Origin of the sequence: Thiofilum flexile DSM 14609, from assembly GCF_000380185.1 — a bacterium.
Classification (GTDB): Bacteria; Pseudomonadota; Gammaproteobacteria; order Thiotrichales; family Thiotrichaceae; genus Thiofilum; species Thiofilum flexile.
The window spans coordinates 114,671-217,619 of the sequence record NZ_KB904780.1 but is presented as its reverse complement, the minus strand read 5'-3'; the positions used below and the strand labels follow the sequence as shown (position 1 = coordinate 217,619).

The following is a 102,949-nucleotide window of genomic DNA, read 5'->3' as shown; positions in this document are numbered from 1 at the left end:
CGGGAAAGTGGGAGTCCATTACCCCCACCCAGTACCGAGCAACGCTCCACGGCGGCCTATGGCATTATCGATATGTTGACCAAGGCTAAAACGGCGCTGAGTACCGCGAGTTCTACCTTTATGTCCACCCGTTTAGCAGACCTGCAAGAAACGGCTATTCGTAGTTTTTCGATGAAGCGGATTGCGATTCGTAATGGGACAGTACAGCCGCTTTTAGATTTGGGGACGCTGAATGCACGGCGAGAGGCCATGTTGAAGTGGTTGCTCACTACTACGCAGTTGGGGAATATGACCCTCACTCTAGGAGAAATTCGCCTTGAGGTATTGGATGCCGATACTCAGCAACCTATTGTAGATAAACAATATGTAATTACATCAAATATAGATAATCCTGTGTCCTATTTTGGCATAACTGATTCTAATGGCACTATATTACTTAGTGATATTCCTATTGGAAGCTATACAGTTAGCTTTAAAGGTTTTGAATGTTTTTTTATTGATATCTAGTAAATAAAATATCTATGTTTTTATAGAAAGTGATAAAATTATGACAAATAGTGTAATAGAACTTGCCACTCCACAATCTAAAGTAGTTGAAACTACAAATATAAATAACACAAACAAAAATAGTATTTGGGTAACAAAAAAGAAAGTTACTTTTATTGCTATTACGGGAGGTTTTTCAGGTGGGGGGGAGGATACCACAGAAAATGTTGCTGAAAATAGTAATACAGAGAAAATATATCAAGAGTCAAAAAAAATAAGTGAGAAGAATCTTAATGGATTTAATGGAATTTATATACGACCAGGGTTTACATCAGATTCTACTATTGAAACAGCACTTGGTTTCATTGATAGAACATACACCAAAAATGATAAATTAATCATATATGGCTATAGTAATGGAGGGGATTTTGCTGTTGAGTTAGCAGATGCTCTAAAGAAAAGAGAAATTACTGTAGCAGGACTAATTACTGTAGATGCTAGTGATCGTTTAAAAATTCTTAATAATATTACAGTAAATCGAGTAATACCTAGTAATACTTTAGTTAACTATAATTATTATCAAAACAATCCTGATGATTGTGGTATGATTAGTTGCTCTCATGGAGATGAAAATACAGCAGAAGATCCATTAAAAACTTTTGTTTTTAATACAAAGATAACAGATGCTAATGTGACTCATAGAGATATGGAGGCTTTTGCAATGTCTGATATTTTAAATAGAATTACGATACTAGTAGAAAAAATCCAGTAGTTATTTGAAATAGCTCCTAGCTCTATAAAAGCCTCTTTATATAACATGTAACAAGGCTTTTATAGTAGCTATATGATATTATTTTTGATAATTAAAATTTGTATGGCTTTAAATGGTTTATCTATGAAAATATTTACATATATCTTATCACTCTTTTCATTTTTATTAGTATTAATATCCATTAATACTAATATCGAATTGAATGATTTTCTCTATTATCTGGGTGGAAGTAGATATTATGCAAGTCATCCAGTTATAGGTAAATTTGAAACTGATTTTTTAATTCATCTAACAATCACTAATATTATTTTTATTTTTTGTTTTTTCTCTGCTAATGGGAAAAGCATAAGAAATAACTTAATGCTTTTATTTGTTAACTTAATATTAGTTATCTTTAATTTTAATTTTCTTCAGTATAGGACATTCCAAGGTTATGTTTTTGATAAAAATAAGGATAGTATATTAAAGGCAGCAGATGGAGATGGTTTTTTATTTAATGGATTATCTGATGAAACCATGCTGCTTATTATTAGTACTTATATAGTAATTTATTTCTATCAAAAATATTTTTGTATAAAAAAGATATAAAGTAGCTAGTCATAACTTCGCTGGTTCACCCTCATTATCCATCAACCAAAGCATTTGTGCTTTGCTAAACCGATTTAAGCCTTTGTACCTCTGCTAACGTTAGCCCCGCAATACGCGCAATCTCAGTTTCGGGTAAAAGACCTAGCTGCAATAAATTCAGTGCTATTGCTTGGGCTTTTTGCAAGGCTCCTTCTTCAATCCCCAGTTGTTTACCCTCTTCAATCCCTAGCTGTTTACCTTTCTCTAAGCCGATTTTCTCTCCCTTTTCTAGCCCAATTTTTTCCCCTTTTTCCAAACCAATTTTCTCTCCCTCTACTAAGCCTATTTTTTTTCCATCTAAGCGTGAGGTTTCGTGGGTGCTCATAAAATCTCGATAGTCTTTTAAACTGCTTTCATAGCCTAGGCGTTCGCTCGCCGGTAATTGCGCGATTTTAGCAATACCAAATAAACGCTGAAACACCTCATCGGTGAGCTGACTAGGGATTTGCTCTAATTCGTGTAAATGCTTAAACACATAAAACCATTTGTCTTGTAGCGTTCTTAGCTCATGGGCTTGTAATTGAAAGCGGGGTAACACTAAATAGATAAAATTGAGTTTCTCGTAGAATAAAATATTATCCTGATCTTTAAGCTGAGCATGGTAATAGACTTTCGTTTGATCATCATCAATCAAAAAGTCCAAGATACCAATGGTATAAACGGCAGCGAATTTATAATTCCAATCGCCGCGAACCGCTTGTTCTTGAATCGGGAAAGTCGCGTAATAGATACTCCGATCTTTGAAAAAGATTTGCTTGATGCGTTGTAGTTCGACAATAAAGCGCTCACCGGAGGGGCTAATACAGTTCAGATCAAAGATCGCTTTGCGGTCAATGGCACTGCGGCCTTGATATTCATTTTTGGTGTAACTCAGGTCTTGTACTTGATGATGTGCGGGTAAGAAGGTATTTAAGAAGCTGATTAATAAGTCTTTATGCGGTTCCTCACCAAACAGCTTTTTAAAACCAAAGTCGGTTAGAGGGTTGAGATAGACATCGCTCATGGGTTTGCTCGGATCGGTTGCTATACTTTCATTATAATAAAGCTCACCAGTGAGTGCGAGCCGGCTTGATTAACCCATACAAAGGTTCTTGTTTTTTTCAGTGCTGCATCGCGGTAAAATAGCCGTCTTTGCATAATCAAGTGCCTAGCATGACTGCTCTAACCAAAACTCAATTAACACCTGTAGCGAAAGCTGACCCGATTCGTGAGATTCCTTATAACTATACCTCTTTCTCCGATAAAGAAATTGTATGTCGCCTATTAGGGGAAAGGGCATGGGAGATTTTATCGTCACTGCGGTTAGAGCGGGAAACGGGTATTTCCTCGCATATGCTGTTAGAAATGCTGGGCGATATGTGGGTAGTCGCGCGCAATCCCTATATTCAAGACGATCTATTGGATCACCCTAAGCGTCAACGTGAATTTTTAGATACCTTACTCGGACGCTTAGCACGAATTAAAGAGCGCGCACGGGATAATACCTTAACCTTAGAGCTAGTCGAGCTAGCCTCGCAAGCGGTGGATAAGCTCGCCCATGAATTTGTTGAGCATCAGCAATTACGGGAGCGAGCTAAAAAGCGTTTTAATAAAATCACTCGCAAAGACAATGTGCAGTTTGACGGTCTAGCCCGTGTATCGCATGTCACCGATGCGACCGACTGGCGGGTGGAATTACCCTTTGTAGTCCTCGCCCCCGATACCGAAGAGGAAATGGCGCGTTTAGTACAGGCCTGTATTGAACTGGGCTTAACTGTGATACCTCGTGGCGGTGGTACAGGCTATACCGGAGGAGCCATTCCACTGACTAAATTCAGTGCTGTGATTAATACTGAAAAGCTGGAGTTTTTAAGCGAAGTCAGTTTTCGTAATAATCTGCCGGAAGTGGATAAAACCGTTCCCATAGTACGCGCCGAGGCGGGTGTCGTAACTAAGCGAGTATCTGATTTAGCGGCTAAACACCAATTAGTCTTTGCCGTCGATCCTACCTCACAAAATGCCTCTACCATTGGCGGCAATATCGCTATGAATGCCGGTGGCAAAAAGGCGGTCTTATGGGGTACAGCGCTGGATAATCTACTCTCATGGCGTATGGTTACACCGGATGCCGAGTGGTTAGAAGTGACCCGCATTAATCACAATCTAGGCAAAATCCACGATCAAGCCGAAGTTAAATTTTCAGTACAACGCTTTGAAGCTAATGGTAAGACTCCTAAAGGTGAACCTACCCTGATGACCTTTGCCGGACAATATTTCCGTAAAGTAGGTTTAGGTAAAGATGTCACCAATAAATTCCTCGGCGGCTTACCCGGTATTCAAAAAGAAGGCTGTGATGGTTTAATCACCTCAGCAGAGTTTATTCTGCATCGTATGCCGGACAATATTCGTACCGTCTGTTTGGAGTTTTACGGGACGGATTTACATGAAGCGGTTCCTGCCATTGTCGAAATCAAAAACTATGTGGATGGGTGCAATGATGTACTGCTTTCCGGCCTAGAGCATTTAGACGAGCGTTATATTAAAGCGGTGAAATATACCCCAAAAGGTGCTCGTGGGCGCCTACCTAAAATGGTATTGATCGCTGATATTGTTAGCGATGATCCTGATGCCGTAGCAAAAACAGCAGCAGAAATGGTGCGCCTAGCAAATGCGCGAAATGCCGAGGGTTTTATTGCAGTAAGCCCCGAAGCACGGCGGCAATTCTGGGCGGATCGCTCACGTACTGCTGCGATTGCTAAACATACCAATGCGTTTAAGATCAATGAGGACGTGGTTATTCCGTTGCATAATCTAGCGGCTTATACCGAAGGCATTGAGCGTATTAATGTGCAGCAGTCTATGCAAAATAAGCTCAAGATTTTAAATGCGGTATTAGAGTATCTAGCCGGTGAACAACCTGAATTACGCCATGTACCGAATTACGAGGCGAGTGCTGAGCGACAAGCCATTTTAGACTCTAAAAAGCGTGCAGCTACGGACTACTTACTCCGTGTAAAACAGCGTTGGGAAAGTACTTTAACTAATTTTGATCAGCCTGCCACCGCTCACCCTGAACTACTTAATGAGTCTGCTCAAGCCGCGATCCGCCAAGGTGATCGGCTGATTGATGTACTATTACGTCTTGATCTGCGTATTTCCTATCGCGCCGAGGTAGAACGTCCGCTGAAAGAAATATTCGCAGGGGGCGAGCTAGAGCCACTACGTCAATCCCTCGATAAGATTCATGCTAAATATCGCTCTGGACGTTTATTCGTTGCTCTGCATATGCACGCAGGCGATGGTAATGTGCATACCAATATCCCCGTAAACTCCAATGATTATGAGATGCTGCACGAGGCCGAGCGTGTCGTGGATGAAATCATGATCTTAGCACGCGCACTGGATGGCGTTATTTCAGGCGAGCATGGGATTGGTCTAACGAAGTATCAATATCTGGATGAGCGTGAGGTGGTGGAATTTGCCGATTACAAACAGCAAATTGACCCCAATGGGCATTTTAATAAGGGTAAGCTACTCCCCGGCTCTGGCTTGGACAATGCCTATACTCCGTCCTTACGTTTAGTTGAGCGTGAAGCCTTATTACTCGAACATAATGAATTAGGTGAGCTGAATAAGAGCATTAAAGACTGTCTACGTTGTGGCAAATGTAAGCCGGTCTGTAATACGCATATTCCACGTGCGAATTTGCTCTATTCCCCGCGCAATAAAATCTTAGCCACGGGTCTCATGATTGAAGCTTTCCTCTATGAAGCACAAACCCAGCGCGGAGTATCACTGCGTCATTTTGATGAAATGAATGATGTCGCGGATCACTGCACAGTCTGTCATAAATGCCTTGAGCCTTGCCCTGTCAATATCGACTTTGGTGATGTAACGGTCAAGATGCGTAGCATTCTCAAAGCGCAAGGCCAGCGCCGCAGCAGTCCGGTGGCGTGGGCGGGGATGCAGTTTTTAAATATTAAAGATGCCAATAAAGTCGAGTGGATGCGAGCGGCGATGGTAGGCGTGGGATTTAGAGCACAAAATCTCGCTTATCAAGTGGCAAAGAAAACGCATTTAATCAGTGATAGCAAACGCCCTGAGGCAACGACCGGCAAACCTAGCATCACAACACAAGTGATTCAGTTTGTGAAAAAGCCTTTGCCTGCCGGATTACCCGTTAAAACCACCCGTGCCATGTTGGGACTGGAAGATAATCAAACCATTCCGGTGATTCGTGATCCAGTTAAAACCGCAAATGGTCAAGGGGATGCTGTTTTCTATTTCCCCGGTTGTGGTTCTGAGCGTCTGTTTAGCCAAGTCGGTTTAGCTACGATGGCTATGCTGTATGAGGTGGGGGCGACTACGGTATTACCCCCCGGCTATTTATGCTGTGGCTATCCGCAAACGTCTTCTGGTGATACTAAAAAAGGTAATGCGATCAGCACCGAAAACCGTGTGCTCTTCCATCGTGTAGCAAGTACCTTGAAGTATTTAAATATTAAAACGGTGATTGTGTCTTGTGGGACCTGTATGGATCAGCTCATGAAATATGAGTTTGAGCGTATTTTCCCAGAGTGCCGCTTATTAGATATTCATGAGTATCTGGTGGAAAAAGGGATGAAAATGGAAGGCGTGAGTGGTGTGCAATATGTCTACCACGATCCTTGCCATACCCCTATGAAACAGATGAATCCTATGAAGGTTGTCACCGAATTGACTGGCTCTAATGTGGTGTTATCCGATCGCTGTTGTGGTGAGGCGGGTACATTTGCGGTGAGCCGCCCTGATATTGCGAGCCAATTACGTTTCCGCAAAGAAGAAAGCCTTAAAGACGGGATTAAGACCTTAACGGGTGAAGATAAAGCCAAAAATGGCAATGTAAAAATCTTGACCTCTTGCCCTGCTTGTCAACAAGGCTTATCACGCTACCGTGATGATACCGGAATGGAGACCGATTACATTGTGGTAGAAATGGCGAATCATTTATTTGGCAAAGATTGGCAAAAAGCCTTTATCGAGAAAGCCACTCACGGCGGGATTGAGAAAGTATTGCTTTGACATCCTCCCCGACCTAAAGGACGGGGATTCCTGCTGCCAGACGCTCATATCCGAGCGCGAGAATGTTCTTGGCTGCATTAATATCTCTATCATGCAGTACCCCACACTCAGGGCAAGACCATTCTCTTATTCCAAGACCGGCTCTACCTTTCGGACTGTTAGGGCTGATACAGCCACAACACGAGCAGGTTTGGGTCGTGTACGATTCATTGACTTCTAGAAACACCCCTGACCGCGCACTCGCTTTGTATTTCAGTTGTGTTTTGAGCATAAACCAACCCGCATCTAAGACAGACTTTGCCATGTTAGTTTTAGCTAGACCGGAACTACTCACATTGCCAATGACGATTAAGCCGTTTGCTTTCACGACTTTATTGGAAAACTGGTGTATAGCCTCTAAGCGCCTATTTTTAATCTGAGCATGGATAGCCTTTACCCGTTTCTTTTGCTTAGCGCGTTGAGCTTTGCCTAGTTTAGGTTCTAGCTCTCGATAGAAATCCCCGCGCTCTAATTTATCCCCATTGCTGCAAGTGGCGGTGTCTTTTAGACCTAGATCGATGCCGACTTCGCCTGTAGCAGTCGATTCAATGTTGGGTACTTCCACGACAATATTGAAATACCAGCGACCTCGTGCCTCTTGGGAAAAAGAGCCAGAGCGAAACTCGTATTGATAAAGCCCATAGCTATCCCATACCTTGAAGATATGACCCGCATAGCGTACTTGTCCATGCTTCCAAACCGCAGCACCTTTTTTAAACGGTATCCAACCTAAAGAACGTTTAGAACCACTCGATACTCTCCAACGCAGCTTACTTTTCTTGAATTGCTTACGCGCTTTTTCGTGAACGGCTATCGCTTCTTGAATCGTGCTAGAGTGAATCATAAAGCCTTGTTCGGCTTTCATACCTTTGAGGTCTTTTTGTAGATCGTAGGCGCTGAGATAGAGTGAGTGGAAACCCGATTCAGGGATGAAGAAATGTGAATAATAGGCCGTTTCTTCATTCGCGGCATTCCAGACCTGATTCACCTCAAACGCCATGCGCTCAAGAATAGGTTTGTGCTTATCCTTGATGCGAACTTTGAGGGTTTTGAGGTGGGTGGCTGGTTTCATAGTATTGATTATACTACAAAAGGTGCTAACTGTTATCGTTGTAGTACTACCTTTCATCGGCTGTCGCCGATCGCCTTATATCCCCTAGCTGAAGCAAGGGGCTTTACGGCGGGTTCGGTAATACTCAAAAGGGCGTACCTGTGTGTGCGTCCTATTGTTAGATTAGTATCTCACAGGATATCAAGGGCAAGGGGTTAGCTGTTTTTATAGCTGACTATTAGGCCGCTTGATTCCACTGATCTTGGGGGCGACCATAACGTACTGCATATTCGATACCACCGCGTGTGAGACCTAGCTCACTTAAATCACGGTCGTCTAAGGCCTTAAGTTCGGTAACAGCTCGGCGGATTTCACGCTCACTGAGAGCCGTAGTATTGGTAGTTTTGGCTTGGGGTTTAAACCAAGTACTGATTAAATTAATAATGTTACTCATAGTAATGTCCTTCTTTTATTATTTTATCCTTTGATAATAGTCTCGATATTGCATTGCAACAAACGAGATTTTTTCAGTCTATGAGTTAGTTTTTCTTGATATTGAGAGCTTTTTGCTCACTTTTTAGCAGAGCCGCAAACAGTTGGTTTTTAATGGGTAAGGCATGGCGGTCAAGGAATACTACCCTTATGAATAGCTTCATCCATTTGCTCAAGTGAGGTACTTTTTTTGACTTTAATGATGCCAAAAGAGTTTTCTGCCTCTTCCGTTAAGCCCGTTGCAAATCCGGTAAATTTACGTTTATAGGGCGCATGAAAGGCTAATACAATCTCTGATTTAGGCACACCTAGCTCTACTAATTCATTAGCAATGCCGCCCTCTGTTCCATCATGCTGAATCCAAATCAAACCGTCTTTGATTTCCACATGCAATAGTGAACCATGATAACGGTCATAGCCTAACCAGCCAATAGTCATAAGCTGATAACTATCTCGCTGTTCATCAAAAATAAGCTGCATATTTAAATCACCATAAGAGGGTTTAAATTGTGCATAGTATTCTAAAATTTGTTTAATATACTGGCGGTATTGATTTAACTTTTCCATTGGCTAATCTCCTCCTTAACAGGATCAAAGATCACTAGTTTAACTTTGTAACGTTGAACAATTTTTTGATTAGGTGATTGTCCACCCCGCCTTGATAAGAGCTGCTTTTACAATATAGTGAAAAAAATCATAAGCAGGCATTGAGTAGTTCCAAACAGAGTCATTGGCCTTTTAGTATAGCAAGATACCTGAGAGACTCTAAAATTAAGGTGTTAGTAGAATGGGGTAAACTGATTTAGGTAGACTTTGCTTTTATCCCCTATAGCGGATAAAATGGGATTTATCCTTTGTAGCGGATAAAATCATGCACATTTATTCTACCGATATGCTAGCGACAGCCCTACGTGATCAACGCAAGCGTGCTCAGATAACGCAAAGTACCCTAGCTGAACATACAGGCTTAAAGCAAAGCACTATATCCGCTTTTGAAAACCAGCCGGATGGTACAAAGCTAGAAACCTTATTTAAGTTATTATCCGCTCTAGATATAGAGCTACATTTAGTGCCCAAGGCTACCCATAAAACGACACATTGGGAGCAAGAATGGTAAGTCGTAAAAGCCACTTGTTGGTTGAGGTAGATGATTTTCGTGTATCACTAGCGGGTGCTCAGGAAAAAACAGCCCTATTATGGTATGAAAATCAGTGGCAATTACCCTTAGGTACTACACCTACTAGTCATATTTTAAAATTACCCATTGGCTTGATTCATTATAATCAGATTGATTTGGCGGAAAGTGCTAGAAATGAATGGCTATGTTTGCGTCTATGTCAGGCATTTGGATTATCTGTACCCAACGCGCAGCTTGTGCAAGTTGAGGATTTATCAGTATTGGCAGTAGAGCGCTTTGATCGGCGTTGGTCGAGCGATCAATCATGGTTGATGCGTCTTCCACAAGAGGATATGTGCCAAGCGTTAGGGTATTCACCCGCGTTAAAGTATGAAGCAGAGGGTGGGCCTAGTATTGCCGCTATTATGCGTTTGTTATTAGGTTCCCAGCAGGCTAGCGAAGATCGATCCTTATTTTTGCGTGCTCAAATGGTGTATTGGCTATTAGCCGCTAGTGATGGGCATGCCAAAAATTTCAGTATTTTTTTAGAGGCAGGTAATCGTTATCGGTTAACTCCTTTTTATGATGTCTTATCATTATATCCACTTATGGGTAAGGGTATAGCTCCCCAAAAAGTGCGTATGGCGATGGCATTACAAGGTAAAAATCGTCATTATCACTGGTCTAAAATAATGCCTAGGCATTTTATCTCAACCGCCGAATATTGTGGCTTTTCTAATGAAATAGTGCAGAGTTTATTAGAGAAAATACTCACTCACGCAGAAAAAGTGGTAATGACGGTCGCAGATGAGCTGGATGCTGATTTCCCAGCCCATATTAGCGAACCTATTTTTAGCGGTATCTTAAATTTGGCACAACGCTATCGCGATTAGAAATAATTAAGCTTTCGCCGAGGCATCCTCAAACTTATTCACCGCTATTAATGGCTTAAACGCCCACATCCAGAGCCCTGCCACACCTAGGGTAAATAAACTCCCCACTACCGCAGCAGGTTCTGTCCCTAGCCATTTAGCACTAAGACCTGCGCGAAATTCGCCTAACTCATTAGATGAGCTAATAAACAACATATTCACCGCATTCACTCGTCCGCGCATTTCATCAGGCGTGGAGAATTGCACTAAGGCAGAGCGAATATACACACTTACCATATCGGCAGCACCGGCTATCATGAGCGCTATAAATGACAATATAAAACTAGTGGAGAGCGAAAACACTAAATTAGCTAAGCCAAATATAATCACCGCTGCAAACATAATTTTACCTACATGGTGATTTAAGGGATGTAGACTTAAATACAAACCCACGGCAATTTCACCCAATGACATACCACTACGTAAAGCACCTAGCCCTAACGAGCCAACGTGTAAAATATCTTTGGCATAAATAGGTAATAAGGCAACGACTCCACCGAGTAATACGGCGAATAAATCCAATGAAATGGTGCCTAAAATAATAGGGCGAGAGCGGATGAATTGAATTCCGGCGGTAAAACGTTGCCAAGCATTCCCACTAATAGGCGTATTCGTTTTAATAGGCGCTACTATATTCACCCTCGTTAATAATAGTGCTCCCCCTGAAAAGCCTAACATGCATAGGGTATAAGTTAAGGCACCCCCACCAAGAGCATATAATCCCCCACCGACTAAAGGCCCTGCAATAGCGGCACTACGCATTAACATGCTATTCGTGGCAATCGCGGCGGCTAATTGTTCACGCGGGACAATTTGGGGTAATAAGCTTTGCACTGCAGGCCCCGTAAAGGCTCGACCACAACCATAGAGCATTAATACCACATAATAAAAAATAGGATTATGAATAGGGATTAACGATAGAACTAATAATAAAGCCCCACACAGCGCTTCTAATAACCAACTGGCGGTTAATATCTTCTTACGCTCAAAACGATCTAGTAAATCACCCGCCGGAATAAGGAGCAGTAACATAGGAATGAATTGTGCCAATCCTACATAGGCCAATGCCATCGGATCGTTGGTCATATCATAGACTTGCCAGGCGACTACTACGGCTTGAATTTGGGTGGCAAAGGCCGCCAAAACACGCCCAGACAAGAAGGGTAGAAAATTAGGTTGACGATAGATACTACGCGCTTGAGGCATGATAAATCCGTGTATGGGTTAAGGTAGATTAGCGTGGAAAGTCAAAAATGCGCTGATTATTCGCCGAATAACTAGGCTTAGCAAGCGCCCCTGTAGATGGGCGATCTTTTTGAGGGAAAACCCTATATTGCCTAAGAATGCGCTATAATGGATGCCAATAAGCCAAATAATGATATGGCTGTTGACTTAATAATATCCGCTCAAATAAGTTGTCTATTAATAGTGAATAGAGCTGGGATGCTCTAGTGAGGAGTGTGACGATGGGTTTTTATCCCAAGCCTTGGCTTCAGCGCTTTGCTCCTATGGTACTCAGTACCGTTTTTGTGCCGCAGTTTAGTGTAGCACAGCCCACACCCACTCTAGCTACCTTGGCTAAGGGTCTCAAGATTGATTCTCAAACCATTACTGTATCAGGGCTATCCTCTGGAGCCTTTATGGCTTTGCAGTTGCATGTGGTTTTTTCCAAAGTGATTAAGGGCGTGGGTCTAGTGGCTGGAGGCCCTTATCGTTGTGCTGAAGGGGTGTATCAAGGCTCATTATTGGATTCTAGTGGTTTATATACCCCTACAGCGGTGTGTTCTAATACTCACCCTATCTACCCTTATGCAGGGCCGCCGAAATTAGAGTTTTCACTCCAAGAAACCGAGGCCATGGCGAGTAAGGGCTTAATCGATGCGCCGGAGCATTTAGCACAGTCTAAGGTATGGCTGTTTAGTGGGATTAAGGATCAAACGGTGCCGGCTTCGGTGATGGATGTAACCGCGCAGTATTATCAGCATTTTGTCCATGCCAGACAGATGGAGCATCTACGCCACCCCCAAGCAGGGCATGCGATGATTACCGAAGCGGTCGGTAATGCCTGCGACATCTCAAAAAGTCCCTATATTAGTCAATGTGGCTTTGATGCAGCGGGGGATTTATTAACATTTTTATTAGGTGGGTTAAAGCCCAAAGTAACCGCCCAACCAGAATCTCTTTATACTTTTAGCCAGTTAGACTATTTCAATAATCGAGACCCTAGTACTAGCCTACATCCACAGGGGCATATCTATATTCCTCAAGCCTGTTTAGAAGGTGAACGCTGTCGTTTACATATTGCCTTGCACGGTTGTCAGCAATCAGAGGATTTTGGCGAGAGTGCTTTCTTTGAGCAGGCGGGTTATAACGAATGGGCTGAGGCGAATCATATTGTGGTGCTATACCCCCAAGTGCGAGCGTGGTCTAGCGCCTTATGGATGGGGGCAACCAGTAATCCTAAAGGTTGTTGGGATTGGTGGGGTTATAGCGGTAGTGATTATGCCACCAAGCGTGGCAAGCAAGTGCGTGCGATTGCCAGTATGGTCAATAGCATGATGCGAAATAAGCTGTTGCAATAAGGGCTTAAAAGTAATCGTGTCTTACGATTTGATTCCTAATGGCTATGCTGGCAGAGCGACACGTTGCAAATAGCGCCCGCGATAGAGTAAACGGCACAGTTGCGGCTCCGTGCTATCTATGAATGCACTACGGTTATGTAACACATTATTACAAATCAATCCCTCTCCTGCTTGTAGTGTATAGCGCATCATGTAAGGTGAACTATCATCAGCCCATAAGTGTGCTAAGTAGGCGACCGCCTCCTGAGTAATAGCATCTTTGCGCCATTGAATATGACGCTGCCGTGCCGAATAGCGCATATGCAGTTGTCCACTATATAAGCGAAATACCGCTCCACTACTTGCTGGGCGAATCGTGACTCCATTTAAGATATTAGCGGGAATGGTCAAGGCCTTTGGGTGCATCAGCGCTTTAATATAAGCCGGATTCGCCTCACGTAATAAAATATAAGCGATTTCATGATCCAGCCAGCGATTTTCCCCGCCTTGTACCGCAGGCTGCATACAGTGCAGTAGCATTCCATGAATGGTTTGTTCGCTGGAGTGATAATAGCCATCGGTATGCCAGCTTAGTGCCTTATTGGTATAGGGAATGTAATCGTGTTGCCCTAGGTGCTGAGTCTGTGTGATCGCGGATAAACTATCCTCCTCAGCACAAAGATTGGCGTGTAGATGCGTTAAGCCGAGCTGTTGAGCGAGGTTATGTAAGTGTTGTTTGGTAATGGTTTGGGGGGTATGAAAGCGATATAGGGCAAAATTATAGTACTGACAATGCTGCTTTAAGGTCTGGAGTTGCACAGAATAATCCGTGGTATGCGGTGTTAGTGTCACCATGAGGCTAGTTAAATCGAGCGGGTAGCAGGCTAGCTTTTGTTCACGCCACTGCTGATAGCTCGATTGATCCTCTAGAGAAAAATGCTGTTCTAACATGCTAATGACCTCACCCACCTAATAGCTTATACCGCCCACTAAAATGTCACCCTACCCATTAGGGTAGTTGTTTTATTTATTAGAATATTAAAACATAGCAATATAAAAACACACTTAAACATGTGGAGCCTATAAGGTATCTAATTCTAGGAGGTAAGTATGGCAACTAAACACTATCCCACCCCCATGCTGGATGTATTGGAGGAGGGGGAATGGCCTAGTTTTATTAGTGGCTTTAAGGCCTTACGCGATAACCATCCGAGTGAGCGTATTCGCAACACCATTAATAGCCTCTTAGGGCAATTAGAACACTCCTATGAAACCCGTATGGGATATTGGAAAGGAGGCACTATTTCCGTATTTGGCTATGGGGGCGGTATTATCCCGCGCTTTTCTGAAATCGGGCATATGTTCCCCGACTCCAAAGAATTCCATACCTTACGAGTGCAACCACCCGCAGGTAATTACTACACCACGGATATGCTCCGCCAGCTCGCCGATAGCTGGGAAAAATGGGGATCTGGCTTGCAGACCTTCCACGGGCAAACCGGCAATATTATGTTCATTGGCGCAGATAGCAAAAACTATCAGCCTTTCTTTGATGAAATTAATGAATATGGTTGGGATTTAGGGGGTGCTGGGCCTTGTGTGCGTACCGGCATGTCCTGTGTGGGATCGGCTCGTTGTGAGATGTCTAATTGTAATGAGCAAGCTATTCACCGCCACTTATTAAATACCTTTACCGATGATGTACATCGTCCGGCCTTGCCTTATAAGTTTAAGTTTAAAGTGTCGGGTTGCCCCAATGATTGCCAAAACTCTATTGAGCGTTCTGACTTTGCCGTCATTGGTACGTGGCGTGATGACATAAAAATCGATCAAGCCGAAGTTAAAAACGCCATTATGAAAAAAGCGGCAGAAATTGGTAAAGAAGGGGATCGCTCGGCAGGTCGCCACTATATGTTTGATAATGTGATTAGCCGTTGCCCAACGGGGGCTATGAAGCTGAATGAGGATGACACATTAGTCATTGATAATAGTAATTGTGTGCGTTGTATGCATTGCCTAAATGTAATGCCTAAAGCGCTGCATGTTGGAGATGATAAAGGCGTTACGATTCTCATGGGGGGCAAACGTACACTCAAAATTGGTGATTTAATGGGTACAGTCGTAGTGCCATTCATGAAATTAGAGACGGCAGACGATTATGAGCGTCTAGTAGAAATGGCACAAAACGTAATTGATTTCTGGGCGGAAAATGGCCTAGAGCATGAGCGCTGCGGTGAGATGATTGAGCGTATTGGCCTAGTCAATTTCTTGGAAGGGGTGGGGATTGATCCTGACCCGAATATGATTAAACAACCGCGTAATATTTCCTATGTACGGATGGATGGTTGGGATGAGGCTGCACAAGCGTGGTTTAACCGTAAGCGTGCCGAGAAATCTGCCGCTTAGTAGGTGAGTGTAAACCCCAATAATGTGCTTAAAAAACGTTTAAGAACTTAGGTATAAGGAGAGATGACGAATGGCAGCCCCCAAAATGCGCGAACCTATCGAGTCAGGTTGCCCTGATGGTTTCCAATACATGCACCCCGTCATGCGCCGTAACTATGGGCAATGGTTATATCACGAAGACCCACGTCCCGGTGTCCTACTGCATGTGGCACGTAGTGGTGAGAAAATCTGGACGGTGCGAGCCGGCACACAGCGGATTTTAGATGTATTTACCTTGCGTAAGCTTATGGATATCGGTGATCAATTTGCCGAGGGTTATGTGCGCTTTACTATTCGCTCGAATATTGAATTCATGGTCGCAGATGGTGCTAAGGTAGAGCCTTTAGTCAAAGCATTGGAAGATGCGGGTTTTCCGGTGGGGGGAACCCGTAACTCCGTGACGAGCATGGCGCATACCCAAGGCTGGTTACATTGCGATATTCCGGGCACGGATGCCTCTGGTGTGGTAAAAGCCATGATGGATGAGCTGATTGGCGAGTTTAAATCGTGGAATATGCCGAATCGGGTGCATATGACGACCTCCTGTTGCCAAATCAACTGTGGTGGACAGGGTGATATTGCGATTAATATCCAGCACGTTAAGCCCCCGAAAATTAATCATGCACTGGTGGGTAATATCTGTGAACGCCCGTCGGTGGTGGCACGCTGTCCGGTGGCAGCGATTCGTCCTGCGATGGTGGATGGTAAACCTTCGCTTGAGGTGGATGAGAAAAAATGTATTTGTTGTGGGGCGTGTTATCCTCCTTGCCCACCCATGCAAATCAATGACCATCAATATACCCAGCTTGCTATTTGGATTGGTGGCAATCATTCCAATGCGCGAGGTAAACCAACGTTCCAACGCTTAGTCGCAGCCGGTATTCCGAATAATCCCCCACGTTGGCCTGAAGCAACCGCTATCGTGAAAAAGATTTTACAGTGCTACAAAGAGGGGGCGCGAGATTGGGAGCGCATGAATGAATGGGTGGAGCGGATTGGTTGGCCTCGTTTCTTTGAAGTCACCGGCTTGCCCTTTACTAAGTATCACATTGATAACTGGCGCGGGGCGCGTAATAACTTAAACTCTTCCACTCATATTCGTTTCTAGTGGTGCTACATGAAATATACGCTGATGGTGAATGAAGGCCCCTATCAACATCAATCATCTGATACAGCCTATCACTTTGCTAAGGCTGCTTTAGCTAAAGGACATGAAATTTTTCGCGTCTTTTTCTATCACGATGGAGTTAATAATGGCTCACGCTTGAGTGTGCCGCCCAAAGATGATCGTTTAGTACAAAAGCAATGGTCTGATTTAGCGCAGCAACACGGTATTGATATGGTGATTTGTATTGCCGCTGCTCAACGTCGGGGCTTGATGGATACCGCTGAAGCTAAGCGCCAAGGTTTAGATGCTCATAATATTGCACCAGGGTTTCGTATTTCCGGCTTGGGGCAATTGATTGAGGGTAGTATTGAGTCAGATCGTACCATTGTGTTTGGGGATTAAGGAGTATTTGCATGGCAGTAAAAAAGTTTATGTATGTGAATCGTAAAGCTCCTTATGGCACGGTATACGCGCTGGAATCGCTTGAGGTGGTATTGATAGCGGCGGCCTTTGAGCAAGAGGTGACACTCGCATTTTTGGATGATGGTGTTTATCAGATTGTTAGAAATCAAAACCCTAAGCTGCTCGGAATGAAAAACTTTTCTTCTACCTATAAGGCTCTAGGGGATTATGACATTAAGCAGCTTTATGTCGAGCGGGAGTCTTTAATAGAGCGAGGTTTGACAGAGGATGATTTAATGGACATTACCTATGAGGATGAAGGCGATGATTGGGCAGAAAAATCATCCCTTACCATAGTGAGTCGTGCTGAAATGGCAGCGCTTATGGCAGCTCAAGATGTAATGTTTAGCTTCTAAGGAGTCTGTTAGATGTCGATGTTGCATATTGTGAATAAATCGCCCTTTGAGCGTAATGCCTTAGCTAGTTGTTTAAGCCATGCCTCAAAGGGAGATGCGGTATTATTGATAGAGGATGCGGTGCTAGGGGCGGTCGCTGGCTCACAAGTCGCACATTTGCTCCTATCTGCTTTAGCGACTCAGGCTATTTATGTACTGAGTGAGGATCTCGCTGCTCGTGGTATGGAGCCAAATCGTTTAGTTAAAGGGTTGCAGGTAGTTGATTATAGTGGGTTTGTAGATTTAACCGTTCAGCATGATAAGAATCAAAGCTGGCTATAGTTTTAGAAGATATTAATTAGGTATTTAAGTAGGAGATGCTGTATGGCACTAGAGATTGGCGGTAAAAACATTGCAACCGATGAGGAAGGTTATTTAGAGAATCTCACGGATTGGACGCCTGAAATTGCAAGCGCAATGGCATTAGCAGAAGAGCAGCCGGTTACCTTAACCGATGAGCACTGGGAAATTATTAATTTCTTACGCGAGTATTATGAGGAGTATCAAATTGCTCCTGCAGTACGTGTTTTGACCAAGGCGGTAGGTAAACGTTTAGGCGCAGATAAGGGTACTTCTAAATATTTATACAGCCTATTCCCTTATGGTCCGGGTAAACAAGCGTGTAAATATGCAGGGCTTCCTAAGCCGACTGGCTGTGTCTAATACATCCGGCACAAAGGGATATATTCCTTTGTGCCGCCCAAGCTGCCCAAAAACACTCACTGATTTTTAGGTAGGTACAGAGTGTTTTACTAGCGGCTCTTAGCAGGAGTTGATTGTGACTTTCGTAAGTGTGTTTTACGGATGGTTATTTTATTTTGCCACATTTATCTTAATCGGTGGGGTGGCACGTAAAGTCTATCAATACTGGAAAATTCCTGCGCCGTTAAAAATCCCTACTACTCCCGCCCCACTCACAAAACGTGGAGTTGTGGGACGTCTATTGCGGGAGGTATTGTTATTTGAAAGCCTATTTCGTGCCAACAAAACCATTTGGCTATTTGCTTTTCTCTTTCATATGGCCTTGTGGTTAGTGTTGCTACGACATAGTCGTTATGTTGTAGAAACGGGTATATTCCTGAATTTTATTCAACCTTTTGGTAAGTACGCCAGCTTTGTGATGGTGTTTGGTTTAGCGGGGCTTTGGGTGCGTCGTATAGTCGTGGATCGAGTACGTTATATTTCCTCACCTTCGGATCATTTAATGTTGGCACTGCTGCTAGGGATTGCTTTGAGTGGCATGCTGATGACCTTTGTAGTGCCTACCGATATTGTACAGGTCAAAGCATTTTTTAGAGGCTTACTATTTTTTAATTGGCATAATCTACCCGCCGCACCAATTTTATTAGTACATCTATTCTTAGTAGCGATTTTAATGCTGGTATTTCCTGTCAGTAAATTGCTACATGCGCCGGGTATTTTCTTTAGCCCCACTCGTAATCAAGTCGATAATCCGCGTGAGAAGCGTCATATTGCTCCTTGGGCACTGGAGCTAGAAAAACAAAATAAGCTTTATTTAGACGAGGTGCGGCGTGGCTGATTATGAGATTCCAAAATTAACCGGCCTCGGCTATGTCGAAGTACCTGCGCTTGAGCCAGATAGTATGGCAGGCAAAGGCCCTTATGTGGCTAAGCCAGAATTCCAAAAGGCACTGCATTTTCCGGCTGATTTCGACAAAGGTGTGAGTGAAGGTTATGAATTAGTACCCGACTGGAAAAATCGCGCACTCGAAAAACTAGATGATTTACGCCACCGCTATCGTTCGCTGCAATTATATCTAGACATTTGTGTGAAATGCGGGGCTTGCACCGATAAGTGCCATTACTTCCTCGGCACTAAAGATCCTAAAAATATGCCAGTCGCACGGCAAGATTTATTGCGTAAGGTGTATCGGCGCTATTTCACCTTTGCGGGTAAATATTTCCCCAAATTAGTAGGCGCTGTCGATCTGACCGAAGCAGTGGTTGAGGAGTGGTATAACTATTATCACCAATGCTCACAGTGTCGGCGCTGCTCGGTATTTTGTCCTTATGGTATTGATACGGCTGAAGTATCGATGGCGGGACGGGAGATTCTAGATCACATTGGGCGTGGCTCTAAATATAATAATGAAATCATTAGTAAAGTCTTCAAAATCGGTAATAACCTAGGTCTACCTGGCTTAGCATTAGCCGATACCTTAGAGGGGCTGGAAGAGGATATTGAGGAGGATACTGGGATAAAAGTACGCCTGCCACTGGATGAGGTGGGGGCTGAAGTCTTACTGGTGACACCTTCCGCTGATTTTTTTGCCGAGCCGCATGTCGATGGTTTAATCGGTTATGCCAAAGTTTTTCATGAAGCTGGCATCTCGTGGACATTAAGCTCTTATGCCTCGGAGGGCGCTAATTTCGGATTGTTTATTGGTTCTTACGAAAATATGCGTCGGATTGCGCTGCGGATTCGAGAGGCGGCTATTCAATTAAAAGTCAAACGCATTGTCTTTGGTGAGTGTGGTCACGCTTGGCGGGTAGCCTATAGTTTTCTAAATACCCTTGCTGGTCCCTTTGATTTTCTTGATCCAAAATATCCCGTACCGCAACACATACTAGAAGTCACTTGGGGGTTAATCCAAGATGGTAAGCTCGTGCTCGATAAAACCGCGAATGACGATAAGGTATTGACCTTTCATGATTCGTGTAATGTGGCACGTGGTTCCCGCATGGGGGATAAGCCCGGCGGGCAATTTGAGTACCCGCGTAATGTCATTAAAGCCGTTTGTAATCATTTTGTGGATATGCCTGCCGATACGATTCATGACGCAACCTTTTGTTGTGGTGGTGGAGGCGGGTTATTAACGGATGATCTCATGGAGTTACGGATTAAGGGTGCCCAGCCGCGTATGGAGGCCTTGAAGTATGTCACCGATACGCAGGGTGTCACCCACATGGCGGCTATTTGTGCCATCTGTAAGTCTCAGTTTACTAAGGTGATTCCGTATTATGGTTTTAAGATGGATCAGATTGTCAGTGTCCATCAACTAGTCAGTAATGCACTTGTCCTACAGCGACAAGTGTCGGTTCAGGCACGTCCTGAAGATGAAAACGAGGACAGATGAGAGGAGATAAGCATGGCAACCGCATCTAATGATAGCCGTTTACAAGGGCATACTTTCCGCCGCTTTGAAGATGGCGACCATACTTGGGACAGTATGCAGGAGAAAATCTTCGTCGCTGATACCTCTCATAAATGTCCCACCTATGTACATAAAACGCCGCCCTGCCAAGGTAGTTGTCCCTCCGGTGAAGATATTCGCGGTTGGTTGCAGATTGTGCGGGGTATTGAGAAGCCTCCCGCTGGTATGAGCATGCATGAATATGCCTTTCGCCGTGTCACTGATGCCAATCCTTTTCCAGCGATGATGGGCAGAGTGTGTCCCGCACCGTGTGAAACGGGTTGTAATCGTAATGCGGTGGATGATTTTGTTGGGATTAATGCGGTGGAGCAATTCATTGGTGATACCGCGATTGCACAAGGTTTTAAATTTGCTACTCCACCTGCTTTATCCGGTAAGCGGGTGGCAATTATTGGTGGGGGGCCGGCGGGTTTATCAGCCGCTTATCAATTACGCCGTTTAGGACATGCAGTTACTATCTTTGAACAGCATCCCGAATTAGGGGGCATGATGCGTTATGGTATTCCGGGTTATCGGGTGCCGCGCGATAAATTAGGTACTGAAATCCAACGTATTCTCGACCTTGGCGATATAACAGTGCGCTGCAATACGAAAGTAGGTCAGGACATTAGTATTGAGCAATTAGAGCAGGACTATGATGCTATTTTATGGGCATTAGGTTGTTGGAAGGGGCGCGATCTCTTTGTGGAGAAATTTGCTGAAACACCAAATTGTATTGCCGCCGTCGATTTCTTAGAAGCCTTTAATAAGGGAACTATGAATTACACGGCTCCGCGCATTGTATGTGTAGGGGGTGGGGATACTTCAATTGATGTGGTATCAGTATCACGGCGTATTGGGACTATTGCAGATTACTCAGAACAGCCAGAGGAGGCTGCAACCGGCAAAATAATTCACTCAGCACCTACTACTAAACTACCTACCCAAGTCACTTTGACTACCCTATTTAAATTAAATGAAATGACTGCCGCTAAGCATGAGGTAGAGGACGCGCTCAAAGAGGGTGTGACCATCCTGACTCAAGTGATGCCAAAAGAAATTATATTAGATGAGAAGGGGCGAGCCATTGGCTTAAAAGTTGTGGAGTGTGTGGTCAAAAACAATATACCCACCGCCGTGGAGGGGGGCAAAGAAACACTCATTGAGGCCGACTTAATTATTGCGGCAATTGGTCAGTTCGGGCGTTTAGAGGGAGCAGATCTGGAGAGTTTAGATAATGGGCGTCATTTCATTCAAGCCGATTCGACCTATCAGCTTCCTAATAAACCTAAACACTTTGCCGCTGGGGATATTGTTCGCCCCCACCTATTAACCACCGCGATTGGACAAGGCTCAATTGTGGCGGAAGCTATCCATCAATTTCTAAACGCTCAAAATATTGTTAAGCGCCCTAAAGTGGATAAGCATCACTTTGATCTCATGCACAAACTGCAAGAGGCTGGTCTTCAGCCCGCTGCTTATGATGCCGCTAAAGCACCTGATCTGCGGGGTACTTCGAGCATGGATTATGCGATTCATAACTATGAAGACCGGACTAAGAGTGTTGTGGTATTAGCTAAGGATTTATTCCTAGGCCACTTTAAAACCGAGGCGCGTCAGCTTCGCACAGAAGATGTACCGACGGCTGAGCAAGTATTAAATCATTTTGCTGAGCGTATTAATCCTTTAACCCAAGAAGCAGCTATTGCCGAGGCTAAGCGTTGTATGAGCTGTGGGATGTGTTTTGAGTGTGATAATTGTGTGATTTATTGCCCTCAAGATGCGGTGTATCGCGTACCTAAAAAGCAATCGACTACCGGACGTTATGTGGCAACGGATTATAATCGGTGCATTGGTTGCCATATTTGTGCTGATGTATGTCCGACTGGCTATATTGAAATGGGCATGGGTGAATAACTCAGGATGAGCGCAATATTCAAGACCTTAAAGCCCCTTTTAGTACTGCTAGCGGGTGTGTGGATTTTAGTGGGCTGTGAGGCAGGGCCTCCCCCAACTAATCTAGCACCTGCTAAAGCCAAAGCGGCTCAGTGCGTAGAGCCTACTGCGGATATACGTAAAAATCATATGGCGTATTTAATGCAGCACCGTGATGCCACTGTATTAGCGGGCATTCGCAGCAAACAATATAGTTTAGTGGAATGTATTAATTGCCATGTAGATCCTAAGCGTGCGGATGGCTCTGCGGTACATTATGAGGATAGAGATCATTTTTGTGCTAGTTGCCATACTTATGTCGGGGTGAAAATCGATTGCTTTCAATGCCATGCAGATCGCCCTGAGTTGGCTAATCAGACAAATTACCAGCATAAATTAGGCTCGGCTGAGAGTTATCACTTTAGTCATCAATTAGGAACGCCTGCTGTGCTATCTCTACAAGATCTACAAACTATAACGAGTGGAGGTGTGCAATGACTAAGAATCTAGTCAATGAATACCGCCGCCGTTTTCTGGCAGGTTTAGGGCTTATGGTGGGGGCGACTTTACTACCTGAGTTATCTAATACCCAAGCGGCGGATGTTACAGCCCGCCCTGAGAATGAGCCTGCTAGTAGTCACAAACGCTGGGGAATGTTAATTGATGTGAAGCGCTTGACTGATGGCGGGGCTGCCATGGTAGCAGCCTGTCAGCACGAGCATGGTTGGGGGCATGATCCACAAGCGAGTGCCGAGCAACAAGCACAATGGATGCGCGTGGTGAAAGTCACCGATAAGCAAACCCTGCATTCTTTCTCGCTACCTGTGATGTGCCAACACTGTGAAAAACCGCCTTGTGTGGATGTATGCCCGACCGGGGCTTCCATGAAACGTGCGGATGGGATTGTGTATGTGAATAAGCATACCTGTATTGGTTGTCGCTATTGCATGATGGCTTGCCCGTATAAGGCGCGTAGTTTTGTACATGAACCCCTAAAAGATCAAAAGCCGCACTCACCGCGTGGTATTGGTACGGTAGAGTCGTGCAATCTGTGTGTGCATCGTATTGATAAGGGTCAGCTTCCGGCTTGTGTAGAAGCCGCCCCGCACGCTGTGATATTTGGCGATTTGCAGGATCCTGACAGTCGAATTAGCCAAGCCTTAAAAGCTTCAGGAGGTACACAAATTCGTGCTGATTTGGGTTTAAATCCACAGGTGTACTATTTGAATATCTAGAGGAAGCGCTATGAGTAATAAAGCAATAGTATATAGCGAAGTGCAGCAATCCGGTTGGGGATACTATGGAGTGCTGATGGCGGGTATGGCTTTAGTGGGCTTAGGTCTCATTGCCTTTTTCTATCTAGAGCATACGGGGCATTATGTTACGGGTATGAATAATCAAATCGTGTGGGGCTTACCACATGTATTTGCTATTTTTCTAATAGTAGCAGCATCAGGTATATTAAATATCGGTTCTATCGGTACAGTATTTAATAATAAAGCCTATCAACCATTAGGGCGCTTATCGGGTTTATTAGCCATTTCCTGTTTAATAGGTGGCTTAATGGTACTGGTATTAGATTTAGGGCGGCCTGATCGGCTAATTATTGCCATGACCCATTACAATTTTAAGTCCATTTTTGCGTGGAATATTATTTTATATAACGGTTTTCTTGCCCTAGTTGGATTATATGTGTGGGCAATGATGGATCATAAAATCCAGTATCTTTATAAGCCGGTTGGCTTTGCAGCCTTCTTTTGGCGCTTGGTATTGACGGCGGGGACGGGTTCGATTTTTGGATTTTTGGTAGCACGCGAGGCTTATGATTCAGCGATTTTTGCCCCCTTATTTATTCTAATTTCCTTTGCTTTAGGTTTAGCCTTATTTATTTTGATTAGCTATGTCCTATTTACTGGAGCGCAACGTGTTTTAAGTAAGGATTTACTGAAGCGTAAACGTTATTTGCTAGCTCTCTTTATGGGTGCAGTATTATTCTTTGAGGCGATTTTTCATATTACAGCTTTATATGCAGCCGAACACTCACACTTTGAACAATTTATCTTGTCTGGTGCTTCAGGCTATTCGCTATGGTTTTGGTTAGGGCATATCGTGCTGGGGAGTATTGTACCCTTATGCTTATTATTATTGCCTTGGTGGCGTGAACAAGTAAGTTCTTTATTGGGAGCCGCTGCACTGGTGGTGATGGGGTCTTTCATTCAGCTTTATGTGATTATTATTGGTGGACAAGCCTATCCTTTGACCTTATTTCCCAATGCTACGGTAGAAAGCTCATTTTTTGATGGCGTTATTCATACCTATACCCCTACGGTATGGGAGCTAATGCTCGGTGTAGGTGGGGTGGGTGTCACCTTGGTGATGATTATGATAGGTGTCAAAGTGTTGCGTTTTTTGCCGGTTTCATTAGCAACTGCTGCTAGTGGGGATATTGAATAAGCTACGTGCTGAGTCAGATGGGACGATTAGTCTAAGCCGCAGTATTGCGGCTTTTTTTATGGCGAAATATGACCGGATGATAGAGGTTATTTCTCAAAACTGACTAAGGAAGTATATTATCTTGCTTATATAAGAAAATAGTGATTTACTAATATATAAGAAAGGAGTTGCTAATGTTTAATCCTATTGAAATCCCGTTTGGCTGTGTGATGTTGTTCAATGTGGTCGACCTTAAGCCTGGTGTAGCAGTCGAGGATGTCGAGCTAGTCTTAGGTGAGATGTGTAATGTAGTGAAAAATAACTATGGCGATGATCTAGGTGGGTTTATTGGTGGTCAGGTCTATCGCAATGCTGGATTTGTTTCTGATGAGGGTAGTGTAGGAGGTAATACTTCTAAACCCCCACGGGTGAAGCAAAATATGGGAGATGTAGTGATTGTGACCTATTGGAAATCCTTTGAGCAACACGAAAAATCCCATGCCGATAAGCTCTTTAAGGAGAAATTCCAAGCATTAGCAGCGTTCTGTGATAATACCTTTGAGGTGGGCTATGAAATGTTATGGCAAGGCACACCCGAAGATCATTAATAGCTTGATTCCCCATAGCTTACTCTCACAAGGGGTAGGCTAATGGCAAGATTATTTATTTCAGCCGCGCATAAGTCCTCTGGCAAAACCACCCTATCCATTGGTTTATGTGCTGCATTGAGGGCTAGAGGCTTAGATGTACAGCCCTTTAAAAAGGGTCCCGACTATATCGATCCCATGTGGCTAGGGCAGGCCAGCGGTAATCCTTGTTATAATCTTGATTTTAATACCATGTCAGCCGCTGAAGTATTATGCAAGATACGCCAACAAGCACACCTTGCTGATGTGACGCTCATTGAAGCCAATAAGGGTTTATACGATGGTATGGCTCTGGATGGTTCCGATAGCAATGCAGCCTTAGCACGATTGACCCAATCTCCCGTGATCCTAGTCATCGATACTCGTGGTATGTCACGTGGAATTGCCCCCTTATTATTAGGCTATCAATATTTTGATCCCTCGCTCTCCATCGCGGGTGTTATTTTAAATCGAGTGGGAGGGGCTAGGCATGCAGCTAAGCTGCGTGAAGCAGTGGAGCATTATACTGATCTTAATGTGCTAGGTTGTGTACAAGAATCCCCAGAACTCACGATTGAAGAGCGCCATTTAGGTCTAATGCCCAGTAATGAGCAGGGGAATGCTGCCGCGCATATAGCCCTACTCGGTAAGATAGTGAGCGAGCAAGTCAATCTTGATCAAGTCCTCCATATTGCAACACAAGCTCGTCCCCTAACAGCGTTGAATTTATCCATTTGCCAGCCGATTTGCCGCCATACCCTGCCACAGACACGCGTGAAATTAGGCATTTGCCAAGATGCTGCTTTTGGCTTTTATTATCCCGATGATTTAGAAGCACTAGAGGCTGCCGGAGCCGAACTTGTACCGATTAATACTCTAACCGACTCCACACTACCACGACTTGATGGTTTATTTATTGGGGGTGGTTTTCCAGAAACTCATTTAGCGTCTTTAAGTGCTAATCAACCTCTACAGCAGCAAATTAAACAGGCTATAGAAGCAGGTTTGCCTACTTATGCCGAGTGTGGGGGGCTAATGTATTTATCCCGTAGCATTATGTGGCAGGGGCAAACAGCACCTATGGTCGGAGTGATTCCGGGAGATGCGACCCTATACCCTAAACCACAAGGGCGCGGCATTGTTCGTTTCACTGAAACAGAGCATATGCCTTGGCCTCATTTAGCCGCCCCCAACCAATCTGCTCAAATGGCACATGAGTTTCACTATTCTCGTTTGGATAATTTAGCCGCACAGGGACGTTTTGCCTATCGGATATTAAGAGGGGCTGGCATTACTGGGGAATATGACGGTTGGGTTTATCGCAACCTCTTAGCTTCTTATTTACACCGCCGCGATACCGCCCAATATCGTTGGGTGCAGCGTTTTGTCGATTTTATGCGCCAACAGCGCCAAGGATTATGGGTATGATCACTATCACCCCACCTGCAGCCCAACAAATCAAAGCCGCCGCGCTTGCCAGTAATGCCCAAGACTTAGCCCTACGGATTGAGGTGCAGCCGAAAGCAGATGGTAGTTTTAATTATCTGATGGGTTTTGATGACCAAAGTCTGTCAGGTGATATTGGATTAGAGCAACAGGGCGTGTCGCTGGTGATTAGTAGTAACTCCCAGCCTTTAGTGCAGGGGATGACGCTAGATTTTGTCGAATTAGACGGGCAAATGGAGTTTATTTTCTTAAACCCTAATGATCCCTATTATCAGCCCCCACAGGATGCTAATGATGGCTGAGCAAGTGGTGAGGATTCCTATTAATCAAATTCAGTCTCCTCAAAAATCAGAGCCTGTTACCGCCACCACTGAAAGTGCCAATACTTCACCCCGTCGTAAACGAGATGAGTTATTCATTGCCCAAACCGTAGTCGCCTTACCATGGCAAGGATGGTTAGTCCTAGGGATATTATTTGTTATTTTTGTTGCCATTGGGGCAAGTTATCTGTGGGTTGTAGCGGGGCTAGATCCTGATCATAGTTTACGTACTGTATTGGCGGTGTTGTGGCTGATTGCAGGAGGGGGAGTGGTGACGCTGTTTTACTGGATTTGGCGTGAATTCGCCAGCTTTGGTAAGGAACTATCCCTCTGGGCGCAACGTTTGCGGCGTAATGATTTAAGTGCGCGTATGCCCATTGTGCGCCGTGCTTGTCCCTCTAAAGTCATTCGTGAACAAATTAATGCCATTACAGCAGATTATCAGGCAGTAGCCCGTGCTCAATTGCAGCGTTTAGAGCGTCAAGATCGCTATATTGCCCGTAAAAATCATCATCTCAATGTTCTCTACGATGTCGCAACCGCGATTAATCGGGCAGATAATTTAGAGCATTTACTAGAGCGCTTTTTAGTAACCTTAAAAAGTGTTGTACAGGCTGAGGCAGTCGCGATTCGTTTATTAGATAAAGATAATGTATTACGTCTAGTAGCGAGTTTAGGTTTTGATAATGAGGTGATGCAGCGTGAAACGGCGATTTTGGCGACGCAATGTACCTGTGGCAAATCCTTTGAAGATAAGGAAATTCGCATTCGCACGGATATTAATAAATGCGAGCATTTAATCGGACGTGTCCTATTTGAGCGCCGTGATCATATGGAAATGCTCGCAGTGCCTTTACTGTATCGAGATAAAACCCTAGGTATTTATAATATTTTTGTCTCACGGGAGCGGCATGCTTATTTAGAGGATGAGCATGAGTTACTCATGAGTATTGGGCGGCATTTGGGGATGGCACTGGAAAAGGCGAGTGTCGAGGAAGAGGCGCACACGCTGTCTATTATCAAAGAGCGTACCCGTATGGCTCACGAGCTACATGATTCCCTTGCCCAAACCATTGCGAGCTTACGCTTTAAGGTGCGTATTTTTGATGATTCTTTACGTAATAGTGCCGAAAGTAATCCTCATTTATGGGGAGAGCTGGAAAATCTAGAACACACCATTGATGAAGCCTATGCTGAGATTCGCAGTTTAATTACCCACTTTAGAGCACCTTTAGATGGCAAGGGCATTGTGCGGGCGGTGGAGTCATTAGTGGAGCGCTTTCGTAAAGAAACGCAATTAGAGGTATTTTTCTATCACACCTGGGCGCTGCAAAGTTTAGCGCGTGAGGTGGAGATAGAGGTGATTCGTATTGTACAAGAAGCCTTAAATAATATTCGTAAACATAGTCAAGCCACCACGGTGCGTATTTTGATGCAAAGTAATGAGGCGGGACGTTGTTCGGTATTAATCGAGGACAATGGGATTGGCTTGCCTGAAATGTTACCGTCAGCGGATGCTATGACAGGTGAGCATATTGGGCTTAGAGTGATGCAAGAGCGTGCTATTAATATTCAAGGTGAACTGCAGATTGAGAGTGATCCCGAAGAGGGTGGCACCTTAATACAACTCAATTTTGAAGCCCCCGAAGAGCGTAAGCTTTCCCAGATTTTAGAACGTATGACACCTAGAATACCTACCGATAAATTGGCTGATACCAAGGAGGGGCTGCTATGAATGCAAAAGTACTCTTAATTGATGATCACACCTTATTTCGAGCAGGATTAAAGGATTTATTATGTAGGCGCAATATTAATGTGGTCACTGCGGTGGGGAGTGGTGAAGAGGGGATTCAATGTGCCGCCACATTACAACCGGATATTGTATTGCTGGATATGCGTATGCCCCAGATGGATGGTCTAGCAGTGTTGCGTCAGCTACATAATAGCTATCCCGATTTGCGTATTGTGATGCTCACCACTAGTACCAATGAAAGTGATTTAGTAGAGGCTTTACGTAGTGGGGCGCGGGGATATTTACTAAAAGACATTGAGCCAGATGAACTAGTGGTTGCCTTACAAGAGATTATGCAAGGCAAAACAGTGGTCGCTCCAGAGTTAGCACCCGTGCTCGCGCGGTATGTACAAGGTTCAGAGCCGCAGAGTGCCGATCAAAAGGCAGTAGATCCCTTTGCAGGACTGACCCCCCGTGAGTATGAGATTCTAACCCTACTCGCAGAGGGGCAAAGTAATAAGGTTATTGCACGTAATCTAGGTATTTCTGATGGCACCGTAAAGCTGCATGTAAAAGCTATTTTGCGCAAATTAGGCGTCAGTTCACGGATTACAGCAGCGGTCATGGCAGTAGAGCATGGGGCGCGAGTGGTCAAATAATAGAGGGGGCGTTAGTTAAAACTCCCACGCAACACCCACACGTCCTAATGTATGTTGGGAGCTGTCATAGGCAACGCCGCCAGAAATCTGAGTGCGATAGCGACTATGTAACAATTGACGATTGACTGAAACGCCCAAAGCATGTTCGCCCCGATAGGTGGCAGCTCCCATTGAAACCGCCGTTTTACCGGCTGCACTAGGGGTCGCAGGTATCAGAGCGGCTGCACTAGCAATACCCGCAAAGGCATCTTCACGCGTACCTTTAATCGTGGTTTGGAATTGAGCATAATTGACAGCATCATTATCATTGACCGCTGCTGCAACATTGGTAAGGCGGCGAGTTAAACCCGTATCCGCATTGCCAATGGAAACCGTATTGGCCTCTGTTGCTAAGCTACCATTACCTAAGGCAACAGAGTTCGTGGCGGCCTCAGTGGTTTCTGCTTGATAACCGAGTGCCATAGAATTAGCGCCTGAAGTACTGGACTCTGTGCCTAAACTAGTGCTGCGTATTGCTGTTGCTAGTGCATTCGTACCAACAGCAATACTTTGAGCCTCGCTAACAAAGCTTTGAAATCCAAAGGCTAAACTATCCTCGCCCTCAGCAGCGGCGGTACTGCCAAATGCACTACTATTGTTGCCACGAGCTTGGGCACCTTGCCCAACAGCGGAGCTGCCTAATGCAGAGGCTTCTGCATTATTGCCCAAAGCGGTAGCCCCGTCACCTGCAGCACTACTACCCATACCAAATGCGGCGGAAAACTCACCATCAGCAAAACTAAAAGCGCCTACGGATGTAGCATTTGTACCACGCGCCGCAGCCTGATCACCAATGGCAACATTATTACCACTAGCCTCCACCGCGCCATCGAGTGTCCCCGCATAGCTCGATGTAACCAACCCAATAGGGGCACAAAACAGCAATAACAGGGAGGATGTTACTATATTTGTCTTATTAATCATTTGCTTGCTCCAGTGGGGTGTTACTTAAAAAGAGGTGAGTCTTTAAGTATAGCAAAATGATAGACAGAGCGTGACTAGGTGTGAATGCTAAGCTGTTAGAGTAAATATTATGATAAGATTAAAAATTAATCTTATTTATTGACATAAAGTGTTGTATATTTAATACAATTAGTGATTTTAAAAAATTATATTGTTAACTATTTCTAGTAAAAAGGTTGCTTTATGCCAACGCTTATATCTTTAAAATCAATGGGCTTAGTCATTTTTAGTATCGTGGTGGTTGGTTGCGCACAAGGCCCACAAGAGCCTCTAGCCAATAATACGGTAACAACACCAACGGTAGCCGTTGCTAAAGCGGATACAGTTTCCATTAGTCCAGTCGGTGTAGTTAAAGCGGGGTATCAAGTCCCTGTCGCTACCGAAAAGACCACTAGCGACACGACAATTGATAATAGTGCCTGTTCGGTGAATTTCTGCCCCTTACCAGTACGTAAACCTAAGGTAACAGTAATAGATTGATAACTATGCGATAACACACCCAATGCGTGTAATTTGGGTGTGTCTTGGATGAGAGTCAGGCTATATGCCGCGTAATAGCTCGTTAATACCCACTTTGCTGCGGGTTTTAGCATCAACACGCTTCACAATAACCGCACAATACAAGCTGTATTTGCCATCAGAGGCGGGTAAATTGCCGGACACGACCACAGAACCTGCTGGCACGCGACCGTAGATTACCTCATCATTTTCACGGTCATAAATACGGGTGCTTTGTCCAATATAGACACCCATGGAAATGACCGCACCTTCCTCAACAATTACCCCTTCAACCACTTCAGAGCGAGCGCCAATAAAGCAGTTATCTTCGATAATAGTCGGTGAAGCTTGTAAAGGCTCTAAGACGCCACCAATGCCGACTCCACCGGATAAATGCACATTCTTACCAATTTGAGCACAAGAACCTACGGTAGCCCAGGTATCCACCATGGTGCCAGTATCGACATAAGCCCCAATATTGACAAAGGAGGGCATGAGTATGGTGCCAGAGGCGATATAAGAGCCGCGCCGTGCTGCCGCTGGTGGTACGACACGAATGCCGCTTTGGGCAAATTGTTCAGCACTCCAGCCATGAAATTTTGAAGGTACTTTATCGTAATAAGTACTATAGCCATCATTTAAAACGGCATTTTCTTCTAAACGGAAGGACAGCAATACCGCCTTTTTTAGCCACTCATTCACTACCCAATCACCCACGCCGCGTTGAGTAGCAACTCGTAATTGACCACTATCGAGTAAATTTAAGGCGTGTTGTACCGCATTGCGTACCGTTTCATCCGTTGTTTTCGGGGTAATTTCGGCTCGCTTTTCAAAAGCCGTTTCAATAATCTGTTGTAATTGTGCTAAATCAGACATGGTTTAATTCACTCCAGCCATTCCGTTTAAATTAAAGATTCTAAATAGTGACGTATGCGCCATGCTGCTTCAGTACACTCTTGCTCGGTTGCAACGAGTGCCATACGTATGCGATTTTGTCCGGGATTCAAGCCATTCACTGCACGCGAGAGATAACTCCCCGGAACGACCTGTACACCCGCTTGATATAAGGCTTTAGTCAATACCTGATCGTCCAGCGGAGTTTCAGGCCAAAGGTAAAAACCTGCATCCGGTAAATTCACGGGTAGCGCCGGGCTTAAAATATCAAGTACTTGCTTAAATTTACGTTGGTACGCAGCACGATTAGCCTTTACATGTGCCTCATCCTGCCAGGCAGCAATGCTCGCCGCTTGAAAAGGTGGGGGCATAGCACAACCATGATAGGTACGATACTGTAAATAACGTGCGAGTATCTCCGCATCACCAGCGACAAAACCAGAACGTAATCCGGGCGCATTTGAGCGTTTCGAGAGACTATGAAAGACCACACAACGCTGATAATTAGTATTACCCATTTGGGCAGCCGCTTGTAATAACCCTACTGGTGGATTAGCTTCATCAAAATAAAGTTCGGAATAACATTCATCCGAGGCCACCACAAAATCATAACGCTCAGCCAAATTTAATACCTGTTGCAACTGTGCAATTGACATCACCGCACCCGTAGGATTCCCCGGTGTGCAGATGTAAAGTAATTGACAACGCTCCCATACTTCAGCAGGAACCCGCTCAAAATCAGGAATAAAGCCATTGTCTGCCGTACAAGCCAAAAATTCGGGTTGAGCACCTGCTAATAAGGCCGCACCTTCATAAATCTGATAAAACGGATTAGGCATCACAACAGTAGCATGGGGTTGGGTGCGATCTACTATAGTTTGAGCAAAAGAAAATAAAGCCTCACGTGTCCCATTAACCGGAATCACATGCTGTTCGGGATTAATAGAGTCAGCAGGTAATTGAAAGCGTTGCGTGAGCCACAAGGCAATGGTGCTACGTAACAGACTATCACCCTTGGTCAACGGGTAGTTAGCTAGTCCAGTGATATGCTGTTGAATCGCTTCAAAAATAAATGTTGGTGTCGGGTGTTTAGGCTCGCCAATGGCTAATGAAATCAGCTTTTTATCAGCCGGGGGCTGTGATCCATTTAATAAGGTTTGAATTTTCTGAAAAGGATAAGGCTGTAAACGCTGTAAATCTGGGTTCATAACGATAAATATGGGCGATCGAAAGTTCGGTAGTATATAGAAACTGCAGTTATGTGTCTGTGTTAGTTAGCTTAGAAATCTGGCAAATAAGAAAGCCCCACTAGGGGGCTTTCCAAGATAGGCTTGAACAAGTCGCTATTATTTAGACTGCTCAACCATCCAATCTACAGAGGCTTTAATATCATCATCGCTGAGGGCTGGATTACCACCTTTAGCAGGCATAGCATTTTTACCTTTGATAGAGGCTTCATAAAGTGCATCCATACCCGTAGCAATACGTGGTGCCCATGCTTCCTTATCACCTAGCTTAGGTGCGCCTGCAATAGCGGCATCATGGCAGCTAAAGCATAGGCTGCGGTAAACCTTTTCACCATTCGGGCTAGCCATATCCTGAGCTGCTTGTGTGGCTTGGGTCGCAACACCTGCACCAGCAACCGCAGCACCTGTTGCAGCAACGGCTTCTGTAGTAGCAGTAGCAGCATCTTTCACCGCTTCAGTGGTAGCGGTCGCAGCATCGGCAACGACTTCTTTAGTTGCCTCTACGGCTTGCTCAGTTTTTTCAGCCACGGCAGTGCCAACATCTTTAGCAGCATCGGCTGTAGCCGTAGCAGCGTCTTCCACCGCTTCAGTGGTGGCAGTAACGGCCTCAGTAGTGGTAGTAACAACGTCTTTAGCAACTTCAGTGGTGGCGGCCGCAGCATCGGCAACGACTTCTTTAGTTGCCTCTACGGCTTGTTCAGTTTTTTCAGCAACAGCAGTGCCAGCATCTTGTGCGGCATCGGCTGTAGCCGTAGCAGCGTCTTTTACTGCTTCAGTGGTAGCAGTAGCGGCCTCAGTAGTGGCAGTAGCAACGTCTTTAGCAACTTCAGTGGTAGCGGTCGCAGCATCGGCAACGACTTCTTTAGTTGCCTCTACGGCTTGTTCAGTTTTTTCAGCCACAGCAGTGCCAGCATCTGTAGCAGCATCGGCTGTAGCCGTAGCAGCGTCTTTCACCGCTTCAGTGGTAGCAGTAGCGGCTTCAGTAGTGGCAGTAGCAACATCTTTAGCAACTTCAGTGGTGGCGGTCGCAGCATCAGCAACGACTTCTTTAGTTGCCTCTACAGCTTGTTCAGTTTTTTCGGCCACGGCAGTGCCAGCATCTTGTGCAGCCTCGGCTGTAGCAGTGGCAGCGTCTTTCACCGCTTCAGTGGTAGCAGTAGCGGCTTCAGTCGTAGCAGTAGCAGCATCTTTAGCGGTCTCAGTGGCAGCTTCAGTAGTTGCCGTAGCGGCTTCTTTAGTGGCATCAGCAGTCTCAGCAACAGCATCTTTAGTTGCCTCAACAGTCTCAGAGGTAGCTTCTTTAGCTGCTTCAACAGTTTCAGAAGCGGCTTCTTTAGTAGCTTCAACAGTCTCAGAAGCAGCCTCTTTAGTAGCATCCGCAGCATCCGCCACTGCTTCTTTAGTAGCCTCAGCTGTATCAGTAGCGGCTTCTTTAGTAGCTTCAACAGTCTCAGTGGCAGTTTCTTTAGCAGCTTCTGTAGTAGTAGCAGCATCGGCTACCGCTTCTTTAGTAGCATCCGCAGCATCAGTGGTGGTTTGAGCGGTCTCTTTAGTAGCATCAGTCACATTGGCGGCTATGCTTTCAGTAGCTTTAGCAGCAGCTTGAGCGAGTGACTCTGTACCTGCTTTAGCTTCAGCAGCCGTATCTTTAATTGCCTCAACAGTATTTGTAGCGGCAGCTTTAGTTGCATCAGCCGCATCTTTCGCCGCTTCAGTGACATTAGTGGCAATATTTTCAGTAGCTTTACTAGCCGCTTGAGCGAGTGACTCTGCACCTGTTGTAGCTGCATCTGCGGTTTTTTCGGCTGATTCTTTGGTCGCTGCTACTGCTTGTTCAGTAGTGGAGGATGTAGTAGTACTAGTGGTGGTACTTTTGCTGGCATCCGTTGCCTTATCCTCTTTTTCACCGCAGCCACTGAGCATACCCATTGCTAAAAGTAGGGCAGTGACGCTTACAGCAAGTTTATTCATTAATTTTCACTCCTGATAAGAAAATAACCGTTAACTCACCACTTTGGTCGTGGTGCGGGGTTTTACGTGAATGTCATTATGGGTCTAGAAGTATTCTAAATACAAACGCTCTCTTCTAGCACATACCTCTTCGATAAAATAGCTTAATTGTTCAGTATGGTAAACGTTCAAGACGGTTATTAGTAGTATAGCGGCTAGTGATAATTCAATATACCTGTTTTACATGGGTTTTAGCTCAGCTATTATAAGGGTAAGTCTATAATGATAAGTCACTCTAGACAGTTGAGGTCAATGACGTGGAGCAGACAGAACAACGATTCATGCAAGCATTTAAGGGGCAATTCTGGGGAGTATTACGTTGGGAACAGCTCGATACTTTGTGGGATGCCATACGTGCAGATGTAGAGGGTGGTTGGTATATTTATGCCTTAAGTGAAAAGGTTCCTGATATGCCCGCCAGCCGCGAGCAGGTGCAGCATTTTATCCAAGAAATAGATCACTTATTGCGTCAAGAGCATGCTGAAGACTACTGTGGCATTGTCTATGCGGATGACCTAAAAAAGCCACAATTTGTAAAAATATTTGATCCTGAGCAGTTAGGTTCAGTATGTGGTAGTAGTGGCAAAACTATATTACCGGGTTGGTTGCTGTGTAAAGTAAAGCCTACTTATCTATCAGATGTTCTACCCGCTACCCAAAGTCGTAAGCGTTGGTGGCGACGGCTATTTAATTAAAACTTTAAGAATGGGGTAAAGGTTTATGTTTTCGCGTTCACTTATGAGTTATTTAACATTCTTCTCCTTATCTGCGGTCGGTTTTACGCCTGCACAAGCAGATGATACCGCTATGACGACCGCTTTAGCTTTACAACTAAAGCAATCACAACAACGTAATCGTGCTTTTTTGGATCAGCTAAAGGGGACTCCTCGCTTATCGGATGCTGAAATAGCAGCTTTATCTAAGGCTGACCAAACGAAATATCGCACCATGCGTAGTAGCTTAGATGTACTGATTGAACAGTTAGAAGCATTAGAGGAAGAGAATATCGGTTTGGGGAATAGTATTCAGGCCGCTACGATTAAAAATAATGATCTTGATAAGAAGATTGATGCTCTACGCCCAGCAGCGTTACAGTCGACTATGAATCGTGTAGCCACGCCACCTGCGCAAAATGGTACAGTTATTAGGCCAGCGACTGCACCCGCGACGACTAACCCAGCCACTACGACTCCGATGCCCGCAGCCGCTACACTGCCCCGGTTTGCGAATCAGGCTCAGCCTAATGGGGCAGCGCCCGCTCCTACGGCTAATAAGCTACCACCCATGGTTCCCGCTATGCCACCTAGCAATAGCCAGTGATAGTTAAATAGTTTGTCCACGTTTCAGCGCTCGAATGATGAAGCGAGCGCTATGTAGGGAATGCTGTAAAGTATTTTGTAGTGGAATAGGGTCTTGATTCATATCAGCGGCTAAGACTTCCGCAGACAGGGCGCTAGTAGTTAAACCGCGAGCAGAAAGCCCAGTCAGCACATATAGCCCGGTTTGATAGTGAGCAGGCGGATAGGTTTGCCAATGGCGTCCATGTTGTAAATCACTATAGGCTTCCCGATAAAAGTCTAGGCTAGGTATGGCTCCTACATAAGGAAAGCGATCAGGTGTGCTCATCCGCATGGCGGCATGTCCGCTAGTGTAAGGTTTCAGCTCTTGAGCGAGTGTGGGGAGTTGCTCATTGAGTTGCTGCCAATTGCTATTATCCGCCGCGATAGTGACCCTAGATTGCACAGATTCGCGTTCAAAGGTTGCCCCAAAAATATGTTCCCCATTAAAGCTAGGAGTGATATACCCCTCATGTCCTAACACACATTGCAGGCGCTGACTTTGTTCTGTTGCCTGAGCACGACTGGTTTGTCCCCAGACGGCCTGTAGTGGGAAGTGTTGGTTAGGTAAAAATCGAGGTATATCGCGCCCATTAGTGAGTACCACTGTAGCACTCTCACTCACCACCCTTTGCGCCGAACTAATCTGCCAATAAGGTTGGCAATATTGCAGCTCTAATGCCTCGGTATGAGTATGCAGGGTAATATTAGGATGATTGAGGAGCACCCGACATAATGTGCTGGGTTTTAAATACCCCCCCTCAGGGAAATAGCTGCCCCCACTAGGCAAGGAAGTTCCCGCGATAGTGCTGGCCTCCTCTCTATTAAGTAGCTGAATAAATTGCTTATCTAAGGCGCGATTTTGAATAGACTGCCAGCGCTCTAGCTCACGAGTATCATGATTTAATTGTAATACACCGCAGGGCTGCCAATCTTGACCTAATTCACTGGCTAAGCCATTAAGCTGTTGAGTAGCAAAAATAAAAGCTTGGCGATAAAAAGCCTCACCCCAGCTCCAATGTGCGGTCATTTTAGGGGAAACGATACCGGCTGGATTACCAGAGGCTTCGCAGGCAATAGCGGCATGGCGTTCTAAGACCGTCACTTGCCAACCACGAAGGGCTAAGGCATAGGCGATTTGACAGCCTGCTAAGCCGGCACCAATGATAGTAGCTGTTTTATTGGCATAAGCGGTATTAGAGCGTTCAAACCAAGGCTGGGTCGCGTTAGCCGTTGCGGGAGTAGCAATGCTGGCGGTGATCATTTCACGCTTAGTGCCAAAACCTTTGCGTTTTACCACATTAAAGCTAGCGGCTTGTAAATGTCGCCGTACTGCGCCTGCAGCAGTAAAAGTGGCGAGGGTGGCGTGAGGTTTTGCCCATTGTGCTAAACGTTGCAATACCGTGGGTGACCACATAGCTTCATTACGATCAGGTGCAAAACCATCTAGGTAAAAAGCATCAACTTTAGTATTTAGCTCCGTTAAAGTGTCTGCAATATCATCAAAATATAAACTTAAACGCACTCGACCTTGTGCCAAAATAAGAGCATGCAGCCCCTTAATCAAAGGCGGATAGGCTTTCAATAACTCTACAGCAAGGGGGCGTAACTCCTCCCAATGTAGCAAAGCTGCTAAAGTCGCTTTGGGTATGGGGTGTTTTTCAATAGCGATATAATGTAGGGTTTGGCAGCGCTTAGGGTCTTGCTGCCACTCATACCAAGTGGCTAAAAAATTAAGCCCTGTACCAAATCCTGTTTCTAAAATCGTGAATGGTTCTTGCTGCTGCCATCGCTGGGGTAGGTGATTGCCCTCTAGAAAAACATAGCGGGTTTCAGCCAGCCCACCCGCCCGCGAAAAATAACAGTCGCCAAACTCAGTAGCAAAGGGATCGCCTTGAGCCGTTATATCTAGACGAGCAGGCGTTAATTCTGGTGTATGGGTTGTCATGTTCGACCACGATAATTTGCGGCAATTTTATCAACCCAAAAAGCAGTAGCCCCAGCTACTCCAATGGGCATGGCAAAAAAATTAAAGCCCGGTATGAGCATAATGGCGGATAGTGAGCCACCAAACCCAAGGGAGATTTGGCGGTGTTGACGTACTGCTTGCAGCTCATCTTGAAAGAAGAGTTCATGATTACCCATGGGATAGTCCACATATTCAATGGCTAACATCCAAGCACCATAAATAAACCAAGCCAGCGGTGCGATTAGATTAATACCCGGAATGAAGGTAATCAGTAACACAGGGATCAGCCATTTAGCCATATAAAGCAGCTTACTGATTTCACTTTTAAAAGTACGCCCCGCTATTTTGAGGAGACTCATAACCCCCTGATAGGGCGGTAATGGTAAACCTCTCAGGCGTGCTTCGACTTGTTCGGCGAGTAAGGCATTAAAAGGTGCCGCGATGAGATTAGCGAGAATAGCGAAGGTATAAAATACCGCTAGAAAAATCATGACCACCATGAGAGGCCATAAGATCCACTCTAACCAACTCAACCAAGAGGGTAATAAATGATCTAGCCACCGATTCAGTTGACTCATGCCTAGCCAAATACCTAGTGACATAACAATCATATTCACCAGTAAGGGCATAATCACAAACCAGCGTAAGCCGGGTTGGGTAATCAGTTTTAAACCGTGGAAAACGTATTGAGCACCTTGGGAAAAACCAGTCATAGCATCCTCAGTCCTTTGGTTAATTGAGGCTACTTTAGCCGTTTTAGGTCTTTTGACCAAGTTGCTCTTAGTGAGGAGTGAGAGGGGGAAATGTGGGTAATCAGATGAGTGGTAGCAGGATATATCGAATCAGCTAAAAAAGTAGTTGACGAATAATAAGGTGAGCTATATTATACGCCCCACATTAAGCAGTTCCTCGATAGCTCAGTCGGTAGAGCAAATGACTGTTAATCATTGGGTCACTGGTTCGAGTCCAGTTCGGGGAGCCAAAAAATTCAAAGGGTTGTAAGTGAATGCTTACAGCCCTTTTTCATTTGGGGCGGTTTACGGTGTACTTTTGCCCTGTAAGGCAAACTACAGGACTCTGTTCAACCCTGCCTTAGTCTAAAAATCAACAGGACTACCCGTCGATCTATCTGAGTTTTAGGGATCGACTAGGTTAGTTGCTCATCGGTGCAATCTATTATGTCATCTTCTATGCATCAGTGATGTTCGTGTACAACAGCATGCCCTTTGCCTCTGGCAATGAGCCAACGATTCACTGGGTAGGCCACAACACCTGCAATAGCCAACGATGCCAGCATACTGACCCAGAAGAAGGCAGAGGACAGCGGTGCGTTCATCGCACCAGGAATGATGAGCATCATCGTGTTATCTACGATTTCCATGATTGTGATGGAAGCAGCATCTGCCGCAAAAGCGATGCGTAGTGCCTGTCTAAGCGTGTAACCACGGCGCAGAAACGGGATGGCAGTGAGTGTAAAGCCTGAGATGAAGGCTAGCACAATGGCCAGTGCAATAGTGGGACCATTCCCCCAACCGAGATGTGTGCCGATGACTAGACCTGCAACCTCGCCGATGGCGCAGCCGAGCAAGCAATGGAGTGTGGCGACCAAGGCGATATAGTTCAGTGACTCGGCTGGAGCGTGTGATGCATTATGCTGGTGGTGGTTGTGATCCATGACGAGGCTCCTTGGAAACGATTTAAAATAGATTAGACCTTAAGGTCGGATACGGGCATGGATTACTTTGGCGCAGCAGCTAGCCGTTCACCGATGCGGTTCATCTGGCCGATTTCCTCACGTTGGGCCGTAATGATCGCTTGGCAAAGTGTTTTCAGCTCAGCATCGGTAATACTTGCCTCACGGCACATCAGGATCGCGCCAGAATGATGCGGGATCATCGAGGCAACAAACTGCCGGTCATCGATTGCGAGCTGCGAACGGGTTGCCCAGAACGATCCGATCGTTAACGCAATAAACAACACATACAGCGTTAGGTTCATCCCCTTGTTGGTAAACATGCCTGGCATTGTCAGCAGCATCAGTATACCCATGGGTGCCCACATGGTTACAGCCATGTAGAACATGTTCAGATTGTTTCGAAAATCGACCAAGCCATCAATCATACTGAACATGACCAGATACATCACCACCAGCCCTGGAATCATATTGAGCCAGAACTTGAGATAGGGCTTACCAGACATCGTCCCATGATCAGATTTCATATGTTCATCATGCTCCATCGCTATGCTCCCTCGTAGTAGATTAGTTTATGTAATCGGAAACTATGTTATGTCTAACAAACCATATAGCCTCTGCTCAAGCATTATGCAAATGTGCTATCTCTGGATAAGCAGCCATCCATATCGTTGTTTGATGGACTCAAACTCGAAACCAAAGATTTTGTAAGTGTCGATATAGCGGACGAAGGTCAACGACATATAGCTATATGTTGATGAGTCCTCACAATTCGAGCTGCAAAACGGTTATGAGTAGGGGATAGTTCATAGATGGTAGCTTTAAAAAAGACTATGATATCTATCACAGATAGGTATCAATAGGTGATAAAAATGGAAATTGCAAAAATATTCCAAACAGGACGTAGCCAAGCGGTCAGATTGCCAAAAGCTTTTCGCTTTGATTCGGATGAAGTGGCCATTAAACGCTTTGGTAATGGTGTGCTACTGTTACCGATTGAAAACCCTTGGGGCATGATGGAGGAAGCATTGAGCGAATTTGAAACGGGTTTTCAACTGGTTCGTGAAGAACAAGGAATACAAGTTCGTGAGGAGATTCTGTGATGTACTTACTAGATACCAATATCTGTATGTATATCATTAACCATAAGCCACAACAGGTTTTTGAGCGGTTTAGACAATTTCGATTAGGGCAATTGGCAGTATCTAGTATTACTGCATCAGAGTTAGCGTTTGGTGTAGAAAAATCAGGGTCTGAGCGCAATAAGCAAGCATTAATCAAATTTCTAACACCACTAGAGATACTGCCTTATGATGAACAAGCGATTTGGCACTATGCCAAGCTACGCCATCAGCTTCAGTCGAAAGGGCACGGTATTGGTAGTTTGGATATGCTGATTGCAGCGCATGCTTTGGCATTGGATGCTGTGCTGGTGAGTAATAATCTCAAAGAGTTTGAGCGGATAGAGGGGCTAAAGCTAGAAAACTGGGTTTGATAGGCCTCTATCACCAAAACAGTAAGAAGGTTTTAAGATCGGGTCAAATCGAGTTCCCAGTACACTATCTCAAACGATGGGTTGGCCGTGTGGGGCGTAATACGTTTAAAACCGAGTTTTTCATAGAGTTGCATGGCCTGCTGCAGTGAGTTTAGGGTCTCTAGCTGCATATGGGTATAGCCTTGGGTGCAGGCAATATCGATGATACAGCGGGCTAATTGCTCACCCAAGCCGATACCACGCGCATCAGGGCGTACATAGAGACGTTTCATTTCGCAGGTATCACCTTCTAGGGTTCGCACCGCAGCACAGCCTAGCATAGTGCCGTTTTTATCTATGGCAGCCAGTAGTTCACCCTGAGGTGGTGCATATTTGCCAGGCAAGGCGGCCAGTTCTTCTTCAAAATTCTTAAAACACAGATCCACATTCAAAAAAGCCTGATACTCCCGAAACAGCTGGCGAATGAAATCCAATTCTGCCGGAGAGCGTATTGCCCTGATTTCCAAGTCGATTACTCCTTTTTCTCCGTATCAAGGTTCATCAAATAATACTATTAGTTTAAGCCTCACAATGTGCTGATGCTGATTGGGGTAGGCCGAATACTTTGTCGAAGCACCATGTGAATATAATGGCATAAATAAAGAAGAAAGCGAGTACACCTAGGTCAGCGATAAAGGCTGCCAGCAAGGTGATATTTAACCAGTATGCCATCAAAGGTACTAGTGTGATGAGCAGCCCTCCTTCAAATCCTAAACCATGAAGCAGACGATGTTTCCAAGGACGTCCTTTGACATTCTGTGTGGATTCCCAGCGCTCAAACACAGCATTGAATACATAACTCCATATCACAGCAATAGTCGACATCAAGACCGCGAGAGTTAGGGTAGAAATTGGCGGATGATCAAATAGATAAGTCAGTCCAGGGCCTACAAATACCACCGCAATCGCTTCATACAATACTGCTTGAATAATCCGCCTAGTTTTAGGCTGCATGTCTGGCTCCGCAGGAATAGTGAGCAGCATACAGTAGCGGGAAGAGGCCAGTAGGGCAAATGTCTTCCTCATGATGCCGCCCATTTTATCCACCAAATCTAACGATTTTATCTATACTTAGGGCGGAGTTTATAAACGTCAGTTTAAACATTGCCCGATCATCTAGCCCAATTGAATATATTCGCTTGGCTTGCGTTACTATGGTGCAGTATGCGGATGGCCCTTGTGGCTGTGCGTTAGGGGACAAGCCTAATAGTAGAAGTCTATGGATACACAACAAAAAACTACCTCTCCTAATAAAAAACTATCCAGTTTGGTCTGGGAATTTAATTTTCGCCCCGACAACTATATTCATGCGAGTTGGTTGGCGGCGATGCCGGATGGTGAGCTGATTAGTAAATTAGTCGGTAAGCATCGTGGTGCTGAGCGGGTAGTGCAGCATCTCATGGGACGGCTAGGGCTAGAAAACCAAGTTTATTTTAATTTCACCAGTTCCCTTGCCAAGATGGCTTTGTGGCCTGCTGAGGATTTAGAAACCTTAGTATTGCATGCAGGAGCTGTGATGATTCGGGATCAGGTGCAGCGCTCGGTTTCGCGTGATGATGTTGTTAAAATTCGTACCGATATTGGGGATGACTTATACTTTTTTATTCAACGTCGAGTCCCAATGGTAATGCGTCGTCCGCCGGTAGGAATCGAGTTTCCTAATAGCATGGAATTAAAAAAGCGCATGATTTTGGGGGGGATGCTGTGTTTTAACGAAGCGTTTATGGAGTTTCCTTTAGCCTTACGCAAACGTTTAATGATTAAGTTACCTATTGAATGGTATGAGTTACTTGATACGCAATCGGCATTAGGCCAGCCATTACGTACTCAACATGCCGAATGTGTCGCCTTAATTCAAAAAATAGCGATTGATATTAAAATTGGAGTGAGCCCCGATGGAAAAATTCGTCTCGGTTAAGCCATTAGACTCACAACTGAGTCCCGAACAACATGTGTTAAAAGCACAAGATTACAAGCGCTTAGTAACCTATGAGCAGTTGTTGAAAGAATTAGAACTCAAAGACAAACGTCGTGAGCAAGAGTTATTAGCGGCTAAGGCAGCGGCGTTGCGGGCAGGTTTTAAACAGGGCAAAGAGCAGGCAAATGCCGAATTAGCCACTCAGTTATTGGATTTTACGGTGAAAATGAATCATGCCGTGGCTAATATGGAGCGGCAATTGGTGGATGTGGTGATTCATGCCGTGCGTAAGATTGTGCATAACTTTGATGATACCGAGCTAGTTACCAGCGCGGTAGAGCGCGGTATGGAGTTAGTGCGGGGGAGTCAGAAGTTAATTATTCGCGTCAACCCTAAACTATATAGTGCCGTTGATGCAAAAATTAATGCTTTCCAAGATACCAGTCGCCAGATTGAGATAGTCAGTGATGCTCATCTAAAAGAAACAGAATGTGTATTGGAGTCTGATATTGGTATTGTGAATGCGAGTGCAGAACAACAATTAGAAGCTATTACACGGGCGTTGCAGCGCTCATTTGCTGAAAAGTCAGGCCGCTCTCATTAAGGATCAGGAGCGCGGTCTTCGGACTTAGCTAGAGCAACTGCTTTAGCTTCAATTTCAACGATCTCTTTCATTTTCTCATATTGTAAAGTCATTTGATCCGATTTTTGCTTACTTTCCTGCCAAGCAGCCTCGGAGGCTTTGAGTTGATTCTCAGCCGCACTAATGGCTTGATAGTAAAACTGCTCTTGCATGAGCATATTCTCTAATTGCCCTTGATACTCGCGTAAAGCTTCTGGCGTGAAAGGCTGACTTTGTAGGGCTTTAAAGCGAGTTTCTTGTTGCTGTAAACGCCAATGTTGATAGTCACTTAGATCATTTTTAGCTTGTTGCAATTGCTGGGTGTAGCCATCCACTTGACGGCGTTTTTCCTGCATTTCGGCTAGTTGTTGCTCCATCCGCCGATTACGGATTTTTTTGAGTTCTTTTAAATCATTTAAGCTCATTATGATTTACCTGCTAGCTGAATGAGGCGTTGTACCGTTTGATCAAACGTACTGTGCTCATCAGGTTTCTGCTTAAGAAAATCATTGATTTGATTAATTTTATCCAGTGCTTCATCTGCTAAAGGATCAGCACCTCGTTTATATTCACCGACCCGCACTAAGAATTCAATTTCTTTGTATTTATTCAGTAAAGTTCGGATATGAGCAGCAGCACGACGGTGTGGCTCTGAGGTTAGGCGCGGCATAATCCGGCTTAAACTGCCTAGAGAGTCAATAGCAGGATAGTGATTACTAGAGGCCAGATCACGCGATAAAATAATATGACCATCAAGGAGCGAGCGCACCTCATCCCCGATGGGGTCGGACATATCATCGCCTTCAATCAGTACCGTATAAAATGCGGTAATCGAGCCTTGTGAACCATAACCCGCCCGTTCAACTAGTTTAGGTAATTCAGAAAAAACTGAGGGGGGATAACCCCGCCGTGCAGGTGCTTCGCCTGCTGCTAGACCAATTTCACGTTGAGCACGGGCAAAACGGGTTAAAGAATCCATGAGTAATAGTACTTTTTTGCCTTGATCGCGATAGTATTCCGCAACGGCGGTGGCGACATAAGCCGCTTTGAGACGTTCAATCGGAGGGCGATCCGAGGTGGCTACAATGAGTATGGTTTTAGCCATACCATCAGCACCTAAGGCTTCCTCCATAAATTCGCGTACCTCACGACCCCGTTCACCGATGAGGGCGACCACATAGACATCCACCTCGGCATGTTGCACCAACATACTTAAGAGCGAGGATTTACCTACCCCCGCACCAGCGAAGATACCAATACGTTGTCCTATCCCGCAGGTAATTAAGCCATCAATGGAGCGTACCCCTAACGAGAGCGGGTCTTTTACCATTTGACGCGTGAGTGGATCAGGGGGTGAGGCCATTAACGGATAATAGTCTTGAATAGAGACGCCCACCCGATTTTGAATGCGCCCAATTCCATCCAATACGCAACCCTTTAAATCGTCCCCCACACCGACCCGTAGCATTTCACCAGTGACCGTCACTTGGGTATGAATGGATACCCCCTGCATATCACCGATAGGCGCTAGAAGTGCAATATTTTGATCAAAACCAATCACTTCAGCGGGAATCGTGCGCTCATCCTCAGCATTCTTGAGCATACACAATTCCCCTAAGCGTACCTTGGGGATAATCGCCTTAACCACCGTACCCGTTACTTGTACAATGCGCCCATGTAAGATTAAGGGTTGGCACTGATCAAGCGCTTGATACATCACCCGCGAGACATAACTTAATTCCATTACCTTATCCCTGTGGTTGTGGTGGCATCATATTATTAGGTGGTGGTTGGGTAAGGCGTAACTCTCCAGCAGGTTGTACTGAAATCGTAGGCGGTAACTCCTGAATAGCCAACACCGGTAAATCAGGGAATTGGGTTGCCAAATGAGTCCGTAAATGCCGACGTAAATCCATCCCGGCTAATACCACAGGGCGTACCGAATCGGGAGAGGCTCGTTGGTTATATTGCTCTTCTAAATAGCGCACGGTATTAAATAAGTTTTGAGCGATATCGGGCGCGAGTGCGAGGAAAATACCTGCCTGAGTTTGACGAATACTGCCTTGTAACAGGCGTTCTGATTCAGGATCAATCATATACACAGGCAATTGCCCTGTTCCACGGGTAAAGGAGTAGGCTATTTGCCGTTTTAAGCCAATCCGCACCCGCTCAGTAAGCATACCCATATCTTTTTCTTCGGCGAATTCAATCAGGGTTTCTAATATCTGGCGTAAGTCACGTATGGAAATACTTTCACTTAATAAGCGCTTGAATACATCAACCATCTTAGTATTAGGAACCGCACGTTGTGCTTCTTGTACTAAAGTGACATAGCCGGCTTCTTCTAGGCGACTCATGAGGGTATGAACCTCTTGTACCCCTACGAACTCTGCTGCATGGCGACGTAGCACAAAGCTTAGATGGCTGCTCACGGTGCGAATCGCTTGGCTACCTGCGCCCGTATCCGCTGGCGTATTGACAGTATTCACCACTGCCATATCTGAGCCAGCACCTGCAGTACTGGCTTTGGGTAATGCTGCCATAGGAGGGGCGCTGAAGTCGCCTTGTGCCACAGGAATACCACGGATCAAAATACGATAGAGATTACCACTGAGCTGTTCCGATAGGCGCAACCCCACCCCAGATAGTGGCACCCCTAAGTCGGTATAAAATTGACGCCGTACTTTAGTAAATTCGTCATTGAGCATGGGCAAAGGAATTTGCGAGCGCATGGTTTCTGGGATTTCAACCAATACGGGATCTAGGGGTTTTAATTCTTCTAATAGCTTAGTGCTATCGTAAGCATCTGCTCCACCACCCGTTAACTTTTCTGCTCCACCTAAAATGGTTGTGGCCTCAGCCACCGCAAATTCGCGTTTTGATTTAGCCTTATTCAACATAAAGCCGGTGAAACCGAGTATGGCACCTAAGATTAAAAACACCATAGTGGGAAAGCCGGGGATAAATCCCATCATGGTGACAATCACCGCCGCTACCATTAGAGCATTAGGCTGATCAAGGAGTTGACCACTAATATCCGTACCTAAATTGCTGTCATCATCCACCGTTACCCGTGAAATAATAATACCGGCAGTGATCGAGATAAATAGGGCTGGAATTTGCGAAATCAGGCCGTCACCGATGGTCAATACTGAGTAGAGTTGCGCTGCATCTCCCGCTGCCATCCCGCGCTGTACCACACCGATGGTAATACCACCGAGGATATTGACTAGAATAATAATTAAACCCGCAATCGCATCCCCTTTGACGAATTTCATCGCACCGTCCATAGAACCGAATAGCTGGCTTTCTTTTTCAAGGCGTAACCGGCGTGAGCGGGCTTCGGTTAAACTAATCACCCCCGCCCGTAAGTCACTGTCAATACTCATTTGTTTACCAGGCATAGCATCCAAAGAAAAGCGTGCTCCTACCTCAGCAATCCGTTCAGAGCCTTTGGTGATAACAATGAATTGCACAATAGTGATAATCAAGAAGATAACAATCCCCACCACCATATTGCCACCGACCACAAACTGTCCAAACGTTTCGATAATTTTACCGGCATCGGCTTCGGTTAAAATCAAGCGTGTCGTTGCAATACTAAGCGATAGCCTAAATAAAGTAGTCAGTAACAGCACGGAAGGAAAGGAGGAGAAATGTAATGGTGAGGGAAGATAAACCGATAACATTAAGAGCAGAATAGCCAGCCCCATATTGGTGGCAATTAAAACGTCCACTATGAGGGTCGGCATAGGCATGATCATCATAAAGATGATCGCTACTAGTAAGATAGCAAGCGCAATATCACTGCGAGCGGTTAATTTTTGTAATAAGCCAGATGATGCGGCACTCATACTGTTACCTATAATTCAGAATGGTCGTTCTTATGATCGAGGCGTACATAACGCTCCATACCCGTCATTTTAATGAGCCGTTGGATTAGCGCATTAGCACCTACTAGGGTAGGGGGAGCGTGATGCGTTTTATAAAACTCTAGTAATACCTGTAGACCCTCTGCGGTCATATAGGGCGTTTGCTCAAAGTTGATGGTGACAGGCGGTGTTATTTTGTTGATGATCGTGCGTAGGTGCTCGGAGAGCGTCACATTCAAAGCCCCCGATAATTGAATAATCGCCTCACCTTCATGGGTTTGGATTTTTATACTACCTTCAGGGATTTGCATGTTTTGTCCTTTTTATTTTGATCCGAACGCGGTGTTAAACACGGTTAATCGACCGATGCTACATATAACTTTCTATCATCAATCCCAATAATTTTAACCCGTGTCCCCGCAGTACAATCAGGACCTGAAACCGTCCAGTCCTCGCGTTGGATGAAAATAGTACCGTGACCATTAATAATCGGCTGGTCTAAAGTAATAATTTCACCTATTAAATGTTGTCCCGGATAAGCACTAAAAAATTCTTTAAAAGATCGAGATAAATCAAAAAATAAGGGGGCTATCACAATGATGACTAGGAGCACTGGAAGCTGCCACTGCCAAAAGGCGGATGGACTCAAGAGCATCAGCAAGCCGGTAATACCCGCTGCTAAGCCTAGCCATTTTTCCCACGATCCATATAAGCTATTTTTATAATGGGCAATCATGCCATTAGGCTGCCTGACCCATTGAGAGAGTCGAAACATGGCACGTTGTACCCATACTTTCAATTCTCCCTCTTGCATGGCCTGCCTAAACCCACTGAACGGTGAGCTAGCTTGTGTTTGACTACCCGGAGACGATTCGGACACCGGTACGAGTCCTTGGTCTTTAGATAATTTGGTTTGATTTTCAGTCATTGTATTAATCATGCTAATAGTAGTGCTGGCCTTAAGTAAAAAGTATTCGGTAGTTAGTAAAATTATTATATAAAGATAACGAACCAATACTTAAATAGAGATATTAACTATTTTTTGGAGTTTGTCTCATTGCCTGAGCTACACCGTCAATACTAGAGCTAGGAATATATTGATCGACTTTACCTTCCTCTAATAGTAATTGAGCGAGTCGCGGATTTTGTACCATGGGCACATTCTCAACTTGAGCAATTTCTAGCATACGCCTCGCCATAGGACCACGACCAATAGCGGCGATAAGTGGTAGTGGTGTAACACCTTGTTCATATTGTAAAGCGATAGATACCCCTATATCAACAATGATGAGACGGGCTGTTTTAATTTTCTTTTGTATATCTTGCTCTGCCAATTCACGACGCATATTACGGCGCTCACCCACCACATGAGGATCACCAAACATTTCTTTAAATTCCCGTTTTATTTCATCTTTAGTCATACGCTGTTCTTTACTAAATTGTTGACGTTGAAAGATAAAATCAATTGCTGCCATGACTAAAATAGCAGGAATAATATAAAGAAATAATTTGCTAACTAAATCTTCATTAATCAATTGCTGACATAAAACATTGCATTGTTGTACATCATTTAATAATAACTTTATACCGATATACAATACATAAAGCATAATAATGCTAATAACAATCGTTTTAATTAGTGAAAGCAGGGTTTCTACTAACTGCTTCACAGAGAAAATACGCTTCATCCCTTCAGCAGGATTGATCTTGGAAAAATTAGGCTTCATACTTTCAAAAGAGAGAATAAAACCAAACTGGGCGATATTGCCAATAATAGCCGCAAGGGTAATAATTAATGAAAAAGGCAGAATAATGTCAATAAGTATTTTGTCAGTAATAGCTTTTAAACTAATACCCAGTGCTTGGTTGAAATCATAACCGGGCAATAGCATAATAATATTAAATAATTCTTTGGTATTTTGTAAAATTAAATTCCAACTTAAGGTGAAATATAAAATAACCGCTAATAAGATAACGGCGGATGGTATGTCTTTGCTGCGTGCTACCTGTCCTCTTTTACGGGCATCACGCAGCTTCTTAGGGGTGGCGTCTTCGGTTTTTTCACCACTACTGCTATCGCTCATTTTAGAATCCCTTCTAAGATCTGTAATTGTGCGGCTAAGGTGATAAAGTTATCGCGTAGATAATTGGCTATAATGATAACGTAGTACATTAAGAAGAAAAAAGCTAAACCACTTTTTAATGGCATGGTCATTTGAAAAAGATTTAATTGTGGCAAATAACGTCCAATTAACCCCGCTCCTAAGTCGATAATAACCATGAGACCTAAAAATGGACCCGCTAATAGTAGAGTGGTATACATGAGCTTATCTAATTGTGATAAGAAGTATCTAATGGTATCTATATTTAAGGGGGGAATAAAATGATTAATAGGCCATGTCTGATAGCTTACATAAATAGCCTGTATTAATAGTAAAAAACTACCACTGACAAATAATAAGGTAATAGTAAGCTGAGAGAGTAAAATCCCCGTAGGAGATACCATGTTAGAGCTTAAAGGAGAGAAGAATAAGGCAGACATGGTGCCACGCTGAGTATCAATCAGAAACCCTGTTGCACGTACTGCCCAAAAAGGAATACTAAAGATAAACCCCATAAATAACCCCAATACACCTTCTTTAATAAGAATAGCAGCCATGAGTACGGAGTTATTATTAATAAGCAATACTTGATCATGCGTTAGTGGTAATAAAAAAGCGGCAAAGGCAATAATAATACCACTACGAATGGTAGCAGGAATGATCGACTCTACGAAAAGAGGCATGATAGCAAACATTACTAATAGGCGAGGCAAGGTGAAAGCCAGTGCTAATAACCAAGGCCTAATTAGATCAAGGAGTTCCATCAGCGTCCTACTCGCACAATCTGATCAAATAAACCCACCGTATACATATAAAGCTCTGGCCCCATCCAGCGAGCAGTGGCAGCTAAAGTGACAATAGTCGCTAATAATTTAAAACCATGCGGTAAGGTTTGCTCCTGAATGGAGGTTAAAGCTTGGAATAAACCAATCAATAATCCGACTAAGGTGGCTGCAATAATGGTTGGCATCGATAAATACAAAACTAATTGCATGGCTTGTGCTGTGTAGTGAATCAGTTGCTCATCGTTCATATTATTGATAACTCAGTAGTAAACCATGAATTAAGCGTGACCAACCATCAACTAAAACAAATAGTAATACCTTAAAGGGTAAAGATACTACGGTAGGGGATACCATCATCATACCCATAGAAAGTAAAATATTTGAAATGATTAGGTCGATTACAATAAAAGGTAGAAAAATTAAAAATCCAATCTGAAACGCTTCCGTTAGCTCACTGACCATAAACGAAGGAATTAATACTAACAAATGTCTTTGATCTACTTCTTGAGCGTATTGTGCAGGCCAGATTTTTTGTGCGGTATCAACAAAAAATTTACGCTCAGACTCTTTAGAATGCTTACTTAAAAAATCTTGTAGCGGCCTAGAGCTATCACTAAAAGCAGAGCCGAAATTGGGATTTTTAATATCAGTAACTTCTATGTTGTAGCTATTAAAGACCTGATAAGTTTCCATGGCGACGGGAGCCATAATATAAATAGATAAAATAATTGCAATACCACTAACCGCCATATTAGGTGGCTCTTGTTGTAAGCCAATAGCACTGCGTGCAATATGAATAACAACAATAAGCTTAATGAAGGAACTGGTTAAAATGGCAATAAAGGGTGCTAGTCCTAATAGGGTCAGCATCCCCATTAGTAACACTGGATTTGGAAAGCTTTCCATGAATTAGCCCGTTTTTTTGTTACCAAAAAGAGTCAGTAATCTAACACCTAAGCGCCCATTAACATCGACTAACTCACCTGTTCCTAATAGTTTATTTTGTGAGCGAATTTGTACTATTTCAGATAGAGGTGTAGATAATTCGATGACATAGCCTGGTCTAAGTTGTTTGATTTCATTAAATGATAAAGTGTGTTGACCTATATCAAAAGTCAATTGAATAGGAACTTGATTGAGTTGATCAATCGTATGTTTTTGTTCTTGATCCGACATGGTGTTCCAATCTGAGTTAATCGTAAGTGACTTGTTATTAGAATTAAATAGGGCAGAACAGTAGGTATTAGAGTATAGAACAAAGCGAACTTGTTGTTGTAAAAAATCACTGTCATTCAGTAGTATTACGTCTGTAAGCTCTAAATTATTAAGTTCGAGTAAAGTTAGTTGTTGGCGGCTTAGTTCAATACGTAGCGGTATTTGTAGTTGATCCCATTCTGGATTAAGGTCAGAGGGCCAGTAACGTAAACGCTCTTGTAGGAGTGGATAAGTACGCTCTTCAACTAATAAGGTTCCGATAACTTGTAGGCTATTATCTGCTTGCCCATCGATTACATTAATTTCAGTTAGTTCAAAACCTAGAGGGAGTGTATAAAGCTGGTTATTTTTATCCGCAGATAAGCCTTCTATTTTTAATTTAGTCCCTAGACCATGCTCAGCCATCATTAATAAAGGCTCTAGAGCATTTTCTAATAAAGCAATGGCTAAGTTTTCAGGTAATCTATCTAGCATTCCTTCAGGAATAAAGCTACGTATATTATCTACTAAAGGCCAATTGGTGAGCCATAGACCTGCTACAGAATCACCTAAGCCTACCGTGAGGCTAATAGGGGATAAATCACGTTGATGTAAATTACCCGGTATTAAACGTAATCTAAAACTTTTAGTTTCATTGAGAGAAAAAGAAAAGACGCGCGATTTATTGAGCAGTAAGTTATTCATACGAACCGCCAATTCTGACTGTCGTTCTAGCTGAAGTGGCTTAAAAGAGATGCTATGACTGCTGCTCATGGTTCTAGTATTGCCGCCTGCTTATCCTTTAGCGAGTATGAGCCAGTATTAACTGTACACCACGCACGGGATGAAGTTTGTTATTAAAATAGTTATGGCTATTGCCCTAAAAGCCCGCCCCACGATAAGGTAATCTTATCGTGGGGCAAGCTTTTAAGCAATGCTAGGCGACTAGCGTACAATAGGTGAGTGACACTAACCTTAACTGAAGTTAGTTCATCCCCAAGTTTGTAAACGAGGTAGGTTAGGATTGGCAATGGCGGCACCTAAGTAGTAACTGCCATAGGTACCACCTGTTGGAACCCAAGAACCATCCGCTCTAAAGCTAACCGATACCTCACCGATACTAGCCGACCAGAAGCGATGGCTACCATCAGTGGCTTGGCCTAGGTAGACCGCATTCCAGCCTTGTACCGCTGAAGAATTATCACCAGGTTTATCAAAGTAATAAGTATTGCCTACCACGAGACGGTCACCTTGGTTGGTATCGAAACGCGCCGTTTCACCCGCTAGGTTAGCATGACCATTCACAACAATTTCACCCGCATTGGCTGTGCGTACTCGTGAAATATAACCACCATCAAAATTAGAGTTATCGAAGGGGTCGTACCATGATGCAACAGTCAACTTACCTTGAGTATTGCGATTAAAGGCATCTGCTCCTACGGTATCTAAGGTTGCCTTGAGATTGATAAGCGTCATCGGTGTCGCGCAATCAAAGAGATAGGAATCACGACTATTAAATACATGATTGAGCGCGTCAGAGGGTCTAATCGCATTACCATTATTATCGGTACTACGCATAACCATGTAACGATTGCCACCGCGTTGTACCACTTCCCAGAATTGATTGCGCTCTAAAACTTGTTCCGTACCAGTAGAACCATTAATAGGATCAGTATAAGTACGGGTTTCAGGGCGTGCTAATGCACTTCCATTAAGCTGTACAATATTATTGGTGAACTTCCAACCTACTCCAATAGAGCCAGTGGTCGCTGCCATATTTTCACGGAAGCGAATTTCACTCATATCTTGGGCAGTGAGTACTTTACTGCGTAATTGATTGCCTGCAGCATCCCTTACTACGACGGTATCACCGACGCTTAGACGGTTATCTGCTGTACCACCTTCTAATGCCGTAATAGTTGAGCCTCTAGCTACCGTGCCATTGTTATCAGTGGCAAACAAGCTACTGAGGATACTACGCTCTGAAGCGGTAAGAGTAGCCGTTGCAGTAGTAGGCGGAGGAGTTGTTCCAGTTCCGGGAGTTGTTCCAGTTCCGGGAGTTGTTCCAGTTCCGGGAGTTGTTCCAGTTCCGGGAGTTGTTCCAGTTCCGGGAGTNGGAGTTGTTCCAGTTCCGGGAGTTGTTCCAGTTCCGGGAGTTGTTCCAGTTCCGGGAGTTGTTCCAGTTCCGGGAGTTGTTCCAGTTCCGGGAGTTGTTCCTTGACCACTCTGGATTTGTTGTAATAACTGAATAATTAAACGCAGTAACTGTAAGAAACTAGGGTTGTTATATAAATTCTGATTACGAAAAGTACCACTAGTGCTGGTAGGGGTGGGCGTAGTAGTACTAGTTGTCCTTATTGGTGTAGTGGTTGAACTCTGAACCGTTGACATGATTGTTATCTCCTTTAAGCCAGGTCAAATACCCATCTTTCCCTAGAAATAAGGTATCTCGCCGTGTGTGTTTACTAATATATTGACCTAGCATATGAGTTACTTGGCTCATAGGTATACAGAGCAAAGATGATTGGGAGCAACTAGCGGACGACCTGTTATCTATCTCTATATCTTTTCCAAAATTATTCGTTATTTGTAGTCAGCCTACAGATCAAGCAAGCCACTAGTGCCCACTTCAAGAGTCGTTCAGTCAAATCGATTTTTGATGAAGTCGCAAAACCCCAAGGACTCATTGGGTATTACGATAAAGAAACACTTTACGCTCACAAAGAAGATGAAGTTAAAGCGGGTTCTGTGAACTGACAGTCTTTAACACCGCATTAGTTTATCGACGCGATGCCTTAAAGCGTTTAGATATTTATGATGATAAGTTTAAAGGGGAAGTATCTGAAGTCGTAAATTAACTGGTATAGATCGTCTCATTAGTACGATGAGTGACACTAACCGTACTAAAGTTAGTTCAGGCCCAATTTTGTAAACGAGGTAGGTTAGGATCGGCGACGGCTGCACCTAGGTAGTAATCGCTATAGGTACCGCCAGCAGGAACCCAAGAACCATCCGCTCTAAATTTAACTGCCACCTCACCAATACTAGACGACCAGAACCGATGGCTACCCTCTGTAGTCTGCCCTAGGTAGACCGCATTCCAACCTTGAAACAAAGAGCTAGTATCGCCCGGTTTATCAAAGTAGTAGATATTACCTACTATAAAACGATCACCTTGATTAGTGTCGAAACGTGCCGTTTCACCCGCTAGATTAGCATGACCATTCACAACAATTTCACCCGCATTAGCTTTGCGTAATCGGAAAATATAACCACCATCAGAATGATAGTTATCAAAAGGGTCATACCATGCAGAAATAGTTAACTTACCTTGAGTATTACGATCAAAGGCATCTGCCCCAATGGTATCCAGCGTGGCTTTAAGATTGAGCACAGTCATCGGTGTTGCGCAATCAAAGAGATAAGAGCCACGATTGCTAAAGATGTGATTGATTGCATCAGAGGGTCTAAGCGCCCTGCCGTTATTATCGGTACTACGCATAACCATGTAACGACGGCTGCCCCGTTCTACCACCTCCCAGAATTTATTGCGTTCTAACACACGCTCTGTACCTGTAGAGCCATTAATAGGATCTGTATAGGTACGAGTTTCTGGGCGTGCTAATGTACCGCCCGCTATTTTTACAAGGTTATCTGTAAGACCCCAACCTGATTTTATAGATCCAGTCGTGGCAACCATATTTTCACGGAAGCGAATCTCACTCATATCTTGAGCCGTGAGTTGTTTACTGCCTAATTGATTGCCCGCCGCATCACTGACTACAACGATATCACCCGCGCTTAGACGGTTATCTGCTACACCACCTTCTAAGACAGTAATGGTGGCGTCTACTGTGCCATTGTCATTAGTCGCAAATAAACTATTGAGAATATTGCGCTCTGAAGTGGTAAGAGTAGCTGGTGCAGAGGTTGGCACCGGAATAGGTGTGGGTGTTTGTTGGCTTTGAATTTGTTGTAATAACTGAGCAATTAAATACAGTGGCTGTAAAGAGCTGGGGTTGTTATACAGGTTCTGATTGCCAATAGTACCCATACTAGTAGGTGTTGTTGTAGTTGTTCTTAACGGTGTACTAATTGAACTTTGAACCGCTGACATAGTTATTATCTCCTTTGAGCCTGGTCAAACACTTACTTCCCTTAAGTTAAGGTATTGCGCCTTTTGTGTTTACTAATATATTACCTAGCATGTGAGTTACTTGGCTCGTAGGTATATAGCGTGACGATGATAGGGAGTAAGCAGCGGACAATCTGTTATAGGCCAGTAATTTGTATCATGATTAGCGTGCGAGGGTGGTGAGTCGTGCTGTTCCTTCCATACCTATTTTTTTAACGTCTATCTTGCGGTACTTGGTCTGTTAATCTGGTTGGTGTCACACTACCTAAAACATTTTGCTAGAAAATATAAATTTTATCTGAGAATACTTAGCATGTTACGCGCCAAACTCCTTATATTTTTAATCAGTTGGATGATGATACCCCTTGGTCATACAGCATCTCTACCGTGGGGAGATCGGCCCTATTCGCATTTTTCAGATCAAGAACCCTTAGCCGACATGCTGACTACTTTAGCCGCTAATGAAAAAACGCCTATTGTAGTAAGCCCACAGATCAAACAAGTCATCAGTGCCCACTTCAAGAGTCGTTCAGTAAAATCGATTTTTGATGAAGTCGCAAAAACCCAAGGACTCATTTGGTATTACGATAAAGAAACACTTTATGTTTACAAAGAAGATGAAGTTAAAACGGGTTCTGTAAGTTTACAGTCTTTAACACCGCATGAGTTTATTGATGCCTTAAAGCGCTTGGATATTTATGATGATAAGTTTAAATGGGAAGTATCTGAGGTAGACAATCTTATTAAATTAACCGGGCCAGATCGTCTCATTAGTACCGTGATTGATAATGCAAAATTAATGGATTCACAAGCCTCCAAAGAAAAGCGTATTTATAAATGGAAGGATGCCAATGGTAAGGTGCATTATAGTTCTGATCGACCACCTAGTGGTAATTGGGATGTGAAGGTTAATGAAAAATATCCAGGTGTGGTAGTATTAGACGTGGTTCCTGGCAAAAAATAGTGGCAAATATTAAATAATAAAATCACTTGAGTTTAAATTATATTATGAGTGTTCAGCATACTGTGTATTTATTGAAAGTTTTAAGCGGAGCTAATGCAGGGGCAATAGTGCGCTTAAAAACCGGTACATTAACTATTGGGCGCTCAATGGCTTGCGATATTATCTTGCATGATGAAAATATCGCTGAGCAGCACGTTAATATCGATATTACTAACGATACGATTATACTTAAGCCCTTAGCCTTACCCGTATTAGTAGATGGGCAAGATGTTAGTGCGCATGAGATAAAAATTAATCCTTATCAGATTGTTACGGTGGGTGATGTAGATTTTTTTATCGCTGATCCTCGTATGTCTGAGTCAGAGGCCAAGGTAGCTAATGCACGAATACGTAGGGATCAATCGGCTCAAGCTCAAAAGCTATCAGGCTCCGCAAAGGCGAATAGTACAATAGGAAAAAATAAAACAAAAAAAGGTTTTTTAAGTAATAAAAGTTATTTGTGGTTAGGACTATTACTCCTATTAGTGGCTAATTTACTTTATTTTTTACCCAATTTAATTTCAATGTCTGAGAAGCTAGGTATTAAATCAACACCTATTGATGATACTAAGCAGCTAATTAATAATTTAAATAACCCAACTTTAACGGTTGTGGAAAGATCTCCGAATAATATTGTGGTTACGGGCTACGCTAAGAATACAGCGGAACGTAATGATATTGTCAATCAGGTCATGCGCATGGGTAAAAATGTCACCCATCGCATTTGGATTAATAGTGAACTGGCTGATAGTGCCTCAATGATTGCCAATACTTTAGGCGAAAAAGGCATTCATTTTAAGCCTAAGGCTGAGCCGGGCATGGTGTCAGCGTTTGGATTTGTCAGCAATAGTCAGGATTGGGAACGCGTCAAAGCTAGCATATTAGCAGACGTGGTAGGTATTAAGCAGATTGATGAGTCTGAGCTGCAAACTTTGCTCAAGCGTTTGGAGGCTTTGCAACAGTTCATCGAAAAAAATGGCCTTTCAGACCGTATTCGCGTGGCAATCAATCAAGGAAAGATTACAGTAAGCGGAGAGTTAACTAATACAGAAATTAAACGTTGGAAGGATCTATACGCTGAATTTATCGCGACTTACGGTGAAGGCCCCAGCATTGTGGAGAACTTATATGATGCACGAGATCGGATTAAGTTAGCAATACGTAGTGTAAGTGTCGGTGATGTACCTTTTTTAGTCTCTAAGGATGGAAAAAAGTATATGGTGGGTTCAAGTTTAGGTAATAGTTATTTTATCAAAGACATTAAGCCCGACTATATACTACTCACTAATAAAGGTGTTGATATTCCAATTTATTATGGTCTAGAGGAAAAATAACAATGCCATTACAAATAGAAGAAAGTTTAAAAAATGATGTTTCAGGTGTTTATAAGAATGAGTTATTAGAGAAGTTTCACCAAGCATCTTCTCAAATACGCATGGAAATCAACCAAGGTGTTGATCCAGTTGAATATAATAAACTGGATAAATTGCTTCGAGCGATTGAGGCAAGTTCTGAAGTGGTCGAACAGGTTTGGGGACAACGTTAACCTCAATCTTGCAATAAAAGTTAGCCTATTGAATAGCGCTAATAGACCTAGTAGTTATAATAATAGCTACAGGTATTTTGATAAATTAATAAGGAGATAATTGAATGTCTGATTTAGCTGTTTCATCTAGCACTGCTGCTACTGATCCATATGCATCTGCTTTGGCGGATATGAAAACTCAACAAGCGAATAGCTTAAAGAGCCAAGCAGCAATGACGCAAATGAATGCTGACTTTACTGCAAAAAGTGATATGATTTCTATGCAATCTGCTATGAAAGATAAAATTCACAATGCGATTGCTCAGCAAATCCGTAGCTTAAGTCAATAATAGCTTCTGAAAATACTATGGCGTTTTATACGCCATAGTATTAGTCTGTTAGTTGATGGCTATAAGTTTAGATAAAATTTGCCATGAGCTTTAAAGTTTACTATATATAAATATTAATAAGTTTTTTGTTTAGTCAGCGAGTTTTTAAGTACCACTTGATCCAAGTAGCCTTTTATCCATTTGCTTGTGATGTTATAAAGGATTTTAGGTAAAATTATTAAATTAGCTGATTGTTAGCTGAATGTCGCTACAAAATAAATACTTAACAAAAAGTAGCTTATATTTCTGGATGATCTTAGCGGTAGAGGTATTAATTTGAATATTCAAAAATATACTTACAGCAGTATTGAAAGAAACTAGGTTATTATTTTTTGTGATATAATGAGTAGCATTATTTATAATCTTAAATATGAAGTAAAAAAATGAAAGCAACAACTGAATTACTGCAATTACTTTCTGAAATTGGTTATATGGCTTGTTTTAAAGGGGATATTCAACGAGCGAAAGTTATCATGGATGGTGTAGATGCAGTAGGACGTGAGCAAACACCAATTAAAATGGGCTTGGCGATTACTCGTATTTATTCAGGTGAATATGATACGGCTATTGATATTTTACGTAATCAGATTTTAGTCAATGAGCCTAATCACATGAGCGCTAAATGCTTCTTAGGTATTGCCTTAAATCAGATTGGACAACAAAGTGAAGCACAGCAACTATTTAGGGAGGTATCTGCTCATGGTAATGCAGATGAACAAAGTATTGCTAATGCTTATCTCAACCAATAGTAATAGTAGAGGAGTATTACTCCATGATTGAATCCAGTGTATTAATGAGCACGCCCCCCCTTAGTGGTGTGGGTGCTCCTGCAACACAAACATTACCACCACCACAGTCACAAGATGTGATGCGTTTTGATGACCTTATGAGTGGTCAATTGGATTTGTCCTCTATAAAGAGTAATACCAATGATCAGGCTGTACTCCAAGTAGTAGAGCCTAACACAGGTGTTGAGTCGACCTCGCTTAAGGACATGGTCATTAATAAACTAGCTAATATGGACGACTCCTATTCCAGTTTGTTAAATCAACTGAAAGATCGTCCACAGTTTAGTAGTTATCTGAGTGATGCTGGGGTGCAAGGTAGTGATTCTTCGGTACGTACTTATCCCGATGTAGGTTCTGTCAATACAACAGAGACTGATAACTATCAAACAGCTCTACAGGATATGCACAAAACCCAAGAGGCCGCGCTTAATTATCAGAAAGATACTACCGCTTGGACATTTAATGCCCAAATGTGGTCAACGACGATTAATTTAGCCTCTGCGATGGTAAACCAAGTAGCACAAGGCTTCAAAACCTTATTTAGAGCGAGTGGCTGATATTAATACTTTAGGTGTCAAATGAATATTATAACAATAAGACTAAAAACCAAGCTCGCTTTATTATTGAGTATTTTCTTATTAGCTGGCTGTAAAGTACAGTTACACAGCCAGCTTAATGAGATTGATGCTAATAATATGATGGCTATTCTATTAGAAAATGATATCGGCGCTGAAAAGATTGCTGATCTTAAAAATGGAACCTATACCCTGAATGTGGATGACTCTAAGATTCCTCAAGCAGTCGCTTTATTGAGAGAACATGGTTATCCGCGTGAAAAGGTAGCCTCAATGCAGGAGCTGTTTAAGAAAGATGGTCTTATTTCTTCACCTTTAGAAGAGCGTGCGCGTTATATTTATGCTTTATCGCAAAGTGTACAGGAAACCTTATCTCAAATTGACGGTGTCCTAGTCGCGCGGGTGCATGTGGTATTGCCTGAGGATGCCACGGTGACTAATAATAATCCGGTTACACCTTCATCAGCCTCGGTATTTATTAAGTATCATCCTTCCTTTGAGCTGGAAAGTATGAAGTCTGAAATTAAGCTAATTGTGGAAAAAAGTATCCAAGGTTTAAGCTATGATAAGGTTTCAGTCGTTATGGTTCCAGCTCAATTACCTAATACGTCGAAATAAATACCGTCAACCAGCCAGAGGCTCTAATAAATATTAGAGCCATCGCTTTGGGTTTTAAATAGTTTCATAAGCCATAAATACTGTTCGGGATGTAAGGCGATTAATTGCTCTAGTGCTTGATTCATTAGCGTAGCATCGGCTGCTTCACCCCCTAAGGGATAAGGAGCGAGAGCCTCACTGATATTAATATGGTATTGCCCGGTGGTTTCATCAAAAAAAGCTAAGGAAACAAAAGCAGTAGCTTTGCCTAATTCGGCAATGCGGGCAGGTGTTGTCAGTGTGGCTTTGTCTTGTCCCATAAACGGGACTATGACCGAGGCTTTTAATCCTAAATCCTCATCTGGTAAGAAAATGAGTATCAAGCCGGGTTTTAAGGAACGTACTAGTTTTAGTAAACCCGCCTCACGCGGAATGACAAACTCCACATCTTTTAGCCGACTCCGTGCAATGAGCCAATCAAAAATAGGCTGGCTAAAGGGCTTATAAGAACCATAGGCAGCATAGTGTAATCCTATGGCGAGTGGTGCAAACTCCAGCCAAGTTGAATGCCCTAGTAGTAAGATAATAGGTTGATTTTCCGCTACGGCTTGCTTAAACGTCTCAGGTAGGTGAAGTCGAATCCGTTTAGCGAGTGTTACACGGGAGCGAAAAAATAACACACTGTAGTCTAAGAGTGCAGCGGCATAATGTTGTAGGTGCTTCAGCGTCCAAGCGGCTCTTTCTGCCTCCGAGAGTCGAGGATAACAATGCTTGAGATTAGTCTCGACAATAGCTCGTCTTTTAGCCTGATACCGATACAATATGCGCCCTAGTTGTTTGCCTAGCGACCAGCGTGCTTGCCACGGTAAGTAAGCTAAGGGCAGCAACAACGCTATTCCCAGCCAAGCAAGCCAATAGCGTGGATGCACCCAGCGCCACTCAAAAGAGGGCGCGGTAAACGATTGTTTCATTGCGTTTTAGATTAACTAGCTTGGCGGTGACAGGAAATCGCCTGTGCCTGCATTTGTAGCTCAAACCATTCTCCCGCATCATTGACCGCTTGAGGTTGTCCTTTTAAGCCAAAATCAATTACCCGGCTGCGCTCTGTACTAGGTAAACTAGAGAGACGTACCGCAGGAAAGGTTTCCAATAATTGCTCCATCATAGGAATTAAATCACTTTCTAAGACATTACACAGTTCCCAACGTTGTTCGACATCAGGATTCGGTGTTTGGAGGTGGCGATAATGCGTGTCTAATACCCACTCAATCATGGGTTCAGCCATTTTGGGAAAGCCGGGGACAAAATGATGATGAGCTACTTTAAAGCCCGGTACGTTATTAATAGGATTAGGAATAAGTGTACAGCCATCGGGTAACTCAGCCATACGAATGCGTTGAGGATAGGCTTTGTCACCAAATTGGCGTTCAATTAAAGCCACAGCTTGAGGGTGGCGAAAAAGTTTCAGGCCAAACGCTTCTGCCGCACATTGGCGGGTTAAATCATCTGGAGTGGCACCAATCCCCCCAAAACTCATTACTATTTCATGCGTTTGTTGTGTTTCACGAAAGGTCGTTAATAAGGCTTCACGCTCATCAGCGACCATACGAACCCAAGCTAAAGTCATTCCACGTGCTTTAAGCGCTACAATGACATTCGCCATATGCTTATCTTGGCGTTGTCCGCTTAATAGCTCGTCCCCAATTAAGATCAGTCCTACACGATTGGATACTGCCTTCATTGCTTAGCCCCTAACTGTTGTGCGCGTTGGCGCGTTAAATCTGCTTGTCGTTGCCATTGGCTTTGAACGTGAGAATCGGCTTCGGGCCAGCCTTGGGTATGTTGTTGTACCAAATCAGCCAGCATCCGAATGTGATCTTCGCGTACGTTCAGAGCTGGAACGTAATCATACTGCTCTCCACCTGCTTTAATAAAGAGTTCTTGGTTTTCGATTTGAATTTCTTCTAAGGTTTCTAGACAGTCGGCAGCAAAACCGGGGCATATCACGGTTACTTTTTTAATACCCTCATTTGGTAAAGCCTCTAAGGTTTTATCCGTATAGGGTTGTAGCCACTCTGCTTTACCAAAGCGCGACTGAAAGGTGACTCGATATTCATGGGGTCGCAGATTTAATTCTTCAGCCAATAATCGTGCGGTTTTATGGCACTCACAGAAATAGGGATCTCCTAGGGTTAAATTACGTTTGGGGATACCGTGAAAGGACATCAGCAGCAGTTGCCCACGGTTATGCTTATCCCAATGGTCACGCGTACTATTGGCGAGTGCTTTAATATAGTTTTCGTGATCGTGATAGTGATTAATCTGGCGTAACTCAGGCATCCAGCGCCAACGCCCTAGCTCTTTAAACACGGCAGTAAAGGTTGTGCCGCTGGTGGTGGATGAATATTGCGGATAGAGCGGTAATACCACTAAGCGGCGCATACCTTGCTGGCGTAGTTCCTCTAGCGCGTTTTCAATGGAGGGTTTGCCATAACGCATGGCGAGTGCCACTTTGACTGCACCAGAAAAGCGTATGTCTAACTCACGTTGTAATAATTGTTGTTGTTGCTGGCTAATGCTTAAGAGCGGAGAGCCTTGCTCCGTCCAAATTTTCTGATATTTTTCTGCACTCACGGCAGGACGTTTGGGTAAAATAGCGCCATATAGAATGGGATACCAAATCAAACGCGGAATTTCGACCACACGCGGGTCGGATAAGAATTGTCTTAAATAGCGCCGTACTGAAGGAGTATCGGGTGCGTCAGGTGTACCAAGATTCACTAATAAAACACCAATGGCCTCGGTTTTACCATGAAAAAAATCGGTTTCATTATTTAATCGGCTCATAAGAATCACACTGGACTGCTAAAAGTTGGTGCAGGATAAACCTAGCACTCCTAAAAATAAACTTAGGTACAGTGTAATAAGGTAATAATAAGTATTTGAGCCAAGGTAATCGGGTATACCTACTTGGATAAGAGCGAGAGGCTTGACGCTGATGGAGCGCACTCGTTAGATTAGAGAGCTTACCGATAGAGAGAGCAATCATGCTACCAGATTTAGCACAGGTTACCCAATGGGTAAAGTATGTGGCACAACAAGAAATTGCACCACGTTTTAATAAAATTGGCTTTGCTATTAAAACCGATGGTAGCGTCGTGACCGAGGCGGATCTAGCTAGTCATCAGGCATTAGAGGGTATTTTTGCCAAAACCTACCCCCATATCGCTTTCCTCAGTGAGGAAATGAGTACGCAAGAGCAGCAAGAGCTATTAGCCACTAGTGAATGGCTATGGGTGCTAGATCCTTTGGATGGCACGAGTAATTTTACGGCGGGAGTTCCTTTATTTTGTACTTCGCTCGCCTTATTGCATCGGGGTGAAGTGGTGCAGGCGGTGACTTATGATGTACTACATGATGAGGTTTTCACAGCGCAATTAGGGCAGGGGGCGTATTTAAATGGTAAACGCCTGTATTGCAGAACCAGTGGTCTGAGCTTAAAGCAATCAGTAGGTCTCATTGACTTTAAGCGCTTAAGCCCTGTATTACGGACTAACTTGGTGAATCAAACGCCCTATGGCTCCCAGCGTAACTTAGGTACTTGTGCGTTAGAGTGGGCGTGGATGGCAGCCGGACGGGGGCAGATTTATCTGCATGGTGGTATGAAACTGTGGGATTTAGCGGCAGGTACTTTATTGCTAAAAGAAGCCGGCGGAATAGCTAGAGCCTTGGATGGTAATCCCGTCTCTACGATTAAAGTAGAAAGCCAATCCGTCATTGCGGCCTCTGATCCCACCCTATTTGCTACTTGGCAGCAAGTGATTACCCAATATGCAACTGAAATGACACATGTCTAATCAACCTATTGGTGTATTTGACTCTGGGTTAGGTGGGTTATCGGTTTTATTAGAAATTGAGCGCCAATTACCCGCTGAAGATCTGGTTTACGTCGCAGATTCTGCTCATGCCCCTTATGGGGCAAAAACAGCAGACTATATGGCGGAGCGCTGTATTAAAATCAGTGATTTTTTACTGAGTCAGCGGGTAAAGGTTATTGTAGTTGCTTGTAATACAGCCACTGCTTATGCAGCGGAGGTACTCAGGCAACACCTGACCATTCCGATCATTGGTCTAGAGCCTGCGGTGAAACCAGCGGTTAAATTGACCCAAACGGGCAAAATTGGCGTATTGGCTACGCGCCAAACGGCGAATAGCGCTCGCTTGCAGCGTTTAATAGATACCTATGCTCAAAATACTCAAGTAGTGGTACAAGCCTGCCCTGGCTTAGTTGAGCATGTAGAGGCTGGAGATTTTAATAGTGCCGAATTAAAACAATTATTGAGTGAATACTTAAAACCCCTGCAAGAGCAAGGCGTGGACACTTTAGTATTAGGTTGTACCCATTATCCCTTTTTGCGCCAGACGCTCATGGAGCTAATTCAGGGGCAAATGACTATTGTTGAGACCAGCCAAGCGGTGACGCGTCAGGTGGTGAATATTTTAACTCAACACCAGCTTTTACAGACGAATCCTTTAGCTCAGCGTCGGGTGCAGTTTTACTCTAGCTTACAGGGTGAGTTACTAGAAAAAAGTGCCAAGAGTGCCGCCTTATTATGGCAAAGAGAGTTAGAGCTACTCTCTTTACCTGCAGAGTTTAGATAAGTGCGTATAGCCTTTACACTACGGCAAAGGCTTGCTCTAAGTCGGCGATAATATCGTCAATATGCTCAATACCAATGCTTAAACGAATGGTTTCAGGTCTTACCCCAGCGTTGCGTTGTTCGCTTTGTGTGAGTTGGCGGTGCGTGGTGGAGGCAGGATGGCAGGCTAAGCTTTTAGCATCGCCAATATTCACCAGACGCTTGATGAGCTGGAGTTGATCATAAAATTTTACACCTGCGTCAAAGCCGCCTTTAATACCAAAGGTCAACAGTGAAGCGGGTTTACCCTTAAAGTATTTTTGTGCCAACGCATGATAGGGATCATCGGCGAGACCGGCAAAGTTTACCCATTCGACTTTAGGATGATTTTTTAAATACTGAGCTACGGCTAAACCATTGTCACAATGGCGTTCCATGCGTAAGCCTAAGGTTTCCACCCCTTGTAGGATTAAAAAGGCATTGAAGGGCGATAAGGCCGAACCTGTGTTACGTAAGGGCACTGTGCGAGCGCGGCCAATGTAAGCGGCTGCACCAAAGGCTTCGGTATACACCACGCCATGATAGGAGGGTTCGGGTTGATTCAGTACCGGATAGCGCTCTTTATGCGTAGCCCATGGGAATTTGCCCGAATCGACAATAATCCCGCCGATAGAAGTACCATGTCCGGCAATATATTTGGTGAGTGCATGTACGACAATATCCGCACCATATTCAATCGGTGTGCAGAGCATCGGTGTGGCGACGGTATTATCCATAATAACTGCTACCCCGTGTTTATGAGCCGCTTTAGCAATCGCTTCAATATCGGCAATATTGCCCGCCGGATTGCCTATCGTTTCGCAGTAGACCGCTTTGGTTTTGTCATCAATGAGTTTTTCAATCGCTTCGGCTGAGTCATTTTCGGCAAAGCGTACTTCAATACCCTGACTAGGGAGCATATGGGCGAATAGGGTATAGGTGCCACCATAGAGTTGTGGGGTCGCGATAATATTATCACCCGCCTGCGCGATGGTCAGAATGGCATAATTAATCGCCGCCATGCCAGAACCCACCGCTAGGGCAGCAATACCGCCTTCTAGAGCAGCTATCCGTTTTTCCAGTACATCATTGGTGGGGTTCATAATGCGGGTGTAGATATTACCCGCGACGGCGAGATTGAAGAGATCCGCACCATGCTGTGCATCATCAAATTCATAGGCAACGGTTTGATAAATCGGAACAGCAACCGATTTAGTCGTAGGGTCAGTGTTATAGCCTGCGTGAATAGATAAGGTTTCTTTTTTCATAAGGTATCCTCCAGAATAGTGGAGACACAGTAGCATAGTTTTGCGGGGGCTTGAATGGATAGAGGTTTTTAGTGTTGAGGTAGTTTTAAGTATTTCACTGGCTTAGAGTCGTCATTAATGATTCTAGGTATATTTTGCGAATAATCACCCATTTTAGGCATAATGATTCTCCTCTTAGCTTACGAATTTAATAATGATGGCAAGTAATACACTGATCCAACGGCATCCTACCGTAGCCGTGCAAGTAGGGCATGTGACAGTAGGAGGGCATGCGCCTGTAGTCGTACAATCGATGACCAATACGGATACGGCGGATGCGCTGCGTACCGCGATTCAATGCGCTGAACTAGCTCAGGCGGGTTCCGAATTGGTACGCATTACCGTCAATACGCAAGCTGCGGCTGAGGCGGTGCCGGAGATTCGTGAGCGCCTCGATAAAATGGGCTGTAATGTCCCCCTGATTGGTGACTTTCATTTTAATGGGCATAAATTACTAAGTGCAGTGCCTGCCTGTGCCGAAGCGCTGGCTAAATATCGGATTAATCCGGGCAATGTCGGGCGTGGTAAAAATCGTGACGAGCAATTTGCCCAAATGATTGAATTTGCCTGCCGCTATGATAAGCCAGTGCGTATTGGAGTAAATTGGGGGTCATTAGATCAAGAGCTACTTGCCCGTAAATTAGATGAAAACTCTAAATTATCCCAACCATTAGAGCTGTATGAGGTCATGCATGAAGCCTTGATTGAATCGGCTCTCACCAGCGCAGCAAAAGCAGAAGAATATGGTTTACCGCATAATCATATTATTTTGTCGTGTAAACTGAGCGAGGTACAGGGGCTAATTCGCGCTTATCGAGATATGGCTTCACGCTGTGATTATCCGCTGCATTTGGGTCTAACCGAGGCAGGTATGGGCAGTAAGGGGATTGTAGCCTCCACTGCAGCGCTCTCTGTATTACTACAAGAGGGGATTGGCGACACGATTCGGATTTCGCTGACACCAGAGCCGGGGGCTTCACGGGATAAAGAGGTCATTGTCGGACAAGAAATTTTACAAGCTCTAGGCTTGCGTTCGTTTACCCCGCAAGTGGTGGCGTGTCCGGGCTGTGGGCGTACTTCCAGTGATTACTTCCAGCATTTAGCCTCCCAAATTCAAACTTGGCTGCGTGAGCAAATGCCAAGCTGGCGCTCTCAATATCCCGGTGTAGAAGCAATGTCAGTCGCAGTCATGGGCTGCGTGGTGAATGGGCCGGGTGAGAGTAAGCATGCCAATATTGGGATTAGTTTACCGGGAAGTGGTGAAGTGCCTGTTGCGCCTGTGTATGAGGATGGACACAAAACAGTAACATTAAAGGGCGATGCCATTGCACAAGAGTTTCAAGGCTTAGTGCAGGCGTATATAGAACGTACCTACAAGCGCGAAGTGGCTTGAACAGTAGAGCGAGATAAAAGGTAGGAAGCGATTTACGGTGTCAGACGAAAAATGATCGCTTCCTAAACCTTAGATATTTAACAGCAAGTAAATTAGCTAGCGTCGCGCCATTGACCATCGGAACCGCGACAAGCTTTCATTTGTACATTTTGTACACGTCCATCAATCACTGCTTGTACCGTAGCAGGACGGCAAACAGCAGGTTGATTTTGATAAGTAGTTTGATAGACAGGGCCTGGTGTTGCAGTATAACTATAGCCAGTATTGGGGTTTTGCCAAGTGGCAGGACGACCAGAGGCTAAACTATTGTTCAGATAAGCTTGATCTTGTGTATCAAATTGAGCGCCAATATTGCCACCAATATAACCACCAAGAATAGCGCCTACAACCGTAGCAGCATTTTTGCCATCACCTTTACCAAATTGATGACCGATTACCCCACCTAGAACAGAACCTGTAATAGCGCCAGTTTGAGCGTTACTAGCCGGTGCCATACCACCACCACAACCTACGAGTAAGGTAGCAGTTAAACCTAATGCAGTTAAGATACGTAGAGATAGTTTCATATTAGAGAACCCTTGTTTAATGATAGCTATTTTTTTGTGAGCTAGATGAGTATAAATTAATTAATAGTAATAGCCGCGGCCATTATATTGCGGTTGTTGATAATATTGGTCAGCTTGTGCTCCCATATTACCCCCAATATACCCGCCTGCAATGGCGCCTGCTACGGTAGCTGCTTTTTTGCCATCACCTTTACCGAATTGATGACCAACTACACCACCGACTACTGATCCAGCGACGGCACCATTTTGTGTGTGACTAGCAGGTGCAGCACAACCAGTGAGAGATAATATCGTAAGAGTTGCCGCGATGGTGACTGAATAAGCAATATATTTTTTCATTGTAAAGTTCCTAATGATATAGCAGTAGGGGGCATACCCCATACTGCCTTATTATAATGGGTCAGTATCAGCTCTGACCGCTATTGTTGTAAAAGGTTCTTAGTAGATGATTAAACGGTCATTATTCTAAAATAAAATCTAGTTAGATGCCTTAAACTCAAAAACCTGCTCACTCACCCCTTGTGGACTGACCTCAATATCTTGCTCTAATGAGCTTTGATTGTAAGTCGCTTTTACCCGGTATCTACCTGCAGGTAGGCGCTCATTCACTTGTTCTAATGAAACATGGTTAGTGATGGCTTTGTCATGGGTATCATATAATGCATAGTTCGCTTTTACAGTCTGACCATTAGCATCAGTCGCTCTTAGTTTTAGCGTACCAATCTTATCAAGGTTAAAACGATATTCTGTCGTTTCGTGAGGTTTTACTGTAACGGTTTGTGACTGACGGAAACCTTTCCATAAGGCATTAACCCGATAAGTGCCGGCGGATAGTTCGGTTTGCAGTGCCTCACCTTGGGTCATTTGTGCAACTAATTGATTATCAGGGGTATAAATAAAATAACTAGAGCGTAGATTGTCCGTGCGTCCTTGTTCGCCTAAGCTTAGGCGCAAAGTACCGGGGTTTTGTAATGCCATAGAAGACAGTGGTACTACCCTATCCGCATTAGTGCTACTGCCGGCAATAGCTTTTTCCTCGATAATAGGTTGTAGATCGGTGAATAATGCACCAATAGAGGCGGTATTTTGTGCCAATACAAAGCGCCCACCAGTATTATTAGCAATACATTGGAGCTGGGCTTCGTCTTTGGCATTAAAACCCAAGACATTAATCACTAAATTAGGATAGTGTTGTTTCAGTGTTGCAGCCGTTTCGCAGGGATCTGCCTTACAGCTTTCTTCACCATCACTGATTAAGAGGATATTGCCACTATTTTTAACTTCATTAGCAGCGGCTTTTAAAGCGCTAGAAATAGGTGAGCGACCTTTAGGCATGAGTTTATTGGCACGCTTGAGGAGTTCGGTATTATCCATACCTATGCCTCCTACCACTTTAACGCTATTACATTTGCCGCCATAAGTGGTTAGTCCAAAGGAAGTCGTACCGGCTCCCTTGACTAAGGTATCGAGACTCTCGCGTGCAATCATCACTTTGGCTTGGCCTTGGACTTGAGTCCACATACTATTGGAGCCATCGAGAATAATCATAGTAGCCTGTTGATCAGCGGCAAGCAGGGGAGCGCCTATGCAGACCGAGAATGAAATAAAGCTGAAGTAGCGAATCACGGTTCGAGCAAATAGTTTCATTGTATTAACTTGTATTTTTACTGGGGTTGATGTCATTGAGAGTAGCACCGTATTTTAAGCAAACCATAACAATTGTTTATTAGCGGTTCATCTAGAGCTACTAATAGCTTAGCCTACAATCGCTATGTCTGAGGTTAAGTTAGACTATCATACTTATGAGAGCGGTCTATGTCCTTGCCATTATTTAGGAGTTTTTATGTCTAATGATAATATTTTTGCCGCCCCACAAGCCGAAGTTCAAGATCTAGCTGGGGGGCAGGGTTTATATTCGGATACTATCGTACTTGCCCTGCGTCGTACTCGTCCTTGGGTCATGGTCTTAGGGGTGTTAGGGATAATTAGTGCGGTATTTATGTTGATAGGTGTTGTAGGGATTATAGCCAGTGGAGCCGGAGATGCCGCCTTTGGGATGGGCATGACTGCGCCTGTGGTTATTGTTTATTTGATCTTAATAGCGATTACTTTTGCCGCCTCCATACAATTATTTAGATTTGCCAGTGCGATCAAGCGAGCATTAGCGAGTATGCAGTCTGCTGATTTAGATAATGTCCTGCTGATTCAGGCTAATTTTTGGCGTTTAATCGGGATATTGAGTTTAGCGATGTTAATTCTCAGTTTTGTGGGAGTTGGTATGATGATCGTATTCATGGCAGTGCGTGGAGGGGTTTAAACCGAAAAACCACTTGCAACTTATTCAGGTATCAACGAAACTTATAGAAAGCCAAATAAAGGAGTGATGTTCCAAGCTCCTTTATAAACTCATACAAACTGAAACCCGTCATAGGGTTGCTGTGACCTTAATTACATAAAGAATAATAATATGCAGGTTGCGACACACTCCACCGATTTAGATGTTGCCTTTGGCGAACGTTTAGTCGAATTAGGCAAACTGAAACCTAACGATTTTGATAAAGCCTTACGGGCACGCTCCGAGCTTAAATTGCCTTTAGGAAAAGTATTGGTGCGCTTAGGTATGTTATCCGAACAGGAAATGACCTTTGTGTTATCACGTTTTCTGAATGTACCGATGGTGATTACCAAAGACTATCCAGAGCAAGGCATTGAGAATGTGGGTATTGCCCTCAACTACCTGCGCTCTATGGAAGTTGCACCACTGACTCTGACTGATAATGTATTAACAGTAGCAACCACTCAGCCAACTAATGAGCAAATGCTCAAGGCATTAGCCATGGCGAGTGATAAGACGATTAGACCCATGCTGGGTTTGCCTTCTGAAGTTCAATCCCATATTGAGCGTCATTATGCACAGACACAAACCGAGCAGAAAACCGATGAGTTCGAGATCACCAGTAGTGATCATGACCCTGATGATATTGAACAGCTAAAAGATATGGCGAGCGAGGCTCCCGTCATTAAGCTGGTGAATCAAATCATGACTCAGGCTATGACCATGCGTGCTTCTGATATTCATATTGAGCCGTTTGAAAATCATCTCAAAATTCGCTATCGCATCGACGGGGTGATTCATGAGATTGATGCACCGCCTGCTCATTTAACCGCTGCGGTGATATCAAGAATTAAACTCATGGCACGGCTGAATATTGCGGAGCGGCGTTTGCCCCAAGATGGGCGCATTCAATTACGTGCTCAGGGTAAAGAAATTGATATGCGGGTATCAACCGTACCCACCATGTATGGTGAAAGTGTGGTGATGCGTCTGCTGGATAAGCATAGTGTCAAACTTGACTTAGTAACACTGGGCTTTTCTGATACCAATCTCAAAGTGCTACATGAGCAATTAAAACAGCCACATGGCGTGATTCTAGTCACCGGCCCTACTGGTTCGGGTAAAACGACAACACTGTATGCCGCTCTCACTTCTCTGAATACTCCAGAAAATAAGATCCTCACCGTTGAAGATCCGGTGGAGTATGAGTTAGAGGGGATTAATCAGATTCAGGCCAATCCTAAAATTGGTTTGACCTTCTCGGATGCCTTACGCGCTATTGTGCGTCAAGACCCGGACATTATTATGATCGGGGAAATGCGGGATTTGGAAACCGCCAAAATTGCGATTCAATCCGCCCTTACAGGTCACTTGGTACTCTCAACCATTCACACCAATGATGCAGCCGGTGGTGTAACCCGTTTGCTAGATATGGGGATAGAAGATTATCTCATTACTTCTACGGTGAATGCGATTTTGGCTCAGCGCTTAGTAAGGCGTTTATGTCCACAATGTCGAGAGCCTAAACCCATGTTGCCTGAGGTGGCTAAAGAATTAAATTTACGCCGTTATCAACCCGATGGTGATCTACTCGCATGGCATGCTAAGGGATGCGCTGCTTGTGGTAATACGGGCTATAAAGGGCGTAGTGCGATTCATGAAATCTTAGTGATGGACGATGATATTCGCCGACTAGTACTTAAACATGCCGATGCGGGTGTGATTCAAGATCAAGCTCGCAAAGCGGGTATGTACACGCTCTATGAAGACGGCTTATTGAAGGCTTTAAAAGGCGTCACGACCTTAGAAGAAGTTCTCCGTGTCGCCGAGGAGACTGATGATGCCCCAGTATAGTTATAAAGCCGTAAAACTATCGGGTGAAGCCGTTGATGGCAGTATTGATGCGGCTTCCGAGGCTCAGGCCATTGAGCAATTGCAAGCCCAAGGTTTAATCCCGGTTAAAGTAGTAGCTGCAAAAGGTGCTAAAGGACCAACTGTTAGCAAAGGGTTGAAATTATCCGGCAGTGCTAAAGTCAGCCAAAATGATATTGTGGCCTTGACGCAGCAGTTATCCTCGATGTTAAAAGCAGGCTTACCACTCGACCGAGCCTTAGGGGTGTTATTAGAGATTACTGAACACAAAGGCGTACATCAGCTTGTTAAAGAGATTCAGGACAAGGTGAGAAGTGGGCGCAACTTTGCTGATGCTTTAGAGGAGTCGGGTAAGTTTACGCGTTTTTACGTCAATATGGTGCGAGCAGGTGAGGCAAGTGGTTCAGTAGATGAGGCGTTAGCTCGTTTGGTGGATTATATGCTGCGTGCTAAAGAGCTACGCGGTACGGTCATGTCTGCCCTGATTTACCCGATTATTTTATTAGTTGTGGCGGGTGGCTCCATTATTGCCCTACTGATTTTTGTAGTACCACAATTCTCGCGCATGTTTGAGGATATGGGGGGCGAGTTACCTGCTCTGACTAAGGCTGTGATTGCAGCGGGGGATATACTCAAAAACCAATGGTGGTTGATCCTCGGTATTGTGTTATTCATCCTGCTATTGGCTCAAGTGCTCCTTAAGAATGAGACAGCCCGCAGTCGTCTAGATCGCTCCATGCTGAAATGGCCTTTAGTAGGGTCATTGATTTCTAAGGTTGAAATGGCGCGTTTCTCCCGTAGTTTAAGCACCTTATTACATAATGGTGTGCCCTTATTAGGCGCATTACAAATAGTCAAAAATACCATGAGTAATCGGGTGATGGCGCGAGCGGTGGAGGAGGCGGCTGGGAGTTTAAAACAAGGCGAAAGCCTTACCAAAACATTACTAAGTAAGGGACTATTTCCCCCCTATGCCTTACATATGCTACGGGTAGGGGAGGAAACAGGACAAATGGAGCATCTACTGAATGAGGTGGCTACCATTTACGATGCGGAGGTTAAAACCTCGGTACAGCAGTTATTAGCCGTCATGGAGCCTTTGTTAATTTTAGTGATGGCTTCTGGGATTTTAGTGGTTATTTTTGCGGTCTTACTGCCCATGATTAATATGGCAGATTTGGTTAAATAGTTAATTAATAATAAATACAATGGAGAACGGTATGCAACAACAACGGGGTTTCAGCTTAATTGAGCTGATGATTGTATTAGTCATCTTAGGATTGATTGCCGGCATCGTCGGCCCTCAGGCCATGAGTTATTTAGGCCGTGGGAAATCACAATCCGCTAAGGTGCAAATTGAAAATATTAGCGCGGCTTTAGATATGTATAAACTGGAGGTCGGCAATTATCCTAGTGCCTCCGAGGGTTTGAAAGCTTTAGTGACAGCGCCTTCGAGTGCTAAAGGTTGGAATGGCCCTTATTTGAAAAAAGGCGGCGTTCCTTTAGATCCTTGGAATAATGAATATCAATATAAACGTCCAGGAGCCAATGGTCAGCCCTATGACTTATTCTCCTATGGTGCCGACAATACCCAAGGGGGCGAAGGCGATAATGCCGATATTACCCTTTGGAATAAGCAGTAAGTAGCTAGCGATGTCTGCTCAAACTGGAGGCGGGGGAATACGAGGTTTTAGCCTAATCGAGGTCATGATTGTCTTGGCCTTGACGGGGTTATTGATGGGCGTTGTAGCGACCAACCTAACAGAAGGGCCGGTATTGCGCGAGTCGGCACGTGAAGTGTTGGCGAGTCTACGTCATGCTCGATCCAGCGCGATTATGAGCCAAAAGCAAACGCGCTGGATGATGAATACAGCGAGTAGAACCTTTCAAATTGAAGGTATCAAACAAGAGCGTACCTTGTCTGCAGCGATTGAATTAAAACTCCATACGGCGGCCTCTGAAGTCATGGGCAAAGATCAAGGCGCGATTCGCTTTTTCCCTGATGGTAGTTCAACAGGAGGCGCTGTCGATGTGAGCTATAAAGGGCAAACGTATAAGGTGAATGTGGAATGGGTCACCGGGCGGGTCAGCATTGAGTAGCGTTAAATCAAGCCAAGGTTTTTCTCTATTAGAGGTATTGGTTGCCTTTGTGGTGATGGGACTCGTCATTGGCACCTTATTGCAGCTTTATGGCACTGCTATGCGTAGTGTGGCATTAGCCGATGAAATGAGTTATGCCCTCTTAGCCGCCGAATCACAATTGGCTCGTGTTGGGCGGGATATTAAGGTTGAGAAGGGATCCGAGAGTGGCTCAATCGAGAGTTCGGATTATCGTTGGAGCATAGACATGGCACCGGTTGAGCTTATGGAGGAGCAAGAAAGTTTTTCTTTAAGTGTGGAGCCATTTAAGGTGGTCGTGACGATTGAATGGGAGAGTGATGGTAAAGAACGCTCTTATACCCTAACCTCGATTCGGTTTGGGGAGCGTAAATAATGCTAGCTCCTCGTTATGCACGGCAAAGCGGTTTTTCCTTATTAGAGGTCATGATTGCCTTTGCCATTTTGGCTTTTTTATTTACCGGATTATTTGCCAGCTTTAATACCATGAGTAAGGGTTGGGATGCCGCCGATAATCGCATGAGCAAAACCGAGGATATGCGCCTGATTAGCGATTTCTTGCGCCGTCAATTGAGCCAAATGATAGTAGTACGAGTGATGGGTACCGAAAAGGGTGGCACTAAAGCCCCAGTATTTGCCTTTAAGGGCGAGGGTGAAGTGGTACGTTATGCAGCACCGTTGCAACCTCTGCAAGGTCAGGGGGGAATTTATTTGATTGAATTAACCTTTAAGGGACAAAAATTACAAATGCGCTATGCCCCTTATCGCCCTGATACCGAATGGGATGAAGCATTCAATGATAGTGAACCCGTTTTAGTATATGAGGGGTTGAAAAAAGCTAAGTTTAGCTATTTTGCGGCGGAAACCATGGAAGAAGACCCAGAGTGGTTAGATGAATGGGAGACTGATAAGGGCGTTTATCCTTTATTACTCAAACTTTCTTTAGCCGATAATGAACGCCAATGGCCTGATTTATTAGTGCAATTACCCCAAGTGGATGCTTATGTTGCTGCTCGCCGTTAAGACAAAAACTACGAAATCTACCCCGCAACAGGGCGTTGCCATGATGATTGTGCTGTGGATGATTGTTATTTTAATGATGATGGCAGGCTCCTTGATTTTTTCCTCTCGTACTCAAATGCAAATGATGGATTATGCACGCTTTAGTGTCAAAGGGCGGGCTTTAGCCGAGGCGGCTACGCATTTTGCGGTGATGCAATTATTTGTTCCCACCGATGAGCGCAAGATCAAAATAGGCGGGGGCGTCGCTACTTGGGAGTATGATGGCGCTAAAATAGATATTCGCATGGTGGGTGAGAATGGCTTGGTGGATCTGAATCAGGCGGATCGTCCGTTATTATTTGAAGTGCTCAAAGCAGTTGGTGTAGCAGAGAAAGATATTGATCCCTTAATAGATAAGATTGACGATTTTCGTGATCCTGATGATCTTAAACGTGTTAATGGGGCAGAAGACTCTGATTATGAGCGCGAAGGCATCGAAGCGGGAGCAAAAGACGCGCCTATTGAGCGTATTGAAGAGTTACAACAAGTCTTAGATATAACCCCTGAATTGTATAAACGCTTAGCACGGTATTTAACGGTTAGCTCTAATGCACATGGGATTAACCCCATGATGGCTCCCCGTCATATCTTATTGCTCTTAGCCAAAGGTGATCAGCAAGCAGTCGATACCTATATTCAAGCGCGTGAAGAAGCCAAGGGGGGCTGGGTACAGCCGAATTTTGGCAGTGAGTTTTTGGATCAACTAGCCGCTCCTGTTTATCGCATGCAAATCAGTGTGAGTATTCCCGATGAGCCGCGCCCCGCTTACATAGAAGAGCGTTCCGTGCGCATTTTGCCTGGTCGTAATCCTCCTTTTATCACCTATTATGTTAAGACAGTGAGTCCTGATGCACAGTTTGAATAAACTGACCTAATTGCTTAAATTCATCTGCTCTAGCACTTCCACGCCGCCAGGCTAACCCCACCTCACGGAAACTATATTCATCAGTAGACCAAAGTTTCACTTCAGTGCCGGCTAATAAGGGTGAGTTTTTTACCATCTGAGGCAGAAAACTAATACCTAAATCGGTATCCACCATTTGTACTAGCGTTAGAATACTAGTCGCACTAAAGCGATTGACTTTATCCAAATCTTGTAAATGGCAAGCTGCCAGCGTATGGTCGCGCAAACAATGCCCATCTTCTAAGAGTAAAATACTTTCAGAAGCTAACTCATTAAACTGATAATGGTGTGGGTTTATATGTCGAGTATCTTCACGACAAGCTAAATAAAAACTATCCTTAAATAAGCTATGAATCTCTACATTACTCATAGCATAAGGCAATGCTAATAAAACTAAATCTAACTCACCATCTAATAACTTAGCATGTAAGCGTTGGGTAATATCTTCGGTTAATAAGAGTCTTAATTGTGGAAAAGCCAAATGTAATTTAGGCACTACTTTAGGCAATAAAAACGGCGCAATAGTAGGAATTACTCCTAAACGCAGATCACCTGTTAAGGGGGCATGATTGCTGCGAGCTAACTCGACTAAGTTTTCGATATCTCTGAGACAACGCCTAGCTTCTCCAGCAATTTGTCGTCCAATATGCGTAACGGTAACATTTTTATTGGTACGATCGACTAATTGGACTTTGAGAGTGGTTTCTAGCTCACGAATAGCGGTACTAAAAGCCGACTGGGAAACAAAACAAGCATCAGCAGCTCGCCCAAAATGCTGATAGGTATCCAGCGCTACAAAATAACGTAGCTGTTTAACGGTTGGTAAACTCATAATATTTCCTAACGGGATGAAACTGAGTATGGGTTTATTTAAACCCATCTATTTTCAGTAACTTAGGTTTTATAAGGAACTGCTTAATGGATGAGTTGCATAGCGAATGGGACCGCCTCTAAAAGCGGGAAAACCACAGCCCATTACTACGCTGAGGTCTAAAAAACTAGCCTCTTCGATTAATCCTAATTCTAAGCAGATACGAGCCTCCTCCACCATTTGCTTAACCAGCCTGCGTTTCATCTGCTCACTATTACCTGTCCATTGTTCACGCTCAGTTTTTAAAGCTCGCCCATTACGATAACGATAAAAGCCATTTTGAGTTTTGCGTCCTAATTTCATATTAGCGACTAATGTTCGCAATAAGGCTGGAATTTCTAAATCCATTTGTTGTTTAGCTAATTCACCTAATTGTAAACAGGTATCTAAACCGATATGATCCGCTAATTCTAATGGGCCATAACGCATACCAAATGCTCGCGCGGCTTGATCGATAGTAGTAACAGGTACTCCTTGTTGTTGTAAACGCATACCTTGAAATAAATAAATAATCAAAATACGGTAGACCGTAAACTGTTGCTGATAACTCAATACGAGAGGTAATTTATCGATGAGACGCATTAATCCCACAGTACGTTCAATTACAGTTGATTTAGTAAGTTGTGGTAAATAAATAATCTCCACTAAGGGTTGGATTGGGAAAGGGTTAAAACTATGTAATCCCACTACCCGTTGGGGTTGAAGTAGGGGCGCTGTGATATCTTTTAGTGAGCAAACCAGACTGGTTGTTAATAAAAGCGTTGTTTCTGGCGTGCTCTCTTCTAGTTCCGCTAATAGATCTTGTTTGATTCGTAGCTGATCGGGTAGGCACTCAATGACAAAATCAGCCTCAATCTCATGCAAAGATTTAATCCAGCTTAGCCGCTCAAGTGCTTGTTGATAATCTTTAGCCTGTAATTGACTCGATAGTTGCTGTTGAAGGGCTAGCTGAGCTAGTTCGCGTTGTTCTGCATTGGTGTCTCGAATACTGACTGAGCAACCTTTTAGTAGAAAAGCAAGGGCATACGCTTGTCCTGTTGCTCCGGCTCCTATAATGGTTATTTTAGGAGGGGTATCTAGGGCGGGAGGTAGTGTGGCTAGCCAACGTTGTTTAGCTGTTTTAAGGTAGATGAGATGAGTACCTGGTGCTTCTAGGACTAGATCGGTAAAGGTTTGTGCTTCTTGCTGGAGTGAATTTTTGTGGCGCGGGAAACTAAGCCAATTGGACAGCAGGTGTTTGGGCGCTGGATAAAAGGCAGGAGGGTAGTAACTAGCAATCAGTTGCTTTAATCCTAAGCTTTGTGTCCATTTAGAGATATTTGACCAATGCTGATGGTGTTTTTGCTTAGCCTGTAGCGTCGCTTTCGGAGTATGGGCGATTTTATCTAGCGTAGGCATGAGCTTGTCAGCCGCGATCATATGATCAATAAGGCCATGCGATTGAGCAACCGGCAACGACCAGGTTTGACCGCTTAATAATAAAGTCCATGCCGCCTTAGCACCTGAGCGACGGATTAGGTTTTTAAATTGCCCAATACTAGGCGTGATCCCTAACTCAAAATCTTGATGCTGAAAGCTAACTATGGAGTGCTCTAAGGCGAGGGTAGTATCACAAGCCAGTACTATTTCTAAACCAATACCTGCACAGTGACCTTTAATAAAGGCCACTATGGGGACGGGCAGTTGTCGCCATAATTTAGTTAGTTCTTGAGCTTGTTGGATATAGCGTTGCACAGCTTGGCGATGACGTAAGCCGTAAAGCTGCTCTAGATCATGGCTACCTAAAAAACTATCAGGATGTTTAGAGCTGAGAATAATGAGCTTTAAACCCGCATATTGAGTGGCTTGAGCACAAACAGACATTAATTCATCTAATAGTGCAGACGAGACCGTATTACCCTGTGGTTTAGCGCTATTAAGGTTAATCCACAAGTACTGCTGCTCATCAAAAGTTAAACTAAGATGCTGATATGGCTGCTTCATAGGTTCAAGCTACTAGTTAGCGATTTTTATACTGCATGGGACTGATTATAAGAGTAAATAGATAATAACAGCAGTATTAAAACGTTTTTATAAGAAAAAGGCGAGTCCTTGATACGGGACTCGCCTAAACGAGGTGAAATGTAAAGCGATTTGATTTACATGGACTATGATAGAGTGCTAATGAGTACAAAATTTGATTACAATGTGCAAATACTGTGAACAGATAGCAAATTTCAGTAGGTATATCAAAGTCATCGGGTATTTCTGGAGCAGTCTTGGCGGCAGGGATGCCACCTTGTAGCGTACAAGGAGGTATTCACAGCGGCTGCGGAGGACATACTCGATGACTTTGGCTCAAGTACTTAGCATCGTTTTAGGGGGCTACCTGCATTAAGGCTCATACTTATAGCCTACGGAATAAACCGAGTGAATCAGTTCACGCTCTGGCTCTAGTTGATCTAGTTTTTTGCGTAATTTCTTGATATGACTATCAATAGTCCGGTCGCTGACAATGCGATTGTCAGGATAAGCCTTTTCCATGAGGTGTTGACGGCTAAAAATACGCCCCGGTTTAGACGCTAAGGTTTCTAATAGCTCAAACTCTACCAAGGTTAACACCGTCTCTTGATTCTCCCAATGGACAGTAAGGCGGTCACGTTCTAATACTAAGCCCTGTGTGGAGATAGTTGCGCTAGGCGTAGGAGATGCTGAGAGGAGGGTATTATCGGTAGGGGCTGCACGTCTTAGAACCGCTTTGACACGCGCGATGACTTCACGGGGGCTAAACGGTTTACAGATATAATCATCCGCACCTAACTCTAAACCTAAAAGCCGATCAATTTCCTCTGAAAGTGCTGTGAGCATAATAATGGGGGTAGTGGTAAATTGTCTCAGCTCTTTGCAAACCTCTAAACCATCTTTACCCCCCGGTAACATTAAATCGAGCAAAATCAAGACTGGTTGATGTTCTTTGACCCAGCTTGTGACCTCGGTGCCTTGGGTAATCCAATGCGTTTGATAACCAGAGTTGGCTAAATATTTAGCTAAAATATCGGCGATTTTTGGCTCATCTTCTACGATTAAAATAGTATCCATGCCTAATTATCCTTTATAGAGTGGCAATGTAATTGTAATCGCTAATCCGCCTAATGGTGAATGATGTGCTTGAATATTACCATTATGGGCATGGGTGATATTATAGCTAATACTCAATCCTATCCCCGCGCCCCCTGTGGCTCGATTGCGTGAACCCTCGACACGATACAGACGTTCAAAGAGTTTGGGTAGGGATTCATCGGGCACACCGGGGGCAGTATCACTGAATTGAATGAATACTTCTTTGCTAGTGGTTTGTAATTTAACCTGTAATTCTCCGGGGCTGTCGGTATAGCGTAAGGTATTTTTCAGTAAATTTTGGAAGAGTTGCTGTAGGCGCTGTTCATCACCTTGCACCATAACCGGATAGGGAGCAATCGCCGTACTGAGACGAATACCTTGGTCGCTTAATGCCTTTTGGAATTGGTTCAGCGTATCATTCAGTAAGCTACTAATATCTAAGGGTACTTTGTGATAACTCAAGGCACCACTATCGGACATAGACAGGGTATAAAGATCATCGACTAAGCGATTCAGGTGTAATACTTCTTGATGCAGTGAATTAATGGTTTCCTCATCAGGCTCATTAATACCATCTTGTAGTGCTTCAATTTCCCCCCGTAAAATCGCTAACGGTGTGCGCAACTCATGGGCAATATCCATAATCCATTGTTTACGTGCGCCTTCATTCTCTTTTAGTCGGGATGATAGTTGATTGAAATCACTGGTTAATTTACCTAGCTCATCTTGGGATTTGACAGGCATTTGTAGTCCATATTGTCCTTCGGTCAAGCGCGTAGTGGCATGGCGTAGCTGATCAATAGGTTTGACTAGTTGCCTTGCGATTAAAAACGAAAATAAGGCCGTGGTGATGAGTGCTGCGATAGCAGCAAGCCATAGTAAATAATCAAGGCGACGCGCGAATTCTCGATCTAATTTATCCAATAGCTCCACACTGTACATACCAACATAGCCAACAATATGATCTTGATAATACAAGGGACGTTCAAGTGTATGTTGACGTTCTGTCTGAGTGTGTCGGCTAAATACTACCTGACGATTTTGATCTAAAATAATAACACGCGATAAAAAACGTCCACCACGCCCCGGAAAAGAGGGATGACCATGATGAGGGGGTTTCCTTTTCGGGGGTGAAAAAAATAAATCCTCTAAAAATTCAGGCGGGGGAGCAGGCGGAGGTTGCCCTTTAAATATGAAAGGATCAAGGCTACGGATATTTCTGCGTAAGGTGTCCCAGTTTAAGTGAATTGCATAATGCTCGATGAGTGATTGCTCTAGTTTGTCCAACTGCTCTTCATCTTGTTGCTCTAGATAGTCTAAAAAAGCATCGGTCACGGTATATTTGAAAATAAAAATCACCGCCCCTAGTGATAACAAACAGGCTAATAAAAAGGCGATAAATAGTTTAGTGCGAATACTAAAGTGTTTGATATTCATAGGAAAGCGGCTCAATCTGGCTAGCACAATACCCTTTAGTATCACATAACACTTTGCAAAAAAGATGACGCCCCAGTACTAGACAATAGTACTGGGGGTATTGAGAGCGGGGGTAGGTAGTTTAGCGAGCTACTTGTAGCCAAATATGACCGCTTTTCCCTGAGTTTTTAATCTGTACTACCTGAATAGATTGCCCTTGATTAATAAAACCAATGGGTTCGCCTAAATTACCACTCCCAGTACGGCGTCCGGGAGGTGCATCGCGTAATTTAGTGCCGGTGACCAAACGATAACGTTGACCTTGGGCAGGTAGTTGATCACCAATGACTAAACCGCGTTGTATCCAGATACCATTATTAAATTGCCCCGCATAAATCCAGCCATTTCCACGCGCATTGCTAGTCGGCATACTCGCTTGGCGTATAGTGGTATTTAGGCTAGCTGTATTAGCCGGGGGGAGAATGGTTTGAGGTGTGCTCAGTGGAATACCCCCGCTGAGAGCCAGTAAAGTTGTTGAGGATACTTTACTGCCGCTATTGCTGTCGTCACGACGAGTATTGGCATTGATCACTACAGTAGGAGCCGAGCGTGCTGGTATAGCGGGTGTCGATACCGATACTGTTGTAGTAGTAGGGGCTGGACGACTAGTGGCTGGGCGATTTGTTGTTACACTGTTAGCGAAGCGATTAGTAGGCTCATTCACTAGGCTAATTTCTAAAGGTGGGGCAGGCTGAGTAGCCGTTTCAGTCACTTTTGCTTTAGCGACTGGTGTTGATGCACTTGTAGATGCCGTTGTTGTTTCAGCCTCTGGTGTCGAGATGTTTGTGGGAGCTGTAGTCGCTGTTTCAGCCTCTGGTGTCGAAGTGCTTGTGGAAGCAGTTGTTGTCGTTTCAGCCACCACTGGTGTTGACGTGTTCGTGGATACAGCCGTCGTTGTGGTCGCTGTTGCGACAGATTCAGGTGTAGTCATTGGTGTGTTGTTTGTCAAAGTAGAGCTTGGCTCTGCTTGAGTGTGTGCTGGAGTAGAGGCAGGATTTTCCGTTGGTGTTGGACTTGGTAAGGTTTCGCTCTTGGCAAGAGATTCCGAGCTAGGAGCAGGAGTCGCAACCTTATTATCCGTTTGTGGTGAGCTAGGTAAGGTTTCGCTCTTAGCAATAGGTTCCACCAGCGGAGCAGCTACAGCCACCTCCTGACTAGTATTCGCCGTACTACCGGATTCAGTTGCCACAGTTTGAGTTTGAGAGCTAGAGGGGACTAGTGCCAGCGGTTGTGCTTGAGTTGTAGCATTTGCAATGACCGCATTTGGCTCTTCTGCGGGAACTGGGGGGGGAGAATCTTTGCGTTCGGTCAGCGGGGGTGCGTCCGTGTCAGCAGGATTACTCTGAGCAACTACTGCTGTAGGTGCGGCACTCTCTGCTGGAGTCGCATTGGTACTGTTGATAAACCAAATTAAACCACTACCGATGACTAGGAGTGGTATTCCTAACATTAATAAGCGTCGACGCTTTTGTTCTTGATGGCTGCGTAGCCTGATGAGTGTTCTACCACGAGGCATAGCAATCCTCCGTTATACTGAATTTAACCATAATCAAATTTACTCAAACCCTTCCTCATCCATTAAGCCGAAGGGTGGACTATTCAAACCCTTGAACATAGTGTTCCGGGGCGAAGTTTTCAAAGCGTGTATATTTACCGAGGAAAGTTAGACGAGTTGTACCAATCGGGCCATTACGTTGCTTTGCTATAATAATTTCAGCGGTACCTTTATCGGGTGAGTCTGGGTTGTAAACCTCATCTCGATAAATAAAGATAATCATATCAGCATCTTGTTCAATCGCACCGGATTCACGTAGGTCGGACATTACCGGACGCTTATTAGGGCGTTGCTCCAGACTACGATTGAGTTGAGATAATACAATAATAGGCACACTGAGCTCTTTTGCCAATGATTTTAATGAACGCGAGATTTCAGAGACCTCCGTAGTACGGTTTTCACTGCTTCCGGTTTGCATTAATTGCAAATAATCCAATACGATTAAACCGAGCTGTCCATGTTCGCGTACTAAACGCCGCGCTCGCGCACGTACCTCGGTAGGGGATAATCCCGGACTGTCATCAATATACATCGGCACATCAGCGAAAATGCGTACTGCTGTTGCAATACGAGGCCAATCCTCATCGGATAATTTACCCGTTCTTACTTTATGCTGATCAACCCTACCCATTGAGGATAGCATACGTAGCGTCAATTGCTCGGCGGGCATTTCCATACTAAAAATTGCCACGGGTAATTTTAAATAGGCAGCGGCATATTCAGCAATATTCATGGAGAAAGTGGTTTTACCCATGGAGGGTCGCCCTGCCACAATAATTAAATCACCTTTTTGCAGACCTGAAGTCATTTCATCCAGTTGAGTATAGCCAGTGGAGACCCCTGTAATGGTCGAGTCGAGCTTACTGAGCTTTTCAATATGTGCCAACGTCAGCTTCATAAGCTTTTGAATCGGGCGAAAAGTTTGGTTTTGGCGTGAGCCTTGTTCAGCAATGCTAAACACCTTTTTTTCTGCCTCATCCAAGAGCATTTTACTGCTACGCCCTTCAGGATTAAAGGCCGCATCGGCTATGTCTGTACCGACCCCTATGAGTTGGCGCAGAATCGATTTTTCACGCACAATTTCTGCATAAGCACGAATATTGGCAGCACTGGGTGTGTCTTTCGCCAAAATGGCGAGGTAGGCAAGACCACCTGCTTCTTGGAGTTGGTTATTACGCTTGAGTGATTCTGAGAGGGTAATAATATCTAGGGGGTGAGCATTTTCAGCTAAGGAAGTGATTGCTCTAAAAATAGTACGATGATCATGACGATAGAAATCGTCTGTGCTGATTTTATCAGCCACTAAGTCCCATGCTTCATTGTCTAGCATTAAACCGCCTAAGACGGATTGCTCAGCTTCAATCGAATGGGGGGGAATTTTAAGAGCTTCATACGTATCTGCCATAGTGGAATTACCTTAGTTGCACAATCAAAGATTAAAGGCAGATAAAGAGATTAACAACAGGTAGACTCAGTATGTGTAAAAAAGAGTCTACCTGTGAGGGAATAGGGCAGTAGGGGATTATTCCGCCTCAACGACTACTTTAAGTACTGCATTCACATCAGTATGTAAGTGTACGCCCACTTCGTATTCACCTAGCGCCCGAATCGGACCATTAGGCATACGAATTTCACGCCGTTCAACAGCTAGTCCAGCCGCTTGAATAGCTTCAGCAATCTCAATATTAGAGACAGAGCCGAATAGTTTACCTTCGCTACCGACTTTAGCTTTAATGGTAAATACCATATCTTGCAATTGAGCTGCACGTGCTTCAGCCGCAGCATGATGCTCAGCCGCTGCTTTTTCTAATTCGGCACGTTTTTGCTCAAAATCAGCAATATTTTGTTTAGTAGCCATTTTAGCACGCCCAGTCGGGATCAAATAGTTACGAGCGTAACCGGGGCGTACTGAAACAACTCCCCCTAGAGTGCCTAGGTTTTCAACCTTTTGTAGAAGAATAACTTCCATCGTAATCACCTTTATCGTTCAGATCAGCTTACCCTGATCTGTCAATCTAAATAGTTGGTTTGCGTGTATTAATAAAGCGACGCAGATCAGCCTGACTATCAATAATGCCTAGGGTGGCTAACATCACAATGACCGGTGTGGTAAATATCAGTAAGAGATATACCGCAACCAGCCAACCTATACCGAGCTTGAAGTGGTGTACGCTGTAATGAACTAACGACAAGCCAGCAAATAAAAATACGGCTAGCCCCACTATAATCAGATCTGTCAGTAGTGCTGAATCAACGAATAGTCGTAAGCCCACTAATGCTATCATTAATAGCGCAAGGGGCTTACTCATACGCATCCGGTGGAGTTCGGTTTGAAATCCGCCCGGATTATATAATTGAGCCTGCCAATAACGGCCTAACATCAAGGAAACCATCCAATGCACACCTAATAACGCGGCTAAAACACCTGTCATATAAGGCGCACTGATCTTCATAGTTTCCGTGAGTTGCAAGGTTTGCTCAGTATTTTCAAGGGGTAGATAATTGACTAAGCTAATTAACCATTGCTCCCAAACAGCAGCAGGATTACCCACTGCTACATAAAAGCCAATAATTAACACCGCTAGTATTGCCAGTAGATACTGTAGAACCTGAGTCCATGACACAGTACGTTCTAAGACAGCACCTAAAACCACTAGCGGTAGCCAACTGACCAAACCGGACGTGAGTCCTACTAAAGCATTACCTTTTAATACCATAACAATCAAAGTCAACCCCGCCGTCACCGGCAAAGCTACCCATAAACCTTGTTTAGCACCCAAGCGTAATGTCACCAAAGCAACGGCTGCATTAGCAAAAATCCCAAGAGGGGCTAATACAAACGAAATCAGCGTCATGGATAAAGTAAACATAATCGCATGGAGCCGACTAGACATTATGAAAGAGGCCATCATGGCAATTACCTAGTAGTGCTAACTTAATACAGCGCAGTGTTACTTATGTTGATCTGTGTAAGCTAATAACGCTAAAAAGCGTGCACGTTTAATAGCGGTGGCTAATTGACGTTGATAGATCACTTTAGTACCAGTAATACGGCTAGGGACAATTTTACCAGTTTCGGTAATAAAGCCTTTTAGCGTATCTAAATCTTTGTAATCAATCTCGCTAATGCCTTCAGCGGTAAAACGGCAATACTTCTTGCGGCGAAAATAACGTGACATCTGTAATGCTCCCTAAACCTTAATTCTGATCGTCTTCATCAGAGTCATCTAATAAATCATCCGTTTCATCAATGATGCGACGAGCCGGGCGGGCGGGTTTATCACCATCTTTTTTCAGTGGTGAAGGTTCGGTGATAGCATGATCACGACGAATAACCATAGTACGAATAATGGCATCATTGAAACGGAAGATGCTTTCTAATTCGGCTAAGGTTTCGGCATTACACTCAATGTTAATCATAACATAGTGTGCTTTATGAACCTTATTAATGGGGTAAGCTAATTGACGACGACCCCAGTCTTCTAGACGGTGTACTTGACCGCCATTATCGGTTACCAGCGCACGATAACGCTCAATCATCGCGGGTACTTGTTCACTCTGGTCAGGATGCACCAGAAAAACAACTTCATAGTGTCTCATTGAGTCTCCTTGTGGATTTAGACAGCCTCCCACGTTAAAGTGGTGAAGCAAGGACGGGTTTGGGACAAATCCCAAGCCAAAATAAAGCGCGTAATTGTCTGTAATAAGTGAGCCATTGTCAATTGATGATTTATAGGAGCGTTGACAATGAATGTGCTGCTGGAGATTTAGAAAATGAATAGCCTAATAATAAACTATTTTAAGGGTATGTTTACTAGGATTCGGGTTTAGTAGCTATCAAGCGAAAATAAATACCATTGTCAGTAGGATAAGTTCTGCTTCTCTATCGGATATACAGCAAATTGCATAGATCTGTTCTAGACTCCAAGAAGTAAATTAGATGGGTTAACTGGGGCTAAGAGGTGAGGCGGTGCTAAAGCAGCCGCTACTATAGAGTCATGTATAAGCGGGGGGTTAGAAATATGTATGAAAGAACTAACAGTTATCAATTAGAGCTAGGCTATGAATCCAATGAGCTAGAGTCTTGCTTATTAATGGAGGATTACACTCCACTTTATGATTATCTACACATTAAGCAAGATACTAAGTACGCAGAAGGTATTGCCCCCTTACTCCAAGCTCCTATTGCTATGAATCCTTATCCTTGGCCAAAAATGGATGAGTCCCCAAAGAGTCGGTCGGTACAATTACTACATCGTAGTGAGGGCGCTATTTTATTCAAATTAACGACCTCCACGACTGAGCGCGTTATTAAGCATTTTAGACTGAATACGCAGCTACTCAAAGAAGCGCATTTTGAGGCATTTCTGGAGTTAGTGGCAAAATTAAAAGCCTTACATCATCAAGGTGTGGTGACGATTTTACAGGCTCACGCGAGTACTCAAGGCATCTATGTGGTGATGGAGTATGTCGAGGGGGTGACGTTAAAAGATTGGCTCCGTGATGAGCCTCTGCCCGCACTAGAGCAACGCTTAGCGTGGTATCAAAAAATTGTTGAGGCCGTTAATGTATTGCATCAGGCGGGGATTGTGCATGGTGATTTGAAGTCTTCAAATATCATGATACGCAGTAATAATCAGCCTGTACTATTGGATTTTGGTCTCGACGGTCAGCTATTACGTGAGGCGGGAGCCTTAGCCGAGGGTGAAATTTATGGCACGCCTTATTATGTCAGTCCAGAGCTGATTATGGGCGATCCCTTAGATCAACAAGCGGACATTTATGCTTTAGGGGTCTTGTTTTACGAAATACTCACCGGGCAAAAACCTTATCAAGGACGCTCGCTAGACCTGATTTTACGCAAGCATATGCTCGCCCCTATACCTAAGCTACCGGATGACTTAGCTCGGTATCAGCCTATTTTAAATCAAACTATGGCTAAGATTCCTGAAAGTCGTTTTGCCTCAGCACAGCAGTTATTAGCAGCATTATAGGGGGTAAATTGCGGCTTAAGGTGTAGTTTGCTAAGCTAGACAGATCGATTAATAAAAATAACGCTATATAAAATCAATCTAGCTGTCAGGGTGGCTACTCGTGAAGCAATTTTTAGTGGGGTTTTTAGTACTGCAAACGGTCTTGTTTGTGCTAGAAATGTTAACCGTTACACAGACCTATATCATTTTACCATGGACTAGCTTGTTAGCGAGCCTGAGTGCTTTTGTTTTGGGTTTATTAGATCCACACGTGAGTGCCTCCGGTAAGGTGATTGCGAGTACCCTTAAACCCTTTGCTATTTCTATAGAGCCGGGCTGCAATGGTGTCGAGGCTATGATTATCTTAATAGCCGCTATTTTAGTCTTTCCAGCAACCTGGCTACAGCGAGCCAAAGGGTTGTTCTGGGGCATTTTGGCTATTCAAGGCTTAAATTTAGTTCGTATTATTAGCCTATTTTACCTCGGACAATGGAATGAGGTCTGGTTTGAATGGGCGCATTTATATCTCTGGCAAGCGCTGATTATGTTAGATGCTTTATTAGTATTCCTGATTTGGGTGCGTTATTTGAGTAAGTCAGCACAGGCTAAGACGGTGACCTCATGAATATGAATACTTCTTTACTCAGCACCTTTGTTTTGCGGGTATTGCTTTATTTAGCGCCACTATTTGCGGTGTGGTATATCCTAGCGCCTTGGCATCTCATGCCTGTGGTAACGTTAACTAATAGTATTATTCAAGCCGGGCTAGCCGATTTTATTATGTGGGTTAAATTGCAAGGCTCCCAAGTGGTTGTAGCCACTCACTATGGGTTTAATACGCAAGGGGTATTAGTAACCCCACCCCCTCTACAAGAGGCCGCAGGGTTTACTCTCAATCCTTTAAGTTTTGGTTATGGTTTGCCTTTATTCGCAGCCTTGATATTAGCTACCCCATTAACTAGTAAGGGGACTAGGCTACTGATGGGGGAATTGATTCTGTTAGGGCTGCAGGTAGTGAGCTTAGTCGTCTGTATTATCAAATCACTGACCTTTGAAGTGGATCCTCTATTGCAACAAACCTTACAGTGGTCACCCCTGCAACTAGATCTCATTGCACTAGGCTATCAAGTGGGGTTTTTATTACTACCTATGATTGCGCCTATTATTGTGTGGGCTATATTAAGCCAACCGTTTTTAAATCAGTTGGCTCCCTCGCTGCATTTTGATACTCAACCTTCCTAGCACGTAGGTATACCAAAGTCATCGGGTATTTCTGGAGCAGTCTTGGCGGCAGGGATGCCGCCTTGTAGCGTACAAGGATGTATTCACAGCGGCTGCGGAGGACATACTCGATGACTTTGGCTCAAGTACTTATTAGGTTTGTTGATCATCCTCGGTCGGGAGTGGCGGTGTTTTTTGATCCCGCCATTGCTCTAGGCTGACAACATTAGTTTCTTGTGTACTCGGTGAGTGCGGATTATGTCCTAGTAGGACGGAAGGATTACCAGCTAAAAACTCCCGCATTAAACGTAACTTTAAACTATTCGGGAAGCGCTCCGCCGTTTCGCCTTGTTCTAACGCTTCGGATTCCTCTTCCGTTAGGGAGTTGACTAGCATAGTCCAACGTTGATTAAGTGCATGAGCGAGCGGTTGCCCATTTTTCTCTAATTGAGCCTGAACGTGTTCTGGTAAAGCTTCTAGATAAGCATCCAAGTTTTCCATAATAGTGTCGGAATGATTAGCCTCTAGGCTATCTAAGATATCTTGTAGCCATAAGGTTTCTGCCTCCCGCGCAAAGAAATCATGATCTAGGGTAGGTTGACCATGCCGAATACGCCCCTCGGTTTTGCCGTATTTTTGCCAAAAGGCTCTTAGCGTGGGGATATGGGTTTTCATTTGCTCTAATAAAGAGGGTTCTTCGTGTTCACTAGCCGTATAGTTATATGTGACGACTTGCACCTGTTGGCTGAGCAAAAAGCCTTGATATAATGCACTGACATATTGAAAGGCATCGAAAGACAGGGTAATTAAATTTTCATCATAATCAGCCGTTTCAGGCTCTTCTAATTCAATATTGAGGAACATCTGATAGTCCTCATACACAATATCCCAGAAAATCTTGCCGTCTTGATGGCGCACATAGATGGGCGTATTTAAGGTGGTATGTGGATTTTCGGGATTTGCGGTGATAAACCAATAATCACCACCTTGCTGTACACTTTTTAGCAGTGCGCTTAAATCCATAAACTCCAACGGAGCACTAAAGGCTTGAGAGGGGCTATTGTAGTGGTCCTGAACCGTTAAATAGAGGCTAGGCAAGCCACCCTCTAAGGTAATTGTAATTGAGAGACTTTGATCCATAACCTTTAGTTTACCAAAAACAGCCGCAGTAGGGCAGTGTTAAGTGGATTAAGATAGTGAGCTAAGTGGGTGTAGGGGACGCCCGAATAATTCTGATAATATAGCTCACTTTTTACATGGTTTTGAGAGTGATGTTTAATACTAGATACCTATAGTAGGCTGCTTAGTTTATTGCGTAGTGATCATCATAACCGCCTCTTTTTTAATACTGAGTGGTTAAGCTGTATAACTGTAGCTTGGTATAAAGCAATAATGGTCAAGAGAGACTTACGAGTGAAACCTTTTCTTCTACGAAATCATACTGCTTGTCAATACTTAAGCCCTATGATATTAACAAGCGCTTAAAATTCGCGGAAGAAAATAAAAGATCGACCAAGGGTTGACCGCCACCCTAGCCATAGCAGCGCTCTTTTTAAGTAAACCAAAGTGCAGCCCCTCTCGTCTAGTCAGCTAGCATAATAACATAAGGAGTATATAACTTGTTCAGATGGATGGCACGCCGTACCCAAGAGTTAATTTTTGCATTTCTCATTGTGGCAGCCTTAATTTGGGGGGTGATTACTCAACCCATTATTCCTCCTACTAGCCAAAGTACCCTATTGCGCTTAGATGCCCAAAAATTACAAACAAATATGCTGGCATTAGGTGAGTTTAAAGGGGATTTAGCGCAGGTAGAAGATGAAGATAATGTCATTATTAAAACCGCTGACTATTTAACTCAACACCTCGAAGACTTCGGCACCATTGAGTCTAAGGGCTATAGTACCGGTCTGCATCAAATTAATTTACAAATCGGTAAGGTAAAGGTGACTATGCCCAAGCCCGGCTTCCCCCTGACCCAACCGCGTTTAGTCTTAGTCATCCATCATGTATTATCGACCCAACCAGCTTGGGAGGGGGCAAAAACCCTTGCTGGTATTATTGAGTTAGCACAACGTTTAGAGCAAGAAACCAAAACTAATAAAAAATTAGCGTTAGAAGTTGTTATTTTTCTGCATCATGCCAATACCCTGTCCGATACGATTATGGCGGCTACCGAGGCTCATGTAGAGCAATTAGAGCGTGATGAGCGTGAACATGATCGAGTCATTGTATGGATGCCGGGGATTTTATTACCCGATGCTTTCACCAGCTCTAGCCATTGGGGGTTTTTGGCACCTGCTGTGCCTAGTGATGATAGTGATGTGCAACTGTATAGCCGTTTGACAGATTTTGCTTGGCTGCGCGAGGCAAAGCGCGTTTTTAAATCAGCGACGATTGATAAGGTAGACTCCCTCACCGTATTGAGCAGTTTTCCAAAAGTAAAACGCTTTCCTCTAAATAATTATTGGGAAAACGAGATTAGCGTATTACTAGTGCGTACTAAGTTAGTCGGCGTGAACCAAGATTATGCAGATTTAATGCGTTTTTTAACGGCACTAGAAATACTCTTAAAACAACCTGTACCCATTCCTGATAGCAAAAAAGACTAAGGTTTCATACAGCAAAAATTAGAAGTATTAGTTATTTCCGGGCATTTTCTGGTATAAAGTGGGCATCGAGTCAATCGGGTAATCGCCGTTCGCAAGAAGGGAGGAAAGTCCGGGCTCCATAGGGTAAGACGCCAGATAACGTCTGGGCGGCGTGAGCCGACGGAAAGTGCCACAGAAAATATACCGCCTAAAGCATTCGTGTTTTAGGTAAGGGTGAAATGGTGCGGTAAGAGCGCACCGCGCTTCTGGCAACAGAAGTGGCAGGGCAAACCCCGTCTGGAGCAAAACCAAATAGGGACACATTGGTGTGACCCGCACTGTGTCCGGGTAGGTTGCTTGAGGTTATTGGTGACAATAATCCTAGATGAATGATTATCCACGACAGAACCCGGCTTATAGATTGACTCGATTTTTATCTTTTTACCATGACACGAAAATGATTTCGTGAATACATGCAGCAATAAATAGGGTTTTGAGATTGACACTAGTAGGGGGAGTTTTTAACATGCCCTGATTAGTGGAGTTATAAAGCTAATAAGCATAATTCAGGGATGATAGCCATCGTTTTGTGAGTATTTTCATTCACCACACTCAACTAATGCGTTCCGCTTTCTTCAATAATTATTAGCCTTTTTAAATTAGTTTTTACTCCAGATATAGTCTATTGAATGGGCTGGATGTAGTTTGTTTTTTTATTTAAAAAGAGAGTGTTCTGCTGTTTCTGACAGGGAGTAGTCGTGCTGAGATAGGCATTAAAATTTAATTATGATTCGATAATTAGATCACTAAGTAAGAAGGCATGTTGAATTTATAGTATCTAGCCAGCAAAGAACGTTTTAGCTTAGCCTCGTGGTGTTTTATTATAAAAAGAGTAGGCTATTTTATTTTAATGCCGTTTGGATAGGTGGGTTTGGCAATTTTATGAGGACTGCATCCTTTACACATGACAGTGTACTGCTATTTGAGGCAGTTGAAGCACTAGCGATACGACCCGATGGTTTATACATTGATGGTACGTATGGGCGTGGCGGTCATTCAGCCTTAATCCTGCAAGCATTGGGTACACAAGGTCAATTAGTCGTGATTGATAAGGATCCTAGTGCTATTGCACATGCTCAGCATATCTATGGCGCTGACCCACGGGTTAAGATTTGGCAAGGCTCTTTTAAGGATTTTGAGCAGGCACTCACGGCTCTTCAGTTATCACAACCTGTTAATGGGTTATTACTAGATTTAGGTGTGTCCTCACCGCAACTCGATGATGCAGAACGTGGCTTTAGCTTTATGCGTCAAGGGGCTTTGGATATGCGTATGAATCCTGAGCAGGGTATGAGTGCCGCCGCATGGTTGAATAGTGCCGCAGAGGCCGAGATTGCTGATGTATTATGGCGTTATGGCGAAGAGCGTTTTTCGCGCCAAATAGCCCGCAAGATTGTCCAAACACGCCATGCGCAACCTCTGAGTACCACCCTACAATTAGCGGAATTAATCGCTCAGACCCTCCCTAAAAAAGAACCCCATAAACATCCTGCCACCCGTAGCTTTCAAGCCATCCGTATTAAAATTAACGAAGAATTGCAGGATATTGAAACCTGTTTGGCTAAATCATTGACTTACTTAGCGATTGGTGGGCGTTTGTCGATTATTAGCTTTCATTCTTTAGAGGATCGCATAGTAAAGCAGTTTATGCGGGAGTATTCCACGCCAAAGCGTCTACCTAAAAACCTCCCCATTTTAGATGATCAAACCGAAATACCCCCGCTGAAAACGCTGGGTAAAGCAGTGAGAGCGGGTGAAGAGGAAATTGCAACTAATATACGCGCACGGAGTGCTTTATTGCGTGTTGCAGAGCGTATGAGGTAATAAATAGTATGGAGCGCTGGCAGTTTTTTAGCGTAACTTTTCTGTATATAGCGGTGATTGGGATGGCGATTTTATTAGTCGCTAATCGTCATGAGGCTCGTCAATTATTTGTTCAAGTGCAAACCTTGGAAAAAGAACGTGATCGGTTAAATTCCGATTGGAGCCGCCTGAAATTAGAGCAAAGCACCCAGTTACATCATTTACGTATTGAGCAGCGGGCTAGGGACAGCCTAAAAATGCAAAAGCCGTCTGCATCAGCTATAGGGGTTATTCGGGAATGAAACGCCGCAAAGCTTCTTCACCTATTTTCCAAGGTCGCCGGTTTTTATTAATGCTGGTTTTGCTAGCTTTGATTGGCGTATTGCTGTTACGTGCGGCTTGGTTAGAGGTCTATCAGGGCGATTGGCTACAAGAGCAAGCCGATAAGCGCCAAACCAGTATTGTTAAAATTCCTGCTTCACGCGGGATGATTGTGGATCGTAATGGTGATCCATTAGCCATTAGTTCGCCTGTTGAATCCTTATGGTGTAATCCTAGTAAGCTCATTGAGGCACGTGCTCAACTGCGTAAAGAGTATGAGCAAGCCTTGCAAATCGCTGATTCACGTAAGGGTACACTAGAGGAAGAAAAAACCAAAGCCTTAGAACTCGCAGGCACCCGTTTTCAGCGCCTAGAAAAAGCCTTAGCTAAAGTAGAAAATGAGCTAGAACTCGCTCCGGGTGAGTTATTAAAGCGTTTAAATGACGCCAAAGATAAAAGGTTTTTTTATTTAGGCCGGTTACTCTCACCCGAATTGGCGGAAGAGTTTTTGGATTTAAATATCGATGGGGTTGGTAGCACACAAGAGTATCGGCGCTTTTATCCTATGACCGAAACATCAAGCCAATTAGTGGGTATGACCGATGTGGATGGTAAGGGGATTGAGGGCATAGAAAAGGCTAAAAATGATATTTTAGCCGGAAAAAATGGGCGTAAACGGGTAGTGCTAGACGGTAAACGACGCTCAGTAGAGGATGTAGATCGCATTGAGGATATGGTTCCGGGGCAAACGGTACAACTGAGTATTGATCGGCGTATTCAGTATTTAGCGTATCGAGCTTTGCTAGCACAAGTCACGCTATTAAGGGCAAAAGCCGGTTCTGTGGTCGTGATGGATGCTCATACGGGGGAAGTATTAGCCATGACTAATTACCCCGCCTTTAATCCTAATAATCGTAAAGAAGTGGAGTCTGCTGCCTTACGTAATCGGGCTGTGACTGATAAATTTGAGCCAGGTTCTACGTTGAAACCTTTGACCGTTGCGGCGGCTTTAGAGTCCGGTGTTATTCGTCCTGATATTGAGGTGGATACTTCACCCGGATATTTGAACTTTGGTAAGTATAAGGTTAAAGATCCCATTAATTATGGGGTATTATCCATAGCACAAATTCTAGCCAAATCCAGTAATGTGGGGGCTAGTCGTTTGGCCTTATTAATGAATCCGCGTGATCATTGGATGTTTTTAAATCGGGTGGGTTTAGGGCGTATTACTGAATCTGGGTTAGTCGGTGAAACAGAGGGGACGCTGAGTAATTATGTCGATTGGGGGCAAGTTGACCGAGCGTCTCATGGTTATGGTTATGGTTTATCCACCAGTCTCTTACAATTAACCCATGCTTATACGCCTTTTGCTGCCCAAGGTATGTTGTATCCGGTGAGCGTTTATAAGCTCAATACTCCTCCTAGCAATGGTCAACAGGTGATTAGTCCTGAAACTGCGAAAGCCGTCTTACATATGATGGAGGCGGTGGTACAAACCGGCGGCACGGGACAAAGAGGAGAAGTGGATGGTTATCGTATCGCCGGAAAAACGGGAACCGCTTATAAATATATCAATGGCAAGTACCGTAATGATAAATTTATGACCAGCTTTATTGGTATTGCGCCAGCGAGTAATCCGCGTTTGGTGGTAGCGGTACAAATTGACGAACCAAAAATTAATGATAGTGGTGGACGGGCTGCTGCACCAGTATTTGCCAAAATTATGGCGGAGTCACTCCGACTCTTAGATATAGCGCCCGATAGTCTACCAGATTTAAAACAAGCAGAACGAACCAGATCAAAAGGGGCAACAGCGGGTGGAACATGATAACTAAAAACCTCACGACACTCTTATCCGATTGGGTAACGGATATACCTAATCTCACTATCACTGGCTTAGCAGTCGATACGCGCCATGTCCAACCGGGCATGGCGTTTGTCGCTTTACAAGGCGGTCAACACCACGGTATTGAGTTTGCAGGCGCGGCAATTAAGGCTGGTGCGGTCGCTATTTTAGCAGAACCCCTTGAGCACTTGGTTTTGCCATCCTTATCCGTACCTATAGTGGTGGTTCCACAGTTACGCGAACGTTTAGGGGATATTGCTAAAGCTTTCTATGATGTACCTTCAGAGCATTTATTCATGGTGGGTGTGACGGGTACTGATGGTAAGACCTCTACTACGCATTTTATTGCCGAAGCGCTACAAATATTAGGCATTAAGGCGGCTGTATTGGGTACTTTAGGCAGTGGTTTACCCGGACAATTAGCCAAGGCCACTCATACTACCCCCGATGCAGCGAGTGTACATAATGGTTTAGCTCAGCTTAAAGAGCAGGGTTTTCAAGCAGTCGCTATGGAGGTTTCTTCCCATGCCCTCGATCAGGGGCGAGTTAATGGGGTGAAGTTTGATGTAGCGGTACTCACTAATCTGACCCGCGATCATTTGGATTACCATGGTTCTGTACAAGCCTATGCAGAGGCTAAGCGTAAGTTATTTCAGTGGCCTACCTTAAAGCACATTGTGGTGAATCTGGATGATTCTTTTGGCGATGATTTATTAGAGCAAGCGGAAGAGCAAGGGTTAGCAGTTTTAGGGTATGGCATCGGTGAGCCGGATGAATATCCAGAGAATACCATTGTAGCGTTTGATCCGGTATTTAATCATCAAGGGATTCGTGCTCAAGTGATTACGCCTTATGGCGAGGGCGAGTTATATGCTCCGGTATTAGGGCAATTTAACCTGCATAATTTACTAGCTGCCTTAGGTGTTTTATTAGTCAAAGGGGTGAGCCTAGAGGATGCACTAGCCGCCATGGCTCAGGTTCAAGTGGTGCCCGGACGCATGGAACGGGTAGCGGATCAGGGTACGGGGATTTTAGTGGTAGTCGACTATGCCCATACCCCTGGTGCTTTAGGGCAGGTATTAAAAGCCGCTCGTACCCATACGCAAAAAAAATTAATTTGTGTGTTTGGTTGTGGTGGGGATCGGGATCGGGGTAAGCGCCCCTTAATGGCTCATGCTGCGGCAACCTTAGCCGATCAGGTGATAGTCACCGACGATAACCCCCGCACTGAATCACCGACACAGGTTTTCGATGATATTCGTGCTGGATTTGCGACCGATCAACAAGCGCTATTTGAACATGATCGCGCCCAAGCAATTCGCCAAGCCATACAAATGGCTCAGATAGGCGATATTGTGCTCATTGCTGGCAAAGGGCATGAGACTACACAAACCTTTAATAATAAAGTGATCGATTTTGATGATCGTATACAAGCCACGCAAGCTTTAAAGGAGCGTGCCTTATGAGTTGGATGACTGTTGCTGAAGTCGCTCAGCGTTGTGGTGGGCGCTTAGTGGGGGCGGATGTCGCTATCGATGCGGTACAACGTGATTCTCGTTTAGTAAAGCAGGGCGATTTATTCTTAGCGCTCAAGGGTGAGCGTTTTGATGCCCACGAGTTTGTTCCACAAGTGGTGGGTAAGGCTAGTGCAGCTTTAGTATCTCGTATTATTGACTGTGATTTACCACAAGTCGTGGTGGATGATGTGCGCTTAGCACTAGGGCGCTTAGCCGCTAGTTGGCGCACTGATTTCACTAAGCCCTTGCTCGCATTAACGGGTAGCAATGGTAAGACGACCTTAAAAGAAATGCTAACCGCGATTTTAAATCAAGCAGGTCATACCCTAGCCACCGAGGGTAATCTCAATAATGATATTGGTGTACCCTTAACTCTATTGCGCCTACGTGCGGAGCACGAGTTTGCTGTGATTGAAATGGGGGCTAACCATTTTGGCGAAATCAATTACTTAACCCATTTAGCTCAGCCTGATGTCGCGATTTTAAATAATGCAGGGGCAGCGCACTTAGAAGGATTTGGTGATATTGCAGGAGTCGCACGAGCTAAGGGTGAGATTTTTCAAGGCCTAAGGCCTAATGGTGCGGCTATTTTAAATGCAGATGACACCTATTATGAGTATTGGGAAAGTATTACTAAGCCTTTTAAAATTTTAAGTTTTGGTCTAAATAATAAGGCAGATATTAAAGGCCGGTTAAGTGGTAATCAGTTAAGTATTAGTACACCTCAAGGTGAGGTTAATCTAAGGCTAGCTTTACTAGGTCGACATAATGCCTTAAATGCATTAGCAGCAACTGCTGGCGCATTAGCATTAGGTATTTCACTTGAGCAAATTAAACAGGGTTTAGAGCAATTAAAGCCGGTTAAAGGACGTTTGGCTTCTTATAAGACGAAAACAGGTACTTGGCTGATTGACGATACCTATAATGCTAATCCTTCCTCTATGGAAGCGGCATTAAAAGTATTAGCCGATTTACCCGGTCGTAGAATATTTATTTTAGGCGATATGGGTGAGCTAGGTACAGATGCGGTGCAATTACATGCCCATATCGGCGAACTAGCGCAAGCACTGAATATTAACGCACTGTATGGATTGGGCGAAAAAAGCCTGCAGGCTTGTCAGGCTTTTGGTACTCCAGAAACAGGTTTCACTCAATTAGAAGCATTATTAACGGCTTTAGCTCAACAAGCTCTAGACCATAATACCGTTATTTTAGTTAAAGGTTCGCGCTCAGCCAAAATGGAGCGTGTTGTCGCTGCATTAATGCAAGCACAACTAGACGAGGTGCATTAATGTTAGTCTGGCTATTTAATTCTCTAAGCCACTTTTATAGTGGCTTTAATGTGTTTCAATATTTAACCCTACGCGCCATTTTAGGGGTAGTGACTGCATTAAGTATTGCATTATGGACGGGGCCGATGATGATTCGTTGGCTCACCCGTATGAAGATTGGTCAATATATTCGTGAAGAAGTTACCCAACAACATAGTAAAGCTGGAACGCCTACTATGGGTGGGGTAATGATTATTTTAGCGATTGCAGTCGCAACCTTATTATGGGCAGATTTAACTAATCGCTATATTTGGGTAGTGCTATTTGTTACCCTAGGTTTTGGTTTAGTCGGTTGGATGGATGATTATATTAAAATCAAAAATCGCCGTAATTTAGGTCTTACTGCTAAACAAAAATATATTAGCTTAAGCGCCATTGGTTTATCGGTAGCGTTTTATTTGTATTTTACTGCCGAAACCTCAACAGAAACGACCTTATTCTTACCCGTGATTAAAGGTGCCCATTGGCAAATGGGTTTATTATTTATCCCCTGGGTTTATCTGGTTATTGTGGGTGCGAGTAATGCTGTGAATCTAACGGATGGCTTAGATGGACTCGCTATTATGCCTACTATTTTAGTAGCAGGTGGTTTAGGCGTATTTTGCTATGTCAGTGGTAACTCTGTCATGGCTAATTATTTAGGTATTCCACGGGTGCCGGGGGTGGGTGAGTTACTTATCTTTTGCAGTGCTATTTTTGGTGCCGGCTTAGGGTTTTTATGGTTTAACGCTTATCCTGCCCAAGTATTTATGGGGGATGTTGGCGCTTTAGCTTTAGGAGCCGCTTTGGGTATTGTAGCGGTATTAACACGCCAAGAATTTGTCCTCGCGATTATGGGTGGGGTATTTGTCTTAGAAGCGTTATCCGTCATTATGCAGGTGAGTTATTTTAAAGCCACTAAAGGCAAGCGTATTTTCCGTATGGCACCTTTACACCATCATTATGAGAAAAAAGGCTGGCCTGAGCCAAAAGTGATTGTGCGTTTTTGGATTATTACCGTGATTTTAGTCATGATTGGTTTAGCGACTTTAAAGGTGCGTTAAATGAAAGCTATTACGGATTATTGCTCTATTTTAGTGGTAGGCCTAGGGCAAACAGGATTATCAATAGCACAGTATTTAGCCTCTAAAGGATTGAATTTTAAAGTAGCCGATTCGCGTAGTGATCCTCCCGGAAAAGAGGCATTGAATCAGCTTGGAGTTACGATTCAAACTCAATTTGGGGCATTTGATCCGCAATTCTTTGCCGATGCTGATTGTTTAGTGGTGAGTCCGGGGATTGCGGTTAGTACACCAGTGATTAAAGCGTGTGCTGAGCGCAAAGCCGATATTATTGGTGATATTGAGTTATTTATCCGTGAGGCTAAAGCACCCATTGTAGCGATTACGGGTTCTAATGGTAAAAGCTCGGTCACTACTTTGGTAGGGCTAATGGCTGAAAGGGCGGGTTGGAATGCTTATGCGGGGGGTAATTTAGGTACGCCTGCGCTGGATTTTCTGACCCAACCCATACCCGATGTCTATGTCATGGAACTGAGTAGTTTTCAATTAGAGACTACTCATTCGCTCAAGGCAAAGGCCGCAACGGTGCTCAATGTAAGCGAAGATCATATGGATCGTTATGCTTCTTATGCCGATTATGCTGCCGCTAAGCAGGTTGTGTATCAAGGCTGTGAGGTTGCGGTCATTAACCGTGATGATGCTTTAGTGCTGGCTATGCCTACTGATGGGGTGAGGGTGAGCTTTGGTTTAGATGCACCACAACATTCTCATGAGTATGGTATTCAAACACGAGAGGGTGAGAGTTATCTAGCTAAGGGTGAGCAACTGCTTTTGCCGCTTGCACAAATGAAGCTGCCCGGCCTACATAATGCCGCTAATGCATTAGCGGCTCTAGCTTTAGGTGAAGCTTTAGGTTTGCCCTTAGCTCCGATGTTGGAGGCATTACAAAGCTTTACAGGCTTGCCACATCGGACTCAATGGGTGCGTAAATTGCATGGTGTGACTTACTATGATGACTCGAAAGGGACAAATGTCGGTGCGACCCTAGCCGCTTTAGCGGGTATGCCTAATCAAACGGTCTTAATTGCTGGTGGGCAGGGTAAGGGAGCAGATTTTAGTTCTTTAGGTGAAGTGTTAGCTCGCAAAGCGCGCGCTTTAGTATTGATAGGTGAGGATCGCTTCAAGATTGCTAAGGTGGCTGAGGGACAATGTCCTTATGTCTTCGCAGAGAGTATGACAGATGCTGTGCAGAAGGCCGCCCAACTCGCACAAGAGGGGGATAATGTATTGTTATCTCCGGCTTGTGCGAGCTTTGATATGTTTAAAAATTATGGGCATCGTGGAGACTGCTTTGTCCAAGCCGTATTGGAGTTGCCATCATGAAACATTGGCTTGATAGCTGGTTAACCTATTGGGAGTCACTCAATTGGTCACGCTATATTGATCGTGAGTTATTAGTGGCGGTCATGGCATTACTGGCTATTGGGATTATTATGTTGGGATCTGCCTCTTTATGGGTGGCAGAA

At 44.1% G+C, this 102,949-nt stretch carries 108 protein-coding genes, 1 tRNA gene and 1 other RNA gene (1 of these 110 only partly in view); 63 read left to right on the top strand and 47 right to left on the bottom strand.

The features are described 5' to 3' along the window. The 3 genes from A3IK_RS0113185 to A3IK_RS0113175 form a co-directional block, all read left to right on the top strand. Window positions 1–507 (top strand): hypothetical protein (locus A3IK_RS0113185; RefSeq protein WP_026220965.1); only part of this gene is annotated, 507 nt, incomplete at its 5' end. 40 nt (window positions 508–547) lie between these two features. Next, a complete protein-coding gene (locus A3IK_RS0113180) occupies window positions 548–1,258 on the top strand; it encodes a hypothetical protein (RefSeq protein ID WP_020560460.1) in 711 nt (236 codons plus the stop codon). Window positions 1,259–1,360: 102 nt separating this feature from the next. Further along, a complete protein-coding gene (locus A3IK_RS0113175; protein WP_162596659.1) occupies window positions 1,361–1,846 on the top strand; it encodes a hypothetical protein in 486 nt (161 codons plus the stop codon). Window positions 1,847–1,910: 64 nt separating this feature from the next. Here A3IK_RS0113175 and A3IK_RS0113170 read toward each other — a convergent pair whose 3' ends face one another. After that, window positions 1,911–2,888, bottom strand: coding sequence for an Rpn family recombination-promoting nuclease/putative transposase (locus A3IK_RS0113170; RefSeq protein ID WP_020560458.1), 978 nt, complete (start codon window positions 2,886–2,888; stop codon window positions 1,911–1,913). Between the two features lie 149 nt (window positions 2,889–3,037). On the opposite strand from A3IK_RS0113170, the gene A3IK_RS0113165 reads away from it, so the two are divergent. Next, window positions 3,038–6,925: a DUF3683 domain-containing protein gene (locus A3IK_RS0113165; protein ID WP_020560457.1), complete on the top strand. Its 3,888-nt coding sequence runs from the start codon at window positions 3,038–3,040 to the stop codon at window positions 6,923–6,925. A 13-nt stretch (window positions 6,926–6,938) separates the two neighbouring features. Here the strand turns inward: A3IK_RS0113165 and A3IK_RS0113160 are convergent, their stop codons facing one another. From A3IK_RS0113160 to A3IK_RS21915, 4 genes are all read right to left on the bottom strand, one after another. Beyond that, window positions 6,939–8,036, bottom strand: coding sequence for an RNA-guided endonuclease InsQ/TnpB family protein (locus tag A3IK_RS0113160; protein WP_026220963.1), 1,098 nt, complete (start codon window positions 8,034–8,036; stop codon window positions 6,939–6,941). Between the two features lie 217 nt (window positions 8,037–8,253). Beyond that, window positions 8,254–8,469 (bottom strand): DUF1127 domain-containing protein, encoded by a 216-nt coding sequence (locus A3IK_RS0113155; protein WP_020560455.1) that lies wholly within the window; start codon window positions 8,467–8,469, stop codon window positions 8,254–8,256. Window positions 8,470–8,639: 170 nt separating this feature from the next. Continuing rightward, window positions 8,640–9,074: a XisI protein gene (locus A3IK_RS19425; RefSeq protein WP_020560454.1), complete on the bottom strand. Its 435-nt coding sequence runs from the start codon at window positions 9,072–9,074 to the stop codon at window positions 8,640–8,642. Window positions 9,075–9,143: 69 nt separating this feature from the next. Beyond that, on the bottom strand, window positions 9,144–9,215 hold the full coding sequence (locus A3IK_RS21915) for an element excision factor XisH family protein (RefSeq protein ID WP_110690455.1): 72 nt from the start codon (window positions 9,213–9,215) through the stop codon (window positions 9,144–9,146). Window positions 9,216–9,378: 163 nt separating this feature from the next. On the opposite strand from A3IK_RS21915, the gene A3IK_RS0113145 reads away from it, so the two are divergent. Next, entirely contained in the window at window positions 9,379–9,624 is a 246-nt protein-coding gene (locus A3IK_RS0113145; protein ID WP_020560453.1) for a helix-turn-helix domain-containing protein, read from the top strand. After that, the gene (locus A3IK_RS0113140) at window positions 9,618–10,517 is read left to right on the top strand and encodes a HipA domain-containing protein (RefSeq protein ID WP_020560452.1); all 900 of its coding nucleotides are present in this window, start codon (window positions 9,618–9,620) and stop codon (window positions 10,515–10,517) included. The genes A3IK_RS0113145 and A3IK_RS0113140 overlap by 7 nt, the downstream gene beginning before the upstream one ends. 6 nt (window positions 10,518–10,523) lie before the next feature. On the opposite strand, the gene A3IK_RS0113135 is transcribed toward A3IK_RS0113140, so the two are convergent. Continuing rightward, window positions 10,524–11,762: an MFS transporter gene (locus A3IK_RS0113135; protein WP_020560451.1), complete on the bottom strand. Its 1,239-nt coding sequence runs from the start codon at window positions 11,760–11,762 to the stop codon at window positions 10,524–10,526. Between the two features lie 260 nt (window positions 11,763–12,022). On the opposite strand from A3IK_RS0113135, the gene A3IK_RS0113130 reads away from it, so the two are divergent. Then, window positions 12,023–13,138 carry an extracellular catalytic domain type 2 short-chain-length polyhydroxyalkanoate depolymerase gene (locus A3IK_RS0113130; protein WP_020560450.1) on the top strand — a complete coding sequence of 372 codons (1,116 nt, stop codon included), beginning with the start codon at window positions 12,023–12,025 and terminating at the stop codon, window positions 13,136–13,138. Window positions 13,139–13,180: 42 nt separating this feature from the next. On the opposite strand, the gene A3IK_RS0113125 is transcribed toward A3IK_RS0113130, so the two are convergent. Further along, entirely contained in the window at window positions 13,181–14,068 is an 888-nt protein-coding gene (locus tag A3IK_RS0113125; RefSeq protein WP_020560449.1) for a TauD/TfdA family dioxygenase, read from the bottom strand. Window positions 14,069–14,227: 159 nt separating this feature from the next. Here A3IK_RS0113125 and dsrA point away from each other — a divergent pair, with 159 nt between their 5' ends. From dsrA to A3IK_RS0113040, 17 genes are all read left to right on the top strand, one after another. Then, window positions 14,228–15,523 (top strand): dissimilatory-type sulfite reductase subunit alpha, encoded by a 1,296-nt coding sequence (dsrA, locus tag A3IK_RS0113120; RefSeq protein ID WP_020560448.1) that lies wholly within the window; start codon window positions 14,228–14,230, stop codon window positions 15,521–15,523. A 70-nt stretch (window positions 15,524–15,593) separates the two neighbouring features. Then, window positions 15,594–16,670 (top strand): dissimilatory-type sulfite reductase subunit beta, encoded by a 1,077-nt coding sequence (dsrB, locus tag A3IK_RS0113115; RefSeq protein WP_020560447.1) that lies wholly within the window; start codon window positions 15,594–15,596, stop codon window positions 16,668–16,670. Window positions 16,671–16,679: 9 nt separating this feature from the next. Next, window positions 16,680–17,072: a sulfurtransferase complex subunit TusD gene (gene tusD, locus A3IK_RS0113110; RefSeq protein ID WP_020560446.1), complete on the top strand. Its 393-nt coding sequence runs from the start codon at window positions 16,680–16,682 to the stop codon at window positions 17,070–17,072. A gap of 11 nt (window positions 17,073–17,083) precedes the next feature. After that, a complete protein-coding gene (tusC, locus tag A3IK_RS0113105; protein ID WP_020560445.1) occupies window positions 17,084–17,488 on the top strand; it encodes a sulfurtransferase complex subunit TusC in 405 nt (134 codons plus the stop codon). A 12-nt stretch (window positions 17,489–17,500) separates the two neighbouring features. After that, window positions 17,501–17,809, top strand: coding sequence for a sulfurtransferase complex subunit TusB (tusB, locus tag A3IK_RS0113100; RefSeq protein WP_020560444.1), 309 nt, complete (start codon window positions 17,501–17,503; stop codon window positions 17,807–17,809). A 42-nt stretch (window positions 17,810–17,851) separates the two neighbouring features. After that, a complete protein-coding gene (locus A3IK_RS0113095; protein ID WP_020560443.1) occupies window positions 17,852–18,190 on the top strand; it encodes a TusE/DsrC/DsvC family sulfur relay protein in 339 nt (112 codons plus the stop codon). A gap of 115 nt (window positions 18,191–18,305) precedes the next feature. Further along, window positions 18,306–19,067, top strand: coding sequence for a respiratory nitrate reductase subunit gamma (locus tag A3IK_RS0113090; protein ID WP_020560442.1), 762 nt, complete (start codon window positions 18,306–18,308; stop codon window positions 19,065–19,067). Further along, on the top strand, window positions 19,060–20,625 hold the full coding sequence (gene dsrK / locus A3IK_RS0113085) for a sulfate reduction electron transfer complex DsrMKJOP subunit DsrK (RefSeq protein ID WP_020560441.1): 1,566 nt from the start codon (window positions 19,060–19,062) through the stop codon (window positions 20,623–20,625). Before A3IK_RS0113090 ends, dsrK begins: the two co-directional genes overlap by 8 nt. Before the next feature lie 12 nt (window positions 20,626–20,637). Next, entirely contained in the window at window positions 20,638–22,599 is a 1,962-nt protein-coding gene (locus A3IK_RS0113080; protein ID WP_020560440.1) for an NAD(P)-binding protein, read from the top strand. A 6-nt stretch (window positions 22,600–22,605) separates the two neighbouring features. Beyond that, a complete protein-coding gene (locus A3IK_RS0113075; RefSeq protein ID WP_020560439.1) occupies window positions 22,606–23,115 on the top strand; it encodes a hypothetical protein in 510 nt (169 codons plus the stop codon). Next, entirely contained in the window at window positions 23,112–23,852 is a 741-nt protein-coding gene (gene dsrO, locus A3IK_RS21845; RefSeq protein ID WP_020560438.1) for a sulfate reduction electron transfer complex DsrMKJOP subunit DsrO, read from the top strand. The genes A3IK_RS0113075 and dsrO overlap by 4 nt, the downstream gene beginning before the upstream one ends. Before the next feature lie 10 nt (window positions 23,853–23,862). Beyond that, complete coding sequence (gene nrfD, locus A3IK_RS0113065) at window positions 23,863–25,071, top strand: NrfD/PsrC family molybdoenzyme membrane anchor subunit (protein ID WP_020560437.1); 1,209 nt, start codon at window positions 23,863–23,865, stop codon at window positions 25,069–25,071. Window positions 25,072–25,244: 173 nt separating this feature from the next. After that, window positions 25,245–25,658 carry a hypothetical protein gene (locus A3IK_RS0113060; protein WP_020560436.1) on the top strand — a complete coding sequence of 138 codons (414 nt, stop codon included), beginning with the start codon at window positions 25,245–25,247 and terminating at the stop codon, window positions 25,656–25,658. Window positions 25,659–25,700: 42 nt separating this feature from the next. Continuing rightward, a complete protein-coding gene (locus A3IK_RS0113055; RefSeq protein ID WP_020560435.1) occupies window positions 25,701–27,104 on the top strand; it encodes a cobyrinic acid a,c-diamide synthase CobB in 1,404 nt (467 codons plus the stop codon). After that, window positions 27,101–27,424: a HesB/IscA family protein gene (locus A3IK_RS0113050; protein WP_020560434.1), complete on the top strand. Its 324-nt coding sequence runs from the start codon at window positions 27,101–27,103 to the stop codon at window positions 27,422–27,424. Before A3IK_RS0113055 ends, A3IK_RS0113050 begins: the two co-directional genes overlap by 4 nt. Beyond that, a complete protein-coding gene (locus A3IK_RS0113045) occupies window positions 27,414–29,177 on the top strand; it encodes a GAF domain-containing sensor histidine kinase (RefSeq protein WP_245539486.1) in 1,764 nt (587 codons plus the stop codon). The genes A3IK_RS0113050 and A3IK_RS0113045 overlap by 11 nt, the downstream gene beginning before the upstream one ends. Continuing rightward, window positions 29,174–29,833, top strand: coding sequence for a response regulator (locus A3IK_RS0113040; RefSeq protein ID WP_020560432.1), 660 nt, complete (start codon window positions 29,174–29,176; stop codon window positions 29,831–29,833). Before A3IK_RS0113045 ends, A3IK_RS0113040 begins: the two co-directional genes overlap by 4 nt. Window positions 29,834–29,848: 15 nt before the next feature. On the opposite strand, the gene A3IK_RS0113035 is transcribed toward A3IK_RS0113040, so the two are convergent. After that, entirely contained in the window at window positions 29,849–30,796 is a 948-nt protein-coding gene (locus A3IK_RS0113035) for a YadA-like family protein (RefSeq protein ID WP_020560431.1), read from the bottom strand. A 222-nt stretch (window positions 30,797–31,018) separates the two neighbouring features. Here A3IK_RS0113035 and A3IK_RS0113030 point away from each other — a divergent pair, with 222 nt between their 5' ends. Further along, a complete protein-coding gene (locus tag A3IK_RS0113030) occupies window positions 31,019–31,315 on the top strand; it encodes a hypothetical protein (RefSeq protein WP_162596658.1) in 297 nt (98 codons plus the stop codon). 60 nt (window positions 31,316–31,375) lie between these two features. Here the strand turns inward: A3IK_RS0113030 and dapD are convergent, their stop codons facing one another. From dapD to A3IK_RS21770, 3 genes are all read right to left on the bottom strand, one after another. Continuing rightward, entirely contained in the window at window positions 31,376–32,209 is an 834-nt protein-coding gene (gene dapD, locus A3IK_RS0113025; protein ID WP_020560429.1) for a 2,3,4,5-tetrahydropyridine-2,6-dicarboxylate N-succinyltransferase, read from the bottom strand. Window positions 32,210–32,235: 26 nt separating this feature from the next. After that, complete coding sequence (dapC, locus tag A3IK_RS0113020) at window positions 32,236–33,435, bottom strand: succinyldiaminopimelate transaminase (RefSeq protein WP_020560428.1); 1,200 nt, start codon at window positions 33,433–33,435, stop codon at window positions 32,236–32,238. Between the two features lie 138 nt (window positions 33,436–33,573). Continuing rightward, a complete protein-coding gene (locus A3IK_RS21770) occupies window positions 33,574–35,445 on the bottom strand; it encodes a c-type cytochrome (protein ID WP_020560427.1) in 1,872 nt (623 codons plus the stop codon). A gap of 296 nt (window positions 35,446–35,741) precedes the next feature. Between A3IK_RS21770 and A3IK_RS0113010 the strand changes: the two genes are divergently transcribed. Both A3IK_RS0113010 and A3IK_RS0113005 read left to right on the top strand, forming a co-directional pair. Beyond that, the gene (locus A3IK_RS0113010) at window positions 35,742–36,179 is read left to right on the top strand and encodes a hypothetical protein (RefSeq protein ID WP_026220962.1); all 438 of its coding nucleotides are present in this window, start codon (window positions 35,742–35,744) and stop codon (window positions 36,177–36,179) included. Window positions 36,180–36,222: 43 nt separating this feature from the next. Continuing rightward, the gene (locus tag A3IK_RS0113005; RefSeq protein ID WP_162596657.1) at window positions 36,223–36,804 is read left to right on the top strand and encodes a hypothetical protein; all 582 of its coding nucleotides are present in this window, start codon (window positions 36,223–36,225) and stop codon (window positions 36,802–36,804) included. Between the two features lie 3 nt (window positions 36,805–36,807). On the opposite strand, the gene mnmC is transcribed toward A3IK_RS0113005, so the two are convergent. Both mnmC and cysZ read right to left on the bottom strand, forming a co-directional pair. Next, window positions 36,808–38,769: a bifunctional tRNA (5-methylaminomethyl-2-thiouridine)(34)-methyltransferase MnmC2/FAD-dependent 5-carboxymethylaminomethyl-2-thiouridine(34) oxidoreductase MnmC1 gene (gene mnmC / locus A3IK_RS0113000; RefSeq protein WP_020560424.1), complete on the bottom strand. Its 1,962-nt coding sequence runs from the start codon at window positions 38,767–38,769 to the stop codon at window positions 36,808–36,810. Beyond that, window positions 38,766–39,503: a sulfate transporter CysZ gene (gene cysZ, locus A3IK_RS0112995; RefSeq protein WP_020560423.1), complete on the bottom strand. Its 738-nt coding sequence runs from the start codon at window positions 39,501–39,503 to the stop codon at window positions 38,766–38,768. The genes mnmC and cysZ overlap by 4 nt, the downstream gene beginning before the upstream one ends. Window positions 39,504–39,696: 193 nt before the next feature. Between cysZ and A3IK_RS0112990 the strand changes: the two genes are divergently transcribed. After that, window positions 39,697–39,772: transfer RNA gene (locus A3IK_RS0112990), tRNA-Asn, on the top strand. Window positions 39,773–39,985: 213 nt separating this feature from the next. Here A3IK_RS0112990 and A3IK_RS0112985 read toward each other — a convergent pair. Continuing rightward, window positions 39,986–40,465 (bottom strand): DUF4396 domain-containing protein, encoded by a 480-nt coding sequence (locus tag A3IK_RS0112985; protein WP_020560422.1) that lies wholly within the window; start codon window positions 40,463–40,465, stop codon window positions 39,986–39,988. Window positions 40,466–40,527: 62 nt separating this feature from the next. After that, window positions 40,528–41,028, bottom strand: coding sequence for a DUF305 domain-containing protein (locus A3IK_RS0112980; protein ID WP_020560421.1), 501 nt, complete (start codon window positions 41,026–41,028; stop codon window positions 40,528–40,530). Window positions 41,029–41,355: 327 nt separating this feature from the next. On the opposite strand from A3IK_RS0112980, the gene A3IK_RS0112975 reads away from it, so the two are divergent. Continuing rightward, window positions 41,356–41,586 (top strand): antitoxin, encoded by a 231-nt coding sequence (locus A3IK_RS0112975; protein WP_020560420.1) that lies wholly within the window; start codon window positions 41,356–41,358, stop codon window positions 41,584–41,586. Further along, window positions 41,586–41,978, top strand: a complete 393-nt coding sequence (gene vapC, locus A3IK_RS0112970) for a type II toxin-antitoxin system tRNA(fMet)-specific endonuclease VapC (protein WP_020560419.1) — start codon at window positions 41,586–41,588, stop codon at window positions 41,976–41,978. The genes A3IK_RS0112975 and vapC overlap by 1 nt, the downstream gene beginning before the upstream one ends. A gap of 32 nt (window positions 41,979–42,010) precedes the next feature. On the opposite strand, the gene A3IK_RS0112965 is transcribed toward vapC, so the two are convergent. Next, window positions 42,011–42,484 (bottom strand): GNAT family N-acetyltransferase, encoded by a 474-nt coding sequence (locus A3IK_RS0112965; protein ID WP_020560418.1) that lies wholly within the window; start codon window positions 42,482–42,484, stop codon window positions 42,011–42,013. A gap of 52 nt (window positions 42,485–42,536) precedes the next feature. Further along, window positions 42,537–43,043, bottom strand: coding sequence for a PACE efflux transporter (locus tag A3IK_RS0112960; RefSeq protein ID WP_211209448.1), 507 nt, complete (start codon window positions 43,041–43,043; stop codon window positions 42,537–42,539). A 193-nt stretch (window positions 43,044–43,236) separates the two neighbouring features. On the opposite strand from A3IK_RS0112960, the gene A3IK_RS0112955 reads away from it, so the two are divergent. Together A3IK_RS0112955 and A3IK_RS0112950 are read left to right on the top strand one after the other, a co-directional pair. Next, complete coding sequence (locus A3IK_RS0112955; protein ID WP_020560416.1) at window positions 43,237–43,935, top strand: SctK family type III secretion system sorting platform protein; 699 nt, start codon at window positions 43,237–43,239, stop codon at window positions 43,933–43,935. After that, window positions 43,913–44,539: a FliH/SctL family protein gene (locus A3IK_RS0112950; protein WP_020560415.1), complete on the top strand. Its 627-nt coding sequence runs from the start codon at window positions 43,913–43,915 to the stop codon at window positions 44,537–44,539. Before A3IK_RS0112955 ends, A3IK_RS0112950 begins: the two co-directional genes overlap by 23 nt. Here A3IK_RS0112950 and sctO read toward each other — a convergent pair. The 12 genes from sctO to A3IK_RS0112885 form a co-directional block, all read right to left on the bottom strand. Next, on the bottom strand, window positions 44,536–44,982 hold the full coding sequence (gene sctO, locus A3IK_RS0112945; protein WP_020560414.1) for a type III secretion system stalk subunit SctO: 447 nt from the start codon (window positions 44,980–44,982) through the stop codon (window positions 44,536–44,538). The two genes, A3IK_RS0112950 and sctO, sit on opposite strands and share 4 nt — an antisense overlap. Beyond that, window positions 44,982–46,301 (bottom strand): type III secretion system ATPase SctN, encoded by a 1,320-nt coding sequence (gene sctN / locus A3IK_RS0112940; RefSeq protein ID WP_020560413.1) that lies wholly within the window; start codon window positions 46,299–46,301, stop codon window positions 44,982–44,984. Before sctN ends, sctO begins: the two co-directional genes overlap by 1 nt. 4 nt (window positions 46,302–46,305) lie before the next feature. Continuing rightward, window positions 46,306–48,411: a type III secretion system export apparatus subunit SctV gene (sctV, locus tag A3IK_RS0112935; RefSeq protein ID WP_020560412.1), complete on the bottom strand. Its 2,106-nt coding sequence runs from the start codon at window positions 48,409–48,411 to the stop codon at window positions 46,306–46,308. A gap of 8 nt (window positions 48,412–48,419) precedes the next feature. After that, on the bottom strand, window positions 48,420–48,740 hold the full coding sequence (locus A3IK_RS0112930; protein ID WP_020560411.1) for an STAS domain-containing protein: 321 nt from the start codon (window positions 48,738–48,740) through the stop codon (window positions 48,420–48,422). 44 nt (window positions 48,741–48,784) lie between these two features. Continuing rightward, window positions 48,785–49,357, bottom strand: coding sequence for an NfeD family protein (locus tag A3IK_RS20450; RefSeq protein ID WP_020560410.1), 573 nt, complete (start codon window positions 49,355–49,357; stop codon window positions 48,785–48,787). A 103-nt stretch (window positions 49,358–49,460) separates the two neighbouring features. Continuing rightward, a complete protein-coding gene (locus A3IK_RS0112920; protein ID WP_020560409.1) occupies window positions 49,461–50,513 on the bottom strand; it encodes an EscU/YscU/HrcU family type III secretion system export apparatus switch protein in 1,053 nt (350 codons plus the stop codon). Beyond that, window positions 50,510–51,295 (bottom strand): type III secretion system export apparatus subunit SctT, encoded by a 786-nt coding sequence (sctT, locus tag A3IK_RS0112915; RefSeq protein ID WP_020560408.1) that lies wholly within the window; start codon window positions 51,293–51,295, stop codon window positions 50,510–50,512. The genes A3IK_RS0112920 and sctT overlap by 4 nt, the downstream gene beginning before the upstream one ends. After that, window positions 51,295–51,564 (bottom strand): type III secretion system export apparatus subunit SctS, encoded by a 270-nt coding sequence (gene sctS, locus A3IK_RS0112910; RefSeq protein WP_020560407.1) that lies wholly within the window; start codon window positions 51,562–51,564, stop codon window positions 51,295–51,297. The genes sctT and sctS overlap by 1 nt, the downstream gene beginning before the upstream one ends. A gap of 1 nt (window position 51,565) precedes the next feature. Then, window positions 51,566–52,222, bottom strand: a complete 657-nt coding sequence (gene sctR, locus A3IK_RS0112905) for a type III secretion system export apparatus subunit SctR (RefSeq protein ID WP_020560406.1) — start codon at window positions 52,220–52,222, stop codon at window positions 51,566–51,568. Window positions 52,223–52,225: 3 nt separating this feature from the next. Next, complete coding sequence (gene sctQ / locus A3IK_RS0112900; protein ID WP_020560405.1) at window positions 52,226–53,215, bottom strand: type III secretion system cytoplasmic ring protein SctQ; 990 nt, start codon at window positions 53,213–53,215, stop codon at window positions 52,226–52,228. A 285-nt stretch (window positions 53,216–53,500) separates the two neighbouring features. Continuing rightward, a complete protein-coding gene (locus A3IK_RS21910; RefSeq protein WP_425425437.1) occupies window positions 53,501–54,286 on the bottom strand; it encodes a hypothetical protein in 786 nt (261 codons plus the stop codon). 1,138 nt (window positions 54,287–55,424) lie between these two features. Further along, window positions 55,425–56,627, bottom strand: a complete 1,203-nt coding sequence (locus A3IK_RS0112885) for a hypothetical protein (protein WP_020560402.1) — start codon at window positions 56,625–56,627, stop codon at window positions 55,425–55,427. A 370-nt stretch (window positions 56,628–56,997) separates the two neighbouring features. On the opposite strand from A3IK_RS0112885, the gene A3IK_RS0112880 reads away from it, so the two are divergent. The 7 genes from A3IK_RS0112880 to sctJ all read left to right on the top strand — a co-directional run bounded on the left by A3IK_RS0112880 (window position 56,998) and on the right by sctJ (window position 61,543). Beyond that, complete coding sequence (locus tag A3IK_RS0112880; protein WP_162596656.1) at window positions 56,998–57,609, top strand: DUF4124 domain-containing protein; 612 nt, start codon at window positions 56,998–57,000, stop codon at window positions 57,607–57,609. 44 nt (window positions 57,610–57,653) lie between these two features. Beyond that, complete coding sequence (gene sctD, locus A3IK_RS0112875; protein ID WP_026220957.1) at window positions 57,654–58,982, top strand: type III secretion system inner membrane ring subunit SctD; 1,329 nt, start codon at window positions 57,654–57,656, stop codon at window positions 58,980–58,982. Between the two features lie 2 nt (window positions 58,983–58,984). Continuing rightward, complete coding sequence (locus tag A3IK_RS0112870) at window positions 58,985–59,194, top strand: EscE/YscE/SsaE family type III secretion system needle protein co-chaperone (RefSeq protein WP_020560399.1); 210 nt, start codon at window positions 58,985–58,987, stop codon at window positions 59,192–59,194. Between the two features lie 104 nt (window positions 59,195–59,298). After that, window positions 59,299–59,523: a hypothetical protein gene (locus tag A3IK_RS0112865; protein ID WP_020560398.1), complete on the top strand. Its 225-nt coding sequence runs from the start codon at window positions 59,299–59,301 to the stop codon at window positions 59,521–59,523. A 422-nt stretch (window positions 59,524–59,945) separates the two neighbouring features. Then, complete coding sequence (locus A3IK_RS0112860; protein WP_020560397.1) at window positions 59,946–60,311, top strand: tetratricopeptide repeat protein; 366 nt, start codon at window positions 59,946–59,948, stop codon at window positions 60,309–60,311. 23 nt (window positions 60,312–60,334) lie between these two features. Continuing rightward, window positions 60,335–60,907, top strand: coding sequence for a hypothetical protein (locus A3IK_RS0112855; RefSeq protein WP_020560396.1), 573 nt, complete (start codon window positions 60,335–60,337; stop codon window positions 60,905–60,907). Window positions 60,908–60,928: 21 nt separating this feature from the next. Beyond that, entirely contained in the window at window positions 60,929–61,543 is a 615-nt protein-coding gene (gene sctJ / locus A3IK_RS19410) for a type III secretion system inner membrane ring lipoprotein SctJ (protein WP_020560395.1), read from the top strand. A gap of 23 nt (window positions 61,544–61,566) precedes the next feature. Here sctJ and A3IK_RS0112845 read toward each other — a convergent pair whose 3' ends face one another. The 3 genes from A3IK_RS0112845 to hemH are packed head-to-tail and all read right to left on the bottom strand — an operon-like array spanning window position 61,567 to window position 64,369. After that, window positions 61,567–62,493: a lysophospholipid acyltransferase family protein gene (locus A3IK_RS0112845; RefSeq protein ID WP_020560394.1), complete on the bottom strand. Its 927-nt coding sequence runs from the start codon at window positions 62,491–62,493 to the stop codon at window positions 61,567–61,569. Between the two features lie 11 nt (window positions 62,494–62,504). Further along, a complete protein-coding gene (locus A3IK_RS0112840) occupies window positions 62,505–63,263 on the bottom strand; it encodes a competence/damage-inducible protein A (RefSeq protein ID WP_020560393.1) in 759 nt (252 codons plus the stop codon). Beyond that, complete coding sequence (hemH, locus tag A3IK_RS0112835) at window positions 63,260–64,369, bottom strand: ferrochelatase (RefSeq protein ID WP_020560392.1); 1,110 nt, start codon at window positions 64,367–64,369, stop codon at window positions 63,260–63,262. Before hemH ends, A3IK_RS0112840 begins: the two co-directional genes overlap by 4 nt. Before the next feature lie 200 nt (window positions 64,370–64,569). Between hemH and A3IK_RS0112830 the strand changes: the two genes are divergently transcribed. Continuing rightward, complete coding sequence (locus tag A3IK_RS0112830; RefSeq protein WP_020560391.1) at window positions 64,570–65,379, top strand: inositol monophosphatase family protein; 810 nt, start codon at window positions 64,570–64,572, stop codon at window positions 65,377–65,379. Then, window positions 65,372–66,184, top strand: coding sequence for a glutamate racemase (gene murI, locus A3IK_RS0112825; protein WP_020560390.1), 813 nt, complete (start codon window positions 65,372–65,374; stop codon window positions 66,182–66,184). The genes A3IK_RS0112830 and murI overlap by 8 nt, the downstream gene beginning before the upstream one ends. A gap of 13 nt (window positions 66,185–66,197) precedes the next feature. Here the strand turns inward: murI and A3IK_RS0112820 are convergent, their stop codons facing one another. Then, window positions 66,198–67,469 carry an O-acetylhomoserine aminocarboxypropyltransferase/cysteine synthase family protein gene (locus A3IK_RS0112820; protein WP_020560389.1) on the bottom strand — a complete coding sequence of 424 codons (1,272 nt, stop codon included), beginning with the start codon at window positions 67,467–67,469 and terminating at the stop codon, window positions 66,198–66,200. Between the two features lie 193 nt (window positions 67,470–67,662). Between A3IK_RS0112820 and ispG the strand changes: the two genes are divergently transcribed. Beyond that, the gene (gene ispG, locus A3IK_RS0112815; protein ID WP_020560388.1) at window positions 67,663–68,901 is read left to right on the top strand and encodes a flavodoxin-dependent (E)-4-hydroxy-3-methylbut-2-enyl-diphosphate synthase; all 1,239 of its coding nucleotides are present in this window, start codon (window positions 67,663–67,665) and stop codon (window positions 68,899–68,901) included. Window positions 68,902–68,993: 92 nt separating this feature from the next. Here ispG and A3IK_RS19405 read toward each other — a convergent pair whose 3' ends face one another. From A3IK_RS19405 to A3IK_RS0112800, 3 genes are all read right to left on the bottom strand, one after another. Further along, complete coding sequence (locus A3IK_RS19405) at window positions 68,994–69,467, bottom strand: glycine zipper 2TM domain-containing protein (RefSeq protein WP_020560387.1); 474 nt, start codon at window positions 69,465–69,467, stop codon at window positions 68,994–68,996. Window positions 69,468–69,527: 60 nt separating this feature from the next. After that, window positions 69,528–69,806: a glycine zipper 2TM domain-containing protein gene (locus tag A3IK_RS0112805; protein WP_020560386.1), complete on the bottom strand. Its 279-nt coding sequence runs from the start codon at window positions 69,804–69,806 to the stop codon at window positions 69,528–69,530. A gap of 138 nt (window positions 69,807–69,944) precedes the next feature. Continuing rightward, window positions 69,945–71,114, bottom strand: a complete 1,170-nt coding sequence (locus A3IK_RS0112800) for a vWA domain-containing protein (RefSeq protein WP_020560385.1) — start codon at window positions 71,112–71,114, stop codon at window positions 69,945–69,947. 196 nt (window positions 71,115–71,310) lie between these two features. Between A3IK_RS0112800 and A3IK_RS0112795 the strand changes: the two genes are divergently transcribed. The 8 genes from A3IK_RS0112795 to A3IK_RS0112760 all read left to right on the top strand — a co-directional run bounded on the left by A3IK_RS0112795 (window position 71,311) and on the right by A3IK_RS0112760 (window position 77,719). Continuing rightward, entirely contained in the window at window positions 71,311–71,784 is a 474-nt protein-coding gene (locus tag A3IK_RS0112795; RefSeq protein ID WP_020560384.1) for a hypothetical protein, read from the top strand. Between the two features lie 150 nt (window positions 71,785–71,934). Further along, window positions 71,935–73,656 (top strand): type II secretion system ATPase GspE, encoded by a 1,722-nt coding sequence (gene gspE / locus A3IK_RS0112790; RefSeq protein ID WP_020560383.1) that lies wholly within the window; start codon window positions 71,935–71,937, stop codon window positions 73,654–73,656. After that, window positions 73,640–74,863 carry a type II secretion system F family protein gene (locus tag A3IK_RS0112785; RefSeq protein WP_245539484.1) on the top strand — a complete coding sequence of 408 codons (1,224 nt, stop codon included), beginning with the start codon at window positions 73,640–73,642 and terminating at the stop codon, window positions 74,861–74,863. The genes gspE and A3IK_RS0112785 overlap by 17 nt, the downstream gene beginning before the upstream one ends. A gap of 31 nt (window positions 74,864–74,894) precedes the next feature. Continuing rightward, a complete protein-coding gene (gene gspG, locus A3IK_RS0112780) occupies window positions 74,895–75,317 on the top strand; it encodes a type II secretion system major pseudopilin GspG (protein ID WP_020560381.1) in 423 nt (140 codons plus the stop codon). 10 nt (window positions 75,318–75,327) lie between these two features. Beyond that, the gene (locus A3IK_RS0112775; protein WP_020560380.1) at window positions 75,328–75,774 is read left to right on the top strand and encodes a GspH/FimT family pseudopilin; all 447 of its coding nucleotides are present in this window, start codon (window positions 75,328–75,330) and stop codon (window positions 75,772–75,774) included. Continuing rightward, a complete protein-coding gene (locus A3IK_RS0112770; RefSeq protein WP_020560379.1) occupies window positions 75,767–76,168 on the top strand; it encodes a type IV pilus modification PilV family protein in 402 nt (133 codons plus the stop codon). The genes A3IK_RS0112775 and A3IK_RS0112770 overlap by 8 nt, the downstream gene beginning before the upstream one ends. Beyond that, window positions 76,168–76,815 carry a prepilin-type N-terminal cleavage/methylation domain-containing protein gene (locus tag A3IK_RS0112765; RefSeq protein ID WP_020560378.1) on the top strand — a complete coding sequence of 216 codons (648 nt, stop codon included), beginning with the start codon at window positions 76,168–76,170 and terminating at the stop codon, window positions 76,813–76,815. Before A3IK_RS0112770 ends, A3IK_RS0112765 begins: the two co-directional genes overlap by 1 nt. Further along, on the top strand, window positions 76,796–77,719 hold the full coding sequence (locus A3IK_RS0112760) for a type II secretion system minor pseudopilin (protein ID WP_020560377.1): 924 nt from the start codon (window positions 76,796–76,798) through the stop codon (window positions 77,717–77,719). The genes A3IK_RS0112765 and A3IK_RS0112760 overlap by 20 nt, the downstream gene beginning before the upstream one ends. Here A3IK_RS0112760 and A3IK_RS0112755 read toward each other — a convergent pair. From A3IK_RS0112755 to rpsF, 10 genes are all read right to left on the bottom strand, one after another. Then, on the bottom strand, window positions 77,685–78,590 hold the full coding sequence (locus A3IK_RS0112755) for a hydrogen peroxide-inducible genes activator (protein WP_020560376.1): 906 nt from the start codon (window positions 78,588–78,590) through the stop codon (window positions 77,685–77,687). The two genes, A3IK_RS0112760 and A3IK_RS0112755, sit on opposite strands and share 35 nt — an antisense overlap. Window positions 78,591–78,659: 69 nt before the next feature. Beyond that, window positions 78,660–80,612, bottom strand: a complete 1,953-nt coding sequence (locus A3IK_RS0112750; RefSeq protein WP_020560375.1) for a 3-hydroxyacyl-CoA dehydrogenase NAD-binding domain-containing protein — start codon at window positions 80,610–80,612, stop codon at window positions 78,660–78,662. A gap of 390 nt (window positions 80,613–81,002) precedes the next feature. Continuing rightward, the gene (locus A3IK_RS0112745; RefSeq protein WP_020560374.1) at window positions 81,003–81,707 is read right to left on the bottom strand and encodes a response regulator; all 705 of its coding nucleotides are present in this window, start codon (window positions 81,705–81,707) and stop codon (window positions 81,003–81,005) included. Window positions 81,708–81,713: 6 nt separating this feature from the next. After that, window positions 81,714–83,165, bottom strand: coding sequence for an ATP-binding protein (locus A3IK_RS0112740; RefSeq protein ID WP_020560373.1), 1,452 nt, complete (start codon window positions 83,163–83,165; stop codon window positions 81,714–81,716). Window positions 83,166–83,286: 121 nt separating this feature from the next. Continuing rightward, window positions 83,287–84,720: a hypothetical protein gene (locus tag A3IK_RS0112735; protein ID WP_020560372.1), complete on the bottom strand. Its 1,434-nt coding sequence runs from the start codon at window positions 84,718–84,720 to the stop codon at window positions 83,287–83,289. A 79-nt stretch (window positions 84,721–84,799) separates the two neighbouring features. Continuing rightward, window positions 84,800–86,164 carry a replicative DNA helicase gene (gene dnaB, locus A3IK_RS0112730; protein WP_020560371.1) on the bottom strand — a complete coding sequence of 455 codons (1,365 nt, stop codon included), beginning with the start codon at window positions 86,162–86,164 and terminating at the stop codon, window positions 84,800–84,802. A 117-nt stretch (window positions 86,165–86,281) separates the two neighbouring features. Then, entirely contained in the window at window positions 86,282–86,728 is a 447-nt protein-coding gene (rplI, locus tag A3IK_RS0112725) for a 50S ribosomal protein L9 (protein ID WP_020560370.1), read from the bottom strand. 46 nt (window positions 86,729–86,774) lie between these two features. Continuing rightward, window positions 86,775–87,653 carry a DUF2232 domain-containing protein gene (locus A3IK_RS0112720; protein ID WP_162596655.1) on the bottom strand — a complete coding sequence of 293 codons (879 nt, stop codon included), beginning with the start codon at window positions 87,651–87,653 and terminating at the stop codon, window positions 86,775–86,777. A 57-nt stretch (window positions 87,654–87,710) separates the two neighbouring features. Beyond that, window positions 87,711–87,938 carry a 30S ribosomal protein S18 gene (gene rpsR / locus A3IK_RS0112715; RefSeq protein ID WP_020560368.1) on the bottom strand — a complete coding sequence of 76 codons (228 nt, stop codon included), beginning with the start codon at window positions 87,936–87,938 and terminating at the stop codon, window positions 87,711–87,713. Window positions 87,939–87,957: 19 nt separating this feature from the next. Continuing rightward, a complete protein-coding gene (gene rpsF / locus A3IK_RS0112710; RefSeq protein ID WP_020560367.1) occupies window positions 87,958–88,359 on the bottom strand; it encodes a 30S ribosomal protein S6 in 402 nt (133 codons plus the stop codon). 422 nt (window positions 88,360–88,781) lie between these two features. Here rpsF and A3IK_RS0112705 point away from each other — a divergent pair, with 422 nt between their 5' ends. From A3IK_RS0112705 to A3IK_RS0112695, 3 genes are all read left to right on the top strand, one after another. Continuing rightward, a complete protein-coding gene (locus tag A3IK_RS0112705; RefSeq protein WP_020560366.1) occupies window positions 88,782–89,753 on the top strand; it encodes a serine/threonine protein kinase in 972 nt (323 codons plus the stop codon). A 100-nt stretch (window positions 89,754–89,853) separates the two neighbouring features. Then, window positions 89,854–90,357 (top strand): exosortase H, encoded by a 504-nt coding sequence (gene xrtH, locus A3IK_RS0112700; protein WP_020560365.1) that lies wholly within the window; start codon window positions 89,854–89,856, stop codon window positions 90,355–90,357. Further along, complete coding sequence (locus tag A3IK_RS0112695; protein ID WP_020560364.1) at window positions 90,354–90,974, top strand: exosortase H-associated membrane protein; 621 nt, start codon at window positions 90,354–90,356, stop codon at window positions 90,972–90,974. Before xrtH ends, A3IK_RS0112695 begins: the two co-directional genes overlap by 4 nt. 132 nt (window positions 90,975–91,106) lie before the next feature. Here A3IK_RS0112695 and A3IK_RS0112690 read toward each other — a convergent pair whose 3' ends face one another. Beyond that, window positions 91,107–92,093, bottom strand: a complete 987-nt coding sequence (locus A3IK_RS0112690; RefSeq protein ID WP_020560363.1) for a hypothetical protein — start codon at window positions 92,091–92,093, stop codon at window positions 91,107–91,109. A 479-nt stretch (window positions 92,094–92,572) separates the two neighbouring features. On the opposite strand from A3IK_RS0112690, the gene A3IK_RS0112685 reads away from it, so the two are divergent. The 10 genes from A3IK_RS0112685 to ftsW form a co-directional block, all read left to right on the top strand. Then, the gene (locus A3IK_RS0112685; RefSeq protein WP_162596654.1) at window positions 92,573–93,565 is read left to right on the top strand and encodes a hypothetical protein; all 993 of its coding nucleotides are present in this window, start codon (window positions 92,573–92,575) and stop codon (window positions 93,563–93,565) included. Between the two features lie 66 nt (window positions 93,566–93,631). Beyond that, window positions 93,632–93,977: RNase P RNA component class A (gene rnpB / locus A3IK_RS20455), an RNA gene on the top strand. 509 nt (window positions 93,978–94,486) lie between these two features. Then, complete coding sequence (rsmH, locus tag A3IK_RS0112680) at window positions 94,487–95,428, top strand: 16S rRNA (cytosine(1402)-N(4))-methyltransferase RsmH (RefSeq protein WP_020560361.1); 942 nt, start codon at window positions 94,487–94,489, stop codon at window positions 95,426–95,428. Between the two features lie 8 nt (window positions 95,429–95,436). Then, window positions 95,437–95,709, top strand: a complete 273-nt coding sequence (gene ftsL / locus A3IK_RS0112675; RefSeq protein WP_020560360.1) for a cell division protein FtsL — start codon at window positions 95,437–95,439, stop codon at window positions 95,707–95,709. Continuing rightward, a complete protein-coding gene (locus A3IK_RS0112670) occupies window positions 95,706–97,556 on the top strand; it encodes a peptidoglycan D,D-transpeptidase FtsI family protein (RefSeq protein ID WP_020560359.1) in 1,851 nt (616 codons plus the stop codon). The genes ftsL and A3IK_RS0112670 overlap by 4 nt, the downstream gene beginning before the upstream one ends. Next, window positions 97,553–99,040, top strand: coding sequence for a UDP-N-acetylmuramoyl-L-alanyl-D-glutamate--2,6-diaminopimelate ligase (locus tag A3IK_RS0112665; protein ID WP_020560358.1), 1,488 nt, complete (start codon window positions 97,553–97,555; stop codon window positions 99,038–99,040). The genes A3IK_RS0112670 and A3IK_RS0112665 overlap by 4 nt, the downstream gene beginning before the upstream one ends. Then, window positions 99,037–100,383, top strand: coding sequence for a UDP-N-acetylmuramoyl-tripeptide--D-alanyl-D-alanine ligase (locus A3IK_RS0112660; protein WP_020560357.1), 1,347 nt, complete (start codon window positions 99,037–99,039; stop codon window positions 100,381–100,383). The genes A3IK_RS0112665 and A3IK_RS0112660 overlap by 4 nt, the downstream gene beginning before the upstream one ends. Continuing rightward, entirely contained in the window at window positions 100,383–101,465 is a 1,083-nt protein-coding gene (gene mraY / locus A3IK_RS0112655) for a phospho-N-acetylmuramoyl-pentapeptide-transferase (RefSeq protein ID WP_020560356.1), read from the top strand. Before A3IK_RS0112660 ends, mraY begins: the two co-directional genes overlap by 1 nt. Beyond that, window positions 101,466–102,806 (top strand): UDP-N-acetylmuramoyl-L-alanine--D-glutamate ligase, encoded by a 1,341-nt coding sequence (murD, locus tag A3IK_RS0112650; protein ID WP_020560355.1) that lies wholly within the window; start codon window positions 101,466–101,468, stop codon window positions 102,804–102,806. Then, window positions 102,803–102,949 carry the beginning of a putative lipid II flippase FtsW gene (gene ftsW / locus A3IK_RS0112645; protein ID WP_020560354.1) on the top strand. It continues 1,101 nt past the right edge of the window, so the window shows 147 of its 1,248 coding nt (coding positions 1–147); the start codon lies at window positions 102,803–102,805; its stop codon lies off the right edge, out of view. The genes murD and ftsW overlap by 4 nt, the downstream gene beginning before the upstream one ends.

Coding starts and splice junctions, on each gene's coding strand:
- A3IK_RS0113180 (WP_020560460.1), top strand. CDS start 548: ATGACAAATAGTGTAATAGAACTTGCCACTCCACAATCTAAAGTAGTT.
- A3IK_RS0113175 (WP_162596659.1), top strand. CDS start 1,361: ATGGCTTTAAATGGTTTATCTATGAAAATATTTACATATATCTTATCA.
- A3IK_RS0113170 (WP_020560458.1), bottom strand. CDS start 2,888: ATGAGCGATGTCTATCTCAACCCTCTAACCGACTTTGGTTTTAAAAAG.
- A3IK_RS0113165 (WP_020560457.1), top strand. CDS start 3,038: ATGACTGCTCTAACCAAAACTCAATTAACACCTGTAGCGAAAGCTGAC.
- A3IK_RS0113160 (WP_026220963.1), bottom strand. CDS start 8,036: ATGAAACCAGCCACCCACCTCAAAACCCTCAAAGTTCGCATCAAGGAT.
- A3IK_RS0113155 (WP_020560455.1), bottom strand. CDS start 8,469: ATGAGTAACATTATTAATTTAATCAGTACTTGGTTTAAACCCCAAGCC.
- A3IK_RS19425 (WP_020560454.1), bottom strand. CDS start 9,074: ATGGAAAAGTTAAATCAATACCGCCAGTATATTAAACAAATTTTAGAA.
- A3IK_RS0113145 (WP_020560453.1), top strand. CDS start 9,379: ATGCACATTTATTCTACCGATATGCTAGCGACAGCCCTACGTGATCAA.
- A3IK_RS0113140 (WP_020560452.1), top strand. CDS start 9,618: ATGGTAAGTCGTAAAAGCCACTTGTTGGTTGAGGTAGATGATTTTCGT.
- A3IK_RS0113135 (WP_020560451.1), bottom strand. CDS start 11,762: ATGCCTCAAGCGCGTAGTATCTATCGTCAACCTAATTTTCTACCCTTC.
- A3IK_RS0113130 (WP_020560450.1), top strand. CDS start 12,023: ATGGGTTTTTATCCCAAGCCTTGGCTTCAGCGCTTTGCTCCTATGGTA.
- A3IK_RS0113125 (WP_020560449.1), bottom strand. CDS start 14,068: ATGTTAGAACAGCATTTTTCTCTAGAGGATCAATCGAGCTATCAGCAG.
- dsrA (WP_020560448.1), top strand. CDS start 14,228: ATGGCAACTAAACACTATCCCACCCCCATGCTGGATGTATTGGAGGAG.
- dsrB (WP_020560447.1), top strand. CDS start 15,594: ATGGCAGCCCCCAAAATGCGCGAACCTATCGAGTCAGGTTGCCCTGAT.
- tusD (WP_020560446.1), top strand. CDS start 16,680: ATGAAATATACGCTGATGGTGAATGAAGGCCCCTATCAACATCAATCA.
- tusC (WP_020560445.1), top strand. CDS start 17,084: ATGGCAGTAAAAAAGTTTATGTATGTGAATCGTAAAGCTCCTTATGGC.
- tusB (WP_020560444.1), top strand. CDS start 17,501: ATGTCGATGTTGCATATTGTGAATAAATCGCCCTTTGAGCGTAATGCC.
- A3IK_RS0113095 (WP_020560443.1), top strand. CDS start 17,852: ATGGCACTAGAGATTGGCGGTAAAAACATTGCAACCGATGAGGAAGGT.
- A3IK_RS0113080 (WP_020560440.1), top strand. CDS start 20,638: ATGGCAACCGCATCTAATGATAGCCGTTTACAAGGGCATACTTTCCGC.
- A3IK_RS0113075 (WP_020560439.1), top strand. CDS start 22,606: ATGAGCGCAATATTCAAGACCTTAAAGCCCCTTTTAGTACTGCTAGCG.
- dsrO (WP_020560438.1), top strand. CDS start 23,112: ATGACTAAGAATCTAGTCAATGAATACCGCCGCCGTTTTCTGGCAGGT.
- nrfD (WP_020560437.1), top strand. CDS start 23,863: ATGAGTAATAAAGCAATAGTATATAGCGAAGTGCAGCAATCCGGTTGG.
- A3IK_RS0113060 (WP_020560436.1), top strand. CDS start 25,245: ATGTTTAATCCTATTGAAATCCCGTTTGGCTGTGTGATGTTGTTCAAT.
- A3IK_RS0113055 (WP_020560435.1), top strand. CDS start 25,701: ATGGCAAGATTATTTATTTCAGCCGCGCATAAGTCCTCTGGCAAAACC.
- A3IK_RS0113050 (WP_020560434.1), top strand. CDS start 27,101: ATGATCACTATCACCCCACCTGCAGCCCAACAAATCAAAGCCGCCGCG.
- A3IK_RS0113045 (WP_245539486.1), top strand. CDS start 27,414: ATGATGGCTGAGCAAGTGGTGAGGATTCCTATTAATCAAATTCAGTCT.
- A3IK_RS0113040 (WP_020560432.1), top strand. CDS start 29,174: ATGAATGCAAAAGTACTCTTAATTGATGATCACACCTTATTTCGAGCA.
- A3IK_RS0113035 (WP_020560431.1), bottom strand. CDS start 30,796: ATGATTAATAAGACAAATATAGTAACATCCTCCCTGTTATTGCTGTTT.
- A3IK_RS0113030 (WP_162596658.1), top strand. CDS start 31,019: ATGCCAACGCTTATATCTTTAAAATCAATGGGCTTAGTCATTTTTAGT.
- dapD (WP_020560429.1), bottom strand. CDS start 32,209: ATGTCTGATTTAGCACAATTACAACAGATTATTGAAACGGCTTTTGAA.
- dapC (WP_020560428.1), bottom strand. CDS start 33,435: ATGAACCCAGATTTACAGCGTTTACAGCCTTATCCTTTTCAGAAAATT.
- A3IK_RS21770 (WP_020560427.1), bottom strand. CDS start 35,445: ATGAATAAACTTGCTGTAAGCGTCACTGCCCTACTTTTAGCAATGGGT.
- A3IK_RS0113005 (WP_162596657.1), top strand. CDS start 36,223: ATGAGTTATTTAACATTCTTCTCCTTATCTGCGGTCGGTTTTACGCCT.
- mnmC (WP_020560424.1), bottom strand. CDS start 38,769: ATGACAACCCATACACCAGAATTAACGCCTGCTCGTCTAGATATAACG.
- cysZ (WP_020560423.1), bottom strand. CDS start 39,503: ATGACTGGTTTTTCCCAAGGTGCTCAATACGTTTTCCACGGTTTAAAA.
- A3IK_RS0112985 (WP_020560422.1), bottom strand. CDS start 40,465: ATGGATCACAACCACCACCAGCATAATGCATCACACGCTCCAGCCGAG.
- A3IK_RS0112980 (WP_020560421.1), bottom strand. CDS start 41,028: ATGGAGCATGATGAACATATGAAATCTGATCATGGGACGATGTCTGGT.
- A3IK_RS0112975 (WP_020560420.1), top strand. CDS start 41,356: ATGGAAATTGCAAAAATATTCCAAACAGGACGTAGCCAAGCGGTCAGA.
- vapC (WP_020560419.1), top strand. CDS start 41,586: ATGTACTTACTAGATACCAATATCTGTATGTATATCATTAACCATAAG.
- A3IK_RS0112960 (WP_211209448.1), bottom strand. CDS start 43,043: ATGAGGAAGACATTTGCCCTACTGGCCTCTTCCCGCTACTGTATGCTG.
- A3IK_RS0112955 (WP_020560416.1), top strand. CDS start 43,237: ATGGATACACAACAAAAAACTACCTCTCCTAATAAAAAACTATCCAGT.
- A3IK_RS0112950 (WP_020560415.1), top strand. CDS start 43,913: ATGGAAAAATTCGTCTCGGTTAAGCCATTAGACTCACAACTGAGTCCC.
- sctO (WP_020560414.1), bottom strand. CDS start 44,982: ATGAGCTTAAATGATTTAAAAGAACTCAAAAAAATCCGTAATCGGCGG.
- sctN (WP_020560413.1), bottom strand. CDS start 46,301: ATGGAATTAAGTTATGTCTCGCGGGTGATGTATCAAGCGCTTGATCAG.
- sctV (WP_020560412.1), bottom strand. CDS start 48,411: ATGAGTGCCGCATCATCTGGCTTATTACAAAAATTAACCGCTCGCAGT.
- A3IK_RS0112930 (WP_020560411.1), bottom strand. CDS start 48,740: ATGCAAATCCCTGAAGGTAGTATAAAAATCCAAACCCATGAAGGTGAG.
- A3IK_RS20450 (WP_020560410.1), bottom strand. CDS start 49,357: ATGACTGAAAATCAAACCAAATTATCTAAAGACCAAGGACTCGTACCG.
- A3IK_RS0112920 (WP_020560409.1), bottom strand. CDS start 50,513: ATGAGCGATAGCAGTAGTGGTGAAAAAACCGAAGACGCCACCCCTAAG.
- sctT (WP_020560408.1), bottom strand. CDS start 51,295: ATGGAACTCCTTGATCTAATTAGGCCTTGGTTATTAGCACTGGCTTTC.
- sctS (WP_020560407.1), bottom strand. CDS start 51,564: ATGAACGATGAGCAACTGATTCACTACACAGCACAAGCCATGCAATTA.
- sctR (WP_020560406.1), bottom strand. CDS start 52,222: ATGGAAAGCTTTCCAAATCCAGTGTTACTAATGGGGATGCTGACCCTA.
- sctQ (WP_020560405.1), bottom strand. CDS start 53,215: ATGAATAACTTACTGCTCAATAAATCGCGCGTCTTTTCTTTTTCTCTC.
- A3IK_RS21910 (WP_425425437.1), bottom strand. CDS start 54,286: ATGGCAGCGACCACTGGCTCTATTGGAGTAGGTTGGAAGTTCACCAAT.
- A3IK_RS0112885 (WP_020560402.1), bottom strand. CDS start 56,627: ATGTCAGCGGTTCAAAGTTCAATTAGTACACCGTTAAGAACAACTACA.
- A3IK_RS0112880 (WP_162596656.1), top strand. CDS start 56,998: ATGATGATACCCCTTGGTCATACAGCATCTCTACCGTGGGGAGATCGG.
- sctD (WP_026220957.1), top strand. CDS start 57,654: ATGAGTGTTCAGCATACTGTGTATTTATTGAAAGTTTTAAGCGGAGCT.
- A3IK_RS0112870 (WP_020560399.1), top strand. CDS start 58,985: ATGCCATTACAAATAGAAGAAAGTTTAAAAAATGATGTTTCAGGTGTT.
- A3IK_RS0112865 (WP_020560398.1), top strand. CDS start 59,299: ATGTCTGATTTAGCTGTTTCATCTAGCACTGCTGCTACTGATCCATAT.
- A3IK_RS0112860 (WP_020560397.1), top strand. CDS start 59,946: ATGAAAGCAACAACTGAATTACTGCAATTACTTTCTGAAATTGGTTAT.
- A3IK_RS0112855 (WP_020560396.1), top strand. CDS start 60,335: ATGATTGAATCCAGTGTATTAATGAGCACGCCCCCCCTTAGTGGTGTG.
- sctJ (WP_020560395.1), top strand. CDS start 60,929: ATGAATATTATAACAATAAGACTAAAAACCAAGCTCGCTTTATTATTG.
- A3IK_RS0112845 (WP_020560394.1), bottom strand. CDS start 62,493: ATGAAACAATCGTTTACCGCGCCCTCTTTTGAGTGGCGCTGGGTGCAT.
- A3IK_RS0112840 (WP_020560393.1), bottom strand. CDS start 63,263: ATGAAGGCAGTATCCAATCGTGTAGGACTGATCTTAATTGGGGACGAG.
- hemH (WP_020560392.1), bottom strand. CDS start 64,369: ATGAGCCGATTAAATAATGAAACCGATTTTTTTCATGGTAAAACCGAG.
- A3IK_RS0112830 (WP_020560391.1), top strand. CDS start 64,570: ATGCTACCAGATTTAGCACAGGTTACCCAATGGGTAAAGTATGTGGCA.
- murI (WP_020560390.1), top strand. CDS start 65,372: ATGTCTAATCAACCTATTGGTGTATTTGACTCTGGGTTAGGTGGGTTA.
- A3IK_RS0112820 (WP_020560389.1), bottom strand. CDS start 67,469: ATGAAAAAAGAAACCTTATCTATTCACGCAGGCTATAACACTGACCCT.
- ispG (WP_020560388.1), top strand. CDS start 67,663: ATGATGGCAAGTAATACACTGATCCAACGGCATCCTACCGTAGCCGTG.
- A3IK_RS19405 (WP_020560387.1), bottom strand. CDS start 69,467: ATGAAACTATCTCTACGTATCTTAACTGCATTAGGTTTAACTGCTACC.
- A3IK_RS0112805 (WP_020560386.1), bottom strand. CDS start 69,806: ATGAAAAAATATATTGCTTATTCAGTCACCATCGCGGCAACTCTTACG.
- A3IK_RS0112800 (WP_020560385.1), bottom strand. CDS start 71,114: ATGAAACTATTTGCTCGAACCGTGATTCGCTACTTCAGCTTTATTTCA.
- A3IK_RS0112795 (WP_020560384.1), top strand. CDS start 71,311: ATGTCTAATGATAATATTTTTGCCGCCCCACAAGCCGAAGTTCAAGAT.
- gspE (WP_020560383.1), top strand. CDS start 71,935: ATGCAGGTTGCGACACACTCCACCGATTTAGATGTTGCCTTTGGCGAA.
- A3IK_RS0112785 (WP_245539484.1), top strand. CDS start 73,640: ATGATGCCCCAGTATAGTTATAAAGCCGTAAAACTATCGGGTGAAGCC.
- gspG (WP_020560381.1), top strand. CDS start 74,895: ATGCAACAACAACGGGGTTTCAGCTTAATTGAGCTGATGATTGTATTA.
- A3IK_RS0112775 (WP_020560380.1), top strand. CDS start 75,328: ATGTCTGCTCAAACTGGAGGCGGGGGAATACGAGGTTTTAGCCTAATC.
- A3IK_RS0112765 (WP_020560378.1), top strand. CDS start 76,168: ATGCTAGCTCCTCGTTATGCACGGCAAAGCGGTTTTTCCTTATTAGAG.
- A3IK_RS0112760 (WP_020560377.1), top strand. CDS start 76,796: ATGTTGCTGCTCGCCGTTAAGACAAAAACTACGAAATCTACCCCGCAA.
- A3IK_RS0112755 (WP_020560376.1), bottom strand. CDS start 78,590: ATGAGTTTACCAACCGTTAAACAGCTACGTTATTTTGTAGCGCTGGAT.
- A3IK_RS0112750 (WP_020560375.1), bottom strand. CDS start 80,612: ATGAAGCAGCCATATCAGCATCTTAGTTTAACTTTTGATGAGCAGCAG.
- A3IK_RS0112745 (WP_020560374.1), bottom strand. CDS start 81,707: ATGGATACTATTTTAATCGTAGAAGATGAGCCAAAAATCGCCGATATT.
- A3IK_RS0112740 (WP_020560373.1), bottom strand. CDS start 83,165: ATGAATATCAAACACTTTAGTATTCGCACTAAACTATTTATCGCCTTT.
- A3IK_RS0112735 (WP_020560372.1), bottom strand. CDS start 84,720: ATGCCTCGTGGTAGAACACTCATCAGGCTACGCAGCCATCAAGAACAA.
- dnaB (WP_020560371.1), bottom strand. CDS start 86,164: ATGGCAGATACGTATGAAGCTCTTAAAATTCCCCCCCATTCGATTGAA.
- rplI (WP_020560370.1), bottom strand. CDS start 86,728: ATGGAAGTTATTCTTCTACAAAAGGTTGAAAACCTAGGCACTCTAGGG.
- A3IK_RS0112720 (WP_162596655.1), bottom strand. CDS start 87,653: ATGTCTAGTCGGCTCCATGCGATTATGTTTACTTTATCCATGACGCTG.
- rpsR (WP_020560368.1), bottom strand. CDS start 87,938: ATGTCACGTTATTTTCGCCGCAAGAAGTATTGCCGTTTTACCGCTGAA.
- rpsF (WP_020560367.1), bottom strand. CDS start 88,359: ATGAGACACTATGAAGTTGTTTTTCTGGTGCATCCTGACCAGAGTGAA.
- A3IK_RS0112705 (WP_020560366.1), top strand. CDS start 88,782: ATGTATGAAAGAACTAACAGTTATCAATTAGAGCTAGGCTATGAATCC.
- A3IK_RS0112695 (WP_020560364.1), top strand. CDS start 90,354: ATGAATATGAATACTTCTTTACTCAGCACCTTTGTTTTGCGGGTATTG.
- A3IK_RS0112690 (WP_020560363.1), bottom strand. CDS start 92,093: ATGGATCAAAGTCTCTCAATTACAATTACCTTAGAGGGTGGCTTGCCT.
- rsmH (WP_020560361.1), top strand. CDS start 94,487: ATGAGGACTGCATCCTTTACACATGACAGTGTACTGCTATTTGAGGCA.
- ftsL (WP_020560360.1), top strand. CDS start 95,437: ATGGAGCGCTGGCAGTTTTTTAGCGTAACTTTTCTGTATATAGCGGTG.
- A3IK_RS0112670 (WP_020560359.1), top strand. CDS start 95,706: ATGAAACGCCGCAAAGCTTCTTCACCTATTTTCCAAGGTCGCCGGTTT.
- A3IK_RS0112665 (WP_020560358.1), top strand. CDS start 97,553: ATGATAACTAAAAACCTCACGACACTCTTATCCGATTGGGTAACGGAT.
- A3IK_RS0112660 (WP_020560357.1), top strand. CDS start 99,037: ATGAGTTGGATGACTGTTGCTGAAGTCGCTCAGCGTTGTGGTGGGCGC.
- mraY (WP_020560356.1), top strand. CDS start 100,383: ATGTTAGTCTGGCTATTTAATTCTCTAAGCCACTTTTATAGTGGCTTT.
- murD (WP_020560355.1), top strand. CDS start 101,466: ATGAAAGCTATTACGGATTATTGCTCTATTTTAGTGGTAGGCCTAGGG.